Below are 115,343 nucleotides of genomic sequence, written 5' to 3'. Positions count from 1 at the left end.
AGTAGAGGTAAAGATGTTGAAGAAAAAATTAAAGATAGTATTACCTATACTCTTTATGGCGAAAATAACCCTAAAAGACACATTTTAAATAAAGCTTATGCAGAGGCGATTTCTTTAGAAAATATAGAATCTATTTATAATGAGAGATTTGAAAATGTCTCAGATTTTGAATTTTTCATTGTTGGAGATATTTCTGAAACACAATTAAAACCTCTATTAGAGACTTTTTTAGCAAGTATTCCATCTAAGAATATAAAAGAAAATTTTATTGCTAGTAATCAGCCAGAATGGATTTCAGAAACGATAGATAAAGAAATCTATTTAGAAATGGAAGATCCAAAAGCATCTGTTAATATGGCTTACATGTTGGAAATGCCTTATTCAATTAAAAATGCCGTAGTAACACAAGTTTTAGGTGATTTATTACAATTGCGAGTTACTGAAACGGTGCGAGAGTCTGAAGGAGGTGCCTATAGTCCTAGAGCATCTGCAAGCTTTTCTAGAGAGCCAAAACCAGAAGCTAACGTTTCATTTAATTTTGATTGTAATCCAGAAATGGCAGATAAATTAGTTAATGTGGTAAAGCAAGAATTCTTAAAAATTTCTGAAGGGACAATTAAGCAAAATGAGTTAGGTAAAATTAAAGCTAATTATTTTAGGGAACGTGCACAAGCTAAGGATAATAATGGGTATTACATGCGAAAGATAATTAGGTATTATAGATATAACGAGAACATGGATGATCCTGATAATTTCGAAAATTTGATAAATTCTATTAAAGAACAGGATATTCAACATCTAGCGAATCAAATTTTGAATGAAAGTAAAACCTATGAAATAATAATTAAACCAAAACATTAAAACCTATTTAAAGTTCTCAGGTATGAAAAATGTAGTTTTATTTTTATTCCTTATTATTACTAATATTAGTCAATCTCAAGTTTTAGATCCTGTAAAATGGACGACTTCTGTAGAGAAAATATCAGATACAGAATATAACTTGATTGCTACAGCACATATCGATTCGGGTTGGCATTTATATTCGCAAGTCGTACCCGAAGGTGGCCCGATAGCGACGACCTTTATCTACGATAATTCGGAAGAAAATTTCATTTTAAACGGCAATACTGCAGAAGGAGAAGGACATACGGTTCAGGACCCTATTTTCGAAATGGAAATAAAATATTTTGATGGTGAAGCAAAATTTAGTCAAAACGTAAAAGTCACAAAAGCAACATCTACAATAAACGGATTTGTGGAGTTTATGGTCTGCGACGATACCCGTTGTTTACCACCAACAGAAATTGATTTAGAATTTCAGCTTAATGGAAAAACAGCTTTAGCTACAGAATCGACTGAAACTGTAACACCAGCGGTCGCTGTAGATAACACCATTAAAACTACCGAGGATTCAGCCTCTAATAAAGGACTTTGGTCAATCTTTTTTATTGCCTTCTTATCAGGGTTTGCGGCCTTATTAACACCATGCGTATTCCCGATGATTCCAATGACGGTGAGTTTCTTTACTAAACAAAGTAAAAACAAAGCCGCTGGAATTAAGAATGCCATTATTTATGGTATTTGTATTATCGTTATTTATTTACTGTTGGGTATTGCTGTAACTGGAATTTTTGGAGCCGATGCTTTAAATGCCTTAGCCACCAATGTGTGGTTTAACATAATTTTCTTTGTGCTTTTAGTTGTTTTTGCGGTGTCTTTTTTAGGTGCTTTCGAGATCATGTTACCAAATTCTTGGGCAAATAAAGTCGATTCTCAGGCAGATCGTGGCGGACTTGTGGGTATCTTTTTTATGGCCTTAGCCTTGGCTATTGTGTCGTTCTCATGTACAGGTCCAATTGTGGGAACTTTATTAGTGGAAGCGGCATCAAAAGGAGGAGTCGCACCAATAATTGGAATGTTCGGATTTTCATTAGCCATTGCATTACCATTTGCACTATTTGCAGCCTTTCCAGGTTGGTTAAACTCATTACCAAAATCAGGTAGTTGGCTTAACACCGTAAAAGTGGTTTTAGGATTTTTAGAACTGGCTCTAGCATTTAAATTCTTAAGTCAAGCGGATTTAGTTTTACAGCTTCACATTTTAGAACGTGAAGTTTTTATCGCGATTTGGATTGCCATTTTTGGAACCCTAGCGTTTTATTTATTCGGAAAGATTCAATTACCACACGATTCCCCATTAACGCATATTTCGGTAGGGCGATTAAGTTTAGGTCTTATCGTATTAACCTTCACTATTTATATGATTCCAGGCCTTTGGGGCGCACCTTTAAATATTATTAGTGCATTTCCGCCACCACAAGACTATAGCGAATCGCCTTATGGTGTAGGGTTCTCAAAATTAGTATCAGGTGGTAGCGCATCCGCTCATGGCGATTTACCTAAAGGGGCACATTTATTAGCGCCACACGATATCATGGCGTTCAACGATTACGACACAGGTTTAGCTTACGCTAAAAAAGTAGGTAAACCTGTAATGTTAGATTTTACAGGTTGGGCGTGTGTAAATTGTAGAAAAATGGAACAAAATGTATGGCCTGAGCCAGAAATTTTAAATCTATTAAAAAACGATGTGGTTTTAATCTCATTATATGTAGATGACAAACGAAAACTTGAGGATGATGAGATTGTAGACTCTCAGTTAAAACCAGGAAAAAAGCTAAAGTACATCGGACAAAAATGGAGTGAGATGCAAACCATAAAATACAAATCAAATTCGCAACCGTTTTATGTAATCATCAATCATAACGAAGAAAAACTAGTAGAACCTGTTGGTTATATTCCAGATGTAGAAGCGTATCATATGTGGTTGAAATCTGGGGTGTCGAAGTTTAAATAATTGTTTTTAGTGTTAATTTTTAAATCACCTTTGTTTTTATTATAAAGGTGATTTTTTTTACATAAACTTCAAATGTAACTCCCAAATCGATTCGCTATAACACAATTACAGACCCTAAATCCAATCTAACAAAGAATGTTCATCTTGTTGTTGTTGCTCACGAAACTTTCTTTCATACTGCTCGCGTTGGAATGTGTACTTATCTCTCAATTTGCGGCATGTATCTGTTTTCCAATGTTTAAATGTGGATTTTTGAAAATCGCACACTACAGAAACATGAAACGAGTGATGTGTAGATTCACGAATAAATAAAGAAAAAGGGATTTCGTTATTTTCATTTAAATAAGCTGCGGCAGCTATAGAATTTTCTGATAAGTCGTTTAAATCAAATTCTAATAAATCTTCAAAACAACTGTATGCTATAGCGTCTGTATTTACTGCGTTTAAAGTGGTTTTCTTTGCTTCTAAAGACGGATTAATTTTTTTAGATATCTTTTCATTCACTTTAAAATTAATTTGCACAGATTTTTCAGCATCAGTATAAACTTGGTAACTTAAAATAATCTTTTTAGGTACGTAACCTGTTGGTATTTTTATGTTATGCATCGTTAAGATGTCGGGTCTTGTAGCTGCATTTACTTTTTCGGATATAATTTTGTTTTGATCATTTACAGGTCTGCAATGTTTAAAAGAAACCGTAATCTGCTTAGGAGAAGGTAACAAGTACTTTATTCGACTAGATACAGATTCCTCAAAACTTTCAGGAATTAATAAATCTAGTTTACCTGTCTTAAGGTCCTCATAAATTCTGTTTACTTTTGTGCCTCCTTTAAAAGTCGATTTTAATGTGGACTTTAAAGAAGGCGTTCTGGCGTTTCGTGGGGTAAATTCTAGATTTTTCATAATGCAACGATGTTTAAATGTTTTGGTAATCAGCCTACTATAAATTTAATCATAAAAACTTATATAACATGTGTAAATCAGTTATTTAACTTTGATTTGTGTGTTAAAATTTTGTATAAAATAAATTTGAGATTATACAGGATTTAGTTAGTGTAACAATTTTTTAAAAAAAGAGATAGGTTTATTCCTATTTGCTCGCGAATCCGGTTAATTTTAATAGTGACTGAGTCAATTCAGAATATTCGAATGCTGTAATTTTAATTATGGACTATAAAGAATATGATGTATTTGTAATTGGTAGCGGTGTTTCAGGCCGCTATGTCGCTAGAACTTGCGCGAAAGCAGGTTTAAACGTTGCTATAGCTGATAATCGTGAGTATGGCGGAACTTGTGCAAATAGAGGGTGTGACCCCAAGAAAATAGTAATGGGGCCAACAGAGGCTCTAGAAATGGCCGAAAACTTAAATAAAAAAGGGATTTCAAAATTACCGAAACTGGATTGGAAGACAAATCAGAAATTCAAAAGAAAATTTACCGATAAAGTACCGGCGGGAACCGAAAACGAATTAAAAGATTTAGGGGTAGATTTATATCATCAATCTCCTGAGTTTATAGATAAGAATACACTTTCTGTAGAGGGTAAAACCATTATTGCAAAAAAAATAGTAATTGCAACAGGACAAGTTCCTAGAGAACTTACTATGGAAGGAGCGCATTTTCTTAAAACTAGTACCGATTTTCTTAAGTTAAATAAAATGCCTAAAAGCATGACATTTATAGGTGCGGGATATGTAGGTCTAGAGTGTGCACACATGGCAGCACGGTACGGTTGTAAAGTTACCCTAATTGAACGTAGTAAAAGTGCATTAGACGCATTTGATCCAGATTTAGTATCTAAGCTTATCTCGGTTTCAGAAAAAATAGGCATTCGCTTTATTTTTAATTCTGAAGTTTTAAGCATCGAGAAACTGAATAAAAACTATAGAGTAAACTATGTAGACCATGGAAAAAATGAATCGATAAAGACACGTATGGTTTTTAATACCGCAGGGAGAGTTCCTGCTATTGGAGAGCTTTTGTTGGAAAAAGGTGAAGTGGCCTCATCCAGCAAAGGAATTTCAGTTAATAGATATTTGCAGAACACAAAAAATAAAGACGTTTATGCCTGTGGAGATGTTTCAGATCATAGCGTACCGCTTACACCTTTATCTGGAATAGAGGCAAAGGTGGTAGCAGAGAATATTATACACGGTAATAGAAAAGAAATTAATGTGCCTAGTGTGCCTTCAACGGTGTTTACTTTGCCAAATTTAGCTTCGATAGGCTTATCTGAAGAAGCTGCGAAAAAACGATACAATAATGTAATTGTAAATCATGAAATTATTACCGATTGGTATAATATAAAACGGAGTAATGAAAAGGCTTATGGTTATAAGGTGTTAATTAATGAGCGTACCAATGAAATTGTTGGTGCACATATTTTGGGGCCTTATGCCGCAGAAACAATTAATTTATTTGCAATGGCTATTAATTTAAAACTAACAACCATGGATTTAAAAAACATGATTTTTACGTATCCGTCTTGGTCTAATGATATTAAATCCATGGTATAAAGTAGGTGTTTTAAAATGATAACAAAAACGAATATCTACATACATTTTAGTAAAATTTAAAATATAAAAAAAGGCTTTCAGTTTGATTCTGAAAGCCTTTATAGTATTGAGTTTATAATGTTCTTCTATAAGAAAAGAAGTTGTGTTAAAATGTAAATAGGTAATAAAACGATTAATGAAAATTTAAACATATATCCGAAGAAACTTGGCATTTTAATACCATGATCTTCAGCAATAGATTTCACCATAAAGTTTGGTCCATTTCCAATGTAGGTTAAAGCTCCAAAAAATACCGCACTTGTTGCAATAGCTTTTAAAATGTGTTCTGCTACGTTAGCCACTACTGGAATATTTTCGGCAATAGGAATACTAGATGCTACACTATGAAAAGCAACAGCAGTAGGCGTATTGTCTAAGAAGGCACTAAGAAAACCAGTGGCGTAATAAAACTGCCAAGCTTCTGTAAGTCCCATACCAGGCGCGTGCTGTCTTAAATAGATTAATGTTGGTGTCATGGTAATAAATATACCAATGAAAATTACAGCAACTTCTACAATAGGTCCCCAAGAAAATTTGTTTCTAACACGTGTTTGTTCAGGAGTTGTAAGGTAAGCCACAGCTGTCAAGATTATAAGAACAATTTCTCGTAGATGTTTCAACCAAAAAGGGGCGTCTACTTTTGCCATATCTGGAATTACATCATGATTAATAAAGGCAACAGATAATACCACACCTAATAAATAAATGAAGTTAATAGCACCAGTAATACGGATAGGTTCAATTTCACGAGCATCGGCAACAAGGTTTGCTACAGGTTCTTTTTTGTAATATCTAGAATCTACGATATAATAAATAATTAGAAGTAGCGCACCTGTAAAGGCCCATTCAGGAATAAGGTTAAAAAACCATGTAAAGCTTGCGCCTCTTAAATATAACATTAATAATGGTGGATCTCCTAATGGAGTTAATAGTCCACCACAGTTGGCTACTGCTGCTATAAAAAATAATATGGTATGCATATTATATTTTCTTTGGTGGTTAATAGAAATCACTGGACGAATTAATAACATGGCTGCTCCTGTTGTTCCCATAAAAGAGGCCAAAAGATAACCAATTCCTAAAAACAATGTATTAATTCCAGGTTTTGCTTTTATATCTCCACTAAGATGTATACCTCCAGTAATTACAAAAAGCGAGGTAAGCAATACAATAAAAGGGATGTAATCTCCAAAAATTTGATGTTTAAGATGTTCTGTAAGTTCCATGTGTACCAAATAATAAATGGTAGGTATACTCAGGACAAGAGAAAAGATTAATTTGTTACGATTATTTTCCCACCATTCCTCTGCAATTAGAGGTCCAACAGCAATGGCTAATAAAATAATAAAAAACGGAATTGAAGGCCAAAGAGGTATCTGTTGTGCTAACTCGGTACTAGCATGTAATAACAACATAATATATAATTTAGAAAGTGAAGTTTGATACTACTAATTTAAAAAAAATATAAATCATAAGACCTCTATTTTTTTTGTTTAATTATTAAATTTCACATTCGCAAATGGATTGTAAATTAAAAAAAAGATTTTTTTTATTGTTGAACATTGATACTGAATATTATAGCGTTAAAATTTTACTTATAAAGAATTAAAATAAATTAGTCAAACGTTTGATCATGTTGTGGGCTAAGCGATGTAAATAAAATAGTTTTTAATGGTTTAAACTAAATTTAGCACTTAAAGTAAGTGCATTTTTGAGGTTGAAAAGTCGATTTCTGTTAATCATAATACATTTAGACCTTCTTTTTTGTAGGTATTAATAAGATAAAAACGGAGGTGGTAAATTAAGCCGAATAGAATTATTTTAAATTTATTATGCCTTTTGTTATTAAAGTTACTTAGCGTTAAAAATTTGCTTTGTATTTTTAGTGTCAAATACACAGGATATGGAAGACATGCTCTTTTACGATAGAATGCAATTTGCATTTACTATTACTTTTCACTACCTATTTCCACAGTTAACCATGGGGCTATCATTATTGATAGTTTATTTTAAGTGGAGATTCCTTAAAACTAAAATTGAAAAATATAACGATGCGGCAAAATTCTGGATGAAGATATTTGCACTTAACTTTGCAATGGGAGTCGTTACTGGTATTCCTATGGAATTTCAATTTGGAACCAATTGGGCTAAGTTTTCAGAACTTACAGGTGGGATTATTGGACAAACGTTAGCCATGGAAGGGATGTTCTCTTTCTTCTTAGAGTCCTCGTTTTTAGGGCTCTTTTTATTTGGTGAAAAATTATTAGGTCATAAACTTCATTTTCTAACTGCTTTTCTTGTTTTTCTTGGTTCCTGGGCCAGTGGGTATTTAATTATAGCCACACATTCTTGGATGCAATACCCTGTTGGGTACGAAATCTTAGAAAACGGGAAATTTGTCTTAACTAATTTTGGAGCGTTGTTTTCTAATCCATGGTTACTTCCTTCTTATTTGCATAATCAGGCAGGATCTATGGTAACTTCTTCTTTTGTAGTTGCCGGAATTGGAGCATTCTATTTGCTAAACAATAAGCACAATGAATTTGGGCGGTTGTTTGTGAAAACTGGAGTTGTCTTCGGATTAATTTCAAATGTATTGGTTGCCTTTCCAACTGGCGATTTAATTGCTAAAAATGTAGCTAAGCACCAGCCCGTAACCTTTGCTGCTATGGAGGGGATTTTTGAAACAGAAGATGGTGGTTCTGAAATTGTATTGATTGGTCAGCCTAATATGTTAGAAAAAAAACTATATAATAAAATTGCTGTACCCAATGTGTTGAGTTTTTTAACCTATCAAGATTGGAATGCAGAAATAAAAGGACTTGATCAATTCGACCCAGACGTGTATCCAACTAATATCCCTGGATTATATTATGCGTATCACATCATGGTAGGGTTAGGTACTATATTTATAGGTTTAATGCTACTGGCTGCGGTGCAATTGTTCCGAAAAAAACTATACGAAACCAAATGGATTTTATTGGCACTCATGTTTATGCTACCATTTCCATACATCGCAAATACTACAGGTTGGTATACTGCAGAATTAGGTAGACAACCTTGGTTGGTTTATAATTTATTGCGAACTGCAGATGGTGCTTCTCCGACTGTTTCGGCAGGAAACACCTTATTTACATTGCTCGGATTTATAGGCTTATATCTACTTTTAGGCTTATTGTTCTTAATGTTAGCCGGAAAAATTATTAATAAAGGACCTCAATTAACACAACACTAATTATGGAATTATTTTGGTACATCGTTTTAATGACAATGTTAGTTATTTACGTGATTTTAGATGGTTATGATTTTGGAGCCGGTATTATTCATTTATTTTTTGGAAAAAAAGAAAAGGATAAAAAAGCCATTACAAATGCAATCGGACCGTTTTGGGATGCTAATGAAGTTTGGCTAATTGCTTCTGGAGGCGTATTGTTTTTTGCTTTTCCAACATTGTATGCTTCTGCTTTTAGTGGGTTTTATTTGCCTTTAATGATGATTTTATGGTTACTTATTTTTAGAGCTATCGGATTAGAACTAAGAGGGCAAATACATAACCGTATGTGGGAGGCTATTTGGGATAAAGCCTTTGGAATTTCAAGCTTACTTTTAGCATTATTTTTTGGTGTTGCTTTAGGTAATGTAGTCCGTGGTGTTAATCTAGGTAATGTGGTTGATGGTGTGTCTACACACGAAGCGCATTATTTCTTTCTTCCACTTTGGAATCCTTCTTTTAGTCCGCATGCAGAGGAATTAGGCGTAATTGATTGGTTTACATTGTTATTGGGTGTTATTAGTGTTGTTGCTTTGGCCATACATGGAGCGAATTGGATCGTCTTTAAAACCAATTCAGATATAAATGATAAACTTAAGTCGGTTGTTTTTAATCTCAATATTGTACTTGTAGTTTTAGTTGTTATTTCTTTAGCAATTTGGCATATTATTGATTCAGAACCTATGCTTAACTTTATAAATCAACCTTGGCTGTGTATTTTTCCAATAATTATGGTAGTAGGATTATTTGGATTATTTAAAGTGAAAACTTTTAAAAAACATGGTTTAGGGTTTTTATGCTCTTCACTGTTTTTATTTGGAGGACTAGCATCTACTGTGGCGTCTATATTCCCAAAGGTGTTACCATCTACCAATACTATAAATCCAGACTTAACACTATATAATGTAGCTGCTCACGAATACGGATTGTCTGTTGGAATCTATTGGTTCGCTATTGCAGCTGTTTTAGTTGCTATTTATATGTTTATTCAATATAAAGTGTTTAGCGGAAAAATGGACGATGTAGGGTATGGGGAACATTAACTGAAATTCTAAATTGTATGACAGGGACTTTAATTTCTCTAATCAGTATTAGTATTGGAATTCTGGGAGCAAACCTAATGGGATATTTAAAAAAAGAATATTCTTTTGGATTTACAGGTAATACACTTGTTGGTGTGTTTGGCAGTATTTTTTTGATTAAAACTTTTGGACGATTAGGTTTCGATCCATGGGCTATAATGTATGCAGATGGTTTTAACGGATTTCGTCTTCTAGTAAATCTTTTACTATCGGCTTTAGGTGGCGCTTTAGGATTGATTGTTGTAAAAATGATGTATAATAAACTGAATGCCTAATTCTTTAAATTGAAGTTGTGCGTCATCTAAAAAGAACTGAAATTGACAATGATTAAACTAAAAGAGAATAATAATTTCTATGTGATAACGGGAGGTCCAGGAGTAGGAAAAACGACTTTGTTGGAAGCACTGAAAAAGAGAAATTATAACATGGTTCCTGAAATTGCTCGTGAATTAATAAAAGAACAGCAAAAAGATAATGGAACAGCTTTGCCTTGGAAAGACAAGAACTTATATAAAGAAATGATGTTTGACCGTTCGATAATCAGTTTTGAGGAAACTGATAAAAATGCAAAAACAGAAAAACCGATATTTTTTGACCGTGGATTTATAGATGCCATTTGTTATGCAGACATAATTGATTCGGAAATAGATGGCCGAATGAAATCTTATGCAGCGCATTGGAGGTATAATAAAAATGTATTTCTACTTCCAGCTTGGAAAAAGATTTACGAAACCGATAACGAACGAAAACAAGATTGGAAGGAAGCGGTTTTGACATCTGAAAAAATGAGTAAAACTTACAAAAGTTATGGCTATAGAATTATCGAAGTACCAAAAATGTCTATAAATAAAAGAGCTGATTTTATTTTAGAATTTATTAAAATGGATAATACGGAACATAAAAATACCAACGCACAACAATAGCATAAGTAATTGCAAAGTTAAATGCGAACCCACGTAACTATGTATAGCAAGACCGTAATCCTCAGCCACGCTTTCCGTAATAGAATTGTTCCCTAAAGGCTGCGACTAATTTTTAAAATCAAAACCTCATAACAAAAACGATGTTCAACAGGATAGTCTCTTGAAATGTGATTTTAATTTATAGGTCAGAATCCTTTTTGATGAGCTTATCTACGGCAAACGAATTATCGTTTATATTATGAATAAGATAAATAGAAAACGCAATATGTACCAATTGTGCTGTAATTGCACCCCAATTTTCAATTAGTGTAGAACCGAAAATTAGCGAGATTAACACCGCCGAAATTATAATAGCAGAGACTCTTGTAAATAGTCCCAGTATAAGACATAACCCAAAAGTAAATTCTAACACAGGTAACACATAGCTAAAAGGCAGAGTCAGTAGTTCCGGAAGCATAGAATTTTCGAAACTTTTAAGCATACCATCAGAAAAAGCTTGAAGTTTAGGTAATCTTACTAATCCGTGGCCGAACATACTAACGCCAATAGCTAATCTAACAATTAAATAAGAGGTTTTATTTTGCATTTGTGTGGGTGTTTTAGGGTTTATTATTTTGCAAGTCTTAAAGCGTCGGCAAATGCACTATCAAAATCACTATGTTCTATTGCTTTTGCCGCTTTTTCTACGTCGTAGTTTGCTCGCTTAAATGTTACAGTAATTGCATCTGGATTAGAAGGCGTTGTGTTTTGATTAAGTTCTAAAATAGCATAGCAAATTCTTGGGTCACCATCTTTTGGTTTACCTACAGAACCTATGTTTACTACATGTTTAAAATTTTCGCCATCCTGAATAACACGATGAAAAGGCTTGTGTGTGTGTCCACATAACATAACATTTGCAGTATGAGAATTCATCATGTGTAACACCTCTTGTTCAGGGTAATCCTCAACCATATAATCGTTAATCGCTTTCATGCTACCGTGTGTCATTAAAAGATTAAAAGGCTGGTTTTGCGTTTCAAAACATAGTTTTAAATGTCTAGGTAAGCTAATAAGATAGTTTCTGTTGTCTTCACGTATTAACGTTCTAGTTAACCCTTTATTAGAGGGTTTTGCTTCTGTAAGTGCAGGTTTTAATAAAGCTTCGTCATGATTCCCCATAATTGTAGGTATGTGTCGCTTTCTAATAGCATCTACAACCTCGTTAGGCCAAATGTTATAGCCAACCAAATCGCCTAAACAATACAGGGCATCTACGCCTTCTGCTTCAATATCCTTAAAAAAAGATTCGAGTGCTGGTAAGTTTGCATGTATATCCGAAAAGAATACTATTTTCATTTTAAATGTGATTTATATATTGTTTACTATGTAATACGGTGTTATATGTAGGGTAACTCAATTTCAAAGGTAAAAAATATTCTAAAGTGAAGTAATGCGATTCAGAAAATTAAGAGCACTAATGCATGATACACTCGATAAAAACGAGAGACTATTTCAGATTTCAATTTTTTTAGCGATTGCTATAAAATGACTAGAAGTGGCTGCGCTGTTAATTTAAAGTAAACTTTTAGATAAATAATATTTAATCAAGGGGTTAAGTGTTGTTTTTTTTATCAATTTTATGAAAACTTATACTGAAAACATAAGTATTGATAGGACTTAGTATTACATTTGCAGAAAAATTGTTAGATAATTAGTTTTAACGAAAAAGAAAGAAATAATATGAACGCAATATTCACAGATGCTAGTTTTCAAAATATGATTAACGTTGCAAATCGTTTTGGAATTAGCAGTAACGCGGTTACTGATTTAACACATGCACTTATGTTAAGTAATGGTACAATGGCGCAATTTAACATCCCCGAGCTTGGTGGTGGAGGTCAGTGGATGCAAGGAGGAATGACAATGGTTGGAGATATGTTTAATAATAATCTTAAAGCTACTGTCGATGGAATTTGTTACGAATTATCGAACTTAATCAATCAAGGGGCAATTCAATACAAGCCTTTACCTAAAATGCAAAACCAAAACGGATTTCAGTCGAATTCTGGAAATTGGTGGGGCGATTTAGGAGCACCAAACTCTACAGGAAGTCAGAATGGAATGAGCTACGCTATATTTTCTAATATTAATCGTTTAGCGATTCAGCAAAACGGAAAAGTAACGGTTTTCGATACATTAGACCATAACATTGGAGGTGTAGGACAACAACAAGGTGGAAATTATTCTGTAACTTTTACAAGTCAGTATGGTACAGTTAATTTAGATGCGTTGCCTATTGTTTCAGGAGGCGGACATTCTCAGAATACACCTCAAAACGTAAATAATACTAATGCTCCGGTACAAGAACAGCCTCAGTTTGTACAAGAACCAATAGCAGTAGAACCAATACAAGAGATCTCGAATACTACAAATGAATTGGAAGAAGATATTTTTGGTAAAATTGAAAAACTAGCTGATTTAAAAGGTAAAGGGATTCTAACCGAAAATGAGTTTGAAACTAAAAAAGCAGAATTGTTAAGCAGATTGTAGTACCAATTTGTAAATAATTTAAGAGCTTAATTCGCTAAATACAATGGTATTTGGTTAATTAAGCTTTTTTTGTTAGTAAATTTTCAGGTTTTAATGAAAGGAAAGTTTCAAAAAAGCCACTTATATACGATTCACACTGATAATTAACAGGAGTTGAATTAAGAATTATTATCTTTAAATCATGATAAATAAACTTCTAGAACAAGCAGAATTATTTGTTTCTAATTTATTTGAAAACAAGCTTTCTCCTAAAAATTTTTACCATAATATAGAGCATACCAAAAGTGTTCTCGATACTGTTACACAACTTGCCGGAAGGGAAAATTGTACAGAACAAGATACCCAACTATTACAAATGGCGGCATGGTTTCACGATACGGGCTATGTAAATGTAGAAACGGGTCATGAAGAGGAGAGTGCTAAAATTGCAAGTCAATTCTTAAAAGATAAAGGCATGTCTCAGGTAGATATTTCTGTTATCGAAGACTTGATTTTGGCTACAAAAATGGATGTAACTCCTACGACTTTATTAGAACAAATAATAAAAGATGCCGACTGTGCTCATGTGGCTTCAGAGCGTTATTTCGAAACTTCAGAACAGCTGCGTCAAGAATTAATTTATAAAAATGAACAAAGTATTCCTGTTCTAGATTGGTTAAATCAGAACAAGGAATTTTTTGCGAAACATAAATTTTATACCCAATCTGCACAAGTAAAATTACAACCTAAAAAGGAGATGAATGCTTTTAATCTTCAAAAGAAAATAAATAAAATTGAAGCTAAAAAAGTTGAAAAAGCTAAAGGGAAAAATTTAGGTAGAGGTGTAGAAACAATGTTTCGATCTACACTTAGAAACCATATGCAATTAAGTGCTATTGCAGATACAAAAGCGAATATTTTACTATCTGTAAATGCCATAATTATATCTGTTGCATTATCGAATTTAGTTCCAAAATTAGATAGTGCTTCAAATGCATTTCTAGTCTACCCAACTTTAGTGCTTTTAATTTTCAGTGTCAGTTCAATCGTACTTTCTGTAATTTCTACACGACCTAATGTGTCTAATTCAACAGTAACTAAAGAGATGATTATGTCTAACCAGACAAATATTCTATTCTTTGGAAATTTTTATAAAATGAGTTTGAAAGATTTCGAGTGGGGAATCGACTATTTAATGGGGCATGAGGATACAATGTATAACGCTTTAACTAAAGATTTATATTATTTAGGCTTGGTCTTAGAACGGAAATATAGATTGTTGAGATTAACATATACCGTGTTTATGATTGGTATTATAATATCTGCATTGTCATTTATTTTGAGCTATCATTTTTTTGCAAACGTGACCTAAAAAACTATGGAACAACTTATATCAGGACCATTTCAACCCATAATATCCTTCAAATCTTTAAAATTGAAATTTGAAGAATTGTTAGTGTCTGGAAACGCTATGGATAAACTCCAAGCGAAAGAGGTATTGTCTATTTTAGAGAAGAATACAGAACTGGTTTCAGGAATTTCTTCGTTAGAAGGATTCAAATCTTATAAAAAGGAAGTCGAAGAGATTATGTCGTTTTTGTTTCCTTCAGCTTTAGGTAGCAACGAAATTAAAGCTGCTTTATTTCCATATTCAAATCAATATTTCTATTTATCTAAACGCTTAAAAAGTATAATAGAAAGTACAACTTCCGACGTAAATTCGGTTTTAAGAAAACTGTATAAAGACAATGAAGATTCTATAGATCTAAATCCTTATGCTATAATTTTAAATCAGTATTACGGTTTTAATGTCGATTTCGACAGACCTAAGCAAATCCGTTTAAACGATGCCAATGGGAAACCAAGAACCTATAGAGTTACATTTAATGCCGATTTTATAGACATATATCCTAATGGAAATGCCGTAGAAATTACTCCTGAAATTTTAGACGAACTTCTAGAACATGCACAAGATGAAAGTGTCTGGAGACGCTACTTTCCAGATAATTCTTGGACTATTGATGGTTTTGGAATTCTGAGTATGATAGATATTACGCTAGATGGTAAAATAGATGAGTTTAAAACGCATTTAATTCAAGCAAGTGCGAAAAACACGAATATGATTTTACAAGATGTTCGAAATATATTCAATATTGAAGATCTTGAAGTTGGAAATTATATTGTAGATGGCGATTCTTTAATTCGCCCGTTTGGTGAGGATATGGGAGCGTTAACATTACGAAAAGGCGATTCCATTTCATGTAAATCGTATGCTTGTAAATATGTGTATAATCAATTGTTTGAGAAGCACCTTCCTGTTGTATTATCTAACGTACCTAATTATGCTAAGCATTCCCATGGCGATGTGCTAAGTGAAATGTTATTAGAAAAAGGATTTAAAAGTGCCATATTATTACCTATCGTTATAGAAGGGAAACTGCAGTTTATTGTAGAAATGGCAGCTTATAAAGTCAATCAATTAAATGATATAAATAAGGTGAAGTTAGATACAATTATGCCTTTTATTTTAAGCCATTCAAAACGTTCTATTGCAGAATATGAAAATGAAATAAAGGCCGTAATACAGAATCAATGTACATCTATTCATCCTGCTGTAGAATGGCGATTTATCGAAGAAGCACATAGATTTATTCAAGATAGAAATGATGGGAAATCAGCGAATTTTAACGAAATTACTTTCGAAGATGTACTGCCGCTTTATGGACAAATAGATATTGTAGGATCTTCGGTAGCGAGAAATCGTGCCATTCAGGAAGATTTACAAATGGCTCTAAATCAAACAAAAACTATACTTCAAGAGTTGTTGTTAGAAAAAAGCATGCCATTTTATGAGCAACTTATTTATAAAATAGACAAACAGATTTACGAACTAGATGTCGATTTTAATAACAATACAGAACAAGAAATTCATTTGTTTTTCGAAAGGGATATTTACCCTTTATTTCGTCATTTAAAAGCATCGGCATCAGATCATAATACTATAAATAAATTTCTTGAGGCTTTAGGTGAAGAAAAACAATCCTTTTATGTTGCAAGGAAACAGTACGACCAAACGATTAATATTATCAATAAAAATCTATCTGTTTTTCTAGATAAACAACAACTTAAAGCACAAGCTATATTTCCGCATTTTTTCGAGAAATTTAAAACAGATGGTATTGAGCATAATATGTATGTTGGTCAATCTATAGTTGAAAATGGCGAATATCATGAATCGGATATTTACAATTTAAGACTGTGGCAACTTCAAGTGATGTGCGAAATGGAATCTTTGTATTATAAAAGTCAAGAGTCATTTCCTGTAAAACTAGATGTGGCATCGCTTATTTTGGTTTACGATGTGCCGTTAACAATTAGATACCGTATAGACGAAAAACAATTCGATGTAGATGGAGCGTATAATGTGCGTTACGAAATGATTAAAAAACGTATCGATAAAGCCGTGATAAAAGGCACTACCGAACGTATTACACAACCACATAAATTATGTGTCGTCTTTTCTACAAACAGCATAGAGCGTGAGTATTTAAGTTATTTCGAATTTCTGCAATCTAAAAATTACATTGGCGATCATATAGAAATTGTCGAGGTCGAAGAACTTCAAGGTGCTAGTGGGATTAAGGCCATTCGTGCAGATATAAATCCAAACCTTATGTTGAATGAAAAAGTGTTTTCTATAGAAGACATTGAAGCAACTTTATAAATAGATTGTTATAGTATATGAATAAAATTCTACTCTTATTATTTTTTATAAGTCTTACCGGTTGCGCGACATTAGAGTCTAGCCATGTATCTGTTAGTCCTGAACCATTACAAGATATAAATACAGAAACTTTAAATGTGTTTTTGGTTGGCGATGCCGGAAAACCAGAAAACGGAAAGGCGCCAAAAGCCTTGTTAGAGATGGAAAAGCAGTTTGCATTAGCAGACAAAGAAGATTTATTGTTTTTTTTAGGCGATAATATCTATCCAAAAGGGTTTCCTGCCGAAGATGAAAAAGGACATGACGATGCTAAACTGGCTATGGACTTGCAGTTAGAAGTTGCAAAAAAATTCCCAGGATCTGTATATGTTATTCCTGGAAATCACGACTGGTATAGCGGTTTAAAAGGACTTAAACGGCAGGAGAAATTAGTGGAAGATGCTTTAGGTAAAAACACATTTCAACCTGAAGATGGTTGTGGTATCGAACGTATTAATATTAGCGATGATGTGGTGTTAATTCTTGTAGACTCGCAATGGTACATTACCAATTGGAACAGGCAACCGACAATAAACGACGATTGTGATATTAAAACACGAGAACAGTTTTTAGACGAGTTTAAAAGTGAAATTAAGAAGGCTAGAGGGAAAACCACTTTAGTAGCGATTCACCATCCTATGTTTAGTAATGGTCCACATAATGGACAATACACATTTGCCGATCATATGAAACCTTTGCCCGTTTTAGGAACGGTTAAAAATATACTGCGTACAACGACTGGTATTTCTAATGCCGATATGTCTAATTGGTTTTATAACGATTTACGTAAAAACCTAATTGCATCCGCACAGCAAAATGATAATGTTATTTTTATCTCGGGACACGAGCATAGTTTACAATTTATACAATCAGATAATTTAACGCAAATTATTAGTGGTTCTGGTTCTAAAACCACTGGAGTAAGAACACATAGAGACGATCAATTTGGATTAGGAGCAAATGGTTATGCTGTATTAAATATTCATAAAGATCAAGCGTCCGATGTGCAGTTTGTAAAAGCCGAAACTAATGCTGTGGTATTTAAATCTCAAATCCATAAGCCAGAACCACGAGATGTCACAAATTATCCAAAACAGTTTACAGATTCTATTTCTTCTTCCGTTTTTACTAAAGCAGAAACCACAAAATCTTCATTTTACAAATTTCTATGGGGCGAACGTTTTCGAGACTATTACAGTACAGATGTCCAAGCAAAAACGGTTAATTTAGATACGCTTAAAGGCGGATTAAAACCTGTAAGAAAAGGAGGAGGAACACAATCACGTTCTCTACGTTTAGAGGATAAAGACGGCACACAATACGTTATGCGTGCGCTTAGAAAGAGTGCGACGCAATACATACAAGCTTCCATGTTTCGCGATCAATATGTAGAAGGACAGTTTGACGATACAGAGACCGAAGCTTTAGTTGCCGATGTCTTTACTGGCGCTCACCCGTATGCACCTTTAACTATTGGGGTGTTGTCTGATGCCGTTGGTGTCTATCACTTAAATCCGGAATTATATTATATGCCCAAACAAAATGGGTTAATGGATTATAACGATGAATTCGGGAATGAACTTTACTTTTTTGAAGAACATGCGTCTGAAGGTCATATGAATCTAGCCGATGGCAATTTTACAGGCGAGATTATTAGTACGATGGATTTGTTTGAGGAGATTCACTCAGATGAAGATGTTGCTATTGATCAAGTTAATTTTATAAAATCACGTTTGTTCGATATGCTTATTGGCGATTGGGATCGGCATTATGACCAATGGCGTTGGTTAGAATTTAAAGAGGATGGAAAAACCATTTATAAGGCCTTGCCAAGAGATCGGGATCAAGCATTTTCTAAAATGTCCGAAGGTTTAATGTTAAGCGCAGGTGTTGCTCTTATTCCTGCGGCTCGTGTACTAAGAAGTTACGATGAAGCGTTAAGAGATGTAAAAGGTGTAAATGCCGAACCTTATCCGTTAGATGTTGCCTTTTTAACCGATATCGATAAATCGGTTTGGGATGAACAAGTAGCATATATTCAAAAGCACATAACAGATGAGGTTATCAATGAAGCGTTTTCAAAACTTCCTAAAGAAGTTCAAGACGAATCGGTGTTAAAAATAAAAGACCTTGTAAAATCAAGACGAAAAAATCTAAAAGATATCTCGGATCGCTACTTTAAGTTGGTGAGTAAATTTGCTGTGGTTACCGGAACCAATAAGGATGATTATGTGTCTGTTAAAGGATTGGACGATGGTAAAGTAGAGGTTTCTGTATTGCGGAAAAAAGACGATACAATTAAAGATCTATTTCATCATAAAATTTACGACCCTAAGGTTACTAAAGAAATTTGGGTTTATGGTTTAGACGATGATGATACATTTAAAGTTTCGGGGAAAAGTAAGCGCATTAAAATCCGATTAATTGGTGGCCAAAACAACGATGATTACCAAGTTGAACATGGTAAGAATATTGTGATTTACGATTATAAATCAAAGAAAAATACTACGTTAAACGCTAAATCTGCTAAAATAAAATTAACAGACGATTACGAAACACAGGTTTACAATTACAAGAAATTTAAAAATAATACCAATCAATTAGTACCGCTTATAGGTGCTAATCCAGACGATGGTTTAAAATTAGGAGTTTCAAATACATATACAACATATGGTTTTGAGCGTAATCCGTTTACGAGTCAGCATAAAATTAAAGCCGCGTATTATTTTGCTACTAATGGTTATGAGGTATCGTATAGTGGAGAATTTGCACATGTTGTAGGACATTTAAATCTTAAACTTCAAGCCGATTTTCAGAGTCCGAATTATACGTTGAATTTTTTCGGATATGGAAATGAAACATCAAATTTCGACGACGACTTAGGAATCGATTACAATCGTGTAAAAGTAAGAACATTTGGTATTGCACCGTCTTTAGTTTGGAATTCGTTGCGTGGTAGTATCATAGATTTTGGGATTCATTACGAAACCACAGAAGTGCATAATGCTTCAGGTAGATATGTAGAAGATAATGGCGATACCTTACCAGATTATATTTTTGATGAAGTGCAATTTGCTGGAATTCACGGGGCGTACCATTTTACAAATTACGATAACAAAGCTTATCCAACAGTTGGACTTTTATTCGATTTAGAAACAGGCTATAGTCAGAATTTAGATATTCACGGACGTGGATATGGGTATGTAATTCCTAAATTGGGATTAGCACATCGATTAAACTATTCTGGCCGTTTGGTTTTAGCGACAACCCTAAAAGCGCATCTAAATATAGGGAATGAATACGAGTTTTATCAGGCCGCAGCAATAGGAGGAGATGACGGTTTACGCGGGTTTAGGAATCAGCGATTTACAGGAAAACGCGCTTTTTATCAGAATACAGATATTAGGTATAGTTTAACCAATTTAAAAACGCCTATACTACCTGTTAAATTAGGCGTTTATGGTAGCTTCGATTATGGTCGTGTGTGGTTGTCTCAAGACGAAACAGATAAATGGCATAACTCGTATGGCGGTGGACTATTTGTTAACGGCGCAGAACTTTTAACAGCTAACCTGGGTGTGTTTAACTCGGTAGATGGTGTGCGCGTTTCTTTTGGTCTAGGCTTTGGATTTTAAAAGATAAGGCATGAATTTTATTAGATTCATGCCTTGTTTAATATATGGGTTAAAAACTTTTAATTTAATTTTTCGAATTCGAAAGCTATTTCCATATCACTTCCAGAGACCAAAGCATGTAACGTGTATTCATCTATCCAATATTTAATGCGATTTGGAAATTCGATTTCAGTATTTTCACAAACAAAAGAATGTGAATTGTGGTTCATGCCTTTAAAGATTGTCCAATACTCTTCTCCTGGAGCCTTCACATTTAAATTCCAAATGTCATCTACTTTTAGAAGACGAATTTTTTCCTGACTTATAGTATCTCCATCTTGCATGGTAAAACCGATTCCTGAATATTCTGACGCATTAATTTTCTCCCAATTTTCAAAAGTATCTTGGCCCACTTCCTCATCTAAACGTTTCCATTGCCCGAGCAACCAATCAAAATCTTCAGATTGTTTTTCCGTAGCAGTGCTAGACGTTTCAACCGTCTGTTGCTTTTTTTTACCTTGATTGCAAGCGCATAACAATACGGCAAAACAAATAAGTAGCAGGTTTCTCATGTGCGTAAATTTATTATCTGTAATTTATATTAAAAATATGTGATTCGCCGGGGTTTAAAGTGGCTTTAAGACTATCATTCTTATTTACTATAATTGTTGTTGCTTTGTCTCCCAGTAATCTAACGTGTAATTTATCCTCTTTTTCAGACAGATATAAATCGGTTTCTACAGAGGTATCTACCGTGATACCTTTTAAACTCATCTCCTTAATCCCAAAAGCAAAACAGGCCCCGTTCACGGCAACTAGTGTGGTGTCGTCTCCATGTGTTCCCCATGGAAAAGTAAGTACTTTCCAACTTTTTAAAGTGATTTCTTTTTGAGTATGGTCAATACCATTATTGTAGCCTTGATATGGCAAAATAACCGTTAAGAAATCAAAATTTTGTTGTTTGTTCTTTGTAATTACTGTCCAATTTTTACCATTAGCTCCAGATGTCTCAGCAGTATCTGTAGGGTTAAGTTGAAAAATATCGCTACCTACGGCATCTGGGAATGAAGCACGAATAAGGTCTGAACCCAATTCGGAAGTGTAATGGCCTTGCCATACTTGTTTGTAATCGTGAGTGGCATCAGATTGAAAGTTGTCTTTTACAATCCAAAATTCATCTTTAACATAAATCACCTGACGCGAGTAGTTCACGCCTATGTTTTCGAAACCATCGTGTGTTCCCACAAAAAAATCATACTCGTCATTCGTATTCCAAGCAATGGTTTTCGGAGTTGGTAAATTCTTAAACTTTCCAAAACCGCTTCCGCCTTTGTTCGATGTCCATTCTTTTCCTAGTAATTCATCATCAACAAGCGCGACATTTTTTACCATCGAATTTTTAAATACATCAAAATCCTTAAGCGAGTATCTCACTTGGTAATTGGGTAGAATAACTTGTCCGTTTGCCATGGCCTGGATTCCTAAAATATCGCCATGTTGGTGGTCTGGCTTCTCGGCATCTACACCAGCACTAATAATCATCATGTCGTCATTAGCGTCCCAACCTTGTCTCATAATGTAATACTCGGTATCTTTAAACGCCAGTGAGCCATATTCAGGACGTTTCTTTTCAATGTTATTTAATTGTTCAACCTGTTTGTTGGTTAAAAACCAATACATGCTTTGTTCGACTTTGTTGGTTGCGAAGTACCCAAAACTCGGGTCGTCGTACAATAAATAACCAAGTGTTAACGCACCAGAAATATCGTTAGATTCTGCCCAAGGTTCTCTCGTATCGTCTTGCAAAACTGGAGCACTTTTGTCTGGATAAGCAATTTTTGGAAGCGTGGTAAACAATGATTTTAATTTATCTTCCCAAGCTTGGTCAACTTTTATATTATTGATTTTAGTTAATTGATAGGTGTAAAAGTAGTTGTTAATATCTGCCATATGGTAATGTACAGAACGCTCGAATTGGAAACCATCAGGGTTAATTTCTTTTTCTAAATGTTCGCTTAATCGTAACATCGCTCTATCGTACCAAGCATCGGTACCTTGAAAATCACGTAGTAAAATAGATAACGCACCTAAAGCCGACATCCCTTTGGTTTGGTGATTTCCTGCGCGAAACTCGGTATTGTTTTCGTAAAGGTCCTGACCATGCTGGAGCAAGGTGGCGATGGTTTGTATTTGGTCGGCATCGGTATAGGTCTTGTCGCTTAAAAACATATTATGAATCCACAGCCAATTGGTAATCCTGTAACCTGCGCGGTACACCTCGTAAACGCCATTTCCGCCTTCAATAGTTTCAAAATTTTCGGATTCAAGCGCAAAGTTTAGCGAACGCATTTGTTCAACAAAATACCTTATATATTTAGGGTCTTTGCCATCGTTAAAGTATAACATGGCAATATCTACCATTTTATGTTGTCTTGCCAAATGTCTCAGTGCATAGGCGTCTACAGGGCCTCCACTTAGATAGTTAAATGGTAGTTCCCATTCGGCAAAATCGGGGAATTTGTTGTAGTGGTCTAATGCGCGTTCTTTATGATAGGCTTCGTTGTTATAAAGGGCGTTATAAGTTTTAAAACGCGCATCGAAGGTTTTGTAATCGTAATAGAAACGTTCAGAAAATTTAGCCCTAAAATATTCGGCTAATCTAGCTTCATTAAGAGCACCATTCGTTTCTAATGCAGTGCGGACTTCAGGTTTTAAAACACTAGTAAGTTCTTCAATATTTAAAAGTCTATTGCTTGGAATCGTCTGCGCCTCAATTTTAGGCGTACATAAGATAAAAAACACTAGAAGTGCGTAAAATTTGTTAAGTTGATTTGTAATTTGAAAAGGTAAAATATTAATGCCATTAATCATAGAAGTGACGGTGTTGAAGCCTAAAAACAGTTTTGTTTAAAAGTGTTTTTTTGGAATTATAATTGAATGTCTAAAGATAATAAAGTTAGTCTGATTTGTTGCAGACCATAGTGGCTGTAAACGATTATATTTAGGAATGCTTTTTGTTTTTTTAAGGATTCAAGATTACTAGCACAATTAAGTCTTGTATCTTGTTGCATATATTTTTGAACGTATTAAAATGGGCATGTATACAATCCACATAGAAGATAGCAATGGTGTTTTAAACGCATTTTCTTTTGTACCCAATGCTAATGAAAATCTTATGACTTTTATTGCCGATAATTTAGCCGAAGATATTGGCGATTGTAAAGGTAGGGCATGGTGCGGAACCTGTATGGTTCAGCAATTAAACGGGGTTTATGAAGATGCCATAATTGCCGATGAACGGACGCTTTTAAATGATTTTCCCAACATACCAAACAGGCGTTTAGCGTGTCAGATTTTTCTAAACTCAAATTTAGATGGTACCACATGGAAGGTTCTCGATTCTAGGCAATTTATGTAGCGAAGTTTTTCACTACTTTTGCAAAAATATTTTCTGAATGTCCGTTACTCTTTTATCATCGCCTTTACAAGGATTTACCGATTTCCGTTTCCGTAATGCGTTTCATCAATCCTTTGGAGGAATAGATACATTTTATGCGCCTTACATTAAGATGAATGGTAAAATGGTGATTAAAAATAATTATCAACGCGATTTAAATCCAGAGCATAATACCGTTCCGCACTTGATTCCGCAAGTCATGACGAACGACCCGGACGAGTTTCTTTTCGTAATTAAATACATAGCATCTCTAGGATATACCGAGTTAAACTGGAATTTAGGCTGTCCATATCCAATGGTTACAAAGCAGGGGATGGGCTCGGGATTGATTTGTAATCCGATGAAAATTGATGAAGTGCTTCATAAAGCACATAACGAAAGTGATATTACCATTTCTATGAAAATGCGTTTGGGATACGACGAACCTTCCGAAATTTTAAACGTATTTCCTATTCTAGAAAAATATCCGATTAAAAATGTGGCGATTCATGCGCGTTTAGGAAAACAGTTATATAAAGGCGGAACAGATTTAGATGCTTTTCAAAAATGTGTAGACCAAAGTCCGCATAAATTATACTATAACGGCGATGTTACCAGCGTGCAAGCCTATCGCGATTTACAAGAGCGTTTTCCAAGTATAGACCATTGGATGATTGGCCGTGGATTAATTGCAGACCCATTTTTGCCACAAATGATTAAAAATAACACCACTGAATATCCAACAAACAGATGGCAAATTTTTAAAGACTTTCACGATACCATTTATAAACAATACGATGAAGCGCTGTCTGGACCCATGCCAATAAAAATGAAAATGCTTGGATTCTGGGAATACTTTTCGCAATCGTTTAACGATCCAAAGAAGGTATACAAAGCCATTAAGAAAAATGGAAGTCCTAGAAATTATGTCGCTACTGTAAATGAGATTTTTGCAAAACAGCGATAATATTGTGTAATGTAATGGTGTTTTTGTTCCTAAGGCAGTCTCGTTTCCAATTATGCACGCTTATTTAGAAATGTTGTCAAACGCATTTGGTTAGATGTTTGCAGTTTTGCAACATGAAACACATATCAAACTTCGGCATATTTACTCTATTACTGCTAAGAAGTGATATCACAATTAAAGAATTAGCTTTTGTTTTAGGCTTCGATTCTATGAGTAGTTTTTCCAGATTTTTTAAGAAGTTTACAACTGTAAATCCATCAACCTACAGATTAAATCATCGCTACTAACAAGTTCTTAGAGTATTAGGATAAGAGTAATATATGAAAACACCGCATAAAAAAACCACCTGTTTAGAGGTGGTTTTTTGTGCAGTATATTGTTATTAATAGTTTACGTAATCAATAATTTCTAATCCGTAACCAATCATTCCCACACGTTTTGTGTGTTTACTATTCGAGATTAATCGTAATTTATGAATTCCTATATCATGTAATATCTGAGCTCCAATTCCGAAGTCTTTATTATCCATTGCAACACTTGGTGCTTTAGCAACGCTATTCGGTTTTTGTTCATCTTTTAAAGCAGATAAACGATTTAAGATATTCATCGCTTTTGGCTCTTGGTTTATAAAGAGTATAGCACCACTATCTGCTTCGTTAACCACTTTAAACATGCTGTCTAACTTGGCATCCACATTATTGGTTAGTGTACCTAGAATATCGTTATTAACTAAAGTAGAGTTTATACGCGTTAATACGGGTTCATCCGTTTTCCAAGTGCCTTTGGTTAAAGCAATATGCACTTGATTATTTGTGGTTTGCTTATAAGCTCTTAATCGGAACTTTCCGAAACGCGTTTCTATATCGAAATCTTCTTTCTTTTCAATTAAAGAATCGTGTTGCATTCTATATGCCACTAAATCTTCAATAGAAACAATCTTTAAATCAAACTTCTCGGCAACTTTTCTAAGCTGAGGTAAACGTGCCATAGTTCCATCTTCATTCATGATTTCAACAATCATTCCTGCAGGTTCTAATCCCGCTAATCTAGCAAGGTCTATAGCCGCTTCTGTGTGCCCAGTGCGTCTTAAAACACCACCATCTTTAGCCACTAATGGGAAAATATGTCCTGGTCTAGATAATTCAAACGATTTGGTTTCTTGGTCTACTAAAGCTTGTACAGTAAGCGCTCTATCTGAAGCAGAAATTCCGGTAGTTACACCTTCTCCGCGTAAATCTACAGATACAGTAAAAGCCGTTTCCATATGGTCGGTATTGTTAGTTACCATCATATGTAAATCAAGTTCCTTACACCTGCTTTCTGTTAAGGGAGCACAAATTAATCCACGGCCATGTGTTGCCATAAAATTAACCATTTCTGGTGTTGCTTTAGATGCTGCGGCAACAAAGTCACCTTCATTTTCGCGATCCTCATCATCTACTACTATAATCACTTTACCATTTCTAATATCGTCTATGGCTTCCTGAATAGTATGTAGTTTAAAAGTTGAGGATGTCTTTTCTTTTGTATCTGTCATCATGTTGCAAAGGTATTGCTTTTAGTTCAAATGTTGAATAGCATTCCTGCTTAAGTCCGTTTTTACTTTGTGTTTAAAAAATACATGTGCAACGGGGTAAATTACAAATCCTAATATAGTAATTACTATACTAGAACTGTTGTTTTTTTGCTGTATATGCGTATTAAACGCTTTTAAATTGAATTGCAGAGCGATGTAATATATTAAGAACACCACAAAACTAATAATACTAAGTTGTAATGATATTGCTGCTATATCTTGCATTTTATTATTGTTTAAAACAAAGTACAAGACTAGTAATACAATACCAATTGCATTAAAAATGAATGCAAATTTAGAATGTATATTAAAGACCTGAACAAGATGTTTCGAGGTCTCGAATTTAGGGTCAATATTTACCCCTTTTAAACGGATAGCTTCTAAAGACAAATTACGCTCTTCTAAAGTGTGTAACGCTTCAATTTTACCAGATTCATGATAATTATGAGACGTAGGGTCTTTAATTAAAGCAAGCAATTTATCTTCTTTATAACGTTTAAAATCACTAAAATCTCTACTTAATCCATCAGGGAAAGCATCTCTGGAGGTGTCTTTAAAGGGCAATAATTTTTTAAGCGGAATAAGAATGTGATCAAATTCGAATAGCCCTTTATCTGCTGTTGCTCTACGCGTTAAAAATACGCCTAGCGGAAACATGATTAAAGTAGAGAACCAAGACGCTAGAATAGGACTAAAGCTTCCATCTTTCGCACTATTTTTTGCGAAAATTCCGATAAAGTGATAAGTTAAGAAAAGTAGAATAGCAATAATCATAGGTAATCCTAAACCTCCTTTTCTAATAAGCGCACCTAATGGAGCACCGACAAAAAATAAAATGATACAAGCAAAACCTAGTGACAATTTTTCGTGTAAAGCGATAACATGTTTGTTTAACCAAATCGATTTCGCTTTCATAGATTTTTCGTTAGTTGTAAGGATTTGTTGTGTACTTACAATATTATTCGTTGCTAACTCTACGATTTGTAGTTTTTTATAACTATCGAAAATATTTAATAAATTACCATTAAAAACAGTATCGATTACTTTAATGTCTTCTTTTTTAACAGCAGTTTTTAAATTGTTTAATCCGTATCGTGAATACACTTTTTTAGAAAAAGTATTGTAATCTTTTTGGCGCTGTTGTTCAAGAGAATCTATAGTGTAACCTAAATCCTGAACATTAAGCATATTATATTTGTCGGTAATGTTTTTGTCTTCTAAATCAACGTCATTTAATTGCGATAAATCGGTGTTAATTGTATAGGTGTCGAACGCACTTTTTCTGAATGGTCTACGGCGTTTTTCTTTCACTTTCTTCGGTGGGGTATCGTCATAATAATACCCATCTTTCAAAATTAATTTTAAAATATCAGAATTTTCTTTTGAAATAAATTCACCTTCTTTAGCAACTATTGTTGTGTAATTTCCTAGCCCAGTTTGTGCTTTTCTATGAATTATTACGTCGTGTAAAAATTGTCCGTTTTCTCCGGTTTTCTTCGCGACTTTTATATTTATAGTTCCTACATCATTAAATTGTCCTTCAGCAATAACCATCGCAGGTTTTAATTTTGCGATGTTTTTCCGGAGGTTATAAGAGTTGTATTCTCCCCATGGAATAACATTATTAGCAAAGAAAAAGGTTAAAATTCCTAAGCCTACAATAAATACGCTGAGGCCTGCCATAGCACGTTGTAATGAAATTCCTGTAGACTTCATGGCAGCAAACTCGTAATTTTCGGCAAAGCTTCCAAACACCATTATTGATGTAAGAAGAATGGTAAGTGGTAATACTAGCGGAATTAACTTAGGCGAGTAGTACATTAAGAATTTGAAAATAACAATGACATCCAAATCTTTTCCAGCCAACTCTTTTATAAAAAGCCAAATGGTTTGTAATACAAAAATCATCATAAGTATTACGAAAACACTTATAAACGTTTTAAGGTATGTTGTTAAGATATATTTGTCTAGTATTTTCAAGTAAAACCTAGTTTAAAGTATTGATGTAATAGCTCTTATATTTGTTTTCGTCGAAAGAAAATAGAGCTTTAGAAAGCGTTTGGTTAGTTTCGAACGATGACACTGTAAGTGTAGTTTGTGTACCGTTTTGTCCAACCTCAATTAAATTGTAAATGTGTTTTGTTTGTGGATCTATACCTAAAAGCACATGCTTAATCTCTGAATTAGAGTCCATAGGAGTTAACTTTACAAACTGAATATCACGTCCTTTTATGTTTTGTTTTTCACCCATTTTATAGGTGTAACCTTCGTTGTAAAACGATAGCATTTTACTTGGAGTTATGCTTCCTGCGTCTTCTGGATTTTCTTGAGAAATAGTTACTTCTTCATCTTCTGGATTGATGCTATATAGAGTTTTTCCGTCGAAAATTCTTGTAACACCTAAGATGTTTAAAACGTATTTGTCACCAGACATAATAACATCACCACGGGTTTCTTGATTGATGTTTTCTGCAGCGTTGTGAAGGACATATTTAAAATCTAATGATATATTATCGTAAGATTTAACTTTTTGAGACACTTGGTCTAAAAGCGCTTTAGCCTTGGCATCGTTCTGACTGAAGCCTAAAAGGGTAAAACATAATGTTAGTGAAAGTAAAAATGTTTTCATTCTAGTTATTCTTTTCATTTTCTAATAATTGTTCTAACGCAATAAAATCTGGAACTAATACTTGTCGGGCTTTACTACCTTCAAAAGGACCTACAATTCCAGCAGCTTCTAATTGGTCGATTAATCGCCCAGCACGATTGTATCCTAACTTTAATTTACGTTGTAATAATGAGGCTGAACCTTGTTGTGCAGTGACAATAACTTCGGCAGCATCTTTAAATAATTTATCTCTGTCGGAGATATCAATATCAAGATTTGTGCCACCTTCTTCACCAACATATTCCGGAAGTAAATGTGCATCTGGAAATGCTTTTTGAGCTCCAATAAAATCTACAATACGTTCTACTTCTGGAGTATCTACAAACGCACATTGTATACGTACTAATTCGTTTCCTTGGGTGTATAACATATCTCCACGACCAATAAGTTGGTCTGCTCCAGAACCATCTAAAATGGTTCGCGAATCTATTTTACTTGTTACTCTAAATGCAATTCTGGCAGGGAAATTGGCCTTAATAATACCCGTAATAACGTTTACAGACGGACGCTGTGTAGCAATAATTAAATGAATACCAATGGCACGCGCTAATTGTGCTAAACGAGCTACAGGTGTTTCAACTTCTTTACCTGCCGTCATTATTAAATCGGCAAATTCATCTACAACTAATACAATGTACGGTAAAAAGGCGTGGCCGTCGTTCGGGTTTAATTTACGTGCTTTAAACTTTGTATTATATTCTACAATGTTACGGCATAATGCATTTTTAAGCATTTCGTAACGATTATCCATTTCTATACAAAGTGAATTAAGCGTATTAATAACCTTGGTGTTATCGGTAATAATGGCTTCAGCTTCGTCTGGAAGTTTGGCTAGATAATGACGCTCAATCTTATTGAAGAGTGTTAATTCAACCTTTTTAGGATCTACCAATACAAACTTAACTTCAGCAGGGTGTTTCTTATAAAGCAGAGATGTAAGTACCGCATTCAGTCCAACAGATTTACCTTGCCCCGTAGCACCAGCCATAAGCATGTGAGGCATTTTAGCCAAATCGACCACAAAGGTTTCGTTACTAATGGTTTTACCAAAAGCAATTGGCAATTGCATATCTGTTTTCTGAAATTTTTGCGATGCAATTACAGATCGCATAGAAACGATGGTAGAATTTTTATTAGGTACTTCTATACCGATAGTTCCTTTTCCAGGTATAGGTGCAATAATACGTATACCTAGTGCAGAAAGCGATAAGGCGATATCATCTTCTAAGTTTTTAATTTTAGAAATACGAACACCTGCTTCGGGTACAATTTCATATAAAGTAACTGTTGGTCCAATAGTAGCTTTAATACTTGCAATACCAATTTTATAGTTGTTTAAGGTTTCTACAATTCTATTTTTATTGCCTTCAAGTTCTTCTTGGTTGATAGAAATACCCTCGTTATCGTATTTTTTTAATAAATCTAATGGAGGGAATTGATATTTACCAAGCTCTAAAGTCGGGTCAAATAACCCAAAATCAGCGACTAATTTATTTGATAAATTATCGGTTTCAGAAAGTTCTTCTTCAACGGTTTCTATTTTTAACTCGGCAGTCTCGGTAGTAATTTCTTCTTTTGGAGCCTCAACTTCAAAAGTACTAATAGGTACTTCGTTTACAGGTTTTGGAGCTATAGGTTCAAATTCTACAACCGGTGTAGGTTCTGGAATAGTTTCTTTTACAGAAGGCGCTGGTTTTTCTGGTTTTGGCTTTTCTGATTTAACAACTTTATTAGCCGATTTTATAGCTTCGGCCTCGTCTGTTAAACTATTATCGAAAGGCACAAATGCTTCACTATCCGATTTTAATTCATCTGAAATATCTTTTTTAGCCGACTTAAATAGTGCGATAAAACTATGAATTGTTATTTTAAATCGTGTAGCGAGATATACTATAAGTCCGAAGAATAGGAGTAAAGCTACCCCTAAAATACCAATGTAATCTTGTAAATACGTATTCGTTTCGAAGCCTACAGTTCCTCCTAAAATGGAATGTTTTTCTCCGAAAAAACCGAAGAATACAGAAATCCAAATCATAAGGTACATACCCCAAAACCAATACCGTCTTAATTTGGCATGGTTTACATCTAAAAGGACGTGTAGTCCAGAGCGAATAAGTAGACCCGAAAAGATAAAAGCAGCAACACCAAACCCGCGATATACAAAGATATCACTAAGCATTGCACCTAACTTTTTTACCCAGTTTTCAGCTTCGGCTTCGCGCAAAGAAAATTCGTTAAGAATACTTTGGTCGGCCTTTCCTGTAAAGAAATAAGATAAAAATGCAGTACCTAAAATAAATCCAATTATAATTAGCAAACTACCAAAAATAAGCTTTTGTTGGTTTGTTAAAGTCAGACTTGGTTTTTTGAATTTAGGAGTACTAGATTGTTTAGTTTTCGGTTTTTTTTTAGCCATCAACGCGCTGTTGTTAATTTGAGCAAAAATACAAATTACTAACGGTTATCCTAAGGGTATAGTATTTAAAATACTTTTGGTAGATAAATAATAAAACCAACAATAGTTGCCGCGATTGCAGCTATAAAAACGGCTCCTGCCGAGATGTCTTTAAGGAAGCCTATTTTGTTGTGAAATTCTGGATGAATAAAATCGGCAATAGCTTCTACAGCAGTATTTAAACCTTCTGCTGTCATGATAATTCCAATAGCTAGTACTTGTACCATCCATTCTGTTGCCGAAATATTATAGTAAAATCCAGCTATGGTAACGCAAATCGCAATAGCAAATTGGATTTTTATACTAGATTCGGTTTTTAAGAGTAGGATAGCGCCTTTATACGCATATCCTACACTTTTAATTCTGTTTACAAGAAACGATTCTTTTTTAGCCATTTTTTAAAGCATCTAAAGCAGCTTTGTAATTCGGTTCGTCTACAGTTTCAGATACTTGTTCTGTATATTTTACATTTCCTTTTTCGTCTAACACCACTACACTACGAGATAATAATGTTTCTAAAGGTCCGGTAGTAAAATTAACGCCATAAGCTTTTCCAAAACTACCATCTTTAAAATCTGATAAAGAAATTACGTTTTCTAAACCTTCTGCACCACAAAAACGCGCTTGCGCAAATGGTAAATCACGAGAAATACAAAGTACTTTTGTATTATCTAAAGCGCTAGCTTCTTTGTTAAATTCTCTAACAGATTGTGCACATGTTCCAGTATCTACACTTGGAAAAATGTTTAAAATGATATTACTTCCTTCAAAATCTTTTAATGATTTCGAACCTAATTCTATAGTTGTTAATGTAAAATCGGGTGCTTTTGTTCCAACTTTTGGTAAATCTCCTGAAGTCTGTATTTCGTTTCCTTTTAAGGTTACTGTTGCCATAATTACGTTTTTTTATTTGTGGTTAAAATTAATAATAATTAGATGTTTATGCTATTTTTTTAATTTTTTGTTTGCGATTTAAGTTGCTTAAAAGTAGTTGTTTAGCTGAAGTGTCTAGTTAATGAATTGTTAAATTGTTTTAAAACATAAAACCGACATCCTTTAAAATTCGTTAATACACCTGAAACAATAATAACAATATTTAAAACCAGAATTATGAAAACATTAAAAGTATTTAAATCACTATTATTTTCAATCGCAATTTTCTCATTTATTAATGTGTTCGCACAAAACAGGATGATGAAAGAGCATACGGTTATGGTAGGTGGAGCTAAAATGTACCCAACTAAAAATATAGTTGAAAATGCAGTAAACTCTAAAGATCATACCACGTTAGTGTCGGCAGTTCAAGCAGGAGATTTAGTAGATGTGTTATCTAGTGAAGGTCCTTTTACTGTATTTGCACCAACTAATGAAGCCTTTGCTAATTTGCCAAAAGGAACTGTTGAAACCTTATTAATGCCTGAAAATAAAATGAAATTACAAGCCCTATTAGAATATCATGTTGTTTCAGGACAATGGAATGCTTCAGATCTTTTAAAGTTGATAAAAAAAGGAAAAGGTAAAGCAGAAATTAAAACTGTTAGCGGTGGTATGATTACGGCATGGTTAAAAGGGGAAGCCGTTTATATTACAGACGAGAATGGAAATTCAGCACAAGTTACTATTGCAGATGTTAATCAATCTAATGGTGTAATTCATGTTATTGATACCGTGCTGTTACCAAAAGCTTAATTTTATTTAAGAGATATTTGAAATTGACTTTTAGTGCCTCTTCATTTTTGAAGAGGTTTTTTAATACGTCAAGCAAACTGAAATTAGTTGTTCATAATTGGAAATAAAGAATCTAAATGTGTAACAACTAAAAAAGCGGCTTCAATATAAAATTGAAACCGCAATTATGGTTACTCAAAATATTATTTTTATTTTAAATCGAAGCGATCTGCATTCATAACTTTATTCCAAGCTTTTACAAAATCTTTCACAAATTTCTCTTTGTTATCGTCTTGTGCATAGACTTCAGAATAAGAACGCAATATTGAATTCGATCCAAAGACTAAGTCCATACGTGTTGCAGTCCACTTAACAACTCCTGTTCTACGGTCGCAAATGTCGTAAAGTCCTTTATCTGTTGGTTTCCAAGAGTTCCCCATATCTGTAAGGTTTACGAAGAAATCGTTTGTTAGTGCTCCAATAGTGTTTGTGAAAACACCATGTTTAGTATTCCCGTAATTTGTTCCAAGTACTCGCATACCTCCAACAAGAACTGTCATTTCTGGTGCCGTTAAGCCCATTAATTGGGTACGGTCAAGCATCAATTCTTCAGGACTAACAACATATTCCTTTTTAGTATAGTTTCTATAGCCATCAGCTAAAGGTTCTAAAGGCGCAAAAGAATCAGCATCGGTCATCTCGTCTGTTGCATCGCCACGGCCCGGAGTAAACGGCACATCAATATCTAAACCGCCTGCTTTAATCGCTTGCTCAATACCAAGATTACCAGCTAATACAATCGTGTCTGCTATACTAATCCCAAATTCTGCAGCAATAGGTTCAAGAACAGATAGTACATAAGTTAAGCGATGTGGCTCATTACCTTCCCAGTCTTTTTGCGGTGCTAAACGAATACGTGCTCCATTTGCTCCACCACGCATATCCGATCCACGGAATGTACGCGCACTATCCCAAGCTGTATTTACCATTTCAGGGATAGATAATCCTGAAGCAGCAATTTTATTTTTTACTGCCGCAACATCATAGTCCGATGTTCCAGCAGGAATAGGGTCTTGCCATATTAAATCCTCATCAGGGACATCAGTACCGATATAATTCGCTTTAGGTCCCATATCTCTATGCGTTAATTTAAACCAAGCACGAGCGAAAGTTTCAGAGAAGTACTCCTGATCGTTCATGAACTTTAACGAGATTTCTTTATAAATAGGGTCCATTTTCATGGCCATATCTGCATCGGTCATCATTGGGTTGTGTCGGATACTTGAATCTTCTACATCTACAGGTTTATCTTCATCTTTAATACTTACAGGCTCCCATTGTAAAGCACCGGCAGGACTTTTAACAGATTCCCATTCATGATTGAATAGCATTTCAAAGAAACCACCATCCCATTTTGTTGGGTTAGTTGTCCATGCACCTTCAAGTCCGCTAGTTACAGTATAACGACCTTTCCCAGATTTAGTTGGATTACTCCAACCCATACCTTGTTCTTCTACATTTGCAGCCTCAGGTTCTGGTCCTAAAATACTAGCATCGCCGTTTCCGTGAGTTTTACCAACGGTATGTCCACCAGCTGTTAAGGCTACAGTTTCTTCATCGTTCATCGCCATACGTGCAAATGTTTCACGGATGTGTGCAGCTGTTTTTAATGGGTCTTGTTTTCCGTTTACACCTTCTGGATTGACATAGATTAATCCCATTTGTACTGCAGCTAACGGGTTTTCCATAGTGTCGGGATGTTCCACATTTGCATAACGCTCGTCACTAGGTGCTAACCATTCTTTTTCTGCACCCCAATAGGTGTCTGTTTCAGGATTCCAAATGTCTTTACGTCCGAATGCAAATCCGTATGTTTTTAAGCCCATGCTCTCATAAGCAATAGTTCCAGCAAGCACAATTAAATCTGCCCAGCTTACTTTATTACCATATTTTTTCTTGATAGGCCAAAGCAATCTTCTTGCTTTATCTAAACTCACATTATCTGGCCAAGAATTTAAAGGTGCGAAACGCTGATTCCCTGTTCCGCCACCACCGCGTCCATCAGAAATTCTGTAGGTTCCAGCAGAGTGCCATGATAAACGAATAAATAATCCGCCGTAATGTCCCCAATCTGCAGGCCACCAATCTTGACTATCTGTCATGAGTGCATGCATATCCTTTTTTAGGGCTTCGATATCTAACTTTTTTAATTCTTCATGATAATCGAAATCTTCTCCTAAAGGATTTGTTTTCGAATCATGCTGATGTAAAATATCAAGATTTAGTGCGTTTGGCCACCATTCCATTACAGTAGATTTCGTGGTTGTATTTCCGCCGTGCATAACAGGACATTTTCCAGCAGATGAACCATGACTACCGCTTTGTTTGTCGTTTTCTTCTGTAATAGGATCTGCTTGTTCGTCCTGACGTTGTTGCTGTTGTTGCTGCTGTTGTTGTTGTTGATGGTGTGGGCATTGACTAATATCGTCTGATGCTTTTGAGTTTTTATCGTTTGCCATATCTAAAAAGGTTTAGGTGTTTTATGTGTTCTTGTCTTTCAAATGTACATTAGTTGATATTTATAAATTGGTATTTTTAATTTTCAAATTCTATATCAGTATAAGTATAATTGATGATTTTGTTTTTATCTATAATTAAAGTTTATTTAATTCGTGTTCATATAAAATTAAAATAAAAAAAATAAGAATTCAAAACCTGTGGTAATTATTTGGTAGTCCGATAGTTGACGGTTTTAAAAAATGTCCTAAATACATTTTGTAATAGTACATAATATGGACACTGTTTGCTTTCTTCTGAATTGCTGAAACTAATACATGTAAAGCATTCGTGAAAACAGACTATTGAAAATTTATCGATTAGTTCATCTTGGAAACTTCTATTTTAAATTATACTTAAAGTTATAGAATATAAGTTTCCTAAAGACATTTTTATTAATTGTTTAACTTTATCGATACTATTTTTGACGTTATAAACTCGTGAAAGAACTACGGGATGTTATAAAGCAAAAAACCACCTTGCTTTCGCAAAGTGGTTTTGTTGTAAAGTTTTTCAGTTTTCAATTTTTCTTATTTATCGATAGAACCCATAACACGTTTCATAAAACTATTTAAAGCTTCTTTCTGTGGGGTACCGTTTTTTATCATGTTGTTGACCTCGATAGCGCCATACATATTCGATATTAATTCACCAATAACATCTAATTCTTCATCTTTAAGTGATGATACTTCAGTAAGAGCTTCAAGTGTTTCGATGGTTTCATTTACGAAATCTTCATCATTTTCCTCAATAAATTGAGTCAGGTGTTTAATTACTGGTAACTTCATCGACTAACTCTTTTAAAACGTCAAACTTATTCGTTTGTACTTGGTTTACAAATTCACCTTTTTTAAAGGTTGCAAAAGTAGGCAAGTTATCTACGTTTGCTAGTTTTCTAGATTCTGTGAATTTTTCAGCATCAGCAATTACGAAAGTGATGTTCTCGTTTTCGGTCGCTAATTTTTTAAATTTTGGTTTCATAATTCTACAATTACCACACCAAGTTGCTGAATATTGCACAACTACTGTATCATTACCAGATACAATTTCACTTAAATTGTCTTGTTCTAATTCTTGTACCATAACAGATGATTTTTTAGATTACCATCCTTTCGTGAAAAAGGATGGTGCATTGTGTATTTTAATTAGTGAGAAGCTAAGTAGCTAGAAACACCATCTCTGTTAGCGCTCATTGCATCTTTTCCTTCTTCCCAGTTTGCAGGACAAACTTCACCTTTTTCTTGTACGTGAGTTAACGCATCTACTAAACGTAAATATTCACCAACATTTCTACCTAATGGCATGTTGTTAATACTTTCGTGTTGTACAACACCATCTTCATCTATAATATAGGTTGCTCTGTAAGTGACGTTATCACCTTCTACAGTTACAACTCCAGTGTCTTCGTTATACGTTTCGTTTGTAATGTCTAAGATTCCTAAAGTTGATGCTAAGTTTCTGTTAGAGTCCGCTAAAATTGGGTAAGTTACACCTTCAATTCCACCATTATCTTTAGCGGTGTTTAACCATGCAAAGTGTACTTCTGGCGTATCGCAAGATGCACCAATTACAATAGTGTTTCTTTTTTCGAATTCTGCAACAGCAGCTTGGAATGCGTGTAATTCAGTTGGGCATACAAAAGTGAAATCTTTTGGGTACCAAAATAAAACTACTTTTTTCTTGTTGTTAACTGCTTCTTCTAGAACGTTTACTTTAAAAGTATCGCCCATTTCGTTCATTGCGTCAACGTTTAAATCTGGAAATTTTTTACCTACAAATGCCATAATATTTATATTTTATAATAGTTAATTTTCTAAGGCAAATATACGGCTCAATGTCTATTTATAGTGTAAACAAAATTTTAAATTTTTATAATGGTATAAGATTTTATTATAGTTAATTTTAAAACTGATAGAGATAGGCTATTTATCTGAAAGTTGCTTGATTTTAATTCTAAAAGCCGCAAAAATTAAAGTGGTAAACGGACTCAAATAATTGAAGAAGGCGTAGCCCGCATAATGAAATGTATCAACGCCCAAGACACTGCTTTGGTAGGCCCCGCAGGTATTCCATGGCACTAAAACAGAAGTTACAGTTCCGGAGTCTTCTAATGTTCTACTTAAATTTTCGGGAGCCAGTCCTTTATCTTCAAAAGCCTTTTTGTACATACGTCCAGGAATAACAATGGCTAAATACTGGTCGCTTGCAATAGCATTTAAACCAATACAACTAATTACTGTACTAGCGAATAATCCGAATACGGTATCGAATAAATTTAAAACGGCTTTACTAATTCTAGAAAGGGCTCCAATAGCATCCATAATACCACCAAAAACCATAGCGCAAATAATTAGCCAAATCGTCCCTAACATACCATACATACCTCCTGAAGAAAACAAATCGTTTAATTCTGCACTTTCTGTTGCTATTGCCGTGTCTACAGTAATAGCGGTCATAATTCCTTTATAAGCCGATAGGGCATTGAGTTCTGTTGTTCCTGTAATGGATTTAACAATTTCTGGCTGAAAAATTAATGCAAATACGCCTCCTAATAATGTACCTACTAATAAGGCAGGTAATGGTGGTGCTTTTTTTACAATCATTAATATTACAGCAATAGGTACTAAAAACAACCACGGAGAAATATTAAATGCGGCATCTATTGAAGCAAGCATTGCGGAGGTGTCTGTGGTTCCGTGTATGTCTAAAGAAAATCCTATAATTATAAAAAGTATCAGCGTAACTATTAAAGTAGGAACTGTAGTATAGGTCATATATTTTATGTGCGAGAATAACTCGCCTCCAGCCATGGCAGGAGCAAGGTTAGTAGTATCGCTTAAAGGCGACATTTTATCTCCGAAATATGCTCCAGAAATTACAGCTCCGGCGGTCATGCCGTGGTCTATACCTAAAGCATTTCCAATACCAACTAAAGCTATACCAACAGTTGCAGACGTGGTCCAGCTACTTCCCGTAGCTATAGAGATAATGGCACAAATGATAACACAGGCCGGTAAGAAAATTGTAGGATTTAAAATTTGTAATCCATAATAAATCATAGACGGAATAATACCACTAATTAGCCAAGTTCCGGCCAAAGACCCTACAAATAAAAGAATTAGTAAGGCCCCCGTAGTCGATTTAATATTTTCGGCTACTTCTTCCAACATTTGGTCGTAAGTTACCTTGTTTTTAAAACCAACTATCGCGGCAACTGCTGCTCCAAGTAACAAAAGAAACTGATTACTTCCACTTAAAGCATCATCGCCAAAGGCATATTTTACATTGTAAAACAACATAACAACTAAAGCTAAAACGGGTATTAAAGCCTCCCAAATACTTAGTTCTCTGTTTTCTACAATTGGGTCGTCTTTGGGTGTTGTGGGCTTTATGTCTTGGCTTTCCATGCGCTGTTTTTACGGTTAAATTAAGATTTGTAATGTTACGATTTTACACGCTTATGTGCAAATACGGATTCAGATAAACAAAATTTTCAAAAAACGCGACATAAAAAAACACTTCTAATAATAGAAGTGTTCTTAAGTTTAGAAATAATAATTTCTATTCTAATATTTTTAATTCTACCAAGCATTCGTGCATCATGTTATAGGTACGTTCTATATCGGCATCTAAACCTATTGAAAATCTAATTAAGCCATCGCTTAAACCCATCGCTTTTTGCTCGTCTTCTGGAATCTCTGAGGAGGTAGAGCTTCCTGGTGCAGAAAATAAGGTTTTATAGAAACCTAAACTCACGGCTAAATACCCTAAGTTTTTATGTTGCATGAGTTCCATAAGTGCGTTAGCTTTAGCAATAGAGCCTACATCAATGGTTAGCATACCTCCAAAACCGTACTGTGTGTTCATCATGGTTTTAAATAATTCGTGAGCAGGATGAGATGCTAATCCCGGATATACGGTTTTTAATCCGTTGGCTTCAAATTTTTCGGCTAAATACAATCCGTTTTTACTGTGTTGTTGCATACGAAGATGAAGCGTTCTCAGGTTTTTTAAAACAGAAGCCGATCGCATACTATCCATTGTAGATCCTAATAGCATAGCCGCACCGTCGTTTACATTTTTTAATTCATTAATAAAATCTTGAGTACCGCAAACCACACCACCAACGGTATCGCTACTACCGTTTATAAATTTTGTTAAACTATGAATAACGACATCGGCTCCAAGTTTTGCAGGAGAAATGCTTAAAGGCGAAAAGGTATTGTCGACCACCAATTGTAGGTTGTGCTTTTTTGCAAGTTGAGCTAAACCTTTAATGTCGGCGACTTCTAATAATGGGTTGCTCACACATTCACAATATATCATTTTAGTGTTTGGTGTTATGGCAGCTTCAACCACTTCTAATTTTGTAATGTCTACAAAAGATGATTTGATATTGAATCGTGGAGCGAAATTTTTCAGAAACGCATAGGTACCGCCATAAATAGTTCGACTAGAAACAACATGATCGCCAGCGCCACAATTTTGAAGTAACACAGAGGTAATTGCGCCCATTCCTGAAGCGTAAACATTTGCAGTTTCTGTACCTTCCATAGCGGCCAAAGCTTCGCCTAAATAAAGATTGGAAGGAGAAGAATGACGGGAATATAAGTAACAGCCATCGGTATTGCCTTCAAAAGTATCGAACATGGTTTTAGCCGATATAAAGGTATATGTAGATGAATCTGAGATGGAAGGATTTACGCCTCCGAATTCTCCGAAATATTGTAAGTCTTGAATGCTGTTTGCGGGTTTAAATGCCATTATTTTATTTTTTGATGTGAATCAAAATTGATGAAATTTAGTATATTTATCAATGGTTGTCTGTTTATTTAGATTATTAAACTATCTATTTGGTTTAAAATAGTTTTATATTTGGTTTAGAGCTCCGTTTATAACTTTTAATAGAAAATTTTTCAATATGATTTTTGATGCCATCGACAAACAACTCATTACTTTACTTCAAACGGATAGTAAACAGACCAATAAAGCGTTGTCTACGCAACTCAATTTATCGGTTACTGCAGTTTACGAACGGATTAAAAAATTAGAGAACCAAGGGGTTATTAATAGGTATGTGGCTTTGGTAAATAAAGACGAAGTACAGAAGTCTTTCGTGGCGTATTGTCATATCAAGCTCGTAAAGCACAGTCAGGTTTATGTGGTTCAGTTTGAAAAAGAGGTGGCCAATTTAGACGAGGTCATGGAGTGTTATCACATCAGTGGCGATTACGATTATTTATTAAAAGTAATGGTAGAAGATATGGTTGCGTTTCGGGAATTTATGGTGAATAAACTCACAACAATTAATCATATTGGGAGTACGCACAGTATGTTTGTGATTAATGAAGTGAAACACAGCACTATTATTCCTGTTTAAGGCTAATAGTGCATTAGTGTATTCTCAAAAAAAAGCTTAAAATTTTAATAATGTTAAGCTGCTAAACCTATGTAAATTTGTATTTTTGTGTACCATTTAAAAAAAGAATCAAAATAAACTTTATGAATTCATACGATGTAGCCGTTATCGGTTCAGGACCTGGAGGATATGTAGCAGCAATACGTTGCGCACAACTGGGTATGAAAACTGCAATTATAGAAAAATATTCAACACTTGGTGGAACGTGTTTAAATGTAGGATGTATTCCTAGTAAAGCCTTACTAGATTCTTCTCATCACTACGAAGATGCGATTAAGCATTTTGAAGAGCACGGAATTGAAATCCCTGGTGATGTAAAAGTAAATCTTGAAAAAATGATTGCGCGTAAGCAGTCTGTTGTAGACCAGACAACTGGTGGAATCGACTTCTTGATGAAGAAAAACAACATCGATGTATATCAAGGTTTAGGTGCATTTAAAGATGCCACTCACATTACAATTTCTGGAGAGGAAACTGTAGAGATTGAAGCAAAAAATACAATTATCGCAACAGGAAGTAAGCCTTCTAGCTTACCATTTATTAATATCGATAAAGAACGTATCATTACGTCTACCGAAGCTTTAAAACTTAAAGAAATTCCGAAACACTTAATCGTAATTGGTGGTGGTGTTATTGGTTTAGAATTAGGACAAGTTTACAAGCGTCTTGGTTCTGAGGTTTCTGTAGTAGAATTTATGGATCGTATTATCCCTACTATGGATGCTGGCTTATCTAAAGAACTTAATAAAGTTTTAAAGAAGCAAAAATTCAAAATGAATGTGTCTCACAAAGTAAAATCTGTAGAGCGCGTTGGTGATGAAGTTATTGTAAAAGCTGACAATAAAAAAGGAGAAGAAGTAGAATTTAAAGGAGACTATTGTTTAGTGTCTGTTGGACGTCGTCCGTATACAGATGGTTTAAATGCTGAAGCTGCTGGAGTGAAACTTACAGACCGTGGACAAATTGAAGTGAACGACCATTTACAAACTAGTGCTTCTAATATTTATGCTATTGGTGATGTTGTAAAAGGTGCTATGTTAGCTCATAAAGCCGAAGAAGAAGGTGTATTTGTTGCTGAAACTTTAGCTGGACAAAAACCACATATCGATTATAACTTAATTCCAGGCGTGGTGTACACATGGCCAGAAGTTGCAACTGTTGGTAAAACAGAAGAGCAATTAAAAGAATCTGGAGTAGAATACAAAGTAGGATCGTTCCCAATGCGTGCTTTAGGTAGAAGTAGAGCAAGTATGGATTTAGACGGATTTGTGAAAATTCTTGCAGATAAAACTACCGATGAAATTTTAGGTGTACATATGGTTGGTGCTCGTGCTGCCGATATGATTGCCGAAGCGGTTGTAGCTATGGAATACAGAGCTAGTGCAGAAGATGTTTCTAGAATGTCTCATGCGCATCCAACATTTACAGAAGCGATTAAAGAAGCGGCCCTAGCAGCAACTGGAGATCGTGCTTTACATGTTTAAAACGCTTTTTATATAATATTAAAGCGACCTAATTTAGGTCGCTTTTTTTATGCTTTACAGTGAAGTGTAATTTGTTTAAATTTACATTCTAATACCGTTCTAAAAGCTCTAAAATCTCTTTTTTATAACTTCTGCTAATAGGCAATGCTTGGTTTAAAATGGTAACATGTTCGTTTGTGAACGAGGTAATGTTTTTTACTGAAATAATATACGACCGATGTATTCTTAAAAACTGTTTTGGCGGAAGTTTTACTTCAATAGCGCTAATGGTTTCGCGCGTCACGATAGTGGAATCTTGTAAATGAATTTTTAGATAATCGCTATAGCTTTCTATATAAACAACAGCATCAAAATCTATTTTTATCATTTTCCGGTCGGAACGCACAAACATAAAGTCTGAAACGTCTGCTACTGGTAAATTCCCATGTTGAGATTCCGTATAAACATCAAAATAATTATTTACAGCCTTTAATAGCCTTTCAAAAGAAATGGGCTTTAATAAATAATCTACAGCCTGAAGCTCGAAACCTTCAACAGCATAATCGCGATATGCTGTAGTGAAAATTATTTTAATACTAGGGTTAATGGATTTAGCAAACGAAATTCCGGAGATTTCTGGCATGTTTATATCCAAAAATACCAAGTCAATGGTATGATTGCTTATTTGGTTAAAGGCTTCAATGGCATTGCTACAACTCGCAACAACTGTAATGTTGCTAATTTTAGATAGGTGCGAAGCAATTACTTCTCTGGCTATGACTTCGTCATCTACAATTAGGCACGATATGGTTCTATTGGTTTGCAAAAGCGTCTTTTGTTTTTAATGTTAAACGGACTTTAAATGTGCTATTCGTATTTAAAATAGACAAGGTATAGGCGTCTTTATAAAGCATCTCTAAACGTTTTTTTATGTTTTCTAGTCCAATACCAGATTTGGTTTCAGAAGATGATGCACTTGTATTTTCAATATAAAAATAAATCATGTGGTCTTTAAACGATAAATCAATTTTAATATTTAATATACCGTGTTTTAAAACCCCGTGTTTAAAGCTGTTTTCTATAAAAGGAAGAAAAAGCATGGGAGCAATTTTTGTAGTCTCGGAGATGTTTTCAATATTGAAATTGATATTCAACGTTTTGTTGAACCGAAGTGATTCTAAAGCAATATAATCTTGAATGTGATTAATTTCATCTGTCAATAACACAAAAGGTTTGTCGATTTGGTAGAGTAAATAATCTAATAAATTTGAAAGTTTTAATATCATTTCAGGCGTTTCATCAGCCTTTTTTAACGAAAACCCATACATGGTATTTAGGGTGTTAAATAGAAAGTGCGGATGAATCTGCATTTTTAGATACTGCAATTCTTGTTCTTTTAGCTTCAGTTGGGTTTCAAGAATTTTGTGTTCTAATTTACTGGTGTTTTCAACCTGTTTTAAATTCAACTTTAACAATTTAAAAGCACTCACTACAGTGGTTACTAAATACACACCAATCATAACAAATAATAAATTCTGACTTACAGGTGCCATATTATTGTATTCAAAATGCGATAAATAAATTAAGCCATAAAAGATAGAAAGGATAATCAGGTAAGCCGAAATAATAAAAGTATACAAACTGTAGAGTCCGAAAAGTGCGTACTTTTTCAGCATTAAATAATCTGGAATTAGTTTGTAAATACATACGTAAGTTGTTGCAATTGTAATGGGCATTAAGAACAGCGAGAAGGAGAGTACATAACTCATATCGCTACTTCCGGAGCCAAAAAAATAAGTGTAAAATAACAAGACACCACACCAAAATAAGATGTGTAGACCCAGACGGCCTAACTGTTTTAATATAAAATGTGGTGATAACATAATTCCAATCTTATACAATAATACTATATTTTTGAAACGCTGAGGTGTTTTATAGACGAATTACAGAATTAGCAACCGATTTAACATGTCGGTTAAAAAAAGGCCTAAATTGGTAGTCCGTCGCATTACATTTAATGATGCGTTATTTGGCAGTAGTTTTGGAGTCTACTAACTATAATATATTTTACTATGTATGTTTTAATGATGCAACAACAAGGTTTTTTTACACAATTAGCTAATCGTTTTAGTGAAGGTGGCGTTTTATTTATGTCGCTAATTTTAATCTGTTTACTACTGTCTTTTTTCTTTTTGATAAGTGGATTTTATCTGGCGAATAAAAATGAAGTGAAATCTAGAAAAATGATAAGTCTTGTAAGCGACTCCAGTTTATTAGGATTAGTCATTGGTTTTCTTGGCTCTATTATTGGATTAATAACTGCTTTTGATGCTATTGAAGGTATGAATTCTATATCCTCTGGGATGCTAGCAGGAGGTTTAAAAGTGTCCTTTTTAACAACACTTTTCGGAACTTTAGTCTTTGTAATTTCTAGAATTGGAATCTTAATTTATAAGTGGATGTATAAGTTTTAGGTTTATTAATGCAAATACACCAAACAGGCTCAATCGTACGATTGAGCCTGTTTGGTGTTTAATATATAAAAATGTAGTGTGTGATTACTCTAATTATAGTCTGCGAGAAGACATTTCTTTTTCTCTTAAAATAGAGTGTTTACGTTGTTTTACAAGGTTGTTAGCCCAAATTTTAGCTTCAGAAATAATTTCGAAAGTTTCAAAAATTTTCTTCACAAACATACGTTCTATTCTGGTATTACTCAAAGCCATTGGTATATCTGTTACAATAGCAAAACCAATTAAGTTTTTAATTTTAGAGGCCTCTAAATAGACAGCAGGATCTACAGAATATGAATATTTTCGGTACGAAATATATACAAAAGGCTGGCCTTTGTAATAATTAGTAGCAATATCCTTTAATATATTATTTGTATCTATAGTAATACTTGCACCCTCATTTACTTGAGCGAGAACATAATTGTCGAACAATTTTAAAGTACCAAAAGGATATGTGAGCAACCGTTTCATATAGATTAATAAAGGAATTAAGACTCTTAAATATGCTAAAGCCTTGATGCAAAGGTATTCCTATTCACTTTAAAATTATAATGTAAAAGGTTAAAATTGTTAATTATTACTTTTATTTCGTTAAACGGTAAATTTTTTATTAAGAATAGATTATTGAAATTCAGTCAACGGTAAAAAGAGTATTTTGTCTTTTAAGACATGTCTAAATTTTGTGATTTAGTTAGATTTTGAGTATAAAAAAAGCCGATGTATATGTTACATCGACTTTAAAGGTTTTAGTTAAGACTGCGTGTTTTAAAAAATATCATTAAGTAGTTTCGCTAAACGAATCCCACCTTTTTGAATTTGAGAACGTGCAATATTAAGATTGTTGTAGGCGTATTTATAACCTAAATTGTCGTCTTTATTTACATCTTTATAAACGGCATTTGCTAATACATGTGTATCGTTTACCCAATCTATAATAGTTCCTGCTTCTATAACTTTAATTTGTTCTTTAGATAAAGCATCTGCATTATTGGCTAATTCGGTGTAGCTCATATCGTAACCATTAATCATGTCGCTATCCCAAACACGGTGTAAATTGGTGCTTTTACCCATCCATTTTACTTTAATGTCGTTTCCTCCTTTATCTTCTGCTAATCCAACATGCATAGGTTGATGAATATCTCCTATAATATGAATAAGTAATTTTAGGTAAAATGCTTTATCCTCATCGGTTGCATTCTTGTCTTTTAAAACAGAAACACAGTATTCTGCACCTGTTACGGCATCGCCTTTAGGATTCTTTTTCGAATCTTCATAAGATTGATTCGCATCCATATTTACATAATGCCAAGTCCCAAATTTTTTATAGCGGTCGTCAGATTTTATTTCATCTCCATAGGTAGAAACAAATGCTAAAGACTGTCTATTAAGTAATTTCTCAATAGCGCGTTTTGTACTTCTTTTTAAATAGTTGTCGGCAATTTTACCAACTACACGATGTCCTGTTGGTCCCCATTCTGGAGCAGGTTTTTCTGTTGCTTGCGAAAATTGGAATATAAATAGACCTATACAAAGTGTAAGAATGTATTTAAGTTTCATAGGGAATTGTAATGAGAATTATTTGTTTTTGTTTCTTTTATTGTAATTTTTGTCGCCTCGAGTTTTAGGCTTTTTGTATTTTTTAGCAATTTCTCTACGGTAAGATCCTCCTAAATTTTCTTTAGCATTTTTCTCTTTCTTTTCGTGAAATGCAGGTCCAGGAGCATCTTCATCTCTACGTTTTGTAGGGTTGTTACGCTCCTTAATTTTAACACGTTCTTCTTCTAATAATTCTGTAGAAATTTCAACATCTTCAGGAATTTCCAATACCGGAATCTCCATTTGCATTAATGCCTCAATCCGCTCTAAAGCATCTTGTTCTTTTACTGTAGAAAATAAAATGGTATGTCCTTCGCGTTCTGCACGTCCTGTTCTACCAATTCTATGAATATAGTTTTCTGGATAGTCAGGCGTATCAAAATTAATAACATGAGAAATGTTATCGATATCTAAACCACGAGCCATAACATCTGTAGCAACCAATATGCGGTTATCACCATTTCTAAATTGCTCGATACTTCGTAAACGGTAATTTTGTGTTTTGTTAGAGTGAATAACACAGCTTTCTTCACTAAAGGTTTCGTCTAAAGCTTCAAAAAGTCGGTCTGCCATTCTTTTAAATCCGACAAAAATAAGCACCTTGTTATAGGTTTCTTTATCTTGAAGAATTTCATTTAATAAATTAACTTTAGTGTAAAAATTAGGAACATTGTAACGTTCTTGAGCAATGTTATCTAATGGTGTTCCAGAAACGGCAATAGAAACACGCTCTGGAGTAATAAAGAAATCGTTTATTAAATCATCGACATCTTGCGTCATGGTTGCCGAAAACATAATGTTTTGGCGACGTTCTGGAAGAATATCGAAAATATTAATTAGCTGATGTCTAAACCCTAAATCTAGCATAACATCAACTTCATCAATTACTAATTTTTGTATCGATTTTAATTGTAGTACACGGCTAACGGCTAAATCGTATAGACGTCCAGGTGTGGCAACTAAAATATCTACACCTTGAGCAACTTGCTGCTTTTGGGTGTTAATATTAGTTCCACCATATACTCCAAGTACACGCGTATTAATGTATTTTGTAAGTTTTTCAATTTCGTCTACCACCTGAACCACAAGTTCTCGAGTAGGTACAAGAACTAAAATTCTTGGATTTTCTTGCTTAGAAAATTTAAGGTTTCTAATTATAGGTAACATGTAGGCAAAAGTTTTACCTGTACCAGTTTGTGCAATACCTACCATATCTTTCCCCGAACTCACTACGCCAAATGCTTGAGCTTGAATAGGAGTTGGAGTTGTAAAGCCTAGGTCGTCTAGAGCGTTGTAAAGCGGGGTGTTTAAATTTAAATCTTGAAAAGTCACTTATTGTAATTTAGTCTGCAAAGTTAGTGCTATTATTCCTTTTAAACTAGATGCTTTTGGTCTATTTCTATGGTGTAAGCTGCTTTAAATGTTTGTTTTGAAGCTAAAGATTGTATGCCTTCTTTAGTTTTAAAATCCTGATTATGAGTTTCGTTGTCGGCTACACCCAACCAAGGTTCTATACAAACATAATTAGCATGGGGTTTTGCCCAAATACCTAAATAAGGAAAATCTGGATAGTCTACAGTTAGTATTGTACCGTTTTTTTTGCTTTTTAAGGCGACCTTTCTAGATTTTAAATCTTTGAAAATTAAAGCGTCTTTATTAAATAAATCGTAGTGTAAATTAATTTTATTATCATCTGAAATCACAGGAAACGATGAATCTGTAACCAATCCGATGTCCATATTTAAGACATAAGATTCGGCTGTTTCTTTCTGCTCGAATTCTAAATAATAATCGGTGTAAGCTTCAGTATCATATAGAGGACATTTAAATGCTGGGTGACCACCAACAGAAAAATACAACGTGTTATCATCTAAATTTTCAACAGTATGAGTTACTATAATTTTGTTTTCAATCAATTCAAATTCAAGTGTGAATTTAAATTTAAACGGATAGTGTTTTAAAGTGTCTTCAGAATATAACAGAGAAAAACTCAGTTTCGTGTCTGTTTGCTCCTCAAGTGTAATGGCTGTATTATTTCTAATAATTCCATGTTTAGCCATATTATAAGATGCCCCGTTAAAAATCATAGTGTCATCTTTTAATGCCCCAATTATAGGAAATAGGTTAGGTGCAAAATTAGCCCAAACATCAGGGTTTGCATCCCACATAAATTGATTTGGATTCTTAATGGCGCTAATTTCAGAAAGTTCGGCACCAGTTTTATTTACTTCAATTTTTAATAATTCGTTTTGTAACGTATACATGGAAAAAAGATTTAAACAAAAATACAAATCTGATTCTATTTTAAAGAAACTAACTAACTTTACACTGAAATTTTTACAATTTGCGCCATATAACATCTAAACATATTCCGGATATTACCGAGTTTAAGCATAAGCTTTTACAATGGAGTCAGCAGTTTGAAGAAGTCGTTTGGATGGACTCTAACCAACATGATACTTCGTATTCTAGTTATGATGCTATCTTGGCTGTAGATGCGTTTACGAGTATACAAACCGATTATTTTGAAGCGTTTACCTCGCTGAAAGAGTATCAGGAAATTACTAAAGATTGGATTTTTGGTTACCTAACCTACGATGTGAAAAACGGACTAGAACATTTACAATCTAATAATTTTGATGGTTTAGGGTTTTCGGATATTTTCTTTTTTCAACCAAAAAGACTCTTTTTAATTAAAGGAAATCAAGTTGAGATTCAGTACTTAAATATGGTGGATGATGAGGTTGACTCTGATTTAGAAGCTATTTGTAGTTTACAAAAAGAAGCGCTAGACTCCGAATCTAATCCGGTGAAAATAAAAGTCCGTATGCATAAGGATGCGTATTTTAAAAAGATAAATACCATGTTGGAGCATATTCATCGTGGTGATATTTACGAAGCTAATTTTTGTCAAGAATTTTATGCCGAAGATGTTAGTATTCATCCGTTGGAAACGTACAAAAAATTAAACGCAGTATCTAAACCGCCATTTGCCACGTTTTTAAAACAACAGGACAAATACCTTATGTGTGCTTCTCCAGAGCGCTATATTAAAAAGGTAGGACAAACTGTAATTTCGCAACCTATTAAAGGTACGGCAAAACGAGCTGTTAACACGGTTGAAGATGAGAAGTTAAAAATAGATTTAACGCATAATGAAAAAGAGCGAAGTGAAAATATTATGATTGTGGACTTGGTACGGAACGACTTATCGAAAACCGCAATTAAAGGCTCTGTAAAGGTTGAAGAATTATGTAAAGTGTATTCATTTCCCCAAGTGCATCAAATGATATCGACCATTTCATCTAAAATTTCTGAAACTGTAAAACCTATCGATATTTTAAAAACAACATTCCCAATGGGAAGCATGACGGGAGCTCCAAAACTTTCGGCAATGCGTATTATTGAAACTCTAGAAGATACAAAACGAGGTTTGTATTCTGGAACAGTAGGTTATTTTACTCCAGATGGCGATTTCGATTTTAATGTCATCATCCGGAGTATTTTATATAATCAAACTAAAAAGTATGTATCGTATTCTGTAGGTGGTGCCATTACATCTAAAAGTAATCCGGCAAGCGAATACGAAGAATGTTTAGTAAAGGCAAAAGCAATGCGCGACGTTTTAGAATATTAAACTAAGTGCTTTCTAAAGCGTTTTTTTACGTTTACTAAAATATTTTCAATTCTAGATATTTCAATTTTTTTAATTCTAGAAATGTCCTCATAAGGTAAATTGGCAACCACATATAAATCGACCACATTAGAAATTCTAAAAGGCAACCAGCCATAAAATTTACTTACAATACTTCTGTTAGTCGAGGGTTGAAGATTTCCTAAATCGAGTGCATTTATAATTTTCTGATTGTTCTCGTCGTATAAAAACACTTCTTTTTCTTTCTTATTTTGCTTGTACGAAATGTCGTCTAATTCGTCCATCATTACAAAATCCATGTCGCCATCAATAGAATATGGTTCGTCCAAACGGCTTAATTCTTCTTGTAAAAACGTATTGGTACTTATGGTATTTTGATGATGACCTTCTTTTAAAAATAACTCTTCCAAATAGATGTCTATAATTCTAAACAGTTTAATTTTTATATCCTGTGCAGGCATATCGGCATCGTAACCTTTTTCGTAAAGTCTAATAATACAATCGTCTATAACACCATTGGGATGATATAAATTCTTAGGTAAAATACCGACAGACTCTGCAATATGCAAACGGTGTTTTACGTAAGGGTGTAGGCTAGAAGTTATAGATAATACCTTTTTGTTAAAGTTGTCTTGGGTCGTGTCTGCGTTAATTTGTTCCTGTGTTTTCATACTACAAAGTTTAATATCGGTTCTTCTAAAGTTACTAAAATTAGCCGAAATTAAATGTTAAGAGATACTAATAAATGCCTCAAAATTTTAAAACCTAGGTTTTTTAAAAGTGTATCTTTGTGTTATGCTGAATTCTTTTAAACAACATATAGAACGCCAACTTCCGTTTCTGCAAAACAAGAAATTAATATTAACCATATCGGGAGGGATTGATAGTGTCGTATTAGCACATTTATGTCATAAATTAGGATTAAATTTTGCCCTTGCACATTGTAATTTCAATTTAAGAGGTGATGAAAGTGATGCCGATGAAGCTTTTTTAGTGAAATTGGCAGACGATTTAGATGTAGAGATTTTTATTGAAAGTTTCGACACCAATCAATATGCCGCAGATACTAAACTTTCCATACAAATGGCGGCTAGAGAATTGAGATACCGTTGGTTTGAAGAATTGGTAGACCTACTTCATTTCGATTATGTCTTAACGGCGCATCATGCCGATGATAATCTAGAAACCTTTTTAATTAATTTATCTCGTGGTACCGGAATAGAAGGTTTAACCGGAATTCCTGAAATTAACGATTATATAGTGCGTCCGCTATTACCGTTTTCTAGAACAGAAATTATAGCCTATGCAGAAGCTAACGGTATAAATTGGCGAGAAGATAGTAGTAATAATTCAACTAAATATTTACGAAATAAACTGCGTCACGATGTTATTCCGGTGTTAAAAGAGATTAATCCGCAATGGCTTCAGAATTTTAAAATGACACAAAATCATTTACATGATTCTAAAATTTTGATAGACGATTTTATGACACAAGTCTACAAAGATGTGGTTGCTTTTGAAGCGGATGTTATTAAGTTTGATATCTCTAAATTATTAAAATATCCGAATCCGAAACCTTATTTATATCAGCTTTTAAAGTCTTATAAATTTACCGCTTGGGACGATATTTACAATTTATTAGAAGCACAATCAGGTAAACAAGTGTTTTCTGAAACACACCGTTTACTTAAAGATCGGGAGTATTTAATTTTAAGTTTAAAGGATGCTCAAGACAATAATGTAGAATTACATTATGAAATTACAGAAGATTTAAATCCTATTAAAACCGCTTTTGGAACCTTTAGCTTTTCAATAATTTCAGAAATTCAAGATACTTTAAAGGATACTATATATGTTGATTTCGATAAACTTGAATTCCCGCTAACTATTAGAAAATGGGAGCAAGGCGATTTCTTTTTCCCGTTAGGGATGCAAGGCAAAAAGAAACTGAGCAAATATTTTAAAGATGAAAAATTATCGCTTGTAGAAAAAGAGCACGTTTGGGTAGTGTGTTCTGGTAATGATATTGTTTGGGTGATTAATAGACGGGGAGATAATAGGTTTAAAGTGACCACAACTACTAAACAGATTTTAAAAATATCTTATAAACAAGTAAGAATATTAATATAATAATCTTATTCGCTCGCTAATATTGTTCCCCTACATTCAAATTATTAATTTATCTAACAGTCAATTATATCTCCATTAGGATGTTTAGTATCAAATTTGTGTGGTTTAGCTATCATCTATAGATTTTTAAGTATTTATATAAATACCCGACCTGAACCACAACAAATATATTTAAAATTATTAAAATTTTTACACTATTGATAATTATTACCAGTATTTGATAAATTTTATCAAATAATTTTATTCACAATACAGTATGTTTAATTGTTTGACTTATAGTTGTTTTTATGGGCTGGTTAAACAATGTTTGTTTTTTTGTCAATAACGTTGTGCTATCATAAGTTGATTTATTTAATATTCATCATACTTTTGTTATATGGTTGAATTACAAGACATAAACACTATTATTTCATTTTTGGTTAGTTATAAAGAAATCGTCTTTGTAATTAGTGGTTGTTTACTTGGAATTATTAAATTCTTGATGTCACTTTTTAAGAAATTCAGTAAAAAGCAATCATCAGTTATTAATCATATTACTATCAACAATTATAATATTCAATCTATGAATGAATGTCAATTTAAGGTTGAAAAGAATAAATAGTAAGACGCATTACTATTTGTCTGTTTTCTCCTAGGACAGGAATTAAATCTTTATCGTTATTTATTTCTTAGCTCAGTTTGTTTTTAAATTTAAAAGGTTATAATTCAGCATTTTAATTTGGTATTTTTTGTTAACTTTATGTAAATCAACTTAATATGCTTAAAAAAGTTTTCGGAAGTGCTGTATTTGGAGTCGATGCTACAACAATAACTGTAGAAGTTAATGTAGATTCTGGTATTGGTTACCATTTGGTTGGTCTTCCAGATAATGCAATAAAAGAAAGCAACTACAGAATTGCTGCAGCTTTACAAAACAATGGTTATAAAATTCCAGGAAAGAAAATCATTATTAATATGTCGCCTGCCGATTTACGCAAGGAAGGTTCTGCATACGATTTAACATTAGCATTAGGAATTTTAGCCGCTACAAAACAAATTCCTGCAGAAGGTTTAGACCATTATATTATTATGGGTGAATTGTCCTTAGACGGAACTTTACAACCTATAAAAGGCGCTTTGCCAATTGCATTAAAAGCTAGAGAAGAAGGGTTTAAAGGATTTATTTTACCTGCCCAAAATGCAAAAGAAGCAGCTATAGTTAACGATTTAGAGGTATTTGGGGTAGAATCTATTAAAGAAGTTATCGATTTTTTTAAGGAAGGAAAACCTTTAGAGCAAACCATAATAAATACTAGAGAAGAATTTTATAAAAGTTTAGATTTTCCTGAATTCGATTTTGCAGACGTAAAAGGGCAGGAGAGTATAAAGCGTTGTATGGAAATTGCAGCTGCCGGCGGTCACAATATTATTTTAATAGGTCCGCCAGGTTCTGGAAAAACCATGTTAGCAAAACGCTTACCGTCCATTTTACCACCAATGACCTTGCAAGAAGCCTTAGAAACAACTAAAATTCATTCGGTTGTAGGTCGGGTAAAAGCCCACTTGGGGCTAATGTCTCAACGACCGTTTAGAAGTCCGCATCATACCATATCTAATGTTGCCCTTGTAGGAGGCGGAAGTTATCCGCAACCTGGAGAAATTTCGTTATCACATAATGGTGTTCTGTTTTTAGATGAATTACCCGAATTTAAACGCGATGTTTTAGAAGTGATGCGTCAGCCATTAGAAGACCGTGAGGTTACCATTTCTAGAGCTAAATTTACAGTTACGTATCCGAGTAGTTTTATGTTGGTGGCGAGCATGAACCCAAGTCCGAGTGGATATTTTAATGACCCGAATGCACCTGCAACATCTTCTGCTGCAGAAATGCAACGGTACTTAGGCAAAATTTCTGGTCCGTTATTAGACCGTATCGATATTCATATTGAAGTTTACACCTGTACCCTTCGAAAAACTCTCTGAAGATAGAAAAGGAGAATCATCTGTAGTTATACGCGAACGCGTTACCAAAGCACGAGCGCATCAAACAGAACGCTTTCAGTCTATAGAAAATGTGCATTATAATGCACAGATGAATACAAAACACATTCGTAAGTATTGTAAGTTAGACGATGCTTCTAAAGCGTTACTAAAAACAGCTATGGAACGTTTAAATTTATCGGCTCGGGCTTACGACAGAATATTAAAAGTAGCACGAACCATCGCAGATTTAGAAAGTTCTGAAGCTGTAAAAGGTGCTCACATAAGCGAAGCTATTCAATATAGAAGTTTAGATCGAGATGGCTGGTTGGGGTGATATGTTTTTTTAGAATGGTATTAATCAAATTATATTTAGTAGTTTTAAGAATTAATTTATAATCATTTAAACCTTTAATACTAATATATATGAGTAAAGAACCAAATGATTTATCAGTACCCAGAGGTCTGATAACACCCGAGCAAGCTAAAGCTTTAGATCAAGCCTATAATCCGAGGCACGAGTTAATTAGTAAAACCATCTTGAAAAAACCAGATAATCGATCAACTTGGTTTGCTTTAGATGAACTTGAAAATTATATAGCTTATGCTAAAAAACAAGCCAGTGAATTAGGATATACTTTAGATGGTGTACGAATTTATGAAGGTGCTTATCCCGATGATAAAGAAGGCGCAGGATATACAACCATGTTTTTAATTCCAACAGGAACCCCAAATGATTTAAAATCTACAGTAGTTAAGACTAAATCTTTACGTGATGGAGGTGATTCTGATGGGCTAGATGTACCAGGTGGTGCTGGACTAAACATGGGACAAGGCGGAAGTCCACCTCCAGCAAATTATCCTCAATAGATTACATTATGCAGGAGTTTTTTAAAAATTACTATTGGATATTAACGTTCATAGTAGAAGGAACAGCAGCGGTAACAGCTTTAATTTGTTACAAGAAATTTAAATTTACTCCTGTAAAATTTTTTATTTATTTTTTGATATATGTGTTTGTATGCGAGTTTATTGCGTTATATCCACGATTAATTTCTAATGGTATTTTAAGTTTTTTAAAAGGCACTATTTTAGAGCCTGGTTTCTGGTGGACTACATTATTTTGGTGTATAGGAAGCCCTGTGTTTTACATGTTTTTTTATCAGAAAATAATAGAATCTGTTAGAGTCAAAAAAATTATTAAGGTTTTAAATGTGGTGTTTATCGCATTTTCGGTACTTACAATTGCATTAAATTTTAATGACTTTTTTGAAATGTATTTTTCTTCAATTTTAATCTTTGGGGAATTTATTATTTTATTTTTAGTAGGCGTTTATTTGTATGAAATGTTACAATCGGATAAAATTATTTACTTTAATAGGTCTATGTATTTCTACATTAGCGCATGTATGCTTATCTGGCTTTTAATTACAACACCATTAGTGTTTTATGGAATGTACTTTAATACGTCGGATTGGAATTTTGTTATTTTGTATTGGCAAGTATTCTTTCTATCCAATTTCTTTATGTATTTAACCTTTACCTTTGCTTTATTATGGTGCACACCGGAGAAACATTAGTAAGCACTCCTGCAGAACGCTATTTGTTAGTTTACATGATAGGTGTAATACTCATAGTATCAACCTTAATTATTGTATTTTTTATTGTATTTCAGAAACGAAAAAATAAATTATTACAAGATAAGTTAATGCAACAAAAGTTGTTTGAGGAAGAGATTTCTAAAACTCAAATTGAAATTCAGGAACAAACTTTAAAAAATATTGGTCAAGATTTACACGATAATGTCGGGCAATTATTATCTGTAGCAAACATGCAACTTAGCGTGCTAGCTAAACAAGTGGGACCTGAATTAGAGTTGTCTTTTATAGAAAGTAAAGATTTGGTTAAAGAAAGTTTGCAAGAACTACGGCTATTATCAAAATCGTTAAATAGCGATGTTATTGCCCACCGTGGATTTCAGGAATCTATAAATACTGAAATGGAACGTTTTAATAAATTAGAATTAATTCTAGCAGAGTTAACTGTTGAAGGCAATTCAAATCTTATAAAAAACAGTAAAGATAGTATCATCTTGTTTAGAATATTTCAAGAATTTTTCTCGAATACCATCAAATATTCTGAAGCTTCTTTACTTAAAGTTCATGTTAATTATACTTCAGAATATGCAGTAATTACTGCCTCCGATAATGGTATTGGTTTCGATGTAAAACGGGTTAAAAAAGGGTCTGGATTAATCAATATGAAAAGTCGTGCAATGCTAATCGAGGCGCAGTTTAAAATGGTTTCTAAACCAAAAGAAGGTGTGAGTTTAACCGTAACATATCCTTACAGAAATGAGTACCTATAAACATGCATTCCAGAGTGGATCTTGAGGAAGTGGTGCAGAAACACTAATAGATGCTTTAGTTACAGGATGAATAAATTGAATATGTCTGGCATGTAAATGAATGCTTGCATCTTTATTACTACGGTCTGCTCCGTATTTTAAATCACCTTTTATAATACAACCTATATTAGAAAGCTGACATCGTATTTGGTGATGGCGGCCTGTCTCTAATTCAATTTCTAAAAGGATATAACGGTCAAGGCTCTTAAGTTGTGTATAACGTAAGATGGCTTTTTTACTATCTTTTATCTCTTTTGGATAGGCTGTCGATTTGTTGTTCTTCGGATTTTTCTTTAACCAATTAATTAATGTGTCGTGTTGTTTTGGAGGAGCACTATTAACAAGCGCCCAATAGGTTTTATTTACATCTTTACTTACAAACATGGCGTTTAATCGCGTTAACGCTTTACTTGTTTTAGCAAAAATAACTAATCCTGTTGTTGGTCTATCTAAACGGTGAACAACACCTAAATACACATTTCCAGGCTTATCGTATTTGTGTTTTATGTATTCTTTTACAACATCACTTAAAGGTTTATCTCCAGTTTTATCGCCTTGTACAATATCTCCAGCTCGCTTATTAATGATAATAATATGATTGTCCTCAAAGAGAATCTGTAGGTTGGATTTATTGGATAGTAATTTCATGACTTAGAACATGAGATGTTTTAATTTATTTTTAAGATGTATTCATTTTGAAGTCAACATCAGAAATAAATTTTAAATCTTTAACAATTAATAGTTATTGCTTCAATAAAAAGCTAAAATGTTATAGCGTTAGTTTGTTTAAACTTAATACTGTTCCTTATCACTAGGAAAATCAACAGATTTAACATCGTCTACATACTGAGAGATTGCAGTAGTCATGTCTTCATATAAATTTAAATAACGACGTAAGAATCTTGGGTGAAATTCTTTAGTCATTCCAATCATATCATGAAGAACTAAAACTTGTCCATCTACACCGTTACCTGCGCCGATACCGATTACTGGAATGTCTAAACTTTCGGCAACTTCTTTAGCGAGTTTGGCTGGAACTTTTTCTAAAACAATAGCAAAACATCCTGCTTTTTGAAGTAATAATGCATCTGCTTTTAGTTTTTCAGCTTCTTCTTCTTCTTTGGCACGAACAGAGAATGTTCCGAATTTATAAATTGACTGTGGCGTTAACCCTAAATGACCCATAACAGGAATACCTGCATTAAGTATGCGTTTAATAGATTCTTTAATTTCTTTTCCTCCTTCTACTTTAATTGAATGTGCGCCACTTTCTTTCATGATTCTAATAGCCGAACGTAAGGCCTCTTTAGGATCACTTTGGTAACTTCCGAAAGGTAAATCGACAACAATTAAAGCGCGATTAACACCGCGAACTACAGAAGAAGCGTGATAAATCATCTGGTCTAATGTTATAGGCAAAGTGGTTTGGTATCCTGCCATTACATTACTTGCCGAATCTCCAACAAGTATAACATCTATGCCTGCACCGTCAACAATTGTAGCCATGGTATAATCGTAAGCCGTTAACATAGAGATTTTCTCTCCATGTGCTTTCATATCACTTAATGTTTTTACTGTGACTTTTTTATAATCTTTTTGTGCTACAGACATATGTTTTTAGATTTTAGAAGGTAAAAATACTGAGTTTTTGAAGACTAATAAAGAATATCGCTATTAATTCCTTAAAACAGGTTAAATATTCAGGCTTAAAAAATGAATACTTCAATGTTTTATTAGAATTGGAAATAAATAAAAGGCTGAAAGTCGCTAGAAAATGCTTGATAACAAATAACCCCGGTAAAAACACCAAGAGCTATTTTTACAAACACTGGACTCTTAGAGTATAGATTTTCTATAGAATCTTTCATGGTTTGCGGTAACCAATGTGTAATATAACCAATAGCCATAATCCAGAATACAGCTTGATAATGGGTTAATAAAGACAAGGCATTAGACCAATCCATATTATTAACCACTTGTGAATACCAGCGCGAAATGTGATCCATACTTTCGCCTCTAAAATAAATACGTGTAAAAGTGATAAATATAAAGGTGATTAAAATTTTCCATGCACGAACATACCATTGACTCTTGAATTCGTACGGGCTTATTTTTCGCCAATATTTATATACTACAAGTCCGATTCCGTTTAATCCACCCCAAATTACAAACTTCCAGGACGCTCCATGCCATAGTCCGCCAATAAGCATGGTTAACATTAAGTTGATGTTGGTGTTAATATGGTTTCGAACTTTGTAATTATAAAGCGATAAAATATATAAGATTAGAGATATGGATAATACGGTATATATAAAATACATATCTCGAAACGCAATCATGCAGCCTAAAAGAATAATACTTAATATAATATAAGAGGCAATACTGCCAGACCTATTTCCGCCAAGCGGAACATATAAATAATCGCGTAACCAAGTAGATAGCGAAATATGCCAACGTTTCCAGAAATCGCCCGTACTTGTTGCTTTATAAGGAGAATTAAAGTTTTTAGGTAATTCAAATCCCATTAATAAGGCGAGTCCTATAGCAATATCTGTATAGCCTGAAAAATCGCCATAGATTTGTAACGAGTAACCAACCATGGCCATAATATTGGCAAATCCAGAAAACATTTCAGGAGAATCGAAAACACGGTCTAGAAAATGCATGGCAATAAAATCTGCAAATAACATTTTTTTGATGAGTCCCTTAAGGATTAAATACGTCCCTGTATCAAAATGGTGTTTAGTTAGTGTAGTAGGTTTAGATATTTGAGGTACAAAACTTTCGGCTCTTACAATTGGACCAGCTACTAACTGTGGGAAGAAACTAACATAAAAACCAAAATCTAATATAGAGTCTAGAGGCTTTAATTTTTTTCGGTAGATGTCTACCGTGTAACTAATGGTTTGAAAAGTATAAAATGAAATGCCTACAGGTAGTATAATTTTATCTATCGTAAAATAATTCTGATTGCTAAAATTATTTCCCCATTGAGCAAGTACATTAAAAACTTCATAATTAGTGTCGAAAAGGCTGTTAAAGGCATCTGTAAAAAAATAAGCGTATTTAAAATAACACAATACAAATAGGTTGATGCAAACACTTATGGTTACAAGAACCAAGCGTTTATTATTTTGGTTACTCTTATAAATGCTTCTACCAATAATAAAATCGACGAGGGTGCTAAAAATTAAAATACCAATAAATAATCCACTGGTTTTATAATAGAAAAATACAGATACTATAAATAGATAGGAATTTCGTAGTGGTACTTTTTTATAAACTAAAGCGAATATAAAATAGGCGACCGCAAAGAAAATCCAAAAATTTACTTGTGTAAAAATTAATGGAAAATCTTCCGAAAAGGTAAAAATGTCGTATAACCTATTCATCTAAGTTTTTAAAGTGCATTAATAATTCTCGTCTGTCTTGATTGGTCGATTTTGCCCAAGCATCTACCATGGCTTTTAAAAATAAATCGGCTTTAATACTATAGCCCAATTGGGTAAAGTGTATGCGGTCTCGAGGCATTAGCTTGGCTTTATACCAATTGTTAGACGAACCTAAACCGCCCATAATGCTAAATAAATCCCAAACCGCCATATTGTATTTTTGAGTTAATTCTAGTATAATTTGTTGTTGTACAACAGTGTTTGGATTGGGAATTCGCTTTTGGTAATAATCGTCGTTAGGAACAGTTAATAGAATTGCACAATCCGGATTGGCACGTTGAATCATCTTAATAAAATCTTCGTAGTATGCTCTAAATTCTTCGGCATCAAAATCGGCTTCTGGTACATAGGCATCATTTGTGCCTACCGAAATTATAAACATGTCTGGCTTATAAAGTTGAAGCTGATTTTCGAAATATACCGAACGTTTATACCATGCGAAACTGGCGCCGTTTACACCTATACTTGTATATTCAACGCCGGAGTCATCGTTCATGAATTCCATGCCCATCATTAAAAATTCTGGCGAAACACAGGTTGTATCTTTTACTTTTAGGTGTAAGGCCACAGAATCTAAAGTTTTAGTAAATCGGTATTCCTTATACATGCCCGTATAGTTTATCGTGTCCGATTCCACTAAAGTACTGTCTGATATTTTCAAGTCGTAATCTTCCATCCAAGTGTTATAAAACACGCGTAATTTGTTGAAAGTGTATGGTTTTTTTGTGTAGTTTCTGTAGTTAGATTTTACATAAATTTTTTCTTCAACACCTCTAAATGCGGCGCTGACTCCAGATAATCCCCAAGCGACACTGTCCTTTTTTACAGAACACCTATAGCCTTGCCACTTACTTTTATCGGCTTCAATTCTATAGTTTAATGGATTGTTGGTGTGTGCTAAATGATACGGAAATACAAAACCACGTTGTGCTAGAGCGACGTCGTTATAGTTTTGTAAATAGGTTCGAATTTTATTTGAATAGATATCGGCTTGAATGTGAGAGCCACCAATATGAAAAATATGAACTTTTTTCTTTTTTCCTTGATAGACACTATCTAGTTTGGTAAAGAAATTTTGAAAATATGGTGACTCTATTGCATTCTGAAAAGTGTTTGCTTCAAAATTAATTAAGTGGCCATATTTTGGTGTAATACTATCCAAAACATAATGTTGGGCACGGGTTTGTGTTGAAATGATTAGAATTAATATTAAAAATTTTAGTTTCATTAGTTATCTGTTAAATCCATATATAAAGAGAGGAAAAATAATTCTGAAATTATTCGCGTTCCCGAAAGTGAAAAGTGTGTATAATCGCTAGCAGCCAATTTTTGGTTTACCCAATGTTCCATAGAATTTTCACCGCCCATAGCATCAAAAGTACTCCAATATGCGATATTATTTGTATTACACATACTGCGTAAAGTAGTGTTTAAATACGGCAGAAGTGGGTACGTGCGTAATTGTCCGTTTTCTGTAGTTGTCATATCTGTAGGCCCTATAAATATAATACTTGCATCTTTTGTTTTTCGTCTTACCCAATTGATATGATTTTTTAAATAGCCTGCATACTGTTCAACCTCTAAAGAATCTTTTACATAAGGCATCGAATTTCCTCCGTATTGAAAAATAACAACATTAGGATTTAATTCTGAATACATCTGTGAAAAATTCTGACTATCTAATCCAGCAAAAACAGTTCCAGCAGAACCTCGCATGGCGACATTATCTAGAGATATGCCTTCGTTTCCATCTAAAGTTAATCCGTAAACATCTGGGCTTATTTTTCCTTCTAATTCAAATTTCAAATCTGAAGGTGTTTCTGCTAATTTTATATTAAAGTTATGGTAATTTCCGTCGCTAATCAATTGGCCTTCTTTTATAAGTGTTCCGTCAGCAAATACTTTAATGGCAACAGGATGCAACGTATTTCCGTAATGAAAACCAATATTGGTATAGTCTCGCATATTTAAATAGGTCATGGTTGAAGGCTTAACCGTAATACTGGCTTTTTTTAGTTGTAAAGTGTCTGCGTTAATGCTATCGTATTGAGGTGTGAATCTAGATAACGACGTGTAAGCTCCATATTTTTTATGAGCAAAACGTTTTTTTGAACGGTCGAAAGTGGCATGTCGTGTCCAATTTTCTGAAACAGTAACCACAGCACTAATATTTTCGTAAACCTGAGCAACAGGTGTAAAACCAGGACCAGTTCCACCATATAGATTTTGAAGTTTATTCCTAATGTAAGACGACATGCGGTCTCCCTCAATTTGAGAATCGCCGTAATGAATAATTCTACTTTTTGAGGCAGTAAGTTGCTTTTTTAAATGCGAAATAAATTCAGCTTTGTTTGTAGGGTATGAAATACGTTCAATTTTAGAGGTATCTATTTTAGAAAGATTAGGAATCTTAGGAACAAATTTCTTTTTTATTGTATTATTAGGTGTACTTATTTTAGGCTTTGATTCTTTAGCTTCGGGTTCTATAATAACCTCGATATTCTGTACAATACTATCTACCGTTTTAATGTGGTCTTTAGATTCGGTTTTAGTGAGTAAAAAGGATGAGGTGGTTGGATATTTTATAGTATGACCAAGAATAGTAAAGCCATCTTGCAATGTGCCGTTTGGTAACGTATAGGAATGACTAAAATAAGTAATCCCCAAAAGAATTAATAAGGTAATGCAAATGCTAAAGCAAATTTTTAGGGGGCTATAGTTCATAGTCATTTAACCACATTGTCTTATTAAAACAATGTGGTTGTAAATATATTGTGAGCTATAAATATAATGAAACTTAGTTACAGTTTAACAATCAGATAAATGTACCCCTACAGCAAGTCCACCTTCAGATGTTTCTTTATATTTAGAATTCATGTCCTTGGCGGTTTCCCACATGGTAGATACCACTTTATCTAATGGCACTTTTACATTTTTAGGGTCGGTTTCTAGAGCCAATTCGGCAGCATTAATAGCTTTTATAGCACCCATAGAGTTACGCTCTATGCATGGAATTTGTACCAAGCCACCAATCGGGTCGCAGGTTAAACCTAAATGATGTTCCATAGCAATTTCTGCAGCAACTAACACTTGTTCGGGAGTTCCTCCTAATAGTTCGGTTAAAGCACCAGCGGCCATAGCAGATGATACGCCAATTTCGGCTTGACAACCACCCATAGCGGCAGAAATGGTTGCTCCTTTTTTAAAGATACTCCCAATTTCACCGGCAACTAATAAGAACTTTTTAATATGTTCAAAATTTGCTTCATGGTTTTCTATAACTAAATAATACATCAATACAGCAGGAATTACACCGGCACTCCCATTAGTTGGCGCAGTAACTACACGTCCTAAAGATGCATTTACTTCATTTACTGCAAGTGCAAAACAACTTACCCATTTAAGGATTTGTCTAAATTTCACTTCGGTATGTCGAATAGACTCTAACCAAGATTGCGGGTCGGTATATGGCGATTCTCCGATAAGTTTTTTGTGCATATCGAAAGCACGTCTACGCACATTAAGTCCTCCGGGTAAATTTCCTTCGGTATGGCAACCCGTGTACATGCATTCTAACATGGTGTTCCAAATGCGATTTAACTCAAAATCTATAGTTTCAGAATCTCGTAGCGATTTTTCGTTTTCTAAAACAACTCCCGATATTGGTAAATTAAGCTGATTAGAAAACTCTAAAAGTTTAATACCCGAATCGACCGGATAGGGCAGTGTGCATTGAAAAATGATTTTATTAGCCTTGGCATTTTGACGTGCTTCTTTTACTACAAAACCACCACCAATAGAGTAGAATGTCGATTTGTATCGTCGGCCATTAATTAAGGCCGAAAACATTAATCCGTTAGAGTGAAACGGAAGAAATTTTCGATTAAAAATGATAGCTGTTTTATAATCGAAAGGAATTTCTCTTTCATTATTTAAAACAAGTGTCTTCGTGTTTTTAATGGAATTTATGATGTCGTTTATAGACTCCGTAGGAATACGTTCTGGATCTGCACCACTTAATCCTAACATTAAGGCTAAATCTGTGGCATGTCCTATTCCTGTTAAAGATAATGATCCGTATAAATCGACAGATACATGTTCTATTTTATGAAATCGATTAGCATCTTTAAGCTCTTGAATCCAACGTTCGGCAGCACGCCACGGTCCTAAAGTATGAGAACTAGAAGGGCCTACGCCGATTTTTAACATGTCGAATACTGAAATTATCTCCATTTACGAAAACGTTTTAAATGACTGCTAAGATACAAGAACTTTCTGTGGATATAAAGGTTATACAGTCCCGAATTATGAAATGTAATGGATAAAAAAAGAGCTTGATTACAATTAGAACGATATCTAAAAGTTAATCAAGCTCTTAAAACAAATAGTATTATTTATTTTGTTCCATTTCCATAATTAAATTCGCAATTAAAGCGGTCCATCCTGTTTGATGAGAAGCTCCTAATCCACGACCGTTATCGCCATCAAAGAACTCATAAAACAAGTGTTGATTCTTAAAGTGTTCATCTTTAGTGAAACGTTTATCTGCATCATCTGTATGGTATTGGAATTTACCTTCATCATTAGATTCAAAAAGCTTAATTAATCGTTTTGTGATTTCGTCGGCAATTTGATTAAGATTTAATTTGTTACCCGATCCAGTAGGAAATTCATACTGATATTTATCACCATAATATGCATAATATTTTCGTAACGATTGTACAATCATATAATTTAATGGCATCCAAATTGGTCCTCTCCAATTGGAATTTCCACCAAACATGTTCGACTGACTTTCTCCAGGTTCGTATTGTATTTGATGATGTCCATGATATTCGAAAACAAATGGATGTTTTTCGTGATATTTAGATAACGAACGTATTCCGTAGTCAGACAAAAACTCTTCCTCGTCTAATAAGCGTTTTAATAGATGCTCTAATCTAAAACCACGCATAATAGAGAATAGGTAATTGCCATCTATATTAGCTTCTTCAATTCTAGATATTAATGAAGCTAGGTCTGGACGTGTTCGAACAATTTCTGCAGCCTTAGTTTTAAATATCTTTAATGAATCGAAAAGTTCTTTATTAATTAATTCTACTGCAAACATTGGAATAATTCCAACTAAAGAGCGCACTTTTAAACGGTCTGTAATTCCGGAAGACATTTCAACCACATCGTAGTAAAAACTGTCTTCGTTGTCCCATAACGAAATATCTTTCTGACCAATATGGTGCATGGCCCAAGCGATATTTAAAAAATGTCTGAAATATTTAGCAGCAAACTCTTCGTAGTTTTTATTGGTTTTAGCCAACTCTAAAGACATGCGCAGTAAATTTAGCGTAAACATAGCCATCCAACTTGTGGCATCTGCTTGTTGCATACGCGTAATACCTTCTGGCATTTGGTTGCGGTCAAAAACTCCAATATTATCTAAGCCTAAAAATCCACCTTCAAAAAGGTCTGTTCCGTTTTTATCTTTTTGATTTACCCACCAGGTGAAGTTAACAATAAGCTTAAGATATGCTTTTTCTAGAAAGGCAGTATCTCCATTACCTGTGCGTTCTTTATCTTTTTCGTACACATTCCACACAGCCCAAGAGTGAACAGGTGGATTTACATCGCTAAAATTCCATTCGTAAGCAGGAATTTGTCCGTTGGGGTGCATGTAATTTTCTTGTAATACTAAAAGTAATTGTTCTTTAGCAAAATACGGGTCAATCTCTACAAAAGACGCCATATGGAATGCAAGATCCCAAGCGGCATACCACGGATATTCCCATTTATCGGGCATAGAAATAACCTGCCTGTTGGTTAAGTGTTGCCAATTGTAATTTCTTGAATCGGCACGGTAGGTTGGTTTTTCTCCAGGACCACCAAAAAGCCATTTAAAGACATCGTAATAGTAGAATTGTTTTGTCCATAACAAACCAGAGAATGCTTTTCTTGCAATGTCTTGATGGGGTTCAGGTATGTCTTTATTTATGATATCGCTGTAAAAGTCTTCGCATTCTTGAATACGATTATCGAAAATTTCGTTAAAAGCTGTCCAAGGATCTGCTATTGGTTTTTTACTCAGACGAATCCTTACACTTTTTTCTTCGCCAGCTTTTAATTTAAATTTATGCCAGACTGCTACTTTTGAACCTGTTTTTTTTGGATTTACGGTAGGTTTAGAATTTACAACATGATCGTTTATTCCATCTTTAACATATTCAACTTCATTAGGAACGTTATATATAAGTCTGTTATTTGTTTCGTTATCGCAAAATAACTGTTCACCATTTTCGTGATATAAAAAATATCTTCCGTTTCTTCCACTTTTAGTTTGCACACAATCGTCTGCTACAGACTCTATACTAGGTCGTGTAAAACGATTGTTATGTTTCCAGAAATTTCTGTACCATAGATGCGGAAGAACGTGAATCTCGGCTTCTTTATCACCTCTGTTTACTATGGTGACTTTCATTAGAATATCGTCTATATCACCTTTAGCGTATTCAATAAAACAATCAAAATAAGCATTGTTTTTAAAGGCGTCTGTATCTAATAATTCGTATTCTGATTCTTCACGACTACGTTGTGTTTTTACTAATTCGTCGTAAGGAAATTCGTTGTGAGGATATTTATATAAGTACTTGCAATAGGAGTGTGTTGGAGACGATACTTGATGAAAATAAAGTTCTTTTACATCTTCACCATGATTCCCTTGATTATTGGTTAAACCAAATAAACGTTCTTTTAATATGGGGTCTTTTCCATTCCAAAATGCAGGAGCTAAACATAATATTTCTCGAGAATCACAAAATCCACCAATACCTTCTTCACCCCATCTATAGGCATTGCTACGTGCTTTTTCATGGCTAATAAAGTCCCAAGCATTTCCGTGTTCGCTATAATCTTCTCGAACTGTTCCCCATTGTCTTTCTGCAAGATAAGGCCCCCATTTTTTCCAATTTTTGTAGGCATCGGAAACGGCTAATCTTTTTGCTTCCTGAGTTGTATTACTCATGTATACTTCGATTTTTGTTGGAATTAATAATCTTTAAACTTACTTAAAAATAAAACAGATTTCAAATTCTAAAGCTGAATTGTATGTCGGTTTTAAGTTATGGTATCTAGTAAATGTAATATTTATTTGTATAAGTGATTAACTAGTGTTTAAGTATTATTTATTTAATATTCTTATTTGAATTTTATTTGCGTATTCTCAATAAGGGAGATATTTATTTAGTGAACTGATATTCATTTAAAATAAAAGCCCCTATTACTTTAAGATGTAATAGGGGCTTTAAAGATGATATGAAAGATTATTTGATGAAGTATTAAAAAGATTCTCCAATTCTAAAATACACTCCCCAGTCGTCTTTACCCACTGCGGCATCTAAACCAATATTAAACTTTACAGCTTTAAAGGCGCGGTATCTGTAACCTACACCAACCCCTGGGTAGGCTTTCCAGTTAAAGTCTTCGGTGTCTGAACCATAAAGTGTAGCAATTCCAGCAAAACCTACAAGTCCCATTTTTTCTCCAAAATTATAACGATATTCTCCTTGTAGAGCAATTAAGCCATCGCCTCGGTATTTTCCTTCAGAATATCCTCGAATATCTTTTTGTCCGATGGTTACTTGTTGTTGAAATGCGATATCTCCTAACCCGAATTTCCCAGCGAAACGCGCTGCAATAACATCTTTTCCATTTTTCATTGGGATGTAGGTGTTATATTCAGATAAAATTTTATTGGCTTTAACGTCGTTTCCAAACCAAGTAGGGTAAGCTATATATCTTAAAAGGGCCTTCGATCCATTGGTAGGATAGTAAACTTCATTTCTCGAATCATAAAGAGTATTTAACTCAATGGCATTAGTTTGTGTGATGTCTTCAGGCGCTACTTCGTCTTCATAATTGGTGTCGTAATGCGCGTATGTATAGGTTAGTCCGCCGTAAAGATGATCTATAATTTTTCTTTGTACCCCAGCACTTACAACTGTAATTTTAGTGCCATAATCGTAAAAATCAGGGATTTCAATATCTTCAGACAGGTAGGTTTGCGAATTTTTATCTCCGTTTAAGACAAAGAATTTTCCACGCCATGTATCTTCTTTATAAAACCATTTATTAAAAAGCGCTATAAAGTAAGACCCATTTGTAGTGTATACAGCAGACATACCCGATATAGATTTATTAGAAACGGTGTCATCTTTGTCTAATTTGTACATAAACATCGGGATGGCTCCAAACATAAACTCTAGGTTTCTGTTATAACTGATATATGGCATAACACTAAATTCATATTTTTTATGATTTAGAGTGTCTACAGATTTTAAACTATCCGATTGAATGTGTTGTGAGTAACCTTTTAAAATCGAACAGCATGCCAAACAAGCAAGAAGTAATAGTTTTTTCATGGGTTGAAAGGTCTATAAATTATAGTTAAAATACTATGATTTTTAGAATAAAAGCTAGAAGTGATAAGGTTTTTCAAAATATAAGATTGTCATAAAAAAAAACGCCTTCATAATATGAAGACGTTTTAGAAAAATTGACATTAATATAGTAACTATTCAACTACAATTTTTAAGGTCTTGCCTAAGCTTGTTTTAGCCAGATATGTTCCGCTGTTTACATTAGGAACAGTAAATGTTCTAGTGTTTTTTTCTGAAGCAATTACTCTCCCTTGAATATCAAACAAGGTTATATCTAAGGTCTGATTAAAGTAAATGGTCTGATTAGACTGTACTGGATTCGGGTAGAATTTAAGCGTATTCGTATCTTTTTCAACAGTATCAACGCTTAATGTAATGTTATCTAACCCGTATACACTAATTGTAGAGCTTACTTCGTTAGCAATAACAACTAAACCTGTACCTAAAGTATTGTCTTCTGGAGCGATATAAATAATACCTTCTGGTGCTAAATCTCCACCTTCATCATCTCCAAGAGTACGATTGTTCATATATTTAATGAATGTTGGATTTGTAGGGTCGGTAATATCATAAGTCATAAATCCACCAACGCGTTCTAGCGTAATAAACGCATAGAATTTATCTCCAATTTTCGAAATGGTGACACCTTCTGGCTCAGGGCCTTTATTGTCACTTCTATTTTTAAAATTGTTATTGCTATTACTTACGTTAAATAATGAACCGTAAGTAGGATCTGCAGCAGTAATACGTTCAAAATCATCGCCACTATCGTAAACTAAAGCTCCTGTGGAAGCATTTCTTATACTAAAAGAACGTGAACCGTACATGTGGATTTCGTCGAAATCACCATCGTTATCTGTGTCTCCTGTAGTATTAGCGACTGCTAAACGTCCTATATTTTGCTCTTGTTTTAATAAATCGGCGTTTGGAAAAGCAATAGGGTCTAATACATAATCGCCGTCTCCAACTTTAGCTTCATCTACAAAAGTGTCGTACTCTCTTGCGTCACCTTCGTTTGCTGTAACCACATATCCAATGCCATTTAATTCGTAATAAGCAATGGCATCTGGCATGTACATGCCTTTAACTGGCCAATTTGCCATAAAAATAAAGTCAGTTTCATCAGACGCATCAAAAGTATTTCCAGTTAAACTAAAATCTTTTAATCCTAAAGGAAGAATATCTGTAATGGTATTAGATTCTAAATCGATAACCGCTAATGCATTATTTTCTTGTAAGCTTACCCACGCTTTTTTAGAATTGTCTGAATACGTAATATATTCAGGTTCTACATCCTGAGATACTGTCGCATTCGGACCAGTAATTCTAACACCGCTAGCTTTTAATTCGTTTAACTGCGCATCGAAAGCATTGAAATTTATAGTTGTTACATCGGCTTGATTAATGTTTCCTAAACCAGCTGTAGCGGTAATTATTGAAATAGTTCCTTCGGGATCGATGCTATAATCGCTATTGGGCTGACCCTCGTTAGCTGTTAGTATTTTTGTTCCGTCTGGGGTAAAACTTACATTGTCAGGTAAGTTTCCAACAGTTACCATAGAAATATGGTCACCATTAGTATCCATAAACAGTACCACACCATCACTTTCTGGTCCGTTAGACACAGAAGCAGTCACTAAACCGTTATAAACAGCAACACTTGTAGGACCTTCAGTTCCGTAAGTTGATAAATCGATTGTTTTAATGGTTGATAGATTTTCTGGATTAGAAAAATCTAAAATCTCAATAGTTTTTCCGATAGAGTTTAAAACAAAAAGACGTTTGGTTTCGGCATCGTAAGCACTAATTTCTGCAGACCCTGAAGCATCAACTAGATAACTCGTTTTAAACGTAATATTTAATGGGTCGTTCGGGATATCTAAAATATGGTCGTTATCTATAATATAAACACCTGTAGTTTCGTAAGCTCCTAAAGTAGCATTAGTAGGATTTGAAATTTCTAAAATGAAAAGTTCATCAGTTTCAACTATTGAATCATCTGAAAGCGGAATTGTTAACTCGTAAATAGTTGTATTCGCTGGAATAGTCACTGATTGACTTTCGAAAATGAAATCTGTTCCAGGAGAAGCAGTTATTAATTCACTCACTAAGTTTACATCGAAAGTAACAGCTGTATCCGCAGCGGTAGATAATTCTAATTCAATCTTAACTTCGGAAACATTTTCAGAAACATTATATGTAGATGTAGCAAAGGAAAGCTGAGGTGTTACATTGGTAACAGCGCTAAAAGTTCCAGGAGTAGCGTATACTTTAAAACCTAAAGATTCTGTCACTTCGTTAGTAGAAGCTACCCAGTTTGTGCCATCGTTAAAATCGGCATTCGGATTTAAAAGTTCAATAGACGGTCCGTCGCCATCGGCAACTGTTGGCCAAGGCTCCTTATCGTCGTATTCCATAGTGAAAATGATTTCACCTTTTGTATTTACAATGTCTAAAACTTCGCCACCGTTTCCTAAAGCGTTAGAAATACCTTGTGGCATATCTAAAAAGCTTACGCCATAAAACGCATCGGCAGTAGTTTTGTCTGTTGCTAATAAGACAGTAGTTTTAGAGTCGACATTCATTTCAGGGAATGTAAAGATAAAGTTACCCTCGTCTTTTACTTGAATTCCTCCTAGAGCAATAGCTTGGTCGGTGGTGTTGTAAATTTCTAAAAATTCTAATGCATCAGAATCATCTGAAGGCGCATTGTACATAATTTCGGTAATTATTAAACCTTCTGTTGTGGTATTATAATATAAGGACTCGCTAGTGTATTCCGAGCTTTGCGTATTTCCTTTTACATCTTCAACATTTGCAATTGTTAATACATGAGCAACACCGTCGTTAAAGGCATCGTGGATTAAAGTTACAGTATTTGAAGTTTCATCATAACTAATGTTCGAGATATTAAGAGCAGGCGTAAAGTTATAATTAGATACAGCTTCTGCAGTTGCCTTAGTAATGGTTTCAGAGAAAATAACATGTGTTGTGCCTTTATCTACACTTACAATGTTTACAACTGAAGGCGCAGTAACATCTTCGGTAGATACTACAAAAGCAGTCGTGTTGAAAGTAGATTCTGGAGCAATGCCATCGTTATGGTCGTCTTCGTCGGTGTCCTGAATGTCGTAATTAGACATGTCGTTAAGCGCCATGAGGTAACCGTTAATATCTAGCCCTGACTTAGGACCGTTATACACAGCGATATCTGTACCATCTGGACTGTAAGTTATAGCAGTTAGGCCAGGAGTTAATCCTGTATTTGTTAAATCGCCAAAAGCACCAGCTGCATTTGCAACAGCAGCAATAAATGTTGTTGGAGTTTCTAAATCTGTACCTAAATAAGCAAAAATGGCTTCGCTTCCAGAAGATAAACCTCCAGGTTCACCGTCGATGGTTCCGAAGTTAACTGCAGGGATGTTACTAATAGTATTAAACGTAATTACAGAACCCGCAGGAATGAGTAGGTCTCCGCTTAACCAAGAATACGCGGCTTCTCCGGAATTAAATTCGGTGCCAGTCCATTCTTTATCAGCAAAATGAATTGTGGTGTTTTTAGGGATGTCTACAAATGTAACAACGGCAAAATCGTCGTCTCCATCGGCATTCATGCCAATAAATGCCATATCGCCTGTTTTAATTTGAGCATTAAGGTAGCTTCCTATACATAAAGCTAAAAGAAGTAAAGGTTTTTTCATTTCTATGATTTTTTAGTTGCACAAATGTATAATGGGGTATGTACCGAAAGTGTCATTTAAAGATTACGAAACTTTAAAGCTAAGGTTAGGCATGTTAAATAATTGTTTCCGTCAGTTTATACACGACAAAATTGATTTGTGACAGCTTGTCAGTATGAAAATAGTTGGCACAATGATTGAAATAAGCAAAGGGAAATAAGAATAAATTCAACAACATTAAAATATATAGTAATTATGAGTAAAATTATTGGAATCGATTTAGGAACTACAAACTCTTGTGTGTCTGTAATGGAAGGTAACGAGCCTGTAGTAATTCCTAACGCAGAAGGTAAACGTACAACTCCATCTGTAATTGCTTTTGTAGAAGGCGGTGAGATTAAAGTTGGTGACCCTGCAAAAAGACAAGCAGTAACTAACCCAACAAAAACGGTTTCTTCTATTAAACGTTTTATGGGTAACAAATATTCTGAATCTTCTAACGAAGCAGAACGTGTTCCTTATAAAGTAGTAAAAGGTGACAACGATACTCCAAGAGTAGATATTGATGGTCGTTTATATACGCCTCAAGAATTATCAGCAATGATACTTCAAAAAATGAAAAAAACTGCTGAAGATTATTTAGGAACTACAGTTTCTGAAGCAGTTATTACTGTACCAGCTTACTTTAACGATAGTCAGCGTCAAGCGACTAAAGAAGCAGGAGAAATTGCAGGTTTAAAGGTACGTCGTATTATAAACGAACCAACTGCAGCGGCTTTAGCTTACGGTATGGATAAAAAAGGTACTGACCAAAAAATAGTTGTATTTGACTTTGGTGGTGGTACGCATGATGTATCTATCCTTGAATTAGGAGACGGTGTATTTGAAGTATTATCTACAGACGGAGATACACACTTAGGTGGAGACGACGTAGATGAAAAAATCATTACTTGGTTAGCCGATGAGTTTAAATCTGAAGAAGATATTGACTTACGTAAAGACCCAATGGCTTTACAACGTTTAAAAGAAGCTGCTGAAAAAGCGAAAATTGAATTATCATCTTCTGCACAAACAGAAATCAATTTACCTTACATTACAGCGACTGCTAGCGGACCAAAACACTTAGTTCGTACATTATCTAAATCTAAATTCGAACAATTAATCGACGATTTAGTAAAACGTACTATCGAGCCTTGTAAAACAGCTTTAAAAGCAGCAGGTTTATCAATTGGTGATATCGATGAGGTTATCTTAGTAGGTGGTTCTACACGTATACCAGCAGTACAATCTGCAGTAGAGAAATTCTTCGGAAAATCTCCAAGTAAAGGTGTTAACCCAGATGAGGTTGTATCTTTAGGAGCAGGTATCCAAGGTGGTGTATTAACTGGAGATGTTAAAGATGTATTGTTATTAGATGTTACACCTTTATCTTTAGGTATTGAAACTATGGGTAACGTAATGACTAAGCTTATTGAAGCGAATACAACGATTCCAACTAAGAAATCGCAAGTATTCTCTACAGCAGCAGATAATCAACCATCAGTAGAGATTCACGTATTACAAGGTGAACGTGCTATGGCAGGAGATAACAAAACAATTGGACGTTTTCACTTAGATGGTATTCCACCAGCAAAAAGAGGTACTCCACAAATTGAAGTTACTTTTGATATTGATGCAAATGGTATTATCCATGTAACTGCAGGAGATAAAGCTACTGGTAAAACTCAAGATATTCGTATTGAAGCATCTTCAGGATTAACAGAAGAAGAAATCCAAAAAATGAAAGCTGATGCTGAAGCTAACGCAGAATCTGATAAATTAGCTAAAGAAAAAGCTGATAAATTAAATGCTGCTGATGCCATGATTTTCCAAACTGAAAGTCAACTTGAAGAATTTGGAGATAAATTATCGGCTGATAAAAAACAACCTATCGAAGATGCTTTAGCTGAATTAAAAACAGCTTTCGAATCTAAAGATATCGCAGTAATCGATCCAGCTTTAGAAAAAATTAATGAAGCTTGGAAAGTAGCTAGCGAAGAAATGTACAAAGCGCAAGCAGAAGGACAAGGTGCACAACCAGGACCAGATGCAGGTAACGAAGGACAATCTAACGATGGTAGTAGTGATGTTGAAGATGTAGACTTCGAAGAAGTTAAGTAATCTAAAACACTTTATATAGTATTAAAAGCAACCTTAACGGGTTGCTTTTTTTGTTTCTGGAGTTTACCAAACAGAAATTTAATTGTCTATTGATTTGTAGATTACCATGGTTGGTTCTCGACGCCACTCCAATACCATTGTAAGGCTGTTTAAGTGCTCAATACTTAATCTTTTATCTTTCCTTTTATGTCATATGTTAAACCGTGAATTCCCAAGTTAATATGTGGCGTTCGAGCGTAGTCGAGAACATAAATACGTTTCACTCTTTTATCTATAGATGAGCAATTTGTATTTATTAGAACGTTAAATTCATGCTGTATGAAACGATTTTAATAACTAAAAAAGAGTTAAATCTTCGATTGTGTGAGATTGATAAATTGCCTTTTTTTTTAAGATTATGTGAAATTGAAGAAATCCCAAGTTAATATGTGGCGTTCGAGCGTAGTCGAGAACCTAAGTATGTAGCACTCTTTTATCCATAGATGAGCAATTAGTATCTATTAGAACGTTAAATTCATGCTGTATGAAACGATTTTAATAACTAAAAAAGAGTTGAATCTTTGAGAATGTGAGAATGATAAATTGCTTTTTCTTTTAGAGGATATGCGAAATCGCGAAAATCCCATGTTATTATAGGGCGTTCGAGCGTAGTCGAGAACATAAATACGTAGCACTCTTTTATCTTTAGAAGAGCAATTAGTATCTATTAGAACGTTAAATTCATGCTGTATGAAACGATTTTATTAACTAAAAAAGAGTTGAATCTTGGAGAGTGTGAGAATGAAAAATTGCATGCAGAGTTGTAGATTACCATGGTTGATTCTCGACGCCACTCCAACATTATTGTAAGGCTGTTTAAGTGCTCAATACTTAATCTTTTACCTTTCCTTTTATGTCATATTTTAAACTATGAATTAATAAGTTATTGCAGGGTGTTCGAGCGTAGTCGAGAACCTAAGTATGTAGCACTCTTTAATCTTTAGAAGAGCATTTAGTATCTATTAGAACGTGAAATTAATGCTGTATGAAACGATTTTAATAACGAAAAGGGAGTTGAACCTTTGAGAGTTTGAGAATGCAAAATTGCCTTTTCTTTCAGGGAATATGTGAAACTGGAGAAATCGCAAGTTATTGCAGGGTGTTCGAGCGTAGTCGAGAACATAAGAATCAGTAGAATCTTTTCGTAATTAATTAATCATATAAATGTAAAAACGCAACAATCAGGAATAATACGAATATAGCGTAGGTGAGTGTTTCTATTAGTTCAAGCTTAAGGATTTGTATAACATTGCAGATGTTGTCTAAATAGCAGGCATAAAAAAACCGACTCTTTTCAGAATCGGTTTTAATTTATAAGCGAAATGTTATACAATTAGGCTAACGCCTTATTTTACTTTATCTACTATTGCTTTGAAAGCTTCAGGGTTGTTCATCGCTAAATCGGCTAAAACCTTACGGTTTAATTCAATATTATTAGCTTTTACTTTTCCCATGAATTGAGAATAAGATAATCCGTATTGTCTAGCTCCTGCGTTAATACGCGTGATCCAAAGTGCACGGAATGTTCTCTTTTTATTTCTACGGTCTCTGTATGAATAAAGCATTGCTTTATCAACCGCGTTTTTTGCTACTGTCCAAACGTTTTTACGACGTCCGAAGTAACCTTTTGCTTGCTTAAGAACCTTTTTTCTTCTGGCTCTTTTTGCTACTGAGTTTACTGATCTTGGCATTTCTTAAATGTGTTTTGTAGTAGGCGGTCAAATTAAATTGACACTTTTTATGTTTTGGCCTAACTCCAGGGTTATTAAATTGTTTTAACCAATTAAAACAAATATTACTTTAAACGTAATAAAGTTTTAATATTGTTCTCATCTGCTTTATGTACTAAACCATCATGAGTTAATTTCAGCTTACGCTTTTTAGACTTCTTTGTTAAGATGTGACTCTTAAAGGCGTGCTTTCTTTTAATTTTACCAGTACCTGTTAACTTGAAACGTTTTTTGGCACTAGATTTTGTTTTCATTTTAGGCATCTTGTTCTCCTAGTTTTAAATTATTTCGCTTAATATTTTTAACCTGATTACTCTCAGGATTTACTTTGATTTTTTTGGAGCAATAAACATAGTCATACGTTTACCTTCCAATCTTGGCATTTGTTCTACTTTTCCGTATTCTTCAAGATCTTGTGCTAAGCGCAACAATAAAATCTGACCTTGTTCTTTAAATACAATAGAACGTCCTTTAAAGAATACAAAAGCTTTTAACTTTGCACCTTCTTTTAGGAACTTCTCAGCATGCTTCTTTTTAAATTCATAATCATGATCATCGGTTTGAGGACCAAAACGAATTTCTTTAACTATAACTTTAGTAGCCTTGGATTTTAAAGCTTTATCACGTTTCTTTTGTTCGTAAAGAAACTTTTTATAATCCATGATCTTACAGACAGGGGGCACCGCTTTAGGTGAAATTTCAACAAGGTCTAGTTCCTGCTCTTCGGCAAGGGCTAAAGCTTTCCTTGTTGGATAAACTCCAACTTCTACATTGTCACCTACTAATCTAACTTCTTCAACTCTAATCTTAGAATTGATTCTATGCTGATCTTCTTTTTCAACCCTTCTCGGGGCTTGTTTTTTTCTACGTATTGCTATGGCTATAAAATTTTAGTTAAACTCTTATTTAAAACTGTTTTAATGTTTTATTTGTTTCTCTTTGTACGATTTCGGCGAACGCTTCGATAGTAATACTACCTAAATCTTCTCCACCGTGTTGACGTACAGATATTTTGTTTTCTTGTTCTTCACTCTCACCGATAATAATCATATATGGAATCTTTTTCATCTCCGCTTCACGGATTTTCTTTCCAATTGTCTCATTTCTATTATCTACGAGGGCGCGAATTTCGTGATTTTCTAGCAAATTTAAAACTTTTTCACCGTATTTTTCATATTTCTCACTAATAGATAATATAATAACTTGCTCAGGGACTAACCATAGTGGGAAATTACCTCCAGTATGTTCTAATAATATGGCTATAAAACGTTCCATACTTCCAAAAGGAGCACGGTGAATCATAATCGGACGGTGAGATTCATTATCACTTCCTTTGTACGATAATTCAAAACGCTCTGGTAAGTTGTAATCTACTTGAATTGTTCCTAATTGCCATTGTCTTCCTAAGGCATCCTTCACCATAAAGTCCAATTTAGGGCCATAGAATGCAGCTTCACCAGCTTCTATAACATAATTTAAACCTTTGTCTTTAGCAGCGCTTATAATGGCTTGTTCTGCTTTCTCCCAGTTTTCAACATCACCAATATATTTATCCGGATTGTCTAAATCTCTAACAGATACTTGAGCTGTAAAGTTTTCGAATCCTAAAGAACCAAAAACATAAAGCACTAAGTCTATTACATTTTTAAATTCTTGATCTAGTTGGTCTGGTGTACAAAAAATATGTGCATCATCTTGAGTAAATCCTCTTACACGTGTTAAACCGTGAAGTTCTCCACTTTGTTCGTAACGATAAACGGTTCCAAATTCAGCAAAACGCTTTGGTAAATCTTTATAAGACCATTGCATACTGTTGTAAATCTCGCAGTGATGCGGGCAGTTCATTGGCTTTAATAAAAACTCTTCACCTTCTTTTGGAGTGTGTATTGGCTGAAAGCTGTCTTCACCATATTTAGCATAATGACCAGAAGTTACATACAATTCCTTTTGTCCGATATGTGGTGTAACAACCATTTCGTAACCTGCTTTCTTTTGTGCTTTCTTTAAAAAGTTCTCTAAACGTTCTCTTAGAGCAGCACCTTTGGGTAACCATAATGGTAACCCTTGACCAACTTTTGCAGAGAATGTAAATAATTCTAATTCTTTACCAAGTTTTCTATGATCACGTTTTTTTGCTTCTTCTAATAAATGAAGGTATTCAGTTAACTCTTTTTGTTTAGGAAAAGAGATTCCATATACACGAGTTAGTTGAGGTTTATTTTCGTCACCTCTCCAATATGCACCAGCAACAGATAAAACTTTAACGGCTTTAATAATGCCAGTATTAGGAATATGACCTCCACGACATAAATCTGTAAAGGAAGAATGGTCACAGAATGTAATTGTACCGTCTTCCAGGTTTTCAATTAACTCCGTTTTATATTCATTATCCTTATAAGTTTCTAGAGCTTCTGCTTTAGAAATTGCTCTTAAGCTAAAGTCGTGTTTACCACGAGCAATTTCTAACATTTTGTTTTCTATAGTTTTGAAATCCTTGTCAGAAACAACATGCTCTCCAAAATCTACATCATAATAAAAACCATTTTCAATAGCTGGTCCGATAGTAAGTTTTGCGCCTGGGTACAATTCTTCTAATGCTTGTGCTAACACGTGAGCAGAAGAATGCCAAAATGCTTTTTTACCTTCATCGTTATTCCACGTATATAATACTAAAGATCCATCGGTGGTTAATGGGGTAACAGTTTCAACAGTCGTACCATTAAAACTAGCCGAAATTACGTTTCTAGCTAATCCTTCACTAATGCTTTTCGCGACCTCCATTGGAGTCGTGTTCTCTTCAAACGATTTTATACTACCATCCGGTAATGTGATCTGTATCATATTATATATTAAAATTGAATTTGCAAAGATAAGAGTATATAAATAGAGATACAATATATATGCATAAAATTAGGCAGACGTTTGTTTAATATTTTAAATAAATCTGTATGTAGCTGTTTCCTTGTCTAATAAAGAAGCATTTTGTTTGATAAAATTAAATTGATATTGAATGATGTTTTTAATGTAGTCTTAGTTGTTATTTTACCAATTTTAATAGATTTTGGATTTATAAGTAGTGCGGATTAGAAGATTATTTATCCAAACTTTCTTGCGATGAAACCTTTTGAAGACTTGTATTCTGCAGTGTCTATAGTTTGTTTCTTTATTAATGTCAAATATACATTATTAATGTGTTCTATTTGTGTTGTTCTTAAAATAAGTGTGTTTAAATTGTTGTAAATCATTAATATAATAGAATTTAGTTGTTTTTTAATTTGTTTTAAATATATTTGAATAATTAACGTTAAAATGACGTTTATTAACAAATTAACTATTTAAACTATGAAAACCAAAGACAATCAAACGCAAAACCAATCCGTTTTTAGTCTGAAAAACACAAAGTATTTAGAAAACCAAAAAAGGAGATTGTATTGTATGTCGCTTTTAATTCTTTTAGTGCTTTTTAATTTTGGAGAGACTAGCGCACAGGAAGATGGTGTGGAAGATGCATATAAACCATTTAGTATAGGCGCGCATTTAAAAAACATGCATTTATGGCATGGATCCGTTGTGCATCCTGGGGCAGTTATAGCTACAGATCTTGAGTATAATTCTCGTAATCAAAAATTCACCTTCGGATTTTGGGGTGGTGCAAGCTTTTCAGGTAGAGATGTGTTTAATGAAGCTACCAATGAATATGTAAGTGCCTATTATAAAGAGTTTTCAATTTATACCAGTTATCGTATTTCCGATAAATTCTTTATAGAAGCTGTCTCTCATAATAATTATACGGGTGTAGAAGAACGGGGAGATGAATTGCAGTATTGGAGTTACGATAAAACTCAAGGTTATAATTTTGTAGATGTTAGTTTTGGTTATAATGTAACGCCTAACACTTTATTGTACTTAGCAACAATTATAGGTGGTGGTTCTGGGGATTATCAAATAGAAGCAGATGGGTCGTTAAAAAACTCTTGGACACAATATTTTGAAATAAATAGTAAGGTTTGGAAAAATGAAAATTCTAACCTGTCTGTTTTTGTTGGGGGTGCATGGTCTTTTTTTACAGATAAAACGTTTTACACGGAAGGAGCAGGGAATGTAGTTAATGTAGGAGCAACTTTTAATCGAGATTTTAATGTGATAAATTATAAGGTGCCAGTTGCTGTAACTGCTATGTGGAATCCAGAAGCACAGAAAACCGTATTGCAGTTAGATATTGCTTTGTTTTAATTGATGTATATATATAGGTAGTAGAAGTTAATCTTTGTTGTGAATTATATTATAGCTTAATAACGTTGTGATGGTATTTAAGATTGATATATAAGGTGTGAACTTTAATAACTGGAGTGTTTTATAGAGTGTTATTTGTTTATATTATATGACTTGAGTTTTTTTTGACAATAAGTAAGTGTTATTAATATGAATGGTATGCTTTATATTAAAGAGTATGTACTACTAATTAAGTTGAATTTCTGTAAAGAGTAATTTGTACTATATATAGTGTTTTTCTGATTGTTGAAAAAGCTGAGTTGTTGTATGTGGTTTACCTATATATAGGAGTAATATATCGAATAGGTTAGTATGGGGAGATATATATTGTTGCCTGATTTATATTATGCGGGTGTTATAAAGTGGTCTTTAAGTATGAAGGTCCTCGATTTTGGGGTTAAAAGCATAAACTTCTGTATTACTCTCAAAATAAACCTATACCTAACCATCTAATATCAATGTATTTACAAATTATTTCAAAAAAAAGGTTATAATAAATTAGTTTGATAAGAAAGAAAGGTGGTATATTTGCACCCGCTTAGCGACGCAACTACGGTAGTTTAGTTAGGCAAGACGTTCATTAGCAGAGTTTTATTTATTAGATTTAGATTAGTTTCAAAAAAAGATAAAAAAAGCTTGTTAGTAACAAAAAAGGGTGTAAGTTTGCACCCGCTAAAAACGGCAACGTTTTTAGAAAACAAAGTTCTTTACAAATTGTTTTATTGGAGTTGAAAACGTTTCAAAACGGGTTCAAAAAAAAACTTCAAAAAAACATTGTGAGATTAAAAAAAGGGTTTTATATTTGCACCCGCTTAACGAGGCAACAAGTTAAGAAACACAGAGAAATAAGTTCATTAACATATTGAATTGACAGCGTAGATAATAACTGGAAACGGTTATTATCAACAAAAAAGAATAAACCATTTTGAGTACCAACATTTAATTCCATTAGTTGTTAAAAGTAATAGTCGAAAGACTTAAAAATTTAACGATGAAGAGTTTGATCCTGGCTCAGGATGAACGCTAGCGGCAGGCTTAACACATGCAAGTCGAGGGGTAACAGATGCTTGCACAGATGACGACCGGCGCACGGGTGCGTAACGCGTATGCAATCTACCTTTTACAGGGGAATAGCCCAGAGAAATTTGGATTAATGCCTCATAGTATATAGTTGTGGCATCACAATTATATTAAAGATTTATCGGTAAAAGATGAGCATGCGTTCTATTAGTTAGTTGGTAAGGTAACGGCTTACCAAGACTACGATAGATAGGGGCCCTGAGAGGGGGATCCCCCACACTGGTACTGAGACACGGACCAGACTCCTACGGGAGGCAGCAGTGAGGAATATTGGACAATGGGCGAGAGCCTGATCCAGCCATGCCGCGTGCAGGAAGACTGCCCTATGGGTTGTAAACTGCTTTTATACAGGAAGAAACACTGCTACGTGTAGCAGCTTGACGGTACTGTAAGAATAAGGATCGGCTAACTCCGTGCCAGCAGCCGCGGTAATACGGAGGATCCAAGCGTTATCCGGAATCATTGGGTTTAAAGGGTCCGTAGGTGGACAATTAAGTCAGAGGTGAAATCTTGCAGCTCAACTGTAAAATTGCCTTTGATACTGGTTGTCTTGAGTTATTATGAAGTAGTTAGAATATGTAGTGTAGCGGTGAAATGCATAGATATTACATAGAATACCAATTGCGAAGGCAGATTACTAATAATCAACTGACACTGATGGACGAAAGCGTGGGTAGCGAACAGGATTAGATACCCTGGTAGTCCACGCCGTAAACGATGGTTACTAGCTGTTCGGACTTCGGTCTGAGTGGCTAAGCGAAAGTGATAAGTAACCCACCTGGGGAGTACGTTCGCAAGAATGAAACTCAAAGGAATTGACGGGGGCCCGCACAAGCGGTGGAGCATGTGGTTTAATTCGATGATACGCGAGGAACCTTACCAGGGCTTAAATGTAGATTGACAGGACTAGAGATAGTTTTTTCTTCGGACAATTTACAAGGTGCTGCATGGTTGTCGTCAGCTCGTGCCGTGAGGTGTCAGGTTAAGTCCTATAACGAGCGCAACCCCTGTTGTTAGTTGCCAGCGAGTCAAGTCGGGAACTCTAACAAGACTGCCAGTGCAAACTGTGAGGAAGGTGGGGATGACGTCAAATCATCACGGCCCTTACGTCCTGGGCTACACACGTGCTACAATGGTAGGGACAGAGAGCAGCCACTGGGTGACCAGGAGCGAATCTATAAACCCTATCACAGTTCGGATCGGAGTCTGCAACTCGACTCCGTGAAGCTGGAATCGCTAGTAATCGCATATCAGCCATGATGCGGTGAATACGTTCCCGGGCCTTGTACACACCGCCCGTCAAGCCATGGAAGTTGGAAGTGCCTGAAGTCCGTCACCGCAAGGAGCGGCCTAGGGTAAAGTCGATAACTAGGGCTAAGTCGTAACAAGGTAGCCGTACCGGAAGGTGCGGCTGGAACACCTCCTTTCTAGAGAAAGACGACTATTGGAAAATAGTAAACAAGGAAAAGAGATTGTTTATTCTTAGCTGTTAATTTAAAATACAAACTATTATAGTTAGAGTCTCATAGCTCAGCTGGTTAGAGCGCTACACTGATAATGTAGAGGTCGGCAGTTCGAGTCTGCCTGAGACTACTAAGTATAAAAGTAAAGGAAATTCTAGAAGCTAGAGTAGTGGTTATAAGTACTAACTACTAACTACTAATTACTATCTACTAGTAATTGGGGGATTAGCTCAGCTGGCTAGAGCGCCTGCCTTGCACGCAGGAGGTCATCGGTTCGACTCCGATATTCTCCACGAATTAATGTAAAAATTAATTAATTAAAAGATGTAACAATTCGTTGGTACATTAATACATTATAAAATTGATACATTGATAAACGTTCATTGACATATTGAAAAAGATACATAAAAATACATTAAGATATTTGATTATGTAGTATTGCACATACTATATAAGATATATTTTAAACAATAATAATTCGTTGTTAGTTAAAGTTTACGAGCTTTTAACTAATAACAAACTCATTAAAAAAGCAAAAAGTACAATAAGCTAAATAAGGGCGTATGGGGAATGCCTAGGCTCTCAGAGGCGATGAAGGACGTGATAAGCTGCGAAAAGTTGCGGGGATTGGCACATACAAATTGATCCGCAAATATCCGAATGGGGCAACCCACTATATTGAAGATATAGTATCCTTAGGGAGGTAAACCCGGAGAACTGAAACATCTAAGTACCCGGAGGAGAAGAAAACAAAAGTGATTCCGTAAGTAGCGGCGAGCGAACGCGGATTAGCCCAAACCAGTAATGTTACGGCATTGCTGGGGTTGTAGGACCACGATATTCAGACCATGATGAATTAGAACACTTTGGAAAGAGTGACCATAGAGGGTGATAGTCCCGTATAGGTAAAGATTGGCGCGATAGTGGTATCCTGAGTAGTGCGGGGCACGTGAAACCCTGTGTGAATTTGGCGGGACCATCCGTTAAGGCTAAATACTCCTGAGAGACCGATAGTGAACTAGTACCGTGAGGGAAAGGTGAAAAGAACCCTGAATAAGGGAGTGAAATAGATCCTGAAACCATACGCTTACAAGCGGTCGGAGCACGTTTACGTGTGACGGCGTGCCTTTTGCATAATGAGCCTACGAGTTACCGTTGCTAGCAAGGTTAAGTGATTAAGTCACGGATCCGTAGCGAAAGCGAGTCTGAATAGGGCGCTTTAGTTAGTAGTGGTAGACGCGAAACCGTGTGATCTACCCATGGGCAGGTTGAAGCTGTAGTAACATACAGTGGAGGACCGAACCGGTTGACGTTGAAAAGTCTTCGGATGACCTGTGGGTAGGGGTGAAAGGCCAATCAAACTCGGAAATAGCTCGTACTCCCCGAAATGCATTTAGGTGCAGCGTTGATTTATAGTTTTATAGAGGTAGAGCTACTGATTGGATGCGGGGGCTTCACCGCCTACCAATTCCTGACAAACTCCGAATGCTATAAAATGTTGATCAGCAGTGAGGGCATGGGTGCTAAGGTCCATGTCCGAGAGGGAAAGAACCCAGACCATCAGCTAAGGTCCCCAAATATATGTTAAGTTGAAAAAACGCGGTTGAACTGCTTTGACAGCTAGGATGTTGGCTTGGAAGCAGCCATTCATTTAAAGAGTGCGTAACAGCTCACTAGTCGAGCGGTTCGGCATGGATAATAATCGGGCATAAACATATTACCGAAGCTATGGATTTATAATTTATTATAACTGGTAGGGGAGCATTCTATAGGTGTAGAAGGTGTACTGTGAGGTATGCTGGAACGTATAGAAAAGAAAATGTAGGCATAAGTAACGATAATGCGGGCGAGAAACCCGCACTCCGAAAGACTAAGGTTTCCTCAGCTATGCTAATCAGCTGAGGGTTAGTCGGGACCTAACGCGAACCCGAAAGGGGTAGTGGATGGACAACAGGTTAATATTCCTGTACCTGCTCACACTAAAAGTGACGGAGGCGAAAAGTTAGTGCGTACTGACGGAATAGTACGTTGAAGCGAGTGGTAACACCGCGATAGTACACTGAGACTACGGTCAAGGTGATAATCTAGCAAATCGACTTCCAAGAAAAGCAAGTGAAGCAGCCCGTACCCTAAACCGACACAGGTAGTTGGGATGAGAATTCTAAGGAGCTCGAGAGATTCATGGTTAAGGAACTAGGCAAAATAGACCCGTAACTTCGGGAGAAGGGTCGCCCCACTTCGGTGGGGCCGCAGTGAAAAGGTCCAGGCGACTGTTTATCAAAAACACAGGGCTATGCTAAATTGAAAGATGACGTATATGGCCTGACACCTGCCCGGTGCTGGAAGGTTAAGTGGTGGGCTTAGAGGTTTACCTCGAAGGTCTAAAATGAAGCCCCAGTAAACGGCGGCCGTAACTATAACGGTCCTAAGGTAGCGAAATTCCTTGTCGGGTAAGTTCCGACCTGCACGAATGGTGCAACGATCTGGACACTGTCTCAACCATGAGCTCGGTGAAATTGTAGTATCGGTGAAGATGCCGATTACCCGCTGTGGGACGAAAAGACCCCGTGCACCTTTACTATAGCTTAGTATTGGTTTTGGATAAGTAATGTGTAGGATAGGTGGGAGACTTTGAAGCGGCATCGCTAGGTGTTGTGGAGTCATTGTTGAAATACCACCCTTTGCTTATCTAGAGTCTAACCTTCATTCGAAGGGACAGTGCTTGGTGGGTAGTTTGACTGGGGTGGTCGCCTCCAAAAGAGTAACGGAGGCTTCTAAAGGTTCCCTCAGTACGGTTGGTAATCGTACGTAGAGTGCAATGGCATAAGGGAGCTTGACTGAGAGACCTACAAGTCGATCAGGTACGAAAGTAGAGCATAGTGATCCGGTGGTTCCGTATGGAAGGGCCATCGCTCAAAGGATAAAAGGTACGCCGGGGATAACAGGCTGATCTCCCCCAAGAGCTCATATCGACGGGGGGGTTTGGCACCTCGATGTCGGCTCGTCACATCCTGGGGCTGGAGAAGGTCCCAAGGGTTGGGCTGTTCGCCCATTAAAGTGGCACGCGAGCTGGGTTCAGAACGTCGTGAGACAGTTCGGTCTCTATCTACAGTGGGCGTTAGAAATTTGAGTGGATCTGACTCTAGTACGAGAGGACCGAGTTGGACCAACCTCTGGTGTATCTGTTGTTCCGCCAGGAGCATTGCAGAGTAGCTACGTTGGGAAGGGATAAGCGCTGAAAGCATATAAGCGCGAAACCCACCACAAGATGAGATTTCTTTAAAGGGTCGTGGGAGATGACCACGTTGATAGGCTATAGGTGTAAAGGCAGTAATGTCATAGCCGAGTAGTACTAATAACCCATAGGCTTATTGTACGCCTGTTTTTTTATAAGAGTACAAGAATTATTATTAGGATTTATATGTATGTCACCTTCGGGTATTTTTCAATATGTTAAGATATTTGCGCTAAAGCGCGGTTGATTAGTTTTCTAAGTGGAAATTAACAATCAACAATTTAAGGTGATTATTGCAATGGGGCTCACCTCTTACCATTCCGAACAGAGAAGTTAAGCCCATTAGCGCCGATGGTACTGCATTGTGGGAGAGTAGGTCGTCGCCTTTTTTATACTAAATCCTCAACATTTATTTGTTGAGGATTTTTTTGCTTTAAATCCATCTTGAAACTCACATTTAAATACTGAGTTTCTGCTTTTCTTCATATATAACAGACTTACTGCTAGTTAATTAAATATTTTATGATTTTTTTAAGAGTTTTAAAATTAACTTAACGATAGTTTTAAGGTCTTAAATAGCACTAAACTTAATTACATGCGTAAAATTTTACTTTCTATTATCGGAATACTACTTATTGTGTTTTCCATATTTTTGGCTAATCAATTAATAGATTCTAAATCTAAACCAAAACCTGTCAAAGAAAAGATTATTAAAACAGTATTTATAGATACTGTTACAAATTCAACGGTACCAATTCTAATTCCTGCTCATGGTAGTTTAGTGGCTAAACGTAGACTTGAGTTATATTCTGAAGTTCAAGGGATTTTTAAACCTAGAACAATTCTCTTTAAACCTGGACAAGAATTCAACAAAGGTCAAGTTTTAATTGATATTGATGCTTCAGAATATTATGCCAGTGTGCAATCGGCAAAAAGTAATCTTTATAATGATATAGCTGCTATTATGCCTGACTTACGTTTTGACTATCCTAAAATGTATCAGAAATGGCAAAACTATCTTGTTAATTTCGATTTAGAAAAGTCTACACCTAGTTTACCCGAGATGACCAATGAAAAGGAAAACTATTTTATTACGGGACGTGGTATTGTTTCTAGTTATTATAATGTTAAAAACTTAGAACAGCGATTGTCTAAATATAGAATTTTGGCACCCTTTAAAGGTGTTTTAACAGAAGCTTTAGTAACCGAAGGTTCTTTAATTCGTAGTGGACAAAAATTAGGAGAGTTTATAGACCCTTCAAGCTATGAAATGGAAGTTGCATTAAGTACATCTTATGCTACTTTACTAAAAGTAGGCGAAGAAGTAAAACTAAATAATTTAGAACATACAGAAACATTTATTGGTAAAGTGTCTCGTGTTAATGGTAGTGTAGATCCGTCTACTCAAACCATTACCGCATTTATTGAAGTTAAAAATGATACGCTTAAAGAAGGTATGTATTTAGAGGCGAGTTTAAATGCTAAGGAGGAAGAAAATGCAATAGAAATAGATAGAAGTTTGATGTTAGATGGTAATCAAATCTTTGTGGTTGAAAACAATGCTCTTAATGTAATGGATGTTAAAGCAGTGTTTTACTCAGAAACAACTGTAGTTTTAAAAGATATTCCAAACGGAACTGTCATTTTAGGAAAACCCGTTCCTGGCGCTTATGCTGGAATGCTAGTTAAACCATTTTCTTCAGAATCTAATAACACAGACAATTTATAAGTTATGAGGAAAATAATAGCTTATTTTATTAGGTACCATATTGCTGTAAACATTTTTATAATAGCATTTATAGCATTCGGAACTTTAGGAATTTTATCTTTAAAATCCTCTTTTTTTCCATTAACAGATTCTAAAATAATTAATGTAAATATTACCTATCCTGGTGCTTCACCTCAAGAAATTGAAGAAGGTATTGTATTACAAATAGAAGATAATTTAAAAGGTCTTAAAGGTATTGATCGTGTTACTTCAACTTCTATGGAAAACAGTGGAGTTATTACTGTAGAGATTGAAAAGGATGAGAATATCGACTTTATGCTATTGGAGGTTAAAAATGCTGTAGATCGCGTACCTTCTTTCCCTTCAGGGATGGAGCCTTTAGTGGTGTCTAAACAAGAAGCAATTAGGGAAACTATTTCATTTGCTTTAAACGGAAAAGATGTTCCGTTAGCCACTTTAAAACAAATTGGTCGGCAAATAGAAAACGATTTACGTGCTATTGACGGTATTTCTCAAGTTACCGTTACAGGTTATCCTGAAGAAGAAATAGAAATTGCTGTTAATGAAACCAGTTTACAAGCCTTTAATTTAACTTTTGGAGAAGTTGCCAATGCTGTAGCTTCATCAAATATTTTAATTACCGGTGGAAATATTAAAACGAATACCGAAGAGTATTTAATTCGAGCCAATAATAGATCGTATTATGGAGACGAACTTTCTAATGTTATTGTAAGAGCAACTCAAGATGGTAAAATAATCAGATTAAAAGATGTCGCTATTATTAGGGACCGTTTTTCTGAAACACCAAATGCAACATATTTTAATCAAGGTTTAGCTGTTAACATTTCTGTTACGAGTACAAATAATGAAGACCTAGTATCTTCTGCAGAAAATGTAAAAGCTTATATTAAAGATTACAATCTTAAGCATGAAAATGTAAAACTAGATATAGTAAGAGATCTTTCTGTAACTCTAAAACAACGTACACAGCTTTTAACAGAAAATGCTATAGTGGGTATGTTATTGGTGTTATTATTCTTGTCTTTATTCTTAAACACCAGATTAGCATTTTGGGTAGCCTTTGGATTACCAATTTCATTCTTAGGGATGTTTATTTTTGCTAGTCAGTTTGATGTAACAATAAACGTATTCTCGCTTTTTGGGATGATTATTGTAATTGGTATTTTAGTTGATGATGGAATTGTTATTGCTGAGAATATCTATCAGCATTACGAAAAAGGAAAAACACCTGTACAAGCTGCTATCGACGGAACCATGGAAGTTATTCCTCCTGTAGTGTCAGCTATTATTACAACGTTATTAGCGTTTTCGTTATTTCAATTTTTAGATAGTAGAATTGGTGAGTTCTTTAGTGAAGTATCGGTAATTGTAATATTAACATTAGTGGTTTCACTTGTTGAAGCTTTAATTATATTACCAGCTCACTTAGCACATTCTAAAGCCTTACGTAAAGAAGTCCCTAAGGAAAATCCAAGTAAATTTAATCAGTTTTTCTCTAAAATGCGTAACATTAACGCCTTCGGAGATCGTATCATGGTCTTTTTAAGAGACAGAATTTACGCACCAACATTCGATTTCATTCTTAAATTCAAAATTTTATCTCTAGGGATATTCATAGGACTTTTAATTTTAACTATTGGAGCAGTAGGTGGTGGAATTATTGGAGTAACTATTTTCCCTTCAATTGCCAGTGACCGTGTTTCTATAGAATTAGATATGCCTAACGGAACTAATGTAAAGGTCACGGATTCTATCATTTCTATGATTGAAGAAAAAGCACTTATCGTGAATCAGGAATTCACAGAAAAATATTTAAAAGATACTGATAAAGAATTATTCGAGAACACCATTTTATCATTAAATAGCAGTTCTAGCGCGCAATTAGTTATTAATATGCTTCCTGGAGAAGAACGTCCAGATGTTATCAATGCATCTTTAGTATCTAATAGGCTTAGAGAATTGGTTGGTCCAGTAATAGGAACCGAACGATTAATATTTGGTTCTGGAGGTAATTTTGGAGGTAGCCCTGTTTCTGTAGCTTTATTAGGAAACAATATTGAAGAATTAAAAGCTGCCAAAATAGAATTAAAACATATTTTAAGCGAAAATCCACTTCTTAAAGATATTGAAGATAATGACCCTGCAGGTATTAAAGAAATTCGATTACAATTAAAGGAGTCGGCTTATTTACTTGGTCTAGATTTATCGACTGTCATGAGTCAAGTGCGATCTGGTTTTTTTGGAGCTCAAGCTCAACGTTTCCAAAGAGGACAAGACGAAATTAAGGTTTGGGTGAGATACGACAGACCAAACAGAGAATCTATAAACGATTTAGAAGATATGCGTATCCTTACGCCTTCAGGAAATCGCGTTACTTTAAAAGATATAGCCACTTACAGTATTGTTCGCGGTGATGTTTCTATAAATCATTTAGAAGGAAAACGTGAGATTAGAGTTTCAGCAGATTTAAAAGACCCGAGTACGAGTGCAACAGATATTTTAGACGATATTAAAAAAACTGCCATTCCAGAGTTACAGTCTAAATATCCTACAATTTCAGCATCTTTTGAAGGACAAAACCGTGAAGCACAGAAATTAACATCGTCGTTAAGTAGTGCTGGTACAGTAATTTTATTACTAATCTATATCACCATTGCTTTTACATTTAGAAGTTATAGCCAGCCATTATTATTACTATTATTAGTGCCATTTAGTTTAACAGCAGTGGCATGGGGACACTGGTTACTAGGTTTCCCTGTAAACGTACTATCGTTATTAGGAATTATAGCTCTGTTAGGAATTATGGTTAACGATGGACTCGTACTTATAGGTAAGTTTAATAGTAATTTAAAGGAGGGTATGTCTTTCGATATGGCATTATCAGATGCTGGTAAATCAAGATTTAGAGCAATTTTTCTAACATCGTTAACTACTATTGCCGGTTTAGCTCCTTTATTATTAGAAAAAAGTAGACAAGCACAATTTTTAAAACCTATGGCAATATCGATTTCTTTTGGAATTGGATATGCTACTATTTTAACATTGCTTGTATTACCACTTTTCTTATCGTTTAGTAATAGTATTAAGACCAATGTTAAGTGGTTATCTACAGGAGAAAAAGTATCAAAAGAAGAAGTTGAACGTGCAATTAAAGAACAAAAAGAAGAGCATGAGTTTTAAAACATACATTTTTTATAGTTTAATTTTGTTTTCGGTAAGTACTTCTGCTCAGCGCATATTGACTCCGGAAGAGGCCGTAGAACTGACTTTAGAACATAACTATGGAATAAAAATTACTAACAATACGGTAGAAGTCGCAGAAAATAATGCATCTATTTTAAATTCTGGATATTTACCAACCTTAACAGGAGCAGCTGGTGCGAATTATAATTTAGATAATACAGAAGCTCAATTTTCTAATGGAGAAACCACAACTTTAAACGGTGCGGAAAGTTCAAGATATGATGCATCTGTAACTTTAAATTATTTACTTTTTGATGGTTTAGGCAGACAATACAATTACCAAAGACTTAAAGAAGAGTTTAATTTAAGTCAGTTAGAAGCTAGAGAAACCATCGAAAATGTGGTTTTACAATTATTTGCTGTGTATTATAGTTTGGCTAATATTTCTGAAAATAAAGCTTCTTTAGAACAAACAATAAACATCTCTAAAGACAGACTTTTACGCTCACAATATCAATTCGAGTACGGGCAAAACACCAAACTTGATGTGTTAAATGCAGAAGTAGATATTAATAATGATAGTATTAATTTGATTAACACAAAGCAGAATTTAATTAATACTAAACGCGATTTAAATGTTATTATAGGAAATAAAATAGCATCAGATTTCGAGGTTGAAACAGATATAGATTTTTTATTACAATTGGATAAAGAAGATTTATTAGAGAAAACTAAAGCAAATAATATAAGTCTGTTACAAGCGAATAAGAATATTGAATTGAGTAAAATTGATATAAAATCTAGTAAGTCGCAATATTTACCAAGCTTAGGTTTAAATGGATCTTATGGATGGAATAAAAATAATAACAATGCAGCTTCTTTTGTTTCTCAATCAACTAACTCCGGAATTTCTGGAGGTTTAAATTTGTCTTGGAATCTATTCGATGGTGGATCAACCATTACCCAAGTGAAAAATTCTAAAATAATTTTAGAAAATCAAGAATTACAGAAAGAACAATTAATTCTAGATATTGAACGTAATTTTTACAATGCTTGGGATAATTACCAGAATAAACTCGCAATTTATCGTGTGCAAGAAGACAATATTAGAACGGCCGAAAATAATTTTGAGCGTACTGAAGAAAAATTTAAGTTAGGACAAACAACCTCTATAGAATTTAGGCAAGCTCAGCTCAATTTAAGAAATGCAGAATTAAGTAGAAATCAAGCCAAATTCGATGCTAAACTTGCAGAGCTAGATGTGCTTCAAATTAGTGGCGAATTACTTAACATAGAGCTATAAATTTTGGTTATATAAAGATTCTTATCAATTAAATTAATAGAGTTGGTGTTTTGACTCTATTAATTTTTCATATAAAACGTAATTTAGTTATAATATTTAAATAAATATTTATTTAGACTCTAATTAATGCGTTTTTTTTAGTAAAATGCCATTACTTGTTTCAAATCAATATAAATAAATATTCGGATTTGTGTATCTTTGCAGTTCGTAAAAATAGCCCTATATTTTTCCACCAAAAAAATTACAATAAAATAATCTAAAATAATGGCAATCAGTTCAAAAATTATTTACACAAAAACAGACGAAGCTCCGGCTTTGGCAACTTATTCTTTTTTACCAATTGTACAGGCCTTCTTAAATCCTTCAGGAATTAATGTAGAAACTAGAGATATTTCTTTAGCTGGTCGTATAATTGCTAATTTTTCTGACTTTTTAAGTGAAGAGCAACAATTACCTGATGCGTTAACAGAGCTTGGAGAATTGGCTAAAAAGCCAGAAGCTAATATTATTAAATTACCAAATATTAGTGCTTCTGTTCCTCAGCTACATGCTGCAATAAAAGAATTACAAAGTCAAGGATATAAATTACCAAATTATCCAGACGAACCTAAAACTGATGCTGAAAAAGAAATTAAATCAAGATACGATAAAATTAAGGGTAGTGCTGTAAACCCTGTTTTACGTGAAGGAAACTCTGACCGTAGAGCACCTAAAGCAGTTAAAAATTACGCTAAAAAATATCCGCATTCAATGGGGGCTTGGAGTGCAGACTCTAAAACACATGTTGCCACTATGACAGAAGGAGATTTCGCTCATAACGAAAAATCTGTAACTCTAGACAAGGCAACTTCTATTAGCATTCAGTTTGAAGATAACAATGGAAATACAACTGTTTTAAAAGATAATTTAAACCTTTTAGAAGGCGAAATTATTGATGCTACAGTAATGAGTAAAAAAGCGTTAATATCGTTCTTAGAAGCTCAAATTAAAGATGCTAAAGATAAAGATGTATTATTATCTCTACACATGAAAGCAACCATGATGAAGGTTTCAGACCCTATTATTTTTGGTCATGCTGTACGTGTTTTCTTTAAAAATGTCTTTGCTAAACACGAAGAAACTCTAGAGAGTATTGGTGTTGATGTAAATAATGGTTTCGGAAACTTATTAGCTACAATTGAAGTTTTACCAGAAGATAAGCGTAATGAAATTCTTGCAGATATAGACGAAGCATTTAAAACGGGTCCTGCATTAGCCATGGTTAATTCTGATAAAGGAATTACTAATTTACACGTTCCAAGTGATATTATTATTGATGCATCTATGCCTGCAATGATACGTACATCTGGACAAATGTGGAATGCTGAAGGTAAGCAAGAAGATACTAAAGCTGTTATCCCAGATAGTAGTTATGCAAGTATTTACTCAGCAACTATAGACTTCTGTAAAAAACATGGAGCATTCGATCCAACAACTATGGGTACTGTACCTAACGTAGGTCTTATGGCTCAGAAAGCTGAAGAATATGGTTCTCATGATAAAACTTTTGAAATCCCTGCAGATGGAGTTGTTCGTGCAATTGATGCCGACAATAACGTATTAACAGAACATACTGTTGAAGCTGGCGATATTTGGAGAATGTGTCAAGTTAAAGATGCACCTATTCAAGACTGGATTAAATTAGCAGTAAGCAGAGCAAGAGCAACAGAAACTCCAACAGTATTCTGGTTAGATAAAAACAGAGCTCACGATGCTGAATTAATTAAAAAAGTAGAAAAATATTTACCAGATTACGATACAACTGGATTAGATATTCAAATATTATCTCCAGAAGAAGCAACACACTTTACACTTGCTCGTATTAAAAAAGGAGAAGATACTATTTCTGTTACAGGAAATGTATTACGTGATTACTTAACAGATTTATTCCCAATTTTAGAATTAGGAACTAGTGCTAAGATGTTATCTATTGTACCATTAATGAATGGTGGTGGATTATTCGAAACTGGTGCTGGTGGATCTGCTCCAAAACACGTACAACAATTCTTAGAGGAAGACCATTTACGTTGGGATTCTTTAGGAGAGTTTTTAGCTTTAGCGGTTTCTTTAGAACATATGTCTGAAACAACTAAAAATGCAAAAGCGTTAGTTTTAGCAGATACTTTAGATGAAGCAACTGGAAAATTATTAGATAACGGAAAATCGCCTTCACGTAAAGTGAACGAATTAGATAACCGTGGAAGTCATTTTTATTTAGCTTTATATTGGGCAGAAGCTTTAGTTAATCAAACTAAAGATGAAGAGTTAAAAGCAATCTTTACAGATGTAGCTAAATCGTTATCAGAAAATGAATCTAAAATTGTAGATGAATTGAATTCTATTCAAGGTAAACCTGTAAATATTGAGGGCTATTACCTTCCTAATGTAGATTTAACGACTGCCGCTATGCGACCAAGTTCAACTTTAAATTCTATTTTAGAAACAATTTCTTAAATATACGTTTAAGAACGTTTTCATTATATATTAAAAAAGACTCCTACTTCAGGAGTCTTTTTCTGTTTAAAACAAATATTTTATTACACCTTAATTTTTTCAAATTTGTATCTTTACCCCATGGATTTTATTAAAACTACCGAAGCCGATTCTAAATATAATGATTTAGAAAAAATGGAATTATCAGATATATTAGTTAACATTAATAATGAAGATAAAACCGTACCATTTGCCATTGAAAAAGCTTTACCTCAAATAGAAGCATTAATTCAACAAACAGTCTTGAAACTGAAAGACGGTGGTCGAATTTTCTATATAGGGGCAGGAACAAGTGGAAGATTAGGTGTTGTAGATGCCTCTGAATGTCCACCTACTTTTGGCGTATCATCAGACCTTGTTGTTGGTATTATTGCTGGTGGTGATAAAGCTATAAGAGATGCTGTAGAATTTGCAGAAGATTCTACAACTCAAGGTTGGGAAGATTTACTTCAACATAAAATATCGACTCAAGATGTTGTTATTGGTATCGCTGCTTCTGGTACTACTCCTTATGTCATTTCAGCATTAAAAGCATGTAACGACAAAGGTATTATAACAGGTTGTATAACATGTAATCATAACAGCCCTTTATCTATTACTGCACAATTTCCTATTGAAGTTATAGTAGGACCAGAATTTGTAACAGGTAGCTCTAGAATGAAAGCTGGAACAGCACAAAAATTAGTGCTAAATATGATTTCTACTGCATCTATGATTCAGATGGGGAAAATTAAGGGAAACAAAATGGTCGATATGCAACTTAGTAATGTTAAGTTAGTAGATCGTGGAGTTCAAATGATTATGGCAGAATTAAATGTGGGCTATAAAGATGCCGAAATCCTACTAAAAGAACATAAAAGTGTTCGAAATGTATTAAGACATATAAATAATGGAAACGGAAAGAACTAATAAAACACTATTGGTTAGTGGGTTAAAAAAAATGGGGATTTCTTTAGCCTTAATGTTTTTAGGACCAACGTTAATCCATATTGCTTTTACTAATACAGAGAAACCGCTTTATATCCCCATTTTGATTGTGGGAATACTTATTTGTGGTCTTGCTATATTCTTCGCTTTTAAAGGTCTTATGACCATTATGGATAGTATGTTTAAGAAAAATTAAAACACTTTTCTTCATAATTTTTGCGTAAAACATCTGATTTAAATGATTTGTAGATTCTGTTATTTTATAAAAAGAATAATATTATCGATATAACGACTACTTAATTCGTTGAAATACTCATTTTTGCTAAGTCTCAATTTCTTGTCTTTAATTTCATCAAAATTTAAAACTTGTTTCTTGCAGGTGTAGAGTTTTTGTTTAGTTTTGCAGCCGATTTGATTTTTCGGGTACTAAAAACATTGCTAATTTATTAATATCACTGTTTTAATACTTGTTGAATTTATCTATTAATCAAAATTTAAACTATTAATTATGAAAACAAAAATTACTTTAACATTAATCGCATTATTTGTATTTAGTTTCGCACAGGCGCAACAAGAAGAACTTGCTAAAAAAGAATTAAGATCTGCAAAAGGTGTTACTTTCGAAAAAGGTGATATGTTCGTTGAAGGTGGTATTTCAATCACAACAGACGGAGATAATACAACTTACGGAATCAACCCAAAATTCGGTTATTTCTTATCTGATAAAATTGCAGTTGGAGGTGATTTAGATTTTGGAGGTAGTGATACTGATGGTGGAAGTGAATCTGATTTTTTCGGAATTGGAGCTTTTGCTAGATTATATTTCTTAGAATTAGATTCTAAGCGTTTCAAAGCTTATGGAGATGTAGGTTTAGGATACGGTCATTCTCGTGTAAAAACTAGTGTAAGTGATAATACTAGTAATGACATTAAAGCAAACATTACATTAGGATTAAACTATTTCTTTACAAAAAACTTTGCTGCAACTTTTGTATTAGCTGATATTTTAACTTATAACAATGCAAGTCCAGAAGACGGAGATTCTTCTAACAGTTTTGCATTAAACATCAACTTATTCAACAACATTTTTGCTCAACCTCAATTTGGTTTATTATATAAATTCAACTAAGTTGATTGAACTATAAAATTAGAAAACGGCAGTCTATACAGACTGCCGTTTTTTTTGCGCTGTTTTGAGATATATTTTAGTATTATTAATGTTCTACGTTTTAAATTAAATCTGCTAAAACACTTTGGACTATATTAGTTATGGAGTATTATTTACATTAAATTCATTAATGTGAAATCTACGGAAGTAAATCCTCTAAAAATGAAATTGAGGTTTTTGCTTAGTCTAGATGAGAATAAGACTCACTTAAAATATAACAATAGATACTTTATTTCTTATTAAATTAATAGAGTGGTAATAGGCGATAGGTTTTACCAATTAAGAAGATTTACAGAACTCAAGTTATGCAATAAGAGTCTAGTCTCAAAACTTCTAGAAACTCCTGCTTAAGGTCTAATTTGTTATGATTTAGAGTGGTATATGGTAATTCAGTTGCTATTTTAAATAGGAGATAAGTGTAAGGAGATTCGGTTAAGATGTTAATCCAGAAAATCTAGGGTAATATCTAAAAGCTAAAGTTAATAAAAGATAAAAGCCATATCACATAGTAAAATACTATACTGATATGGCTTTTTCTGAAATAGCATTTTAATTTTATCAATCTATTGATTGATTACGTTCAGAATTTAATCTTACTTGTTTTCATTAATAATGAACTATTTCAAAATAATGAAACATTTATATGTAACGTTCAAAATGTATTTACTAGCTACGCAATGTTTCAATGTAATTGTTTTTCTTCATGTTTTTCTTTTGTTTATTTAATACAAACTCTATCCAAACATTGTTTTCTTTCCTGTATTTAACTCTCGATTAAAAATACATCCGAAAACTTTTAGTTTTATTAGTTAAGCTTGACTTGCAACCTTACTTTTTAAAACCTCATGATTTTAAATAACAATATCATGTTATTTAAAAATCTCAAAAAACAATTATTAAAAGAACGTTTAATACTGTAATGTAAACTAGAGTATTAATTGTTTTATAAAGATAAGAAACAATTCTAGTTTTTCAAACACATTTAACATTTTAGATATCAACATTTTATAAACCGAAGTTATTAACTTTTGTTCATAAAAAAAGTCCTAACAATTCTGTTAGGACTTTTAAGTATTATAAGCATGCTAAGATTAGCGTCTTCGTAATTCTTTAATTCTTGCTTTTTTACCAGTAAGACCTCTAAAGTAGAAGATACGAGCTCTACGCACTTTACCTTTTTTGTTAATTTCAACTTTTTGTAAAGCTGGCATATTTACAGGGAAGATACGTTCTACACCTACAGTTCCAGACATTTTTCTGATTGTAAATGTTTCAGAACTACCTGAACCTCTTTTTTGAATTACTACTCCTCTAAAAAACTGAGTACGTACTTTTTCACCTTCTCTAATTTCGTAGTACACTGTAATTGTGTCTCCAGCTCCGAATTCAGGGAACTCTTTTTTTGTTACAAATTCGTCTTGTACAAATTTTATTAAAGATTCCATATCTTTATTATTTTATTATAGTTAATTCAAAGCAACATTCACGATTTTCGCCAGAGGTTGGTCCGAAATTGGGTGCAAAAATAGTGTTTTATTTGGTATTTACAACACTTCTTTTAAAATAAATATTTACTCTTCTAAAAGGTCTGGTCTGCGTTCTTTTGTACGTTCAAAAGCTTGATCTTCACGCCATTTCTCTATTTTCGGGAAATTACCACTAAATAGTATTTCAGGAACTTTTAAGCCTTTATACTCTCTTGGTCGTGTATAAATTGGTGGAGCTAATAAATCATCTTGAAAAGAATCGGTTAGGGCAGAGGTTTCATTACCTAAAACACCAGGAATTAATCGAATAATGGCATCACATAATACTGCGGCTCCTAATTCGCCTCCAGATAATACATAATCGCCTATAGAAATTTCTTTAGTGATAAATAAATCGCGTACGCGTTGATCCACACCTTTATAATGTCCGCAAAGAATAATAATATTCTCTTTTAAAGATAACGTATTGGCAATACCTTGCTTTAAGGTTTCACCGTCGGGTGTCATATAAATAACTTCGTCGTATTGGCGTTCAGATTTTAATTTCGTGATGCACTTATCTATAGGCTCTATAAGCATGACCATACCTGCGCCACCACCAAACTGATAGTCGTCTATTGTTTTATAATTATCAGTCGTGTAATCTCTTAAATTATGAAAATGAACTTCAACCAAATCGGCCTCTATAGCACGTTTTAATATGGATGCCTCAAACGGACTTTTAAGTAATTCTGGTAAAACAGTTATGATATCTATGCGCATGGCTTCATTTTAAAAACTTTTGCAAAGATGAGAAGAATCGAATTAAAATCCGAAGTTATTTATGGTTCAAATGGTATTAATAAAAAAGTCCATACTGCGTGTATGGACTTTAAGATATAAAAATACAAGATTATGTATGTCGTTTTAAGAATTAGATTTTTGCTTATTTAATTCGTCTTGTAATTGTCTGCGTACTTTTTGTTCGCGTTCTAATGCCGTTTTTCTGTGCTCGTCGAATTCTTCTTCAATTTCAGCCAACATACGTTTTGCTTCTTTTGTAGTTGAATTACTATTCTTAAATTTATAGATAAAGAATAATAAAAAGGCTAATAATCCGCCAATAATAGACCAGATAAAAGTATTGTACGTTGTTTTGCTTAATTGCATACCTAAAAATTCCATACTATCTTTTTCCTGATTAGTAAGGTCTAAGGTATTTTGTGTTTCGCTTAAATTAGATTTTAAAGTCGAAATTTCATTAGTTTGTTGGTCTACAATAGTCTGAGTTTCTACTAAGTCTATTTTTACGGCCTTTAAGGAATCTAAAGTATGAGATTTTAAAGTTTGTAACCATACTTTTTTAACCACTTTATAATTTTGGTAATTGTTAGATTTTTGAATGATGTATTCAAATTGATTATCTAACGTCCCTTCATTTAAAGATAAATTGTCACTAGCTTCAGAATCTGGTGTTGCTGTTTGTGCACATAAAGATAGAGTAAGCAAGCAAGCAATTAATGTCGTGGTTAACGTTTTTATTACATTCATTATCGAAATCGTATTTGGGTTTTTTAGAATTTTACGAAATTAAAAAATAATGCTTAAGTATAACATTATAATTAACAAAAAACCTCACATTAGTGAGGTTTAATATATACGGTAAAAATTTGTGTTTGGATGATTACTATTAATAATATGTAAACCGTCTCAGTTTCGAGATGTATTTTGCTAGTCTAACTACTTGATGACTATAACCATACTCGTTATCGTACCAAATATATATAATTGCATTTTTATGATTCGGGCCTACAATTGTGGCTTTACTGTCGAAAATAGCAGGAGCAGAACTTCCCACAATATCGCTAGAAACCAATTCGTCGCTAAGTTCGTATTTAATTTGTTCTACTAGTGGTCCGTTTAATGCTGCTTTTTTAATGGCAGAATTCAATTGGTCTACTGTGGTTTCTTTACCAAGTTCTAAATTTAAAATGGCTAAAGAACCATTTGGTACGGGTACGCGAATGGCGTTAGATGTTAACTTGCCTTCTAAACTCGGTAACGCTTTAGATACAGCTTTTCCTGCTCCGGTTTCTGTTATTACCATGTTTAATGCCGCTGCTCTACCACGACGGTATTTACTATGATAATTATCGACTAAATTCTGGTCGTTTGTATAAGCATGAATAGTTTCTAAATGACCATGTGTTACACCAAACTCATCTTCAATGACTTTTAAAATAGGTGTTATGGCATTGGTAGTACAAGATGCTGCCGAAAATATATTAACTGTATCTGGTTTATATTCTAAATGATTTACACCATGCACAATATTGGGGATACCTTTACCCGGTGCAGTTAATAATACTTTATCTACACCTTTAGATTGTAAATGTCTATGCAATGCCTCTTCATCTCTAAAAGCTCCAGTATTGTCTATTACTAAAGCATTATTGATGCCATATGCTGTATAATCGATATCTTCTGGATTGTTAGCAGATATAATATTAACCGTTGTTCCGTTTATAATTAGGGCATTGTTTTTTGCATCGGCGACTACAGTTCCTGAAAATTCACCGTGAACAGAATCATTTCTTAATAGTGAAGCTCTTTTTTCTAAAACCGTTTGGTCTAATGTGCCACGTGTTACTATAGCTCTTAACCGAAGCTGATTTCCTGCTCCCGTGCGGGTCATTAGTTCTCTAGCAACCAATCGGCCTATTCTACCAAAACCATATAGAATGACGTCTTTAGGTTTGATTCCTCCGTTTTTCTTAGCGTTTTTTAATTTGTCGATTAAAAACGCCGTGGCATTACCATGCTTTTGGTCGTCTATCTGAAACTCGTATGTCAGTTTCCCGATATCTAATTTTGCTGGAGGTAAATCTAGTTTCCTAATGGCTTGTGCAATTTCGACAGAATCGAAAATAGAAATGGGTTTCTGAACAAATTCTCCAGCATACTCGTGTAAATTCAAAATCTGACTTACATTTCTGTCTATTAACTGATTTCTGAAGAGCACCAATTCTATGGCTTTGTCATACCATAAATCGCTTACTATTTTAATTAATTTTACTGTAGCTTTTCTTCTGTCTGCTTGAAAAGCGAGTTGTTTTTCATATGTTTCGTTAAAACTCATTGGTTAGATGTGTTAGTTTGTTGATATGTGTTTTGACAAAAATAATAGATTTCAAACGTTTTCGTAGTGATTTTTTGCAAAAAATAAACCCTTCAGAATTTCTGAAGGGTTTTGTTAAATTTTAAATGATTTATAAGTTATCTGAAATTATAACGTTCTTTTTCACCTCTAGAATTAATCATTTCAATTTGTAAAGGCTCATTAGGCGATTTTGCTTTTAATATATTTTGGACATCATCTATACTATTTACTTTTTGAGCATCTATAGCTGTGATTATTGTGCCTTCCATAATGCCATTTTGTTTCCAGTATTGAGCATATTCGTTATTCAATCTTATAATTTTAACTCCATTATCTAAATTGAATTGTTTTAAATCTTTTTTATCTGTGTTTTTAACCACACCAACTAAAGGCATAGTAAATGTCTGATTTTTTATAAGTGTTACAGGAATTTCTTCTAAGTCGCCATCTCTTAAAATGGTAATCTGTACCACATCGTCTGGACGTTTAGTATTTAAATGTCCTCTTAAATCTGCAAACTTTGTAATTTTTACGTGGTCTATCTTTTTAATGATATCACCTTTTTGGATTCCTGCAACTTGTGCTCCGGAACCTTCTTCAACATCATCTACATAAAAACCTTCGGTTTCATTAATATTTAATCGTTCGGCAAACGTATTATTTAAGGCACCGCCAACAACACCTAATATTCCGTTTTGTACGTTTCCGTACTCCATAATATCTTCGACTACTTTTCTAGCTATGTTACTAGGTACAGCAAAAGAATATCCGATGTAAGAGCCTGTTTGAGATGATATCGCTGTATTTATACCAATTAAATCTCCATTAGTGTTAACTAAAGCTCCTCCTGAATTCCCAGGGTTTACTGCCGCATCTGTTTGAATAAAAGATTGATTGCTTTCTCCTGTTAAATCTCTTGATTTTGCACTTATAATTCCGGCAGTAACGGTAGAAGTTAAATTAAAAGGGTTTCCAACAGCAAGTACCCATTCACCAAGTTTTGCTTGATCGCTATCTCCAAAAGTAGTGTACGGTAAATCTTCGTCTACGTCAATCTTTAATAAAGCAATATCTGTTTTATCATCGCTACCAATAATTTTAGCATCATACTCTCTGTTATCATTTAAAGTAACTGTAAGTTCTTGAGAGTTATTGATTACGTGATTATTTGTAATGATATAACCGTCTGGAGAAATAATTACACCAGACCCTGTACCTACTTGTGGTCTTGCAGAACTTCTTCCAGAGAATAAGTCTCTATAAGTCATTCGTCCCGCAACAATAGATGTGTTTTTAACGTGAACCACGCTATGTACTGTGTTTTCGGCTGCCGTAGTAAAATCGGGAGCATTGGCAATCGCATTTAAATTTGAAATATTAGAAGCTGGTATAAAACTAGATGGGCTAGTTTCTGTTTTTGTTATAACTAAAGCATCCTTTGGCTCTAAATACATCTTATATGCTCCAAGAGTTAGCATACCTCCTAAAGCAGAAACGAAAATTAAGGTTAGTATTTTTTTCATGTTATATATAATATAGGTTATTAAGTAATAATGAATAAAATTACTTTTTTATTGTATTACTTAGAATAGTTTAACGCTATTTAACGTAGTATTAAAGACTTTTTAACACGCGATAAAATTGCTAAATATTCCTATCTTTGCCGGTAATTATGACACACACATTTTATAAATATCAAGGAACAGGGAATGATTTTGTGATGATAGATAATCGTCAGAATACATTCGATAAAGGAGATACAGCACTTATTAATCGTTTATGTGATAGACGTTTTGGTATTGGTGCAGACGGTTTAATATTATTAGAGAATCATCCAGATGTTGATTTTAGAATGGTGTATTATAATGCCGACGGAAATGAAAGTACCATGTGCGGAAATGGTGGACGTTGCTTGTCTCAATTTGCTAAAGATTTAAATGTAATTGATACAAAAGCATCTTTTGAAGCTATTGATGGCATGCATCATGTGGTGTTCGAAGACGATTTAGTGCAATTGCAAATGCAAGATGTACCAACTGTAGAAAAGCATGAATCATATGTGTTTTTAAATACAGGTTCTCCGCATCATGTACAATTTGAAGATAATATTGACACCTTCGATATAAAAACGCTAGGACGTACAATACGTAATGGTGCTCCTTATTATAATGAAGGAACAAACGTGAATTTTGTTAAGAAAATTTCTGCTAATGAATTTGAAGTTAGAACTTACGAAAGAGGCGTGGAAGATGAAACGCTATCTTGTGGAACAGGAGTAACAGCTGTTGCCATTGCTATGAATTATTTAGGAGAAACTGCAGATAATACAGTGCATTTAAAAGTGCAAGGTGGACAATTAAAAGTAACTTTTACCAAATCTGAAGCTGGTTATACAGATGTTTGGTTAATTGGACCAGCAAAGCAAGTCTTTAAAGGGGAGATTGAATGGTAACCTTAAAAGGAGAACACATTTATTTACGTGCCTTAGAGCCTGAAGATTTAGAGTTTATTCATCATGTTGAAAACGACGAATCTATCTGGGAATTAAGTAACACACAAACCCCATATTCAAAATATTTAATTAAGCAGTATTTAGATCAAGCACATTTAGATATTTACGAAGTGAAACAACTACGATTAGTTATTTCAGATTATAACGACGTTGTAATCGGGTTAATAGATGTTTTCGATTTCGATTTTAGAAACCGTAAAGCGGGTATTGGTATTTTAATTACCGATGAAGCCAAGCGAGCTAAAGGGTATGGTCGAGAAGCCTTATCGCTTTTAATAAAGTACTGTTTTAATCACTTACAGTTACATCAAGTGTATTGTAATATTTCTGAAGACAATAAAGCAAGTCTTAAATTATTTAAAAATCAAGGTTTCGAAAATATCGGATTAAAAAAAGATTGGAACCTCGTTCAAGGCGTATATAAAAACGAATTCCTATTTCAATTAATAAATAGCTAATGTATATTAAAAAAATTCTTGTAGCCATCGCGCTTATCGGCCTAGTTGTGGCTGCTTTTTTTGCAAACTATGTGTATTCTGCCATGTTTAAGCCTAATACAGCTTTTAATAATGAAACGGCATATGTTTATATTCCAACACGCGCATCGTATCAAGATGTGCGAGAACAATTAAAACCGCTTTTAAAGGATATTGAAACCTTTGATGCTTTGGCAGAACGTAAACAATACACTACTCATATAAAAGGGGGGAAGTTTAGTATTACCAAAGGCATGAATAATAATGATATTATAAATTCTATACGTATTAATAGTCTTCCTGTTCAGGTGGCATTTAATAATCAAGAAACTATTGAAAAATTAGCAGGACGAGTGGCGACACAAATTGAAGCCGATAGTTTATCTCTTGTTGTTGCTTTTCAAGACACTTTGTTTTTAAAAGAAAACGGGTTTACTAAAGCCACACGATTAGGGATGTATATACCGAATAGCTACGAGTTTTTCTGGAATACATCGGGAGAAGAGTTTAGAAACCGCATGCTTACGGAATATAAGCGATTTTGGACTGACTTAAGGTTACAAAAAGCGGAAGCTATTAATTTGTCACCTAGTGAAGTGATTACTTTAGCTTCTATTGTACATGAAGAATCTAAAGCTGCCGACGAGCAACCTAGAATTGCAGGTGTATATTTAAACCGATTAAAAGTTGGTATGCCATTACAAGCCGATCCTACCTTAAAATTTGCAGCCTACCAATTGCCAGAATATCAAGGCACCGTTATAAAACGCGTTTTAAATAAGCATAAAACCATAGACTCGCCATATAATACTTATATGTATAGAGGGTTACCTCCAGGGTTAATAGCTATGCCAGATCTTACAGCTATTAAAGCCGTTTTAAATGCAGAACAGCACGATTATTATTATTTTGCTGCAGATGCAGAACGTATAGGTTACCATCGATTTGCTAAAAATTTAAGTCAGCATAATGCCAATGCTAGAGCTTACCAAAACTACCTCAATCGTCAAGGAATTACTAAGTAATTGTTAAAGTTGATGTTTTTGATAAAATAAATGTAATAATTTTCTTTCAAAGTAATGTTGTTAGATTAGTATCTAATCTCGGATAACCAGTACGTTTTTAGTGTGATACATGTGCTGATTTTAGGTTAATCGATTAATTTTCAGATTAATAAAAAATGTTGTATATTTGCCGACTGAAATTTTCAGGTAAACTTTTTATTACCGCCTGAAGAAATTAAACATATGATGAAAAATATTGGAAGTTATGTAATAGTAATTCTTGCAATATGTTCTTTAGCATTTTATTCATTTACAACTGAGGAAATCAGTATTGCAGAGAACTATAATTCAACAAAAGGCCTAGCCTTAAATTATAATGCGGTTAATGATAGTATTGACCTTAATCATGCGGAAGCATTAAACACAGAAATAACAAATGCGTTTTCTCCAAATTTAGGAAAAACGTATGTAGGTTTTAAAGAAGCTCTAGGATTTAAAGAGTCTAGAGGAAATTATTTTACAGTAAACACTTTAGGGTATTTAGGAAAATACCAATTTGGAAAGGAAACATTAAAAATTATCGGGATTCATAATCCAGTTCAATTTTTAAAAAATCCAGGATTGCAAGAAAAGGCATTTTTAGCAAATGCAGAACGTAACAAATGGATATTACGTCGAGACATTAAAAACTATGTTGGTAAAAGAATAAATGGTGTTTTAATTACAGAATCTGGTATTCTTGCAGCAGCACATTTATCTGGACCAGGGAATGTTAAAAAGTACTTAAGAAGTAATGGAGCCGTTGGTTTCTCTGATGCTTACGGAACAACAATCCGTTATTACTTAAAGAAGTTTTCGGGTTACGATACTTCGTTTATTCAGCCCAACCAAAAAGCTAAAGTGAAAAAAGCGTAGTTTTAACTTTTATGAATAATAAATATTGAAGGCCTCTTATGGAGGTCTTCAGTGTTTTTAAGCCATGCAGAAGCTGGTTTGGTTCTAATAAATTCTGTGGGTAACGTAATATCGCACGCCACACATACCATAGTGTTTTTATGTAAAGCACTACAAATATCTTCAAGCATCTTATTGTTTCTATAGGGCGTTTCGATAAAAATTTGCGATTGGTTATAATCAAAAGACAAGCGTTCTAAACGTTTAAGTTCTTGCTTACGTTCGCTTTTATCTATTGGTAAGTATCCATTAAAAGTAAAGCCTTGTCCGTTCATTCCAGAGCTCATAAGCGCGAGTAGGATAGAAGAAGGGCCAACTAATGGAACGACCTGAATGCCTTGCTGATGTGCAATTTTTACAACATCAGAACCAGGGTCTGCTACACTTGGGCAACCTGCTTCAGAGAGTAAGCCTACATTAACACCATTTAAACACGGTTCTAGAAAGCTTGGTAAATCGCTTGATTCTGTGAATTTATTTAAATGATACATCTCTAAACTAGACTGCACCGTTTCTGGAGAAATTCGTTTAATAAAGCGTCGTGCTGTTTTTTCATTTTCAACAATAAACGTTTTTGTGTTTTCTACAATAGATTTCACCGAAATTGGTAGCACTTCTAAAGGTTCGTTATCGCCTAAAGTGGTTGGAATAAGGTATAATTTTCCAAAAGAAGATTTCATATATAAAAAATTTATTCAGTGTAAAACTTAATAAGAAACACACGTTATTTTAATTTGTCTGCAATAACATCGCATGCTTCATCTAACATTTTGTAGACGTTTTCGAAACCATGAGTTCCGCCATGATAAGGGTCTGGGACATCGTAATTTTGATTGGGGTATACTTCGTTCAAAATCATTTTTACTTTAGACTTGTCTGCTTCGTTACGTGCTAAATGTAAAATATCGCGGTAATTGGCAGCATCCATGGCGTAGATAATATCGAACTCATCAAAATCTCTAACAGAAAATTGTCTTCCCATTAAATTAGAAATATTGATACCGTATTTATTTCCTACGGTAATAGAACGGTTGTCAGGATTTGATCCTATATGGTAATTTGATGTTCCAGCAGAATCTACAACAAAATCTTCGTAAGGTAATTTAGAGCGTAAAATACCTTCTGCCAATGGAGATCGACAGATATTTCCAAGGCAAACCATAAGTATTTTAGTCATTGTAATTATGTTTTAAACCGAAAGCTTTTTAGTAATATCTTCAACGTACTTTTTAAATTGCTTGTCTGTAGTCGATAAATTATCTACAGTTTTACAGGCGTGTAGCACGGTCGCGTGGTCGCGTTTTCCAATTTGCGAACCAATACTAGCCAAAGAAGCTTTGGTGTATTTTTTAGCAAAAAACATGGCCAATTGTCTCGCTTGTACAATATGACGTTTTCTTGTTTTAGATTGTAGCGTATCCACATTCATTTGGAAATAGTCGGATACTACTTTTTGTATATAATCAATAGACACTTCACGCTTGGTGTGCTTCACAAATTTTTCAACAATTTGTTTTGCAAGGTCTAGAGTAATTTCTTTTTTATTGAAAGACGATTGAGCAATTAACGATATAATTGCACCCTCTAATTCTCTAACGTTTGTTTTAATATTTTTAGCTACATATTCAACAATCTCTTCAGGCATATCTACACCGTCTCGATATAATTTGTTGTTTAATATAGATACACGAGTTTCAAAATCTGGGCTCTGTAATTCTGCAGAAAGTCCCCATTTAAAACGTGATAGTAAACGTTGTTCAATATCCTGCATATCTACAGGCGCTTTATCACTTGTTAAAATAACTTGCTTGCCATTTTGGTGTAAGTGATTAAAAATATGGAAAAAGACATCTTGTGTTCCTGTTTTTCCAGATAAGAATTGAACGTCGTCAATAATTAAAACATCTATAATTTGGTAGAAATGAATAAAGTCGTTTCTATTATTCTTTTTTACAGAGTCTATATATTGTTGCGTGAATTTTTCAGCAGAAATATAAAGTACTGTTTTTTCAGGATATTTGTCTTTAATCTCAACACCAATAGCATGAGCTAAGTGCGTTTTTCCAAGACCAACACCTCCAAAAATTAACAATGGATTAAATGATGTTCCTCCTGGTTTAGCAGCAACAGCTAATCCTGCACTTCTTGCTAAACGATTAGAATCGCCTTCTAAAAAGTTTTCGAAACTGTAATTCGGATTTAATTGCGATTCAATCTTAACATTTCTAATTCCAGGAATTATAAACGGGTTACGTAATTCTGGATTTTTATTATTAAGCGGAATATCTACATCTTGTGCTTTAACTGCAGATCGGCTTGAACTAGGAATACGTTCTGTAAAAGGTTGTTTATTGCCATACGTGTTTTCCATTTTTATAATGTAAACTAGTTTGGCTTTTTCTCCTAATTCTTTTGTTAAAGCTACTTTTAAAATTTTAACATAGTGCTCTTCTAACCATTCGTAGAAAAATTTACTAGGAACTTGTATGCTTAAAGCATTGTCCGTTAATTTAACTGCGGCTATTGGCTCAAACCATGTTTTATAAGCTTGCGGTTGGATATTATCTTTTATAAATTCAAGACAGTTATTCCATACCGATTGCGCAGTTACACTCATTATAATTTAAAAGATTTCTTAGTTAATGTTAAAAGGATTACTGAAAATATCCCTCGTTTTTTGGTTTGACAAATATGTGAACAAATATCTTAAAAAAAAAATGCTTTGCTATTGAATTTTAAGATTTTTTTCCTCATGTTTAACCTGCTTTATAAGCTACGAAAAAATAATGAAACTTTACTATGATAATTGACGAAATAGAAATAAGAGTACGATACGGAGAAACAGATCAGATGGGGGTGGTTCATCATGGTAATTATGCTTTATATCTAGAAATGGCGCGGACTGAGTGGTTACGTTCATTAGGCGTCTCTTATAAAGAGATGGAAGAACAAGGTGTTATGTTACCTGTAATTTCAATGTCTTTAAATTACAAAAAGTCAGCGTATTATGACGAGGTAATTAAAGTAAAAACCTTACTTAAAAAAGCTCCTAGTGTGAGAATCGATTTTGACTTCGAAATTACCAATCAAGAAGGCGAATTATTGGTTGTGGCAAACACGGTTTTGGCTTTTATTAATATGAAAACAAAACGTCCAATGAAATGTCCGAAATATATATTGGATTTAATACCTGAATAACCTTACAGTTCTTTAATTTCGACTTCATAAATGATGCTGAAACTATTAAAAATAGCTTCGGCATCTTTTTTTCTGACAGAAATTGTAAGTTCACATCGTAATTCTAATTTCTGATTTACAACATTTATATTTTTCTCTTTAATCACGCGCATCACCTTATTCATGTTTTTATAATCGTAAACAATAAGGTATTCTATATTAATAGTGCGTTCTACAATTTTTGATGCTTCTAAGCTTAATTGTGCCGATGTTCGGTAAGAACCAATCAATCCGCCTACACCTAATTTTACACCTCCAAAATAACGAACGACAATTATAAGAACGTTTGTCACATCGAACGATTGAATTTGTCCATAAATAGGCATACCAGCAGAATTGTTGGGTTCGCCATCATCGTTTGCACGATATTTTATGTCTTTTGTGCCTAATTGATATGCATAGCACCAATGCCTCGCAGAATGATGCTGTTTCTTTATGGCTTCTAGGTGCTCTTTAACATCGTCTTCCGTTTTTACAGGAAACGCATACCCAAAAAACTTACTGTTCTTTTCTTTAAACAGTGTTTCTTCAGACGGTTTTAAAATGGTTTTGTATGTGTCTTGTATGTCCAAATATTAACTAAATAGCTCTTTTTTAGTTTCAAAAAGGGTTGTAACGTCTTCTTTAGCTGGGTCGATATTCCAAGTGTGGATTCCTAGTTGTTCTGCAGCGGTGGTGTTTTCTGTTAAGTCGTCTACAAATAACGTTTCGGAAGCGACAAGGTTGTTTTGCTTTAAAACATATTCGTAGATATCTGGATTAGGTTTTCTTAAGTTGATTTCATGTGATAGGTAGAACACATCAAAATAACTTTCAAATTCATTAAAAAACGGAACATAACTTTTTACAAACTCGATATGTAAATCGTTAGTATTGCTTAATAATATCAACTTGTATTTCTTGCTTTCAGAGAGTGCTTTTAAGAATTCTAAACGGTGATGTGGGAAATCTTTTAAGATAGAGTTCCATATTTCTAAAATTTTATCAGATTTTACATCTGGAAACGATTCTTCGTAAAACTCTACAAATTCCGAAGTATCCATTAGGCCCATTTCGTAAAGACTATTTATATGTACTAAATCTTCTGGAAGACTGTCTAGTTTAAAATTAACTAAAGCATTTTCTAGAGCGCCCACTTTATCTAAATTGATAAATACGTCTCCAAAATCAAATATTATTGTTTTAATCATTGTTGTAATATTTTAAAGTATCGTTTAATAGTTTAGTTTCTGAGATTAATTGGCCTTTAAACGATGGTGCTTTTGTACCATCTAAAAACTGATTTGTGCCATAAAAGACTCGGGCTTCGTCCCAGAGATTTTCATTTATAAAGGTTTGAAGGGTTTTGCTTCCGCCTTCAATAATTACAGACGTTACTTCGTGTTCGTGTAAACGTTCACAGATTTGAGTTGCTAAAGGTAATGAGGTGTTTAATCCAGCTTCAGTTAACCGTATGGTTTTTGCAGTAGTATTAAAAACAGCAACGTCTTCTGGCAGATTGTTATGTGTGTCAATTACAATGCGTGTAGGTTGTAATCCTGCCCAATCACGAACGGTTAAACTCGGATTGTCTTGTAACACGGTATTGCCTCCAACTAGAATGGCTTGTTCTTCGGCGCGCCATTTATGAACCAATTGTCTCGAATAAGTGTTGGTTATCCATACCGGTTTCTGTTCGTCTTTTGATTTTGGAGCTATAAAGCCATCGGCAGATTCTGCCCATTTTAAGATGATATACGGTCGCTTTTTATTATGAAATGTAAAGAATCGTTTGTGATGATTTTTACATTCAGCTTCTAAAACTCCAACAGTAACATCGCAACCTGCACTTTTTAATTTTTTAATCCCTTGTCCTGCAACTAATGAATTATCGTCTATAGTACCGATAACAACTTTAGGGATGTTATACTTTATAATAAGGTCGCTACATGGTGGCGTTTTACCAAAATGAGAACATGGTTCTAAGGTAACGTATAAAGTAGCTTGTTTTAAAAGTGATTTATCTGTAACCGATTGAATGGCATTTACTTCGGCATGAGGTCCGCCATAAGGGCTTGTAAATCCTTCACCAATTATAGAGTTGTTAAGTACGATTACACAGCCTACCATAGGGTTTGGTCGTGTAGTTCCAAGGCCGTTTTTGGCAATTTCTATACAGCGATTTATGTATTTTTCATGTATCTTCACGGCACAAAAATAAGATTAAAATTGGGTATGAGCCATTTCGAGATCAGAGAAATTCAAACTAAAGATAATCAGCAAGTCGCAGAGGTGATTCGAACCGTTTTAATCGGAGCTGGTGCGCCAAAAGTTGGTACAGCTTACGAGGATAAAGCTCTAGAAGATATGTTTGAGGCTTATAATAAGCCAAAATCGACTTATTTTGTGCTTGTTGAACATAATCGTGTTATTGGAGGTGCAGGAATTGGTCCGGTAGATGATGCTTTAGAGGTCTGTGAATTACAAAAAATGTATTTTTTAGATGAAGCCCGAGGGCGTGGTTTAGGAAAAACAATGATGGATACGTGTTTGCAAAAAGCCAAAGACTTCGGTTATACACGTTGCTATCTAGAAACGTTACCGTTTATGACATCGGCAAAGCATTTGTATGAGAAAGTTGGTTTCGAATATTTAGATGGCCCAATGGGAGAAACAGGACATTATTCTTGTAATGTTTGGATGATTAAAGAATTATGAGATTAAAAGCAATAAAACAGACATTCCATGAGGCGTTAGATGCTGAATATGGTAAAGAGGAGGTTAATCATTTCTTTTTTATGATATGCGAGTATTATTTCAATTTTAAACGCATTACTCTGGCTATGGAACCTGATTATAGTATTACTGAAACAGAAGCTAAACCTGTATTTGATGCTTTAGAGTCTTTAAAAAAGCATGAGCCTATTCAGTATGTGTTGAAGTCTACAGAATTTTTTGGATTAGAATTTCAGGTGAATAATGCAGTATTAATCCCGAGGCCAGAAACCGAGGAATTAGTGGCGTGGATTATTGAATCGGATTTAGATAAAATTAAAAAACCTTTACGAATTTTAGATATTGGAACGGGGAGTGGTTGCATTGCCATTTCTTTAGCAAAACATTTTGAAAATGCCGAAGTGTATGCAGTCGATGTCAGTGAAGAAGCTATTGCAGTGGCTACACAAAATGCTGAACATAATAATGTGGAAGTGCATTTTATTCATGCCGATATTTTATCTGTAGACACATATAAGAATGCTAATTTTAAATTGCCTTTTGATGTTATTGTTTCTAATCCGCCGTACGTTCGCGAATTAGAAAAACTTCAAATGAAGTCTAATGTCCTAAATCACGAGCCACATTTGGCATTGTTTGTAGAAGACCATGATCCGCTTAAATTCTATAAAGCGATTACGAGGCTGGCTAAAAAGCATTTGGTAAACGACGGTTTGTTGTTTTTCGAAATAAATGAATTTTTAGGTAATGAAATGATTGATTTGTTGCAAGAACATACATTTATGCATGTAGAATTGCGACAAGATATGTTTAAAAGAAATAGAATGATTAAAGGAATAAATAAACTATGAAATCTATAGCTGTGTTTTGTGGATCGAGTACAGGTACCGATTCAAAAATTATATCTGAAGCGTATCAACTTGGTAAAACTTTAGGAGAACAACATATAAAATTAGTCTACGGAGCTGCAAAAATTGGTATTATGGGCGAAGTAGCTCGCGGGGTTATCGATTATAATGGCAATGTTTTGGGTATAATTCCAGGGTTTCTGGAAACTAAGGAAATTGTACATCCAAAATTATCAGAACTTATTGTTACCGATAATATGCACGAGCGTAAGGTAATTATGTACGAAAAATCGGATGGATTTATGGTGCTTCCTGGTGGATTCGGAACCATGGATGAATTTTTCGAAATTACAACTTGGGGACAATTAGGACTTCATGTAAAACCTATTGGGATTTTAAATGTCAACGGATTTTTCGATCATTTACTAGCGCAATGTAAAACCATGGTAGAACGAGGTTTTTTAAAACAAGAAAATTTAGAAGCTGTGGTGGTAGATGATACTATAGATGGTTTATTAGAAAAAATGAATAATTACAAACCATTGCCTGCTCCAAAATGGTTAAATAAAGAGAGATTGTAAGTATGACAATTGAAGCACAAATTCAGCAATTAAGAGACGAATTAAACGATTATAATTATAAATATTACGTTTTAGATCAAAGTGATATTAGTGATTTTGAGTTCGATATGAAACTAAAATCGCTTCAAGATTTAGAGGCTAAACATCCGGAATTTCATGATGAAAATTCGCCTACAAATCGAGTTGGCGGTACAATTACTAAAAATTTTAATACTGTAGTTCACGATCACCGTATGTATTCTTTAGATAACTCATATTCTAAAGACGATTTACTAGCTTGGGAGCAGCGTATTAAAAAAATGGTAGATGGCGAGGTGTTTTATACGTGTGAATTAAAATACGATGGTGCTTCAATAAGTTTGACTTACGAAAATGGTGTCCTTACCAAAGCTGTTACGCGTGGTGATGGTGTACAAGGCGATGAAGTTACAGCAAATATAAAAACCATTAAGTCGGTGCCTTTAACGTTAAAAGGTGATTTTCCTGAGAAATTCGATATTCGTGGAGAAATCGTATTACCGTTTGATGGGTTTAATAAAATGAACGAAGATCGCATTGAGATTGGTGAAGAGCCTTATCGAAATCCGAGAAATACTGCGTCTGGAAGTTTAAAATTACAAGATAGTAGTGAAGTTGCTAAACGTCCTTTAGAATGCTTGTTATATACAATAATTGGACGGAATTTAAATATTCAGTCGCAAATTGAAGGCTTACAAAAAGCACGAGATTGGGGATTTAAAGTCCCTCAGGCTGCTAAATTAGTGAATTCCATAGACGACGTTTTGGAGTTTATCGCCTATTGGGATGTTCATAGACACGATTTACCTTACGAAACCGATGGTGTTGTTATAAAAGTGAATAGTTTTCAGCATCAAGACGAGTTGGGGTATACGGCAAAAGCGCCTCGTTGGGCCATGGCTTACAAATTTAAAGCCGAGCAAGTGTC

At 34.2% G+C, this 115,343-nt stretch carries 90 protein-coding genes, 2 tRNA genes, 3 rRNA genes and 1 pseudogene (2 of these 96 cut by a window edge); 47 read left to right on the top strand and 49 right to left on the bottom strand.

The genetic code is table 11. The features are described 5' to 3' along the window. Positions 1–861 carry the final stretch of a M16 family metallopeptidase gene (locus BN863_RS12315; protein ID WP_038531032.1) on the top strand. The gene continues 1,947 nt to the left of window position 1, outside the view, so 861 of the gene's 2,808 nt are visible here — the last part of the coding sequence; its start codon lies off the left edge, out of view; it ends in the stop codon at positions 859–861. 22 nt (positions 862–883) lie between these two features. After that, positions 884–2,857, top strand: a complete 1,974-nt coding sequence (locus BN863_RS12310) for a protein-disulfide reductase DsbD family protein (RefSeq protein ID WP_038531030.1) — start codon at positions 884–886, stop codon at positions 2,855–2,857. Between the two features lie 114 nt (positions 2,858–2,971). Here the strand turns inward: BN863_RS12310 and BN863_RS12305 are convergent, their stop codons facing one another. Next, positions 2,972–3,760 carry a hypothetical protein gene (locus BN863_RS12305; protein WP_038531028.1) on the bottom strand — a complete coding sequence of 263 codons (789 nt, stop codon included), beginning with the start codon at positions 3,758–3,760 and terminating at the stop codon, positions 2,972–2,974. Positions 3,761–4,023: 263 nt separating this feature from the next. Between BN863_RS12305 and BN863_RS12300 the strand changes: the two genes are divergently transcribed. Next, complete coding sequence (locus tag BN863_RS12300) at positions 4,024–5,373, top strand: dihydrolipoyl dehydrogenase family protein (RefSeq protein WP_038531025.1); 1,350 nt, start codon at positions 4,024–4,026, stop codon at positions 5,371–5,373. Between the two features lie 125 nt (positions 5,374–5,498). Here the strand turns inward: BN863_RS12300 and BN863_RS12295 are convergent, their stop codons facing one another. Beyond that, positions 5,499–6,827, bottom strand: coding sequence for a sodium:proton antiporter (locus tag BN863_RS12295; RefSeq protein ID WP_051774768.1), 1,329 nt, complete (start codon positions 6,825–6,827; stop codon positions 5,499–5,501). Between the two features lie 488 nt (positions 6,828–7,315). Between BN863_RS12295 and BN863_RS12290 the strand changes: the two genes are divergently transcribed. Genes BN863_RS12290 through BN863_RS12275 form a run of 4 tightly spaced genes read left to right on the top strand, consistent with a single transcriptional unit; the run spans position 7,316 to position 10,688 of the window. Continuing rightward, positions 7,316–8,647: a cytochrome ubiquinol oxidase subunit I gene (locus BN863_RS12290; protein WP_038531023.1), complete on the top strand. Its 1,332-nt coding sequence runs from the start codon at positions 7,316–7,318 to the stop codon at positions 8,645–8,647. A 2-nt stretch (positions 8,648–8,649) separates the two neighbouring features. Further along, the gene (gene cydB / locus BN863_RS12285; RefSeq protein ID WP_038531021.1) at positions 8,650–9,726 is read left to right on the top strand and encodes a cytochrome d ubiquinol oxidase subunit II; all 1,077 of its coding nucleotides are present in this window, start codon (positions 8,650–8,652) and stop codon (positions 9,724–9,726) included. A 17-nt stretch (positions 9,727–9,743) separates the two neighbouring features. Continuing rightward, positions 9,744–10,040, top strand: coding sequence for a hypothetical protein (locus BN863_RS12280; protein ID WP_148304608.1), 297 nt, complete (start codon positions 9,744–9,746; stop codon positions 10,038–10,040). A 48-nt stretch (positions 10,041–10,088) separates the two neighbouring features. After that, positions 10,089–10,688: an AAA family ATPase gene (locus BN863_RS12275; RefSeq protein ID WP_051774766.1), complete on the top strand. Its 600-nt coding sequence runs from the start codon at positions 10,089–10,091 to the stop codon at positions 10,686–10,688. A 178-nt stretch (positions 10,689–10,866) separates the two neighbouring features. Here BN863_RS12275 and BN863_RS12270 read toward each other — a convergent pair whose 3' ends face one another. Then, positions 10,867–11,274, bottom strand: coding sequence for a DoxX family protein (locus tag BN863_RS12270; protein ID WP_038531016.1), 408 nt, complete (start codon positions 11,272–11,274; stop codon positions 10,867–10,869). 23 nt (positions 11,275–11,297) lie between these two features. Next, positions 11,298–12,026 (bottom strand): metallophosphoesterase family protein, encoded by a 729-nt coding sequence (locus BN863_RS12265; RefSeq protein ID WP_038531013.1) that lies wholly within the window; start codon positions 12,024–12,026, stop codon positions 11,298–11,300. A gap of 384 nt (positions 12,027–12,410) precedes the next feature. On the opposite strand from BN863_RS12265, the gene BN863_RS12260 reads away from it, so the two are divergent. From BN863_RS12260 to BN863_RS12245, 4 genes are all read left to right on the top strand, one after another. Continuing rightward, positions 12,411–13,220: an SHOCT domain-containing protein gene (locus BN863_RS12260; protein ID WP_038531011.1), complete on the top strand. Its 810-nt coding sequence runs from the start codon at positions 12,411–12,413 to the stop codon at positions 13,218–13,220. A gap of 181 nt (positions 13,221–13,401) precedes the next feature. Then, positions 13,402–14,571 (top strand): Pycsar system effector family protein, encoded by a 1,170-nt coding sequence (locus BN863_RS12255; protein WP_038531009.1) that lies wholly within the window; start codon positions 13,402–13,404, stop codon positions 14,569–14,571. Between the two features lie 6 nt (positions 14,572–14,577). Beyond that, positions 14,578–16,923 (top strand): Rossmann-fold NAD(P)-binding domain-containing protein, encoded by a 2,346-nt coding sequence (locus BN863_RS12250; protein ID WP_038531007.1) that lies wholly within the window; start codon positions 14,578–14,580, stop codon positions 16,921–16,923. Between the two features lie 17 nt (positions 16,924–16,940). Continuing rightward, entirely contained in the window at positions 16,941–20,597 is a 3,657-nt protein-coding gene (locus tag BN863_RS12245; RefSeq protein WP_038531005.1) for a metallophosphoesterase, read from the top strand. A gap of 59 nt (positions 20,598–20,656) precedes the next feature. Here BN863_RS12245 and BN863_RS12240 read toward each other — a convergent pair whose 3' ends face one another. Further along, entirely contained in the window at positions 20,657–21,148 is a 492-nt protein-coding gene (locus BN863_RS12240) for a hypothetical protein (protein ID WP_193363882.1), read from the bottom strand. A gap of 13 nt (positions 21,149–21,161) precedes the next feature. Continuing rightward, positions 21,162–23,447 carry a heparinase II/III family protein gene (locus BN863_RS12235; RefSeq protein WP_084817539.1) on the bottom strand — a complete coding sequence of 762 codons (2,286 nt, stop codon included), beginning with the start codon at positions 23,445–23,447 and terminating at the stop codon, positions 21,162–21,164. Positions 23,448–23,673: 226 nt separating this feature from the next. On the opposite strand from BN863_RS12235, the gene BN863_RS12230 reads away from it, so the two are divergent. The 3 genes from BN863_RS12230 to BN863_RS18295 all read left to right on the top strand — a co-directional run bounded on the left by BN863_RS12230 (position 23,674) and on the right by BN863_RS18295 (position 25,266). After that, positions 23,674–23,994, top strand: coding sequence for a 2Fe-2S iron-sulfur cluster-binding protein (locus BN863_RS12230; protein WP_158409009.1), 321 nt, complete (start codon positions 23,674–23,676; stop codon positions 23,992–23,994). A gap of 37 nt (positions 23,995–24,031) precedes the next feature. After that, complete coding sequence (locus BN863_RS12225; RefSeq protein ID WP_038531002.1) at positions 24,032–24,979, top strand: tRNA dihydrouridine synthase; 948 nt, start codon at positions 24,032–24,034, stop codon at positions 24,977–24,979. Positions 24,980–25,092: 113 nt separating this feature from the next. Next, positions 25,093–25,266, top strand: coding sequence for a helix-turn-helix domain-containing protein (locus BN863_RS18295; RefSeq protein ID WP_084817538.1), 174 nt, complete (start codon positions 25,093–25,095; stop codon positions 25,264–25,266). A gap of 95 nt (positions 25,267–25,361) precedes the next feature. Here the strand turns inward: BN863_RS18295 and ribB are convergent, their stop codons facing one another. The 6 genes from ribB to tpx form a co-directional block, all read right to left on the bottom strand. Continuing rightward, complete coding sequence (gene ribB, locus BN863_RS12220; RefSeq protein WP_394331979.1) at positions 25,362–26,519, bottom strand: 3,4-dihydroxy-2-butanone-4-phosphate synthase; 1,158 nt, start codon at positions 26,517–26,519, stop codon at positions 25,362–25,364. A gap of 18 nt (positions 26,520–26,537) precedes the next feature. Next, entirely contained in the window at positions 26,538–28,535 is a 1,998-nt protein-coding gene (locus tag BN863_RS12215; protein ID WP_084817537.1) for an LptF/LptG family permease, read from the bottom strand. Between the two features lie 7 nt (positions 28,536–28,542). Then, entirely contained in the window at positions 28,543–29,184 is a 642-nt protein-coding gene (locus tag BN863_RS12210) for a LolA family protein (RefSeq protein ID WP_038533564.1), read from the bottom strand. 1 nt (position 29,185) lies between these two features. Further along, positions 29,186–31,639, bottom strand: a complete 2,454-nt coding sequence (locus BN863_RS12205) for an FtsK/SpoIIIE family DNA translocase (RefSeq protein WP_038530996.1) — start codon at positions 31,637–31,639, stop codon at positions 29,186–29,188. A 65-nt stretch (positions 31,640–31,704) separates the two neighbouring features. Beyond that, positions 31,705–32,073, bottom strand: coding sequence for a diacylglycerol kinase (locus BN863_RS12200; RefSeq protein WP_038530993.1), 369 nt, complete (start codon positions 32,071–32,073; stop codon positions 31,705–31,707). Continuing rightward, positions 32,066–32,572 carry a thiol peroxidase gene (gene tpx / locus BN863_RS12195; protein WP_038530991.1) on the bottom strand — a complete coding sequence of 169 codons (507 nt, stop codon included), beginning with the start codon at positions 32,570–32,572 and terminating at the stop codon, positions 32,066–32,068. Before tpx ends, BN863_RS12200 begins: the two co-directional genes overlap by 8 nt. A 216-nt stretch (positions 32,573–32,788) precedes the next feature. Here tpx and BN863_RS12190 point away from each other — a divergent pair, with 216 nt between their 5' ends. Beyond that, positions 32,789–33,367, top strand: coding sequence for a fasciclin domain-containing protein (locus tag BN863_RS12190; protein WP_038530988.1), 579 nt, complete (start codon positions 32,789–32,791; stop codon positions 33,365–33,367). Positions 33,368–33,555: 188 nt separating this feature from the next. On the opposite strand, the gene katG is transcribed toward BN863_RS12190, so the two are convergent. The 6 genes from katG to BN863_RS12160 all read right to left on the bottom strand — a co-directional run bounded on the left by katG (position 33,556) and on the right by BN863_RS12160 (position 40,666). Continuing rightward, positions 33,556–35,865, bottom strand: coding sequence for a catalase/peroxidase HPI (gene katG / locus BN863_RS12185; RefSeq protein ID WP_084817536.1), 2,310 nt, complete (start codon positions 35,863–35,865; stop codon positions 33,556–33,558). 567 nt (positions 35,866–36,432) lie between these two features. After that, positions 36,433–36,690 (bottom strand): DUF6952 family protein, encoded by a 258-nt coding sequence (locus BN863_RS12180; protein ID WP_038530985.1) that lies wholly within the window; start codon positions 36,688–36,690, stop codon positions 36,433–36,435. Beyond that, positions 36,671–36,985 carry a thioredoxin family protein gene (locus tag BN863_RS12175; RefSeq protein ID WP_038530982.1) on the bottom strand — a complete coding sequence of 105 codons (315 nt, stop codon included), beginning with the start codon at positions 36,983–36,985 and terminating at the stop codon, positions 36,671–36,673. The genes BN863_RS12180 and BN863_RS12175 overlap by 20 nt, the downstream gene beginning before the upstream one ends. A 62-nt stretch (positions 36,986–37,047) precedes the next feature. Next, positions 37,048–37,686: a peroxiredoxin gene (locus BN863_RS12170; RefSeq protein WP_038530979.1), complete on the bottom strand. Its 639-nt coding sequence runs from the start codon at positions 37,684–37,686 to the stop codon at positions 37,048–37,050. Between the two features lie 138 nt (positions 37,687–37,824). Beyond that, positions 37,825–39,309: a Na+/H+ antiporter NhaC gene (gene nhaC / locus BN863_RS12165; RefSeq protein WP_038530977.1), complete on the bottom strand. Its 1,485-nt coding sequence runs from the start codon at positions 39,307–39,309 to the stop codon at positions 37,825–37,827. 154 nt (positions 39,310–39,463) lie between these two features. After that, entirely contained in the window at positions 39,464–40,666 is a 1,203-nt protein-coding gene (locus BN863_RS12160) for an aminotransferase class I/II-fold pyridoxal phosphate-dependent enzyme (RefSeq protein WP_038530974.1), read from the bottom strand. A gap of 157 nt (positions 40,667–40,823) precedes the next feature. On the opposite strand from BN863_RS12160, the gene BN863_RS12155 reads away from it, so the two are divergent. Both BN863_RS12155 and lpdA read left to right on the top strand, forming a co-directional pair. After that, complete coding sequence (locus BN863_RS12155; protein WP_038530972.1) at positions 40,824–41,282, top strand: Lrp/AsnC family transcriptional regulator; 459 nt, start codon at positions 40,824–40,826, stop codon at positions 41,280–41,282. Positions 41,283–41,404: 122 nt separating this feature from the next. Next, a complete protein-coding gene (gene lpdA / locus BN863_RS12150; RefSeq protein WP_038530970.1) occupies positions 41,405–42,805 on the top strand; it encodes a dihydrolipoyl dehydrogenase in 1,401 nt (466 codons plus the stop codon). Positions 42,806–42,893: 88 nt separating this feature from the next. On the opposite strand, the gene BN863_RS12145 is transcribed toward lpdA, so the two are convergent. Both BN863_RS12145 and BN863_RS12140 read right to left on the bottom strand, forming a co-directional pair. Beyond that, positions 42,894–43,610, bottom strand: coding sequence for a LytR/AlgR family response regulator transcription factor (locus BN863_RS12145; RefSeq protein ID WP_038530968.1), 717 nt, complete (start codon positions 43,608–43,610; stop codon positions 42,894–42,896). After that, entirely contained in the window at positions 43,597–44,667 is a 1,071-nt protein-coding gene (locus tag BN863_RS12140; protein WP_038530966.1) for a sensor histidine kinase, read from the bottom strand. The genes BN863_RS12145 and BN863_RS12140 overlap by 14 nt, the downstream gene beginning before the upstream one ends. A 201-nt stretch (positions 44,668–44,868) precedes the next feature. Between BN863_RS12140 and BN863_RS12135 the strand changes: the two genes are divergently transcribed. After that, on the top strand, positions 44,869–45,258 hold the full coding sequence (locus tag BN863_RS12135; protein WP_038533559.1) for a MotA/TolQ/ExbB proton channel family protein: 390 nt from the start codon (positions 44,869–44,871) through the stop codon (positions 45,256–45,258). A gap of 93 nt (positions 45,259–45,351) precedes the next feature. On the opposite strand, the gene BN863_RS12130 is transcribed toward BN863_RS12135, so the two are convergent. From BN863_RS12130 to BN863_RS12115, 4 genes are all read right to left on the bottom strand, one after another. Next, positions 45,352–45,768 carry a hypothetical protein gene (locus BN863_RS12130; RefSeq protein ID WP_051774754.1) on the bottom strand — a complete coding sequence of 139 codons (417 nt, stop codon included), beginning with the start codon at positions 45,766–45,768 and terminating at the stop codon, positions 45,352–45,354. 294 nt (positions 45,769–46,062) lie between these two features. Continuing rightward, complete coding sequence (locus BN863_RS12125) at positions 46,063–46,854, bottom strand: S1/P1 nuclease (RefSeq protein ID WP_038530964.1); 792 nt, start codon at positions 46,852–46,854, stop codon at positions 46,063–46,065. A gap of 18 nt (positions 46,855–46,872) precedes the next feature. Then, positions 46,873–48,225: a DEAD/DEAH box helicase gene (locus BN863_RS12120; RefSeq protein WP_038530963.1), complete on the bottom strand. Its 1,353-nt coding sequence runs from the start codon at positions 48,223–48,225 to the stop codon at positions 46,873–46,875. A gap of 41 nt (positions 48,226–48,266) precedes the next feature. Next, positions 48,267–49,157, bottom strand: coding sequence for an aldose 1-epimerase family protein (locus BN863_RS12115; RefSeq protein ID WP_038530961.1), 891 nt, complete (start codon positions 49,155–49,157; stop codon positions 48,267–48,269). Positions 49,158–49,237: 80 nt separating this feature from the next. On the opposite strand from BN863_RS12115, the gene BN863_RS12110 reads away from it, so the two are divergent. After that, complete coding sequence (locus BN863_RS12110) at positions 49,238–50,530, top strand: anthranilate synthase component I family protein (protein ID WP_038530959.1); 1,293 nt, start codon at positions 49,238–49,240, stop codon at positions 50,528–50,530. Here BN863_RS12110 and BN863_RS12105 read toward each other — a convergent pair. Then, positions 50,527–51,219: a hypothetical protein gene (locus tag BN863_RS12105; RefSeq protein ID WP_038530957.1), complete on the bottom strand. Its 693-nt coding sequence runs from the start codon at positions 51,217–51,219 to the stop codon at positions 50,527–50,529. The two genes, BN863_RS12110 and BN863_RS12105, sit on opposite strands and share 4 nt — an antisense overlap. A 124-nt stretch (positions 51,220–51,343) precedes the next feature. Here BN863_RS12105 and tilS point away from each other — a divergent pair, with 124 nt between their 5' ends. The 5 genes and pseudogenes from tilS to BN863_RS12075 all read left to right on the top strand — a co-directional run bounded on the left by tilS (position 51,344) and on the right by BN863_RS12075 (position 57,005). Continuing rightward, positions 51,344–52,678, top strand: coding sequence for a tRNA lysidine(34) synthetase TilS (gene tilS / locus BN863_RS12100; RefSeq protein ID WP_038530955.1), 1,335 nt, complete (start codon positions 51,344–51,346; stop codon positions 52,676–52,678). 756 nt (positions 52,679–53,434) lie between these two features. Beyond that, positions 53,435–54,974: pseudogene (locus BN863_RS12090) on the top strand (YifB family Mg chelatase-like AAA ATPase). Positions 54,975–55,063: 89 nt separating this feature from the next. After that, the gene (locus tag BN863_RS12085; RefSeq protein WP_038530950.1) at positions 55,064–55,507 is read left to right on the top strand and encodes a hypothetical protein; all 444 of its coding nucleotides are present in this window, start codon (positions 55,064–55,066) and stop codon (positions 55,505–55,507) included. An 8-nt stretch (positions 55,508–55,515) separates the two neighbouring features. Beyond that, positions 55,516–56,217 carry a hypothetical protein gene (locus BN863_RS12080; protein WP_038530947.1) on the top strand — a complete coding sequence of 234 codons (702 nt, stop codon included), beginning with the start codon at positions 55,516–55,518 and terminating at the stop codon, positions 56,215–56,217. Next, complete coding sequence (locus tag BN863_RS12075) at positions 56,193–57,005, top strand: sensor histidine kinase (protein ID WP_038530945.1); 813 nt, start codon at positions 56,193–56,195, stop codon at positions 57,003–57,005. Before BN863_RS12080 ends, BN863_RS12075 begins: the two co-directional genes overlap by 25 nt. Here the strand turns inward: BN863_RS12075 and BN863_RS12070 are convergent. The 9 genes from BN863_RS12070 to BN863_RS18065 form a co-directional block, all read right to left on the bottom strand. After that, on the bottom strand, positions 57,000–57,692 hold the full coding sequence (locus BN863_RS12070; protein WP_038530942.1) for an RluA family pseudouridine synthase: 693 nt from the start codon (positions 57,690–57,692) through the stop codon (positions 57,000–57,002). The genes BN863_RS12075 and BN863_RS12070 overlap by 6 nt on opposite strands. A 144-nt stretch (positions 57,693–57,836) precedes the next feature. Further along, on the bottom strand, positions 57,837–58,655 hold the full coding sequence (gene panB / locus BN863_RS12065; protein ID WP_038530940.1) for a 3-methyl-2-oxobutanoate hydroxymethyltransferase: 819 nt from the start codon (positions 58,653–58,655) through the stop codon (positions 57,837–57,839). 122 nt (positions 58,656–58,777) lie between these two features. Then, on the bottom strand, positions 58,778–60,436 hold the full coding sequence (locus BN863_RS12060; protein ID WP_038530938.1) for an MBOAT family O-acyltransferase: 1,659 nt from the start codon (positions 60,434–60,436) through the stop codon (positions 58,778–58,780). Next, positions 60,429–61,724 carry a GDSL-type esterase/lipase family protein gene (locus tag BN863_RS12055; protein WP_038530936.1) on the bottom strand — a complete coding sequence of 432 codons (1,296 nt, stop codon included), beginning with the start codon at positions 61,722–61,724 and terminating at the stop codon, positions 60,429–60,431. The genes BN863_RS12060 and BN863_RS12055 overlap by 8 nt, the downstream gene beginning before the upstream one ends. After that, positions 61,724–63,163, bottom strand: a complete 1,440-nt coding sequence (locus BN863_RS12050) for an SGNH/GDSL hydrolase family protein (protein ID WP_051774752.1) — start codon at positions 63,161–63,163, stop codon at positions 61,724–61,726. Before BN863_RS12050 ends, BN863_RS12055 begins: the two co-directional genes overlap by 1 nt. Before the next feature lie 141 nt (positions 63,164–63,304). Then, positions 63,305–64,729, bottom strand: a complete 1,425-nt coding sequence (locus tag BN863_RS12045; protein WP_038530934.1) for an L-serine ammonia-lyase — start codon at positions 64,727–64,729, stop codon at positions 63,305–63,307. Between the two features lie 157 nt (positions 64,730–64,886). Beyond that, the gene (locus BN863_RS12040) at positions 64,887–67,508 is read right to left on the bottom strand and encodes an MGH1-like glycoside hydrolase domain-containing protein (protein ID WP_038530932.1); all 2,622 of its coding nucleotides are present in this window, start codon (positions 67,506–67,508) and stop codon (positions 64,887–64,889) included. A 313-nt stretch (positions 67,509–67,821) separates the two neighbouring features. Further along, a complete protein-coding gene (locus tag BN863_RS12035; RefSeq protein WP_038530929.1) occupies positions 67,822–68,904 on the bottom strand; it encodes a BamA/TamA family outer membrane protein in 1,083 nt (360 codons plus the stop codon). A gap of 152 nt (positions 68,905–69,056) precedes the next feature. Beyond that, positions 69,057–72,623, bottom strand: a complete 3,567-nt coding sequence (locus BN863_RS18065; protein WP_051774750.1) for a choice-of-anchor I family protein — start codon at positions 72,621–72,623, stop codon at positions 69,057–69,059. A 234-nt stretch (positions 72,624–72,857) separates the two neighbouring features. On the opposite strand from BN863_RS18065, the gene dnaK reads away from it, so the two are divergent. Continuing rightward, a complete protein-coding gene (dnaK, locus tag BN863_RS12025) occupies positions 72,858–74,762 on the top strand; it encodes a molecular chaperone DnaK (RefSeq protein WP_038530927.1) in 1,905 nt (634 codons plus the stop codon). Positions 74,763–76,147: 1,385 nt separating this feature from the next. Here the strand turns inward: dnaK and rplT are convergent. The 4 genes from rplT to thrS all read right to left on the bottom strand — a co-directional run bounded on the left by rplT (position 76,148) and on the right by thrS (position 79,372). After that, positions 76,148–76,492, bottom strand: a complete 345-nt coding sequence (gene rplT / locus BN863_RS12020) for a 50S ribosomal protein L20 (RefSeq protein WP_038530925.1) — start codon at positions 76,490–76,492, stop codon at positions 76,148–76,150. Positions 76,493–76,596: 104 nt separating this feature from the next. Then, complete coding sequence (gene rpmI / locus BN863_RS12015) at positions 76,597–76,794, bottom strand: 50S ribosomal protein L35 (protein ID WP_038530922.1); 198 nt, start codon at positions 76,792–76,794, stop codon at positions 76,597–76,599. Between the two features lie 60 nt (positions 76,795–76,854). Further along, the gene (gene infC, locus BN863_RS12010) at positions 76,855–77,403 is read right to left on the bottom strand and encodes a translation initiation factor IF-3 (RefSeq protein WP_084817534.1); all 549 of its coding nucleotides are present in this window, start codon (positions 77,401–77,403) and stop codon (positions 76,855–76,857) included. A 34-nt stretch (positions 77,404–77,437) separates the two neighbouring features. Beyond that, positions 77,438–79,372 (bottom strand): threonine--tRNA ligase, encoded by a 1,935-nt coding sequence (thrS, locus tag BN863_RS12005; RefSeq protein ID WP_038530919.1) that lies wholly within the window; start codon positions 79,370–79,372, stop codon positions 77,438–77,440. A gap of 501 nt (positions 79,373–79,873) precedes the next feature. On the opposite strand from thrS, the gene BN863_RS11995 reads away from it, so the two are divergent. From BN863_RS11995 to BN863_RS11935, 13 genes are all read left to right on the top strand, one after another. Further along, entirely contained in the window at positions 79,874–80,764 is an 891-nt protein-coding gene (locus BN863_RS11995; RefSeq protein ID WP_242404028.1) for a hypothetical protein, read from the top strand. 1,027 nt (positions 80,765–81,791) lie between these two features. Beyond that, positions 81,792–83,310, top strand: a 16S ribosomal RNA gene (locus tag BN863_RS11990). Positions 83,311–83,402: 92 nt separating this feature from the next. Continuing rightward, positions 83,403–83,476, top strand: a tRNA-Ile gene (locus BN863_RS11985). Between the two features lie 89 nt (positions 83,477–83,565). Next, a tRNA-Ala gene (locus BN863_RS11980) sits at positions 83,566–83,639 on the top strand. Between the two features lie 249 nt (positions 83,640–83,888). Next, positions 83,889–86,722 (top strand): 23S ribosomal RNA (locus BN863_RS11975). A 141-nt stretch (positions 86,723–86,863) separates the two neighbouring features. After that, positions 86,864–86,970 (top strand): 5S ribosomal RNA (gene rrf / locus BN863_RS11970). The 16S, 23S and 5S rRNA genes sit together here with 2 tRNA genes alongside, the layout of an rRNA operon. A 206-nt stretch (positions 86,971–87,176) precedes the next feature. Continuing rightward, positions 87,177–88,310, top strand: coding sequence for an efflux RND transporter periplasmic adaptor subunit (locus tag BN863_RS11965; RefSeq protein WP_038530914.1), 1,134 nt, complete (start codon positions 87,177–87,179; stop codon positions 88,308–88,310). Between the two features lie 3 nt (positions 88,311–88,313). Next, positions 88,314–91,511, top strand: coding sequence for an efflux RND transporter permease subunit (locus BN863_RS11960; RefSeq protein ID WP_038530912.1), 3,198 nt, complete (start codon positions 88,314–88,316; stop codon positions 91,509–91,511). Next, entirely contained in the window at positions 91,501–92,817 is a 1,317-nt protein-coding gene (locus BN863_RS11955) for a TolC family protein (protein ID WP_038530910.1), read from the top strand. The genes BN863_RS11960 and BN863_RS11955 overlap by 11 nt, the downstream gene beginning before the upstream one ends. Positions 92,818–93,081: 264 nt before the next feature. Next, positions 93,082–95,310 (top strand): NADP-dependent isocitrate dehydrogenase, encoded by a 2,229-nt coding sequence (locus BN863_RS11950; RefSeq protein WP_038530908.1) that lies wholly within the window; start codon positions 93,082–93,084, stop codon positions 95,308–95,310. A gap of 120 nt (positions 95,311–95,430) precedes the next feature. Then, positions 95,431–96,258 (top strand): N-acetylmuramic acid 6-phosphate etherase, encoded by an 828-nt coding sequence (gene murQ / locus BN863_RS11945; RefSeq protein WP_038530906.1) that lies wholly within the window; start codon positions 95,431–95,433, stop codon positions 96,256–96,258. Further along, positions 96,239–96,472, top strand: coding sequence for a DUF6095 family protein (locus BN863_RS11940; RefSeq protein ID WP_038530903.1), 234 nt, complete (start codon positions 96,239–96,241; stop codon positions 96,470–96,472). The genes murQ and BN863_RS11940 overlap by 20 nt, the downstream gene beginning before the upstream one ends. A gap of 312 nt (positions 96,473–96,784) precedes the next feature. Further along, entirely contained in the window at positions 96,785–97,405 is a 621-nt protein-coding gene (locus BN863_RS11935; RefSeq protein ID WP_038530901.1) for an outer membrane beta-barrel protein, read from the top strand. Between the two features lie 1,130 nt (positions 97,406–98,535). Here the strand turns inward: BN863_RS11935 and rplS are convergent. The 5 genes from rplS to BN863_RS11910 all read right to left on the bottom strand — a co-directional run bounded on the left by rplS (position 98,536) and on the right by BN863_RS11910 (position 103,593). Continuing rightward, positions 98,536–98,889, bottom strand: coding sequence for a 50S ribosomal protein L19 (rplS, locus tag BN863_RS11930; protein ID WP_038530898.1), 354 nt, complete (start codon positions 98,887–98,889; stop codon positions 98,536–98,538). A 126-nt stretch (positions 98,890–99,015) separates the two neighbouring features. Continuing rightward, on the bottom strand, positions 99,016–99,693 hold the full coding sequence (gene trmD, locus BN863_RS11925) for a tRNA (guanosine(37)-N1)-methyltransferase TrmD (protein ID WP_038530896.1): 678 nt from the start codon (positions 99,691–99,693) through the stop codon (positions 99,016–99,018). Between the two features lie 144 nt (positions 99,694–99,837). After that, the gene (locus BN863_RS11920; RefSeq protein WP_038530893.1) at positions 99,838–100,461 is read right to left on the bottom strand and encodes a hypothetical protein; all 624 of its coding nucleotides are present in this window, start codon (positions 100,459–100,461) and stop codon (positions 99,838–99,840) included. Positions 100,462–100,600: 139 nt separating this feature from the next. Next, the gene (locus tag BN863_RS11915) at positions 100,601–102,049 is read right to left on the bottom strand and encodes a glyceraldehyde-3-phosphate dehydrogenase (RefSeq protein WP_038530891.1); all 1,449 of its coding nucleotides are present in this window, start codon (positions 102,047–102,049) and stop codon (positions 100,601–100,603) included. 137 nt (positions 102,050–102,186) lie between these two features. Next, entirely contained in the window at positions 102,187–103,593 is a 1,407-nt protein-coding gene (locus BN863_RS11910; RefSeq protein ID WP_038530889.1) for a trypsin-like peptidase domain-containing protein, read from the bottom strand. Between the two features lie 149 nt (positions 103,594–103,742). Between BN863_RS11910 and dapF the strand changes: the two genes are divergently transcribed. The 4 genes from dapF (at position 103,743) to BN863_RS11890 (ending at position 106,977) form a co-directional block, all read left to right on the top strand. Then, positions 103,743–104,522 carry a diaminopimelate epimerase gene (gene dapF / locus BN863_RS11905; RefSeq protein WP_038530886.1) on the top strand — a complete coding sequence of 260 codons (780 nt, stop codon included), beginning with the start codon at positions 103,743–103,745 and terminating at the stop codon, positions 104,520–104,522. Beyond that, positions 104,516–105,040 (top strand): GNAT family N-acetyltransferase, encoded by a 525-nt coding sequence (locus BN863_RS11900; protein ID WP_038530884.1) that lies wholly within the window; start codon positions 104,516–104,518, stop codon positions 105,038–105,040. The genes dapF and BN863_RS11900 overlap by 7 nt, the downstream gene beginning before the upstream one ends. Then, entirely contained in the window at positions 105,040–106,083 is a 1,044-nt protein-coding gene (gene mltG / locus BN863_RS11895) for an endolytic transglycosylase MltG (RefSeq protein WP_038530881.1), read from the top strand. The genes BN863_RS11900 and mltG overlap by 1 nt, the downstream gene beginning before the upstream one ends. Positions 106,084–106,305: 222 nt before the next feature. Next, positions 106,306–106,977, top strand: coding sequence for a hypothetical protein (locus tag BN863_RS11890; protein ID WP_038530878.1), 672 nt, complete (start codon positions 106,306–106,308; stop codon positions 106,975–106,977). Positions 106,978–106,979: 2 nt separating this feature from the next. Here BN863_RS11890 and BN863_RS11885 read toward each other — a convergent pair whose 3' ends face one another. From BN863_RS11885 to dnaA, 3 genes are read right to left on the bottom strand one after another with little or no spacing between them, the layout of a single operon-like run. Further along, on the bottom strand, positions 106,980–107,696 hold the full coding sequence (locus BN863_RS11885; protein WP_038530876.1) for an SAM-dependent methyltransferase: 717 nt from the start codon (positions 107,694–107,696) through the stop codon (positions 106,980–106,982). A 44-nt stretch (positions 107,697–107,740) separates the two neighbouring features. Further along, positions 107,741–108,193, bottom strand: coding sequence for a low molecular weight protein-tyrosine-phosphatase (locus BN863_RS11880; RefSeq protein ID WP_038530873.1), 453 nt, complete (start codon positions 108,191–108,193; stop codon positions 107,741–107,743). A gap of 12 nt (positions 108,194–108,205) precedes the next feature. Continuing rightward, positions 108,206–109,633, bottom strand: a complete 1,428-nt coding sequence (gene dnaA / locus BN863_RS11875) for a chromosomal replication initiator protein DnaA (RefSeq protein ID WP_038530870.1) — start codon at positions 109,631–109,633, stop codon at positions 108,206–108,208. 182 nt (positions 109,634–109,815) lie between these two features. On the opposite strand from dnaA, the gene BN863_RS11870 reads away from it, so the two are divergent. Next, positions 109,816–110,214 carry an acyl-CoA thioesterase gene (locus BN863_RS11870; RefSeq protein ID WP_038530868.1) on the top strand — a complete coding sequence of 133 codons (399 nt, stop codon included), beginning with the start codon at positions 109,816–109,818 and terminating at the stop codon, positions 110,212–110,214. A gap of 2 nt (positions 110,215–110,216) precedes the next feature. Here BN863_RS11870 and BN863_RS11865 read toward each other — a convergent pair whose 3' ends face one another. From BN863_RS11865 to ribD, 3 genes are read right to left on the bottom strand one after another with little or no spacing between them, the layout of a single operon-like run. Beyond that, entirely contained in the window at positions 110,217–110,825 is a 609-nt protein-coding gene (locus BN863_RS11865) for an IMPACT family protein (RefSeq protein WP_038530865.1), read from the bottom strand. Positions 110,826–110,828: 3 nt separating this feature from the next. After that, positions 110,829–111,443, bottom strand: a complete 615-nt coding sequence (locus BN863_RS11860) for an HAD family hydrolase (RefSeq protein ID WP_038530863.1) — start codon at positions 111,441–111,443, stop codon at positions 110,829–110,831. After that, positions 111,436–112,440: a bifunctional diaminohydroxyphosphoribosylaminopyrimidine deaminase/5-amino-6-(5-phosphoribosylamino)uracil reductase RibD gene (gene ribD, locus BN863_RS11855; protein ID WP_038530860.1), complete on the bottom strand. Its 1,005-nt coding sequence runs from the start codon at positions 112,438–112,440 to the stop codon at positions 111,436–111,438. The genes BN863_RS11860 and ribD overlap by 8 nt, the downstream gene beginning before the upstream one ends. A 27-nt stretch (positions 112,441–112,467) precedes the next feature. Here ribD and BN863_RS11850 point away from each other — a divergent pair, with 27 nt between their 5' ends. The 4 genes in view from BN863_RS11850 to ligA are tightly spaced (at most 2 nt apart) and all read left to right on the top strand, a layout consistent with a single transcriptional unit that may run on beyond the window. After that, entirely contained in the window at positions 112,468–112,950 is a 483-nt protein-coding gene (locus BN863_RS11850) for a GNAT family N-acetyltransferase (RefSeq protein ID WP_038533550.1), read from the top strand. Beyond that, positions 112,947–113,819: a peptide chain release factor N(5)-glutamine methyltransferase gene (gene prmC / locus BN863_RS11845; protein WP_038530858.1), complete on the top strand. Its 873-nt coding sequence runs from the start codon at positions 112,947–112,949 to the stop codon at positions 113,817–113,819. The genes BN863_RS11850 and prmC overlap by 4 nt, the downstream gene beginning before the upstream one ends. After that, the gene (locus tag BN863_RS11840) at positions 113,816–114,397 is read left to right on the top strand and encodes an LOG family protein (RefSeq protein WP_038530855.1); all 582 of its coding nucleotides are present in this window, start codon (positions 113,816–113,818) and stop codon (positions 114,395–114,397) included. Before prmC ends, BN863_RS11840 begins: the two co-directional genes overlap by 4 nt. Before the next feature lie 2 nt (positions 114,398–114,399). Continuing rightward, positions 114,400–115,343 carry the beginning of an NAD-dependent DNA ligase LigA gene (ligA, locus tag BN863_RS11835; protein WP_038530853.1) on the top strand. Its footprint extends 1,057 nt past the window's final position, so only the first 944 of its 2,001 coding nucleotides appear in the window; its start codon is at positions 114,400–114,402; its stop codon lies beyond the right edge, outside the window.

It is taken from the genome of Formosa agariphila KMM 3901 (assembly GCF_000723205.1).
GTDB classification, from domain to species: domain Bacteria; phylum Bacteroidota; class Bacteroidia; order Flavobacteriales; family Flavobacteriaceae; genus Formosa; species Formosa agariphila.
This window is presented reverse-complemented; position numbering and strand designations above follow the sequence as displayed.

What these genes read in the sequence shown, in the direction of transcription:
- ribB (WP_394331979.1), bottom strand. Translation starts at nt 26,519, where the DNA reads ATGATGACAGATACAAAAGAAAAGACATCCTCAACTTTTAAACTACAT.
- BN863_RS12105 (WP_038530957.1), bottom strand. Translation starts at nt 51,219, where the DNA reads ATGAAAACACAGGAACAAATTAACGCAGACACGACCCAAGACAACTTT.
- BN863_RS12075 (WP_038530945.1), top strand. Translation starts at nt 56,193, where the DNA reads ATGGTGCACACCGGAGAAACATTAGTAAGCACTCCTGCAGAACGCTAT.
- BN863_RS12055 (WP_038530936.1), bottom strand. Translation starts at nt 61,724, where the DNA reads ATGAAACTAAAATTTTTAATATTAATTCTAATCATTTCAACACAAACC.
- BN863_RS12245 (WP_038531005.1), top strand. Translation starts at nt 16,941, where the DNA reads ATGAATAAAATTCTACTCTTATTATTTTTTATAAGTCTTACCGGTTGC.
- BN863_RS11880 (WP_038530873.1), bottom strand. Translation starts at nt 108,193, where the DNA reads ATGACTAAAATACTTATGGTTTGCCTTGGAAATATCTGTCGATCTCCA.
- BN863_RS12070 (WP_038530942.1), bottom strand. Translation starts at nt 57,692, where the DNA reads ATGAAATTACTATCCAATAAATCCAACCTACAGATTCTCTTTGAGGAC.
- BN863_RS12060 (WP_038530938.1), bottom strand. Translation starts at nt 60,436, where the DNA reads ATGAATAGGTTATACGACATTTTTACCTTTTCGGAAGATTTTCCATTA.
- dapF (WP_038530886.1), top strand. Translation starts at nt 103,743, where the DNA reads ATGACACACACATTTTATAAATATCAAGGAACAGGGAATGATTTTGTG.
- BN863_RS12170 (WP_038530979.1), bottom strand. Translation starts at nt 37,686, where the DNA reads ATGGCATTTGTAGGTAAAAAATTTCCAGATTTAAACGTTGACGCAATG.
- BN863_RS12260 (WP_038531011.1), top strand. Translation starts at nt 12,411, where the DNA reads ATGAACGCAATATTCACAGATGCTAGTTTTCAAAATATGATTAACGTT.
- BN863_RS12175 (WP_038530982.1), bottom strand. Translation starts at nt 36,985, where the DNA reads ATGGTACAAGAATTAGAACAAGACAATTTAAGTGAAATTGTATCTGGT.
- BN863_RS12280 (WP_148304608.1), top strand. Translation starts at nt 9,744, where the DNA reads ATGACAGGGACTTTAATTTCTCTAATCAGTATTAGTATTGGAATTCTG.
- BN863_RS18065 (WP_051774750.1), bottom strand. Translation starts at nt 72,623, where the DNA reads ATGAAAAAACCTTTACTTCTTTTAGCTTTATGTATAGGAAGCTACCTT.
- BN863_RS12035 (WP_038530929.1), bottom strand. Translation starts at nt 68,904, where the DNA reads ATGAAAAAACTATTACTTCTTGCTTGTTTGGCATGCTGTTCGATTTTA.
- BN863_RS11890 (WP_038530878.1), top strand. Translation starts at nt 106,306, where the DNA reads ATGATGAAAAATATTGGAAGTTATGTAATAGTAATTCTTGCAATATGT.
- murQ (WP_038530906.1), top strand. Translation starts at nt 95,431, where the DNA reads ATGGATTTTATTAAAACTACCGAAGCCGATTCTAAATATAATGATTTA.
- BN863_RS12115 (WP_038530961.1), bottom strand. Translation starts at nt 49,157, where the DNA reads ATGTATACGTTACAAAACGAATTATTAAAAATTGAAGTAAATAAAACT.
- BN863_RS11915 (WP_038530891.1), bottom strand. Translation starts at nt 102,049, where the DNA reads ATGAGTTTTAACGAAACATATGAAAAACAACTCGCTTTTCAAGCAGAC.
- BN863_RS12045 (WP_038530934.1), bottom strand. Translation starts at nt 64,729, where the DNA reads ATGGAGATAATTTCAGTATTCGACATGTTAAAAATCGGCGTAGGCCCT.
- lpdA (WP_038530970.1), top strand. Translation starts at nt 41,405, where the DNA reads ATGAATTCATACGATGTAGCCGTTATCGGTTCAGGACCTGGAGGATAT.
- BN863_RS12300 (WP_038531025.1), top strand. Translation starts at nt 4,024, where the DNA reads ATGGACTATAAAGAATATGATGTATTTGTAATTGGTAGCGGTGTTTCA.
- BN863_RS12250 (WP_038531007.1), top strand. Translation starts at nt 14,578, where the DNA reads ATGGAACAACTTATATCAGGACCATTTCAACCCATAATATCCTTCAAA.
- BN863_RS12040 (WP_038530932.1), bottom strand. Translation starts at nt 67,508, where the DNA reads ATGAGTAATACAACTCAGGAAGCAAAAAGATTAGCCGTTTCCGATGCC.
- rplT (WP_038530925.1), bottom strand. Translation starts at nt 76,492, where the DNA reads ATGCCAAGATCAGTAAACTCAGTAGCAAAAAGAGCCAGAAGAAAAAAG.
- BN863_RS12225 (WP_038531002.1), top strand. Translation starts at nt 24,032, where the DNA reads ATGTCCGTTACTCTTTTATCATCGCCTTTACAAGGATTTACCGATTTC.
- cydB (WP_038531021.1), top strand. Translation starts at nt 8,650, where the DNA reads ATGGAATTATTTTGGTACATCGTTTTAATGACAATGTTAGTTATTTAC.
- prmC (WP_038530858.1), top strand. Translation starts at nt 112,947, where the DNA reads ATGAGATTAAAAGCAATAAAACAGACATTCCATGAGGCGTTAGATGCT.
- BN863_RS11935 (WP_038530901.1), top strand. Translation starts at nt 96,785, where the DNA reads ATGAAAACAAAAATTACTTTAACATTAATCGCATTATTTGTATTTAGT.
- BN863_RS12130 (WP_051774754.1), bottom strand. Translation starts at nt 45,768, where the DNA reads ATGAAACGGTTGCTCACATATCCTTTTGGTACTTTAAAATTGTTCGAC.
- BN863_RS12210 (WP_038533564.1), bottom strand. Translation starts at nt 29,184, where the DNA reads ATGAAAACATTTTTACTTTCACTAACATTATGTTTTACCCTTTTAGGC.
- BN863_RS12205 (WP_038530996.1), bottom strand. Translation starts at nt 31,639, where the DNA reads ATGGCTAAAAAAAAACCGAAAACTAAACAATCTAGTACTCCTAAATTC.
- panB (WP_038530940.1), bottom strand. Translation starts at nt 58,655, where the DNA reads ATGTCTGTAGCACAAAAAGATTATAAAAAAGTCACAGTAAAAACATTA.
- BN863_RS12290 (WP_038531023.1), top strand. Translation starts at nt 7,316, where the DNA reads ATGGAAGACATGCTCTTTTACGATAGAATGCAATTTGCATTTACTATT.
- BN863_RS11870 (WP_038530868.1), top strand. Translation starts at nt 109,816, where the DNA reads ATGATAATTGACGAAATAGAAATAAGAGTACGATACGGAGAAACAGAT.
- BN863_RS11860 (WP_038530863.1), bottom strand. Translation starts at nt 111,443, where the DNA reads ATGATTAAAACAATAATATTTGATTTTGGAGACGTATTTATCAATTTA.
- BN863_RS12140 (WP_038530966.1), bottom strand. Translation starts at nt 44,667, where the DNA reads ATGTTATCACCACATTTTATATTAAAACAGTTAGGCCGTCTGGGTCTA.
- BN863_RS11920 (WP_038530893.1), bottom strand. Translation starts at nt 100,461, where the DNA reads ATGAATGTAATAAAAACGTTAACCACGACATTAATTGCTTGCTTGCTT.
- thrS (WP_038530919.1), bottom strand. Translation starts at nt 79,372, where the DNA reads ATGATACAGATCACATTACCGGATGGTAGTATAAAATCGTTTGAAGAG.
- BN863_RS12190 (WP_038530988.1), top strand. Translation starts at nt 32,789, where the DNA reads ATGAAAACATTAAAAGTATTTAAATCACTATTATTTTCAATCGCAATT.
- dnaK (WP_038530927.1), top strand. Translation starts at nt 72,858, where the DNA reads ATGAGTAAAATTATTGGAATCGATTTAGGAACTACAAACTCTTGTGTG.
- BN863_RS12085 (WP_038530950.1), top strand. Translation starts at nt 55,064, where the DNA reads ATGAGTAAAGAACCAAATGATTTATCAGTACCCAGAGGTCTGATAACA.
- BN863_RS12310 (WP_038531030.1), top strand. Translation starts at nt 884, where the DNA reads ATGAAAAATGTAGTTTTATTTTTATTCCTTATTATTACTAATATTAGT.
- BN863_RS12295 (WP_051774768.1), bottom strand. Translation starts at nt 6,827, where the DNA reads ATGTTGTTATTACATGCTAGTACCGAGTTAGCACAACAGATACCTCTT.
- BN863_RS12135 (WP_038533559.1), top strand. Translation starts at nt 44,869, where the DNA reads ATGATGCAACAACAAGGTTTTTTTACACAATTAGCTAATCGTTTTAGT.
- BN863_RS11955 (WP_038530910.1), top strand. Translation starts at nt 91,501, where the DNA reads ATGAGTTTTAAAACATACATTTTTTATAGTTTAATTTTGTTTTCGGTA.
- BN863_RS12305 (WP_038531028.1), bottom strand. Translation starts at nt 3,760, where the DNA reads ATGAAAAATCTAGAATTTACCCCACGAAACGCCAGAACGCCTTCTTTA.
- BN863_RS11965 (WP_038530914.1), top strand. Translation starts at nt 87,177, where the DNA reads ATGCGTAAAATTTTACTTTCTATTATCGGAATACTACTTATTGTGTTT.
- rplS (WP_038530898.1), bottom strand. Translation starts at nt 98,889, where the DNA reads ATGGAATCTTTAATAAAATTTGTACAAGACGAATTTGTAACAAAAAAA.
- BN863_RS12235 (WP_084817539.1), bottom strand. Translation starts at nt 23,447, where the DNA reads ATGATTAATGGCATTAATATTTTACCTTTTCAAATTACAAATCAACTT.
- BN863_RS11850 (WP_038533550.1), top strand. Translation starts at nt 112,468, where the DNA reads ATGAGCCATTTCGAGATCAGAGAAATTCAAACTAAAGATAATCAGCAA.
- BN863_RS11940 (WP_038530903.1), top strand. Translation starts at nt 96,239, where the DNA reads ATGGAAACGGAAAGAACTAATAAAACACTATTGGTTAGTGGGTTAAAA.
- BN863_RS12255 (WP_038531009.1), top strand. Translation starts at nt 13,402, where the DNA reads ATGATAAATAAACTTCTAGAACAAGCAGAATTATTTGTTTCTAATTTA.
- BN863_RS11960 (WP_038530912.1), top strand. Translation starts at nt 88,314, where the DNA reads ATGAGGAAAATAATAGCTTATTTTATTAGGTACCATATTGCTGTAAAC.
- tpx (WP_038530991.1), bottom strand. Translation starts at nt 32,572, where the DNA reads ATGGCAACAGTAACCTTAAAAGGAAACGAAATACAGACTTCAGGAGAT.
- BN863_RS12230 (WP_158409009.1), top strand. Translation starts at nt 23,674, where the DNA reads ATGTATACAATCCACATAGAAGATAGCAATGGTGTTTTAAACGCATTT.
- BN863_RS12125 (WP_038530964.1), bottom strand. Translation starts at nt 46,854, where the DNA reads ATGAAACTTAAATACATTCTTACACTTTGTATAGGTCTATTTATATTC.
- BN863_RS12270 (WP_038531016.1), bottom strand. Translation starts at nt 11,274, where the DNA reads ATGCAAAATAAAACCTCTTATTTAATTGTTAGATTAGCTATTGGCGTT.
- BN863_RS18295 (WP_084817538.1), top strand. Translation starts at nt 25,093, where the DNA reads ATGAAACACATATCAAACTTCGGCATATTTACTCTATTACTGCTAAGA.
- BN863_RS11995 (WP_242404028.1), top strand. Translation starts at nt 79,874, where the DNA reads ATGAAAACCAAAGACAATCAAACGCAAAACCAATCCGTTTTTAGTCTG.
- BN863_RS12200 (WP_038530993.1), bottom strand. Translation starts at nt 32,073, where the DNA reads ATGGCTAAAAAAGAATCGTTTCTTGTAAACAGAATTAAAAGTGTAGGA.
- BN863_RS11900 (WP_038530884.1), top strand. Translation starts at nt 104,516, where the DNA reads ATGGTAACCTTAAAAGGAGAACACATTTATTTACGTGCCTTAGAGCCT.
- BN863_RS12160 (WP_038530974.1), bottom strand. Translation starts at nt 40,666, where the DNA reads ATGGCATTTAAACCCGCAAACAGCATTCAAGACTTACAATATTTCGGA.
- dnaA (WP_038530870.1), bottom strand. Translation starts at nt 109,633, where the DNA reads ATGAGTGTAACTGCGCAATCGGTATGGAATAACTGTCTTGAATTTATA.
- katG (WP_084817536.1), bottom strand. Translation starts at nt 35,865, where the DNA reads ATGGCAAACGATAAAAACTCAAAAGCATCAGACGATATTAGTCAATGC.
- BN863_RS12265 (WP_038531013.1), bottom strand. Translation starts at nt 12,026, where the DNA reads ATGAAAATAGTATTCTTTTCGGATATACATGCAAACTTACCAGCACTC.
- BN863_RS12180 (WP_038530985.1), bottom strand. Translation starts at nt 36,690, where the DNA reads ATGAAGTTACCAGTAATTAAACACCTGACTCAATTTATTGAGGAAAAT.
- nhaC (WP_038530977.1), bottom strand. Translation starts at nt 39,309, where the DNA reads ATGGAAAGCCAAGACATAAAGCCCACAACACCCAAAGACGACCCAATT.
- BN863_RS11950 (WP_038530908.1), top strand. Translation starts at nt 93,082, where the DNA reads ATGGCAATCAGTTCAAAAATTATTTACACAAAAACAGACGAAGCTCCG.
- mltG (WP_038530881.1), top strand. Translation starts at nt 105,040, where the DNA reads ATGTATATTAAAAAAATTCTTGTAGCCATCGCGCTTATCGGCCTAGTT.
- BN863_RS12275 (WP_051774766.1), top strand. Translation starts at nt 10,089, where the DNA reads ATGATTAAACTAAAAGAGAATAATAATTTCTATGTGATAACGGGAGGT.
- BN863_RS11840 (WP_038530855.1), top strand. Translation starts at nt 113,816, where the DNA reads ATGAAATCTATAGCTGTGTTTTGTGGATCGAGTACAGGTACCGATTCA.
- BN863_RS12080 (WP_038530947.1), top strand. Translation starts at nt 55,516, where the DNA reads ATGCAGGAGTTTTTTAAAAATTACTATTGGATATTAACGTTCATAGTA.
- tilS (WP_038530955.1), top strand. Translation starts at nt 51,344, where the DNA reads ATGCTGAATTCTTTTAAACAACATATAGAACGCCAACTTCCGTTTCTG.
- trmD (WP_038530896.1), bottom strand. Translation starts at nt 99,693, where the DNA reads ATGCGCATAGATATCATAACTGTTTTACCAGAATTACTTAAAAGTCCG.
- BN863_RS12240 (WP_193363882.1), bottom strand. Translation starts at nt 21,148, where the DNA reads ATGAGAAACCTGCTACTTATTTGTTTTGCCGTATTGTTATGCGCTTGC.
- BN863_RS11885 (WP_038530876.1), bottom strand. Translation starts at nt 107,696, where the DNA reads ATGAAATCTTCTTTTGGAAAATTATACCTTATTCCAACCACTTTAGGC.
- BN863_RS12155 (WP_038530972.1), top strand. Translation starts at nt 40,824, where the DNA reads ATGATTTTTGATGCCATCGACAAACAACTCATTACTTTACTTCAAACG.
- BN863_RS11910 (WP_038530889.1), bottom strand. Translation starts at nt 103,593, where the DNA reads ATGAAAAAAATACTAACCTTAATTTTCGTTTCTGCTTTAGGAGGTATG.
- rpmI (WP_038530922.1), bottom strand. Translation starts at nt 76,794, where the DNA reads ATGCCTAAAATGAAAACAAAATCTAGTGCCAAAAAACGTTTCAAGTTA.